The 112673-nt window shown below is 67.6% G+C and carries 107 protein-coding genes and 1 pseudogene (1 of these 108 running past the window's edge); 53 read left to right on the top strand and 55 right to left on the bottom strand.

Annotation, left to right across the window (positions count from 1 at the left end; all coding sequences use genetic code 11):
- From LSI54_RS05540 to LSI54_RS05555, 4 genes and pseudogenes are all read left to right on the top strand, one after another.
- Positions 1-284: pseudogene (locus LSI54_RS05540) on the top strand (hypothetical protein); the annotation flags it as partial.
- Positions 285-610: 326 nt separating this feature from the next.
- Positions 611-1039 (top strand): hypothetical protein, encoded by a 429-nt coding sequence (locus tag LSI54_RS05545; RefSeq protein ID WP_241477887.1) that lies wholly within the window; start codon positions 611-613, stop codon positions 1037-1039.
- On the top strand, positions 1036-1524 hold the full coding sequence (locus LSI54_RS05550) for a cytochrome b5 domain-containing protein (protein WP_241477888.1): 489 nt from the start codon (positions 1036-1038) through the stop codon (positions 1522-1524). The genes LSI54_RS05545 and LSI54_RS05550 overlap by 4 nt, the downstream gene beginning before the upstream one ends.
- A 395-nt stretch (positions 1525-1919) precedes the next feature.
- Positions 1920-2075: a DUF6131 family protein gene (locus LSI54_RS05555; RefSeq protein ID WP_241470700.1), complete on the top strand. Its 156-nt coding sequence runs from the start codon at positions 1920-1922 to the stop codon at positions 2073-2075.
- A gap of 113 nt (positions 2076-2188) precedes the next feature.
- Here LSI54_RS05555 and LSI54_RS05560 read toward each other — a convergent pair whose 3' ends face one another.
- The 3 genes from LSI54_RS05560 to LSI54_RS05570 are packed head-to-tail and all read right to left on the bottom strand — an operon-like array spanning position 2189 to position 4025.
- Positions 2189-2956: an ANTAR domain-containing protein gene (locus LSI54_RS05560; RefSeq protein WP_446740416.1), complete on the bottom strand. Its 768-nt coding sequence runs from the start codon at positions 2954-2956 to the stop codon at positions 2189-2191.
- A 5-nt stretch (positions 2957-2961) separates the two neighbouring features.
- Positions 2962-3300 (bottom strand): hypothetical protein, encoded by a 339-nt coding sequence (locus tag LSI54_RS05565; RefSeq protein ID WP_241470702.1) that lies wholly within the window; start codon positions 3298-3300, stop codon positions 2962-2964.
- Positions 3297-4025: a GAF and ANTAR domain-containing protein gene (locus LSI54_RS05570; protein WP_241465876.1), complete on the bottom strand. Its 729-nt coding sequence runs from the start codon at positions 4023-4025 to the stop codon at positions 3297-3299. The genes LSI54_RS05565 and LSI54_RS05570 overlap by 4 nt, the downstream gene beginning before the upstream one ends.
- Positions 4026-4852: 827 nt before the next feature.
- Between LSI54_RS05570 and LSI54_RS05575 the strand changes: the two genes are divergently transcribed.
- On the top strand, positions 4853-5293 hold the full coding sequence (locus LSI54_RS05575) for a DUF1622 domain-containing protein (protein ID WP_241477891.1): 441 nt from the start codon (positions 4853-4855) through the stop codon (positions 5291-5293).
- Positions 5294-5502: 209 nt separating this feature from the next.
- Positions 5503-6969 (top strand): protein adenylyltransferase SelO, encoded by a 1467-nt coding sequence (locus LSI54_RS05580; protein ID WP_241477892.1) that lies wholly within the window; start codon positions 5503-5505, stop codon positions 6967-6969.
- 57 nt (positions 6970-7026) lie between these two features.
- On the opposite strand, the gene LSI54_RS05585 is transcribed toward LSI54_RS05580, so the two are convergent.
- From LSI54_RS05585 to LSI54_RS05605, 5 genes are all read right to left on the bottom strand, one after another.
- A complete protein-coding gene (locus LSI54_RS05585; protein WP_241477894.1) occupies positions 7027-8586 on the bottom strand; it encodes an ABC1 kinase family protein in 1560 nt (519 codons plus the stop codon).
- A gap of 199 nt (positions 8587-8785) precedes the next feature.
- A complete protein-coding gene (locus tag LSI54_RS05590; RefSeq protein ID WP_241470705.1) occupies positions 8786-9361 on the bottom strand; it encodes a PadR family transcriptional regulator in 576 nt (191 codons plus the stop codon).
- 232 nt (positions 9362-9593) lie between these two features.
- A complete protein-coding gene (locus tag LSI54_RS05595; RefSeq protein ID WP_241477896.1) occupies positions 9594-12470 on the bottom strand; it encodes an FAD-binding and (Fe-S)-binding domain-containing protein in 2877 nt (958 codons plus the stop codon).
- Between the two features lie 47 nt (positions 12471-12517).
- On the bottom strand, positions 12518-14128 hold the full coding sequence (locus LSI54_RS05600) for a GMC family oxidoreductase (protein WP_241476453.1): 1611 nt from the start codon (positions 14126-14128) through the stop codon (positions 12518-12520).
- Positions 14128-14709, bottom strand: coding sequence for a hypothetical protein (locus LSI54_RS05605; RefSeq protein ID WP_241465865.1), 582 nt, complete (start codon positions 14707-14709; stop codon positions 14128-14130). Before LSI54_RS05605 ends, LSI54_RS05600 begins: the two co-directional genes overlap by 1 nt.
- A gap of 216 nt (positions 14710-14925) precedes the next feature.
- Here LSI54_RS05605 and LSI54_RS05610 point away from each other — a divergent pair, with 216 nt between their 5' ends.
- From LSI54_RS05610 to LSI54_RS05625, 4 genes are all read left to right on the top strand, one after another.
- Positions 14926-15699, top strand: coding sequence for an IclR family transcriptional regulator (locus LSI54_RS05610; protein WP_241470708.1), 774 nt, complete (start codon positions 14926-14928; stop codon positions 15697-15699).
- 71 nt (positions 15700-15770) lie between these two features.
- A complete protein-coding gene (locus tag LSI54_RS05615; RefSeq protein ID WP_241465862.1) occupies positions 15771-16556 on the top strand; it encodes an acetoin reductase in 786 nt (261 codons plus the stop codon).
- A gap of 65 nt (positions 16557-16621) precedes the next feature.
- Positions 16622-16951, top strand: a complete 330-nt coding sequence (locus tag LSI54_RS05620; protein ID WP_241477898.1) for a putative quinol monooxygenase — start codon at positions 16622-16624, stop codon at positions 16949-16951.
- 391 nt (positions 16952-17342) lie between these two features.
- Entirely contained in the window at positions 17343-17555 is a 213-nt protein-coding gene (locus LSI54_RS05625; protein ID WP_241465858.1) for a hypothetical protein, read from the top strand.
- 210 nt (positions 17556-17765) lie between these two features.
- Here the strand turns inward: LSI54_RS05625 and LSI54_RS05630 are convergent, their stop codons facing one another.
- Positions 17766-18755 carry an aldo/keto reductase gene (locus tag LSI54_RS05630; protein WP_241477900.1) on the bottom strand — a complete coding sequence of 330 codons (990 nt, stop codon included), beginning with the start codon at positions 18753-18755 and terminating at the stop codon, positions 17766-17768.
- A gap of 266 nt (positions 18756-19021) precedes the next feature.
- Between LSI54_RS05630 and LSI54_RS05635 the strand changes: the two genes are divergently transcribed.
- The 5 genes from LSI54_RS05635 (at position 19022) to LSI54_RS05655 (ending at position 24919) form a co-directional block, all read left to right on the top strand.
- Positions 19022-21067, top strand: a complete 2046-nt coding sequence (locus LSI54_RS05635; protein WP_241477901.1) for a glycoside hydrolase family 9 protein — start codon at positions 19022-19024, stop codon at positions 21065-21067.
- A 15-nt stretch (positions 21068-21082) separates the two neighbouring features.
- Entirely contained in the window at positions 21083-21790 is a 708-nt protein-coding gene (locus tag LSI54_RS05640) for a response regulator transcription factor (RefSeq protein WP_241465853.1), read from the top strand.
- Positions 21787-22926, top strand: coding sequence for a sensor histidine kinase (locus LSI54_RS05645; RefSeq protein WP_241476451.1), 1140 nt, complete (start codon positions 21787-21789; stop codon positions 22924-22926). The genes LSI54_RS05640 and LSI54_RS05645 overlap by 4 nt, the downstream gene beginning before the upstream one ends.
- 102 nt (positions 22927-23028) lie before the next feature.
- Positions 23029-24120: a DUF418 domain-containing protein gene (locus LSI54_RS05650; RefSeq protein WP_241477902.1), complete on the top strand. Its 1092-nt coding sequence runs from the start codon at positions 23029-23031 to the stop codon at positions 24118-24120.
- Between the two features lie 154 nt (positions 24121-24274).
- Positions 24275-24919 (top strand): DUF305 domain-containing protein, encoded by a 645-nt coding sequence (locus LSI54_RS05655; RefSeq protein WP_241476449.1) that lies wholly within the window; start codon positions 24275-24277, stop codon positions 24917-24919.
- Positions 24920-24940: 21 nt separating this feature from the next.
- Here LSI54_RS05655 and LSI54_RS05660 read toward each other — a convergent pair whose 3' ends face one another.
- Complete coding sequence (locus LSI54_RS05660; RefSeq protein ID WP_241465847.1) at positions 24941-25792, bottom strand: F510_1955 family glycosylhydrolase; 852 nt, start codon at positions 25790-25792, stop codon at positions 24941-24943.
- Between the two features lie 206 nt (positions 25793-25998).
- On the opposite strand from LSI54_RS05660, the gene LSI54_RS05665 reads away from it, so the two are divergent.
- The 3 genes from LSI54_RS05665 (at position 25999) to LSI54_RS05675 (ending at position 29816) form a co-directional block, all read left to right on the top strand.
- The gene (locus tag LSI54_RS05665) at positions 25999-28137 is read left to right on the top strand and encodes a heavy metal translocating P-type ATPase (RefSeq protein ID WP_446740417.1); all 2139 of its coding nucleotides are present in this window, start codon (positions 25999-26001) and stop codon (positions 28135-28137) included.
- Positions 28138-28263: 126 nt separating this feature from the next.
- Entirely contained in the window at positions 28264-29073 is an 810-nt protein-coding gene (locus LSI54_RS05670) for an alpha/beta fold hydrolase (RefSeq protein ID WP_241476447.1), read from the top strand.
- Positions 29070-29816 (top strand): esterase/lipase family protein, encoded by a 747-nt coding sequence (locus LSI54_RS05675; RefSeq protein ID WP_241465844.1) that lies wholly within the window; start codon positions 29070-29072, stop codon positions 29814-29816. Before LSI54_RS05670 ends, LSI54_RS05675 begins: the two co-directional genes overlap by 4 nt.
- 74 nt (positions 29817-29890) lie before the next feature.
- On the opposite strand, the gene LSI54_RS05680 is transcribed toward LSI54_RS05675, so the two are convergent.
- Positions 29891-30664, bottom strand: a complete 774-nt coding sequence (locus LSI54_RS05680) for a thioesterase family protein (protein WP_241465842.1) — start codon at positions 30662-30664, stop codon at positions 29891-29893.
- A gap of 276 nt (positions 30665-30940) precedes the next feature.
- Here LSI54_RS05680 and LSI54_RS05685 point away from each other — a divergent pair, with 276 nt between their 5' ends.
- Positions 30941-31522 carry a TetR/AcrR family transcriptional regulator gene (locus LSI54_RS05685; protein WP_241477903.1) on the top strand — a complete coding sequence of 194 codons (582 nt, stop codon included), beginning with the start codon at positions 30941-30943 and terminating at the stop codon, positions 31520-31522.
- A gap of 176 nt (positions 31523-31698) precedes the next feature.
- Positions 31699-32763, top strand: a complete 1065-nt coding sequence (locus LSI54_RS05690) for a 2,3-butanediol dehydrogenase (RefSeq protein WP_241465839.1) — start codon at positions 31699-31701, stop codon at positions 32761-32763.
- Here LSI54_RS05690 and LSI54_RS05695 read toward each other — a convergent pair.
- Positions 32741-33421: a class I SAM-dependent methyltransferase gene (locus LSI54_RS05695; RefSeq protein WP_241477905.1), complete on the bottom strand. Its 681-nt coding sequence runs from the start codon at positions 33419-33421 to the stop codon at positions 32741-32743. The two genes, LSI54_RS05690 and LSI54_RS05695, sit on opposite strands and share 23 nt — an antisense overlap.
- A gap of 98 nt (positions 33422-33519) precedes the next feature.
- On the opposite strand from LSI54_RS05695, the gene LSI54_RS05700 reads away from it, so the two are divergent.
- Positions 33520-34992 carry a dihydrolipoyl dehydrogenase family protein gene (locus LSI54_RS05700; RefSeq protein ID WP_241477906.1) on the top strand — a complete coding sequence of 491 codons (1473 nt, stop codon included), beginning with the start codon at positions 33520-33522 and terminating at the stop codon, positions 34990-34992.
- Here LSI54_RS05700 and LSI54_RS05705 read toward each other — a convergent pair.
- Both LSI54_RS05705 and LSI54_RS05710 read right to left on the bottom strand, forming a co-directional pair.
- Entirely contained in the window at positions 34974-35597 is a 624-nt protein-coding gene (locus LSI54_RS05705) for a CDP-alcohol phosphatidyltransferase family protein (protein WP_241477907.1), read from the bottom strand. The two genes, LSI54_RS05700 and LSI54_RS05705, sit on opposite strands and share 19 nt — an antisense overlap.
- Positions 35590-36309 (bottom strand): TVP38/TMEM64 family protein, encoded by a 720-nt coding sequence (locus LSI54_RS05710; RefSeq protein ID WP_241477908.1) that lies wholly within the window; start codon positions 36307-36309, stop codon positions 35590-35592. Before LSI54_RS05710 ends, LSI54_RS05705 begins: the two co-directional genes overlap by 8 nt.
- 101 nt (positions 36310-36410) lie before the next feature.
- Between LSI54_RS05710 and LSI54_RS05715 the strand changes: the two genes are divergently transcribed.
- Positions 36411-37091 (top strand): haloacid dehalogenase type II, encoded by a 681-nt coding sequence (locus LSI54_RS05715; protein ID WP_241465832.1) that lies wholly within the window; start codon positions 36411-36413, stop codon positions 37089-37091.
- 13 nt (positions 37092-37104) lie between these two features.
- Here LSI54_RS05715 and LSI54_RS05720 read toward each other — a convergent pair whose 3' ends face one another.
- Positions 37105-37800: a class I SAM-dependent methyltransferase gene (locus LSI54_RS05720; RefSeq protein WP_241477909.1), complete on the bottom strand. Its 696-nt coding sequence runs from the start codon at positions 37798-37800 to the stop codon at positions 37105-37107.
- Between the two features lie 265 nt (positions 37801-38065).
- On the opposite strand from LSI54_RS05720, the gene LSI54_RS05725 reads away from it, so the two are divergent.
- Positions 38066-38752 carry an alpha/beta fold hydrolase gene (locus LSI54_RS05725; protein WP_241470730.1) on the top strand — a complete coding sequence of 229 codons (687 nt, stop codon included), beginning with the start codon at positions 38066-38068 and terminating at the stop codon, positions 38750-38752.
- A gap of 115 nt (positions 38753-38867) precedes the next feature.
- Positions 38868-39437: a mycothiol transferase gene (locus LSI54_RS05730; protein ID WP_241465829.1), complete on the top strand. Its 570-nt coding sequence runs from the start codon at positions 38868-38870 to the stop codon at positions 39435-39437.
- On the opposite strand, the gene LSI54_RS05735 is transcribed toward LSI54_RS05730, so the two are convergent.
- Entirely contained in the window at positions 39349-40563 is a 1215-nt protein-coding gene (locus LSI54_RS05735) for an acyltransferase family protein (RefSeq protein ID WP_241477910.1), read from the bottom strand. The two genes, LSI54_RS05730 and LSI54_RS05735, sit on opposite strands and share 89 nt — an antisense overlap.
- Before the next feature lie 109 nt (positions 40564-40672).
- On the opposite strand from LSI54_RS05735, the gene LSI54_RS05740 reads away from it, so the two are divergent.
- The 3 genes from LSI54_RS05740 to LSI54_RS05750 are packed head-to-tail and all read left to right on the top strand — an operon-like array spanning position 40673 to position 43668.
- Positions 40673-41755, top strand: coding sequence for a type III polyketide synthase (locus LSI54_RS05740; RefSeq protein WP_241470733.1), 1083 nt, complete (start codon positions 40673-40675; stop codon positions 41753-41755).
- A 4-nt stretch (positions 41756-41759) separates the two neighbouring features.
- A complete protein-coding gene (locus tag LSI54_RS05745) occupies positions 41760-42518 on the top strand; it encodes a methyltransferase domain-containing protein (protein ID WP_241465826.1) in 759 nt (252 codons plus the stop codon).
- 1 nt (position 42519) lies between these two features.
- Positions 42520-43668, top strand: coding sequence for an FAD-dependent oxidoreductase (locus LSI54_RS05750; RefSeq protein ID WP_241478040.1), 1149 nt, complete (start codon positions 42520-42522; stop codon positions 43666-43668).
- A gap of 50 nt (positions 43669-43718) precedes the next feature.
- Here the strand turns inward: LSI54_RS05750 and LSI54_RS05755 are convergent, their stop codons facing one another.
- Positions 43719-44570: a UbiA family prenyltransferase gene (locus tag LSI54_RS05755; RefSeq protein ID WP_241477912.1), complete on the bottom strand. Its 852-nt coding sequence runs from the start codon at positions 44568-44570 to the stop codon at positions 43719-43721.
- Between the two features lie 43 nt (positions 44571-44613).
- Between LSI54_RS05755 and LSI54_RS05760 the strand changes: the two genes are divergently transcribed.
- The 5 genes from LSI54_RS05760 to LSI54_RS05780 all read left to right on the top strand — a co-directional run bounded on the left by LSI54_RS05760 (position 44614) and on the right by LSI54_RS05780 (position 49608).
- Positions 44614-44973 (top strand): DoxX family protein, encoded by a 360-nt coding sequence (locus LSI54_RS05760; protein ID WP_241477913.1) that lies wholly within the window; start codon positions 44614-44616, stop codon positions 44971-44973.
- 231 nt (positions 44974-45204) lie between these two features.
- Positions 45205-45582 (top strand): DUF2267 domain-containing protein, encoded by a 378-nt coding sequence (locus tag LSI54_RS05765; protein WP_241470737.1) that lies wholly within the window; start codon positions 45205-45207, stop codon positions 45580-45582.
- Between the two features lie 114 nt (positions 45583-45696).
- Positions 45697-46752 carry a hypothetical protein gene (locus LSI54_RS05770; RefSeq protein WP_241465819.1) on the top strand — a complete coding sequence of 352 codons (1056 nt, stop codon included), beginning with the start codon at positions 45697-45699 and terminating at the stop codon, positions 46750-46752.
- Positions 46749-48482, top strand: coding sequence for an ABC-ATPase domain-containing protein (locus LSI54_RS05775; RefSeq protein ID WP_241477915.1), 1734 nt, complete (start codon positions 46749-46751; stop codon positions 48480-48482). Before LSI54_RS05770 ends, LSI54_RS05775 begins: the two co-directional genes overlap by 4 nt.
- A gap of 79 nt (positions 48483-48561) precedes the next feature.
- Entirely contained in the window at positions 48562-49608 is a 1047-nt protein-coding gene (locus tag LSI54_RS05780) for a CorA family divalent cation transporter (protein WP_241470740.1), read from the top strand.
- On the opposite strand, the gene LSI54_RS05785 is transcribed toward LSI54_RS05780, so the two are convergent.
- Together LSI54_RS05785 and LSI54_RS05790 are read right to left on the bottom strand one after the other, a co-directional pair.
- Positions 49586-50095, bottom strand: a complete 510-nt coding sequence (locus tag LSI54_RS05785; protein WP_241477916.1) for a DUF3995 domain-containing protein — start codon at positions 50093-50095, stop codon at positions 49586-49588. The genes LSI54_RS05780 and LSI54_RS05785 overlap by 23 nt on opposite strands.
- Positions 50092-50697, bottom strand: a complete 606-nt coding sequence (locus LSI54_RS05790; protein WP_241477918.1) for a TetR/AcrR family transcriptional regulator — start codon at positions 50695-50697, stop codon at positions 50092-50094. The genes LSI54_RS05785 and LSI54_RS05790 overlap by 4 nt, the downstream gene beginning before the upstream one ends.
- A 215-nt stretch (positions 50698-50912) precedes the next feature.
- Between LSI54_RS05790 and LSI54_RS05795 the strand changes: the two genes are divergently transcribed.
- The 7 genes from LSI54_RS05795 to LSI54_RS05825 all read left to right on the top strand — a co-directional run bounded on the left by LSI54_RS05795 (position 50913) and on the right by LSI54_RS05825 (position 59900).
- On the top strand, positions 50913-51755 hold the full coding sequence (locus LSI54_RS05795) for an alpha/beta fold hydrolase (RefSeq protein WP_241477919.1): 843 nt from the start codon (positions 50913-50915) through the stop codon (positions 51753-51755).
- A 159-nt stretch (positions 51756-51914) separates the two neighbouring features.
- The gene (locus LSI54_RS05800; protein WP_241465812.1) at positions 51915-52355 is read left to right on the top strand and encodes an OsmC family peroxiredoxin; all 441 of its coding nucleotides are present in this window, start codon (positions 51915-51917) and stop codon (positions 52353-52355) included.
- Positions 52356-52476: 121 nt separating this feature from the next.
- Positions 52477-53538, top strand: a complete 1062-nt coding sequence (locus LSI54_RS05805) for an NAD(P)-dependent alcohol dehydrogenase (protein ID WP_241465811.1) — start codon at positions 52477-52479, stop codon at positions 53536-53538.
- A 200-nt stretch (positions 53539-53738) separates the two neighbouring features.
- Complete coding sequence (locus LSI54_RS05810; RefSeq protein WP_241477921.1) at positions 53739-56534, top strand: HAD-IC family P-type ATPase; 2796 nt, start codon at positions 53739-53741, stop codon at positions 56532-56534.
- Between the two features lie 189 nt (positions 56535-56723).
- On the top strand, positions 56724-57437 hold the full coding sequence (locus tag LSI54_RS05815; RefSeq protein ID WP_241465808.1) for a glycosyltransferase: 714 nt from the start codon (positions 56724-56726) through the stop codon (positions 57435-57437).
- Complete coding sequence (locus LSI54_RS05820) at positions 57434-58471, top strand: acyl-CoA dehydrogenase family protein (RefSeq protein WP_241477923.1); 1038 nt, start codon at positions 57434-57436, stop codon at positions 58469-58471. Before LSI54_RS05815 ends, LSI54_RS05820 begins: the two co-directional genes overlap by 4 nt.
- Positions 58458-59900, top strand: a complete 1443-nt coding sequence (locus LSI54_RS05825) for a bifunctional PIG-L family deacetylase/class I SAM-dependent methyltransferase (RefSeq protein ID WP_241477924.1) — start codon at positions 58458-58460, stop codon at positions 59898-59900. The genes LSI54_RS05820 and LSI54_RS05825 overlap by 14 nt, the downstream gene beginning before the upstream one ends.
- 2 nt (positions 59901-59902) lie before the next feature.
- Here LSI54_RS05825 and LSI54_RS05830 read toward each other — a convergent pair whose 3' ends face one another.
- Both LSI54_RS05830 and LSI54_RS05835 read right to left on the bottom strand, forming a co-directional pair.
- The gene (locus tag LSI54_RS05830) at positions 59903-60073 is read right to left on the bottom strand and encodes a hypothetical protein (protein ID WP_241465805.1); all 171 of its coding nucleotides are present in this window, start codon (positions 60071-60073) and stop codon (positions 59903-59905) included.
- A 53-nt stretch (positions 60074-60126) separates the two neighbouring features.
- Positions 60127-60504 (bottom strand): hypothetical protein, encoded by a 378-nt coding sequence (locus tag LSI54_RS05835; protein WP_241477926.1) that lies wholly within the window; start codon positions 60502-60504, stop codon positions 60127-60129.
- Positions 60505-60740: 236 nt separating this feature from the next.
- Between LSI54_RS05835 and LSI54_RS05840 the strand changes: the two genes are divergently transcribed.
- On the top strand, positions 60741-62171 hold the full coding sequence (locus LSI54_RS05840; protein ID WP_241465803.1) for an aldehyde dehydrogenase family protein: 1431 nt from the start codon (positions 60741-60743) through the stop codon (positions 62169-62171).
- Between the two features lie 64 nt (positions 62172-62235).
- On the opposite strand, the gene LSI54_RS05845 is transcribed toward LSI54_RS05840, so the two are convergent.
- From LSI54_RS05845 to LSI54_RS05875, 7 genes are all read right to left on the bottom strand, one after another.
- Entirely contained in the window at positions 62236-62643 is a 408-nt protein-coding gene (locus tag LSI54_RS05845; RefSeq protein ID WP_241466045.1) for a YccF domain-containing protein, read from the bottom strand.
- Positions 62644-62845: 202 nt separating this feature from the next.
- Positions 62846-64144: a Dyp-type peroxidase gene (locus LSI54_RS05850; protein ID WP_446740420.1), complete on the bottom strand. Its 1299-nt coding sequence runs from the start codon at positions 64142-64144 to the stop codon at positions 62846-62848.
- The gene (locus LSI54_RS05855; RefSeq protein ID WP_241470750.1) at positions 64134-64781 is read right to left on the bottom strand and encodes a copper chaperone PCu(A)C; all 648 of its coding nucleotides are present in this window, start codon (positions 64779-64781) and stop codon (positions 64134-64136) included. Before LSI54_RS05855 ends, LSI54_RS05850 begins: the two co-directional genes overlap by 11 nt.
- A 255-nt stretch (positions 64782-65036) precedes the next feature.
- A complete protein-coding gene (locus LSI54_RS05860) occupies positions 65037-65768 on the bottom strand; it encodes a copper resistance CopC family protein (RefSeq protein ID WP_241477929.1) in 732 nt (243 codons plus the stop codon).
- A gap of 68 nt (positions 65769-65836) precedes the next feature.
- Positions 65837-66505 carry a hypothetical protein gene (locus LSI54_RS05865; RefSeq protein ID WP_241477930.1) on the bottom strand — a complete coding sequence of 223 codons (669 nt, stop codon included), beginning with the start codon at positions 66503-66505 and terminating at the stop codon, positions 65837-65839.
- Positions 66506-66865: 360 nt separating this feature from the next.
- The gene (locus LSI54_RS05870) at positions 66866-68503 is read right to left on the bottom strand and encodes an MDR family MFS transporter (protein WP_241477932.1); all 1638 of its coding nucleotides are present in this window, start codon (positions 68501-68503) and stop codon (positions 66866-66868) included.
- Positions 68500-69111 (bottom strand): TetR family transcriptional regulator, encoded by a 612-nt coding sequence (locus tag LSI54_RS05875; protein ID WP_241476426.1) that lies wholly within the window; start codon positions 69109-69111, stop codon positions 68500-68502. The genes LSI54_RS05870 and LSI54_RS05875 overlap by 4 nt, the downstream gene beginning before the upstream one ends.
- A 118-nt stretch (positions 69112-69229) precedes the next feature.
- Here LSI54_RS05875 and LSI54_RS05880 point away from each other — a divergent pair, with 118 nt between their 5' ends.
- Positions 69230-69769 (top strand): small multi-drug export protein, encoded by a 540-nt coding sequence (locus tag LSI54_RS05880; protein ID WP_241477934.1) that lies wholly within the window; start codon positions 69230-69232, stop codon positions 69767-69769.
- 28 nt (positions 69770-69797) lie between these two features.
- On the opposite strand, the gene LSI54_RS05885 is transcribed toward LSI54_RS05880, so the two are convergent.
- From LSI54_RS05885 to LSI54_RS05895, 3 genes are all read right to left on the bottom strand, one after another.
- Positions 69798-70964: a hypothetical protein gene (locus LSI54_RS05885; protein ID WP_241470755.1), complete on the bottom strand. Its 1167-nt coding sequence runs from the start codon at positions 70962-70964 to the stop codon at positions 69798-69800.
- Between the two features lie 72 nt (positions 70965-71036).
- Positions 71037-72110, bottom strand: coding sequence for an LLM class flavin-dependent oxidoreductase (locus LSI54_RS05890; protein WP_241465772.1), 1074 nt, complete (start codon positions 72108-72110; stop codon positions 71037-71039).
- A 123-nt stretch (positions 72111-72233) separates the two neighbouring features.
- Positions 72234-73127: an ArgP/LysG family DNA-binding transcriptional regulator gene (locus LSI54_RS05895; protein ID WP_241465770.1), complete on the bottom strand. Its 894-nt coding sequence runs from the start codon at positions 73125-73127 to the stop codon at positions 72234-72236.
- 93 nt (positions 73128-73220) lie between these two features.
- On the opposite strand from LSI54_RS05895, the gene LSI54_RS05900 reads away from it, so the two are divergent.
- Positions 73221-73916, top strand: coding sequence for a LysE/ArgO family amino acid transporter (locus tag LSI54_RS05900; protein WP_241477936.1), 696 nt, complete (start codon positions 73221-73223; stop codon positions 73914-73916).
- 40 nt (positions 73917-73956) lie between these two features.
- Here the strand turns inward: LSI54_RS05900 and LSI54_RS05905 are convergent, their stop codons facing one another.
- Positions 73957-75510: a phytoene desaturase family protein gene (locus tag LSI54_RS05905; protein WP_241465767.1), complete on the bottom strand. Its 1554-nt coding sequence runs from the start codon at positions 75508-75510 to the stop codon at positions 73957-73959.
- A complete protein-coding gene (locus LSI54_RS05910) occupies positions 75507-76766 on the bottom strand; it encodes a hypothetical protein (protein ID WP_241465766.1) in 1260 nt (419 codons plus the stop codon). Before LSI54_RS05910 ends, LSI54_RS05905 begins: the two co-directional genes overlap by 4 nt.
- 102 nt (positions 76767-76868) lie before the next feature.
- On the opposite strand from LSI54_RS05910, the gene LSI54_RS05915 reads away from it, so the two are divergent.
- Together LSI54_RS05915 and LSI54_RS05920 are read left to right on the top strand one after the other, a co-directional pair.
- The gene (locus LSI54_RS05915) at positions 76869-77405 is read left to right on the top strand and encodes an SRPBCC family protein (protein ID WP_241477937.1); all 537 of its coding nucleotides are present in this window, start codon (positions 76869-76871) and stop codon (positions 77403-77405) included.
- Between the two features lie 130 nt (positions 77406-77535).
- The gene (locus LSI54_RS05920; RefSeq protein WP_241465763.1) at positions 77536-78369 is read left to right on the top strand and encodes a CGNR zinc finger domain-containing protein; all 834 of its coding nucleotides are present in this window, start codon (positions 77536-77538) and stop codon (positions 78367-78369) included.
- A 244-nt stretch (positions 78370-78613) separates the two neighbouring features.
- On the opposite strand, the gene LSI54_RS05925 is transcribed toward LSI54_RS05920, so the two are convergent.
- The 5 genes from LSI54_RS05925 to LSI54_RS05945 all read right to left on the bottom strand — a co-directional run bounded on the left by LSI54_RS05925 (position 78614) and on the right by LSI54_RS05945 (position 83271).
- Positions 78614-79027: a hypothetical protein gene (locus LSI54_RS05925; protein WP_241477938.1), complete on the bottom strand. Its 414-nt coding sequence runs from the start codon at positions 79025-79027 to the stop codon at positions 78614-78616.
- Between the two features lie 114 nt (positions 79028-79141).
- On the bottom strand, positions 79142-79711 hold the full coding sequence (locus LSI54_RS05930) for a hypothetical protein (protein ID WP_241476420.1): 570 nt from the start codon (positions 79709-79711) through the stop codon (positions 79142-79144).
- Between the two features lie 67 nt (positions 79712-79778).
- Positions 79779-81140 (bottom strand): MATE family efflux transporter, encoded by a 1362-nt coding sequence (locus tag LSI54_RS05935; protein WP_241476419.1) that lies wholly within the window; start codon positions 81138-81140, stop codon positions 79779-79781.
- A gap of 52 nt (positions 81141-81192) precedes the next feature.
- Positions 81193-82293 carry a CPBP family glutamic-type intramembrane protease gene (locus LSI54_RS05940; RefSeq protein WP_241477939.1) on the bottom strand — a complete coding sequence of 367 codons (1101 nt, stop codon included), beginning with the start codon at positions 82291-82293 and terminating at the stop codon, positions 81193-81195.
- A 33-nt stretch (positions 82294-82326) separates the two neighbouring features.
- Positions 82327-83271: an acyl-CoA thioesterase gene (locus tag LSI54_RS05945; RefSeq protein WP_241465756.1), complete on the bottom strand. Its 945-nt coding sequence runs from the start codon at positions 83269-83271 to the stop codon at positions 82327-82329.
- A gap of 168 nt (positions 83272-83439) precedes the next feature.
- Here LSI54_RS05945 and LSI54_RS05950 point away from each other — a divergent pair, with 168 nt between their 5' ends.
- Positions 83440-86661, top strand: a complete 3222-nt coding sequence (locus LSI54_RS05950) for a beta-phosphoglucomutase family hydrolase (protein WP_241465755.1) — start codon at positions 83440-83442, stop codon at positions 86659-86661.
- Between the two features lie 287 nt (positions 86662-86948).
- Positions 86949-88004 carry a MinD/ParA family ATP-binding protein gene (locus LSI54_RS05955; protein ID WP_241477941.1) on the top strand — a complete coding sequence of 352 codons (1056 nt, stop codon included), beginning with the start codon at positions 86949-86951 and terminating at the stop codon, positions 88002-88004.
- Between the two features lie 92 nt (positions 88005-88096).
- Here the strand turns inward: LSI54_RS05955 and madM are convergent, their stop codons facing one another.
- From madM to LSI54_RS05970, 3 genes are read right to left on the bottom strand one after another with little or no spacing between them, the layout of a single operon-like run.
- Positions 88097-88858, bottom strand: a complete 762-nt coding sequence (madM, locus tag LSI54_RS05960; RefSeq protein ID WP_241465753.1) for a malonate transporter subunit MadM — start codon at positions 88856-88858, stop codon at positions 88097-88099.
- A gap of 1 nt (position 88859) precedes the next feature.
- Positions 88860-89261 carry a malonate transporter subunit MadL gene (gene madL, locus LSI54_RS05965; RefSeq protein WP_241465751.1) on the bottom strand — a complete coding sequence of 134 codons (402 nt, stop codon included), beginning with the start codon at positions 89259-89261 and terminating at the stop codon, positions 88860-88862.
- A gap of 42 nt (positions 89262-89303) precedes the next feature.
- Positions 89304-92270: an AMP-binding protein gene (locus tag LSI54_RS05970; RefSeq protein ID WP_241477942.1), complete on the bottom strand. Its 2967-nt coding sequence runs from the start codon at positions 92268-92270 to the stop codon at positions 89304-89306.
- Between the two features lie 115 nt (positions 92271-92385).
- On the opposite strand from LSI54_RS05970, the gene LSI54_RS05975 reads away from it, so the two are divergent.
- Positions 92386-93078 carry a GntR family transcriptional regulator gene (locus LSI54_RS05975; protein WP_241465749.1) on the top strand — a complete coding sequence of 231 codons (693 nt, stop codon included), beginning with the start codon at positions 92386-92388 and terminating at the stop codon, positions 93076-93078.
- A 10-nt stretch (positions 93079-93088) separates the two neighbouring features.
- Positions 93089-93937, top strand: a complete 849-nt coding sequence (locus tag LSI54_RS05980) for an IclR family transcriptional regulator domain-containing protein (protein ID WP_241465748.1) — start codon at positions 93089-93091, stop codon at positions 93935-93937.
- Positions 93938-93994: 57 nt separating this feature from the next.
- Here LSI54_RS05980 and LSI54_RS05985 read toward each other — a convergent pair whose 3' ends face one another.
- The 4 genes from LSI54_RS05985 to LSI54_RS06000 are packed head-to-tail and all read right to left on the bottom strand — an operon-like array spanning position 93995 to position 97428.
- Positions 93995-94360, bottom strand: a complete 366-nt coding sequence (locus tag LSI54_RS05985) for a hypothetical protein (RefSeq protein WP_241477944.1) — start codon at positions 94358-94360, stop codon at positions 93995-93997.
- A gap of 13 nt (positions 94361-94373) precedes the next feature.
- Positions 94374-95357: a DODA-type extradiol aromatic ring-opening family dioxygenase gene (locus LSI54_RS05990; RefSeq protein ID WP_241465746.1), complete on the bottom strand. Its 984-nt coding sequence runs from the start codon at positions 95355-95357 to the stop codon at positions 94374-94376.
- Positions 95358-95359: 2 nt separating this feature from the next.
- On the bottom strand, positions 95360-96187 hold the full coding sequence (locus LSI54_RS05995; protein WP_241477946.1) for a citryl-CoA lyase: 828 nt from the start codon (positions 96185-96187) through the stop codon (positions 95360-95362).
- Entirely contained in the window at positions 96184-97428 is a 1245-nt protein-coding gene (locus LSI54_RS06000; RefSeq protein ID WP_241476415.1) for a CaiB/BaiF CoA transferase family protein, read from the bottom strand. The genes LSI54_RS05995 and LSI54_RS06000 overlap by 4 nt, the downstream gene beginning before the upstream one ends.
- Before the next feature lie 254 nt (positions 97429-97682).
- Here LSI54_RS06000 and LSI54_RS06005 point away from each other — a divergent pair, with 254 nt between their 5' ends.
- Complete coding sequence (locus tag LSI54_RS06005) at positions 97683-99173, top strand: amidohydrolase family protein (protein WP_241477948.1); 1491 nt, start codon at positions 97683-97685, stop codon at positions 99171-99173.
- Positions 99174-99283: 110 nt separating this feature from the next.
- On the opposite strand, the gene LSI54_RS06010 is transcribed toward LSI54_RS06005, so the two are convergent.
- Positions 99284-99802, bottom strand: a complete 519-nt coding sequence (locus tag LSI54_RS06010) for a DoxX family protein (RefSeq protein WP_241465741.1) — start codon at positions 99800-99802, stop codon at positions 99284-99286.
- Between the two features lie 215 nt (positions 99803-100017).
- Between LSI54_RS06010 and LSI54_RS06015 the strand changes: the two genes are divergently transcribed.
- Together LSI54_RS06015 and LSI54_RS06020 are read left to right on the top strand one after the other, a co-directional pair.
- Entirely contained in the window at positions 100018-100266 is a 249-nt protein-coding gene (locus LSI54_RS06015) for a cory-CC-star protein (RefSeq protein WP_241465795.1), read from the top strand.
- A 15-nt stretch (positions 100267-100281) separates the two neighbouring features.
- Positions 100282-101262, top strand: a complete 981-nt coding sequence (locus LSI54_RS06020) for an ArsA family ATPase (protein ID WP_241476413.1) — start codon at positions 100282-100284, stop codon at positions 101260-101262.
- Positions 101263-101276: 14 nt separating this feature from the next.
- Here the strand turns inward: LSI54_RS06020 and LSI54_RS06025 are convergent, their stop codons facing one another.
- The 4 genes from LSI54_RS06025 to LSI54_RS06040 form a co-directional block, all read right to left on the bottom strand.
- Positions 101277-101924, bottom strand: coding sequence for an alpha/beta hydrolase (locus LSI54_RS06025; protein ID WP_241476412.1), 648 nt, complete (start codon positions 101922-101924; stop codon positions 101277-101279).
- Positions 101925-101930: 6 nt separating this feature from the next.
- Positions 101931-102890 carry a VOC family protein gene (locus tag LSI54_RS06030; RefSeq protein WP_241477950.1) on the bottom strand — a complete coding sequence of 320 codons (960 nt, stop codon included), beginning with the start codon at positions 102888-102890 and terminating at the stop codon, positions 101931-101933.
- Positions 102887-104056, bottom strand: a complete 1170-nt coding sequence (locus LSI54_RS06035) for a maleylacetate reductase (protein ID WP_241477952.1) — start codon at positions 104054-104056, stop codon at positions 102887-102889. The genes LSI54_RS06030 and LSI54_RS06035 overlap by 4 nt, the downstream gene beginning before the upstream one ends.
- 192 nt (positions 104057-104248) lie before the next feature.
- A complete protein-coding gene (locus LSI54_RS06040; protein WP_241465735.1) occupies positions 104249-105628 on the bottom strand; it encodes a sugar porter family MFS transporter in 1380 nt (459 codons plus the stop codon).
- A 102-nt stretch (positions 105629-105730) separates the two neighbouring features.
- Between LSI54_RS06040 and LSI54_RS06045 the strand changes: the two genes are divergently transcribed.
- A complete protein-coding gene (locus tag LSI54_RS06045; RefSeq protein ID WP_241465734.1) occupies positions 105731-106195 on the top strand; it encodes a GNAT family N-acetyltransferase in 465 nt (154 codons plus the stop codon).
- Between the two features lie 80 nt (positions 106196-106275).
- Here the strand turns inward: LSI54_RS06045 and LSI54_RS06050 are convergent, their stop codons facing one another.
- From LSI54_RS06050 to LSI54_RS06065, 4 genes are all read right to left on the bottom strand, one after another.
- Positions 106276-107442 carry an acyl-CoA dehydrogenase family protein gene (locus LSI54_RS06050; RefSeq protein ID WP_241477953.1) on the bottom strand — a complete coding sequence of 389 codons (1167 nt, stop codon included), beginning with the start codon at positions 107440-107442 and terminating at the stop codon, positions 106276-106278.
- A gap of 94 nt (positions 107443-107536) precedes the next feature.
- A complete protein-coding gene (locus LSI54_RS06055; RefSeq protein ID WP_241465731.1) occupies positions 107537-108451 on the bottom strand; it encodes an HpcH/HpaI aldolase/citrate lyase family protein in 915 nt (304 codons plus the stop codon).
- 89 nt (positions 108452-108540) lie between these two features.
- The gene (locus tag LSI54_RS06060; protein WP_241465730.1) at positions 108541-109500 is read right to left on the bottom strand and encodes an electron transfer flavoprotein subunit alpha/FixB family protein; all 960 of its coding nucleotides are present in this window, start codon (positions 109498-109500) and stop codon (positions 108541-108543) included.
- Positions 109497-110312, bottom strand: coding sequence for an electron transfer flavoprotein subunit beta/FixA family protein (locus LSI54_RS06065; RefSeq protein ID WP_241465728.1), 816 nt, complete (start codon positions 110310-110312; stop codon positions 109497-109499). Before LSI54_RS06065 ends, LSI54_RS06060 begins: the two co-directional genes overlap by 4 nt.
- Before the next feature lie 232 nt (positions 110313-110544).
- On the opposite strand from LSI54_RS06065, the gene LSI54_RS06070 reads away from it, so the two are divergent.
- The gene (locus LSI54_RS06070; protein ID WP_241477954.1) at positions 110545-111570 is read left to right on the top strand and encodes a sunset domain-containing protein; all 1026 of its coding nucleotides are present in this window, start codon (positions 110545-110547) and stop codon (positions 111568-111570) included.
- Between the two features lie 84 nt (positions 111571-111654).
- Here the strand turns inward: LSI54_RS06070 and LSI54_RS06075 are convergent, their stop codons facing one another.
- On the bottom strand, positions 111655-112673 hold the 3' portion of the coding sequence (locus LSI54_RS06075; RefSeq protein WP_241477955.1) for an alpha-hydroxy acid oxidase. The gene runs 217 nt beyond the window's last position; the window shows 1019 of its 1236 coding nt (coding positions 218-1236); its start codon lies beyond the right edge, outside the window; its stop codon occupies positions 111655-111657.

The following is a 112673-nucleotide window of genomic DNA, read 5'->3' on the forward strand; positions in this document are numbered from 1 at the left end:
TCGTCGTGGTCCACGGCGTGGACCCGGCCGTGCTGACCGAGGAAGCCGCGAACAAGCAGAGCGAGCTCGATGAGTCCCTGCCCAACGCTGCGACTCTTCCCGCTGCCTGTGGCACCCTGACCGCCTCGCAGATGGACGGGATGCCTGAAGGCGGCGCCGACACCGGCGTCTCCGGCGGCTCACAGGGTGCAGATATCGCCATGGCCGCCGGCGGCGGAGCACTCGCCCTCGGCGCCATCGGTGCCGGTGCCTTCTTCATGCGCCAGCGCACCGTCGAGTCCTGATCCTTCGCGCCTAACCAGCAGGGTGATCGACCTCCCTCGCGGGTCGTGACCCATATTGCTTCAACGGCGCAGATCATGGTGAAGACAGAGTGGTGGCCCTACAGATCCCTCCAGGTTCTGTGGGGCCACCGTCATAACGGGCCATCAAATACCGCCCCCTTTCCGGCACCCGCTGCAGAACACCCCTTCCTCAGACGAAATCAAGCGGTACTCAGCTATTCCACGGATGCCCCGCTCAATTGCTCTCCCCGGCGGGGATCCCCACCCGAGGCTCCGAACTCCCTGCGCGAGTCCCAGACCAGAACAGAATGTGAGCTGTAGATCCCATGTTCTCCTCCCCAGCTCTTCTCCGCGCGGCTCGGTGCCTGGCCCTGGCTAATTTCGTCGCCCTAGGCCTTCTTTTTGCTGCGGCAGGTCTCTACGTCCAAGACTTTCGCGGACTCGATGTCCATGGCGTGGCAGCCGTCGGACTCCACATCACCTCTGGTGCGCTGGCGCTGGCCCTCGTTCTCCGTGCGTGGGGGACCAAGACCGGGCTGATTCCTGCGGTCACCGCGGTGATGCTGTTCGTTCTGACATTCCTCCAGGCTCTCGTCGGCAGCGCCATGACACTGACTCTCCACTTCAGCGGAGCCTTGGTGATCGCTGCGATGGCCACGTGGCTCATCGCTTGGGCCTTCTCCCGCGAACGTAGCGGCGACGCCCGACGTTCGCCCGAACTTCGTAATCACTATCCAGAAGGAGCACACTCATGAACACCCTCGCGCGAAAGACCAACTGGAGACGATCTCTCCTGGCCCCCGTCGCAGCCGGAAGCTTGCTGCTCCTCTCCGCATGCGGGCAGGGCGCAGACCAAGATCGAGAAGCCCCCGAGACTGAATCGGCAGAGGAGACCGAGAGCACTCAGGAGACCGACACCGATCAGGCAGAGAACGAGAACACCGACACAGATGAGGACCCAACTGAGGACAGCGAAGCGGAAGAGCAGCAGGAACCTTCTGACGATGTCCTGACCATGGATCAAGTAGAGGAGAATGATTCCCCCGACTCGTGCTGGGCAGTCATGGACGGGACCGTCTACGACCTCACAGACTGGATCGAAGATCATCCAGGAGGAGCCGACCGGATCGAAGGACTGTGCGGCACCGACGCAGCAGAAGCCTTCGAAGCTCAGCACGGCGGCGCCGAGCGCCCCGAAGGACAACTCGCGGAATTCGAGATCGGCACCCTTGAGGGCTGATCACCAGACGCGGAAACCAGAAGCGCCACCGCCTTGATCCAGAAGATGGACAGTGATCCAGCCACTGCGACGACGACGTTGTGGAAAGTCGGGCATTACGGTGCTCAGAGAATGCGCAGCTCATAGGGCCCTGCGATGGATACCCACTCAGGTGCCCGCGGGTCGATCGGACTGGTCTTAGTCTCGCGGAACTCGGCATCACAGAAGACTGCCCAGCATTCAAACCGGGTGTCCACGCGGCGGGCCCCGCTTCGGCGCCGTATCGGGGGCTCAACGCTGTTCTCCCGCCCTATGAGGGGAAACTTTCGCCATTTGCCTCTTCCGACGTTTGATCTCCAGCGGTAACCTCAACGAATGAGGCGCCAATTCCGCGCCCCACGGAAAGGAATTACCTCGTGATTATTCTGGGCATCATCCTATTGATCGTGGGAGCCGTCATTGACATCTCCATCCTCTGGACGATCGGCATCATCCTGGTTGTGGCCGGTGCCATCCTCTGGATCTTGGGCTCTCTCGGCCGCGCTGTCGGAGGACGGCGTCACTACTGGTGACCAATGGGCGGGATCGCCCTCGTCGTGTCACAACACGACCCGGAACAGGTGCTTGCACCTGACCAGTCTCCGGTCCCCGACTGCTCGGACCCGCCCAAGTCTGGCTTCTAGACTCATTTGGTCCCGCTGCTGAGTTCGCCGCTGTTGACCAGGTCTTCGGCAAGAACTTGCAGCTTCTTGTTGGTGTGCTGACTGGCCTTGGCCAGCAGGAGGAAAGCCTGATGGTCGGTGATCCTATAGCGCTCCATCAGGATTCCCTTGGCCTGTCCGATCACGTCCCGGCTCTGCACCGCCTCGTGGAGCTGGCTGACCTGCTGGGCGTCGGCGAGGGCAACCGCGGCATGTGAGGCGACGATCAGCCCGACATGCTCAGAGTCATCGTCGAACGCGTCGACCTGACTGGAGTAGAGGTTCAGCGCGCCCAGGTTGTCTCCCACCACGAAGAGCTGGAAGGCCAACATGCTGCCCACTCCGGCTTCGGTCGCCTTTTCAGCGAAGACGGGCCACCGAGCCTCGGTCGCCATCTCCCGCACGCGGATGGTTTGTTCCGAATAGATCGCCTCGAGGCAAGGACCTTCGGTCAATTCCACCTGCAGATCGTCCAACCTTCTGAGCAGCTCGCTGGAGGGAGCCACGGTTTCGACTTCCTCTCGCCCGGTGACGACGCTCAGGGAGGCCTCTTCGGCACCGGGAATCAGCTCGATGGCGGCGGCCACCACGAGCTCCAGGATCGCCTCCGGGCTCTCCTGGTTGAGAGAACGGACCAGATCACCGAGCTGTGAGGCCAGCTGATGCTCACCAGCGGCACTCCCCTGGTCGTGCCCGGATGGTTGTCCCTGTTTTGCCTCGTTCGGAGTCGGGATTCCTTCTCCGTTATGCATGGTTCCTACCTCTGGATTTCTGCGTTTGGCGCCCAGTCGTGATCCGCTTCATCGCTGTACGACGCTCGGGGAGGCGAGGGGAGCATATCGATCATCTCGTTGGCGGCCTGGGCCAGAATGTCCTGCTGGAACTCGGGCAACGAGTACAAGCTGTGGATGTAAGCATTGAGCTCGTACTCACCGGCAGTGCCGCCCATACTGAAATAATGCAGCCACAGCCTCTTCAGCGGAAGGGCGGAATGGCGCACCGCTCTGCCCAGGTTTTGTCGCTGCGACTCATCCCTCCCAGCCGAGGACGGATCACCGTCAGGCCGTGACGGCTTTGGTGAATTGGAATCCTTCACGACCGATTGCCGCCTTGCCGCCAACCGGCGGCGATGATGCGTTGCGCAGTCTCCCCCATCGTCACGCATTCGGCTCGGGCCACCTGGATCAGATGACGGGTGGCGGCGTTTCTGTCGAACCCATGCTGGTCCATCACGACGCCTTTGGCGATGTTGATCATGTCGCGCTGGCCCATGGCGTTGCTTATGGATTCGCTGAGCTTCACCGGGAGGTCTTTCGCCTGCACATGCGCAAGCAGCGCGGCAGCCGGCCCGGCGAACATCGTCAACAGCCGTGCACTCTCCAGTGTGAAAGCATGTTCCGCGGCGGAATAGACCTTCATCGCACCCACAATGGTCTCCTGGTGCTGCAGCGGCGTGCTCAGCACCGACCGGACCGGCAGCCCGACGACGGCGGCAGACCAGTTTGGCCAGCGGCGATCGGACTCGACGTCATTGACGTTGACGATCATGCGCGACGCCCAAGCACTCAGGCAGGGGCCCTCGCCGGTCGCGTACTGGAGATCATCGGCCTCGCGCACCACCCGGTCAGTGCTTCCGGCACTCACCCTGCTGCCGGCGCTGCTGATCAATGACACGCCGGCTCCGATGGCCCTCGGAACAGTTCTCTTGGCTGCCTGGGCGAGGAGTTCAACCGCGTGTTCAACGGTTTCCTCGCTGAGCAGCATGCCATCGACGCGGGCGAACACTAGAAACAGTTCATCACGCGGTAGTTCAGTCGGCATCAAGATCTCCTTCTGGCGGCACCGATGGAGCCCACAACAGGCAGCACCGATAAGAAGTGACGCAATCCTCAGTTCAGCAGGATCCCCACAGGTCAGCGTGGGGTCTTGCTCGCGGTAGGTCATGGGAACGGGAACTTCTGGTTCTTTCAGACGGGATGGAGATTCTTCTCTCTGCTCGGGGCCGCACCCGTCAGCGAACTCCAGCGAAGGAACGGGCGCCGTTCGTAGGTGTTCTCCGACCGCGGTTCCGAGCGCGAGCCGGAGTCCCACTGCGGGTCCCGAGTTCTCATGGCGGCAGACTCATCCACCACGCACGGCCGCGGAAAGTGCGGTGTCGCCAGAGATATCTCTGGAAGACCCTTGGGAACACGGTGGCCAGCGAAGTACATCTCCAACGCCGCCAGCCCCACGATGATCGGTCCAGACGCCCCGGAGGTGCTGATGACTACTCGGGAAATGTGCTCCATGGGGCACCCTTGTCTGAAGTAACAAGAGCCCGGCTGCTTGAGCTATGGCCGAAGCGTATCCAATGGATCCATCGCCGCCTAGGGCCCAAAGTCCCCCCCTGCTCCATCTGTCCGCTGAGCTGGCATCACGCGTGCGCTGGTTGCACCCGACCACCGAACTGCTTCCCGGTCCCCTGCCCATCGATCATGACGGCTGCCTGACCCAGGACCGCATCCACCTTCCTCCCTCAGGCGACGCGCGACGTTGTTTCCGCGCAGCTGGCGTTTCTCAGATCCAGATCCCAGTCGGGAGCAGCCGCGCGTTCGTATGCGCCGAAGATACTGTGGGTCACAAGCGGCATTCTGGGCTAAGGAGGAACTATGGATTTCGACACGATCATTGATTCCATCGGCAAAGCCGTAGATGCCGCTGGAGTGGTTGTGATGGTGGTCGGAATCAGCATCGCCTCTGGACTCGCTGGCTGGAGATACCTTCGCCGGAAGAGCCTCGTCTTCGAGGAGTACCGCCGCTGGGTCGGACGATCTATTCTCCTGGGACTGGAGATCCTCATCGCTGCGGACATCATCCGGACAGTAGCTATCGGGTTCTCCGTGGACGCAATACTCGCGCTCGGTCTCATAGTCCTTATTCGTACGTTCCTGAGTTTCACCCTCCAGCTCGAAATGACCGGACGCTGGCCGTGGCAGACTTCTCACGGGGGCGTGCGAGGAGATGTATGGGGCAACCCCGTCGCTCGGTGTACGTGTGGCGGCGAAAGCAGCAACCCTGGCGCCCGCCCTCAAGATCCCCGCGAGAGTTAGCGGAAGGGCAGGGCCCAGCCGCAGGGTCCTGCCCTACCTCGTGGTCTAGTCTGGGCCCATGCAAGGGACACTGCACAACTCTCAGACATGCACGTGATGAGTTTCAGAGCGCACGACTTCGATGATGCGCACGACATTGCTCTGCGACAGCCGTGCCGGCCCTGGAAGACCAGTTCTCTCATGTGGAAGAACGCGAGGAGTCGCCCCCGATGAGCGCCCCAGCACAACCCGATATCTCACTGGATCGCCGCTTCGCGGAGGAGTTTCCGGAGCTGTCGATCCCGTGGTCGGCCGAGGTGGCCACCGCCCCGCGGCTGATTGTGCTCAACAGACCCCTGGCTGATCACCTGGGGCTCGATCCCGCAGACCTAGAGAGCCCCGATGGCGTCCGTCTGCTGATCGGCAACCGAGTGCCCCGCGGCGCTGCGCCAGTAGCTCAGGGGTACTCGGGCCACCAGTTCGGGTCATACTCGCCGCGCCTGGGTGACGGCCGCGCGCTGCTGTTGGGCGAGCTCACCGACGCCGGAGGCCAGCTGTGCGATATACATCTCAAAGGATCAGGACGGACTCCCTTCGCCCGCGGCGGTGCCGATGGTCGAGCTGCGCTGGGCCCGATGCTACGCGAATACGTCATCAGCGAGGCCATGCACGCCCTCGGCATTCCTACCTCACGTTCTCTGGCGGTCCTCGCCACCGGTGACGTCGTGCGGCGCGAGAAGCCGCTGCCGGGAGCGGTGCTCACCCGCGTGGCCAGCAGCCACCTGCGCGTAGGCAGTTTCCAATACGCCAGCGCCATCGGTGGCAGCGAGTTGGTCCGCCGTCTGGCCGATCATGCCATTGCCCGGCATGCCCCTGTCGCCGCGGACGCTGAGAATCCTCATCTCGCACTGTTCACAGCGGCGGTCTCTGCTCAAGCCCAGCTGGTGGCTCAATGGATGCTGGTCGGCTTTGTCCACGGCGTGATGAACACCGACAATATGGCCATCTCTGGGGAGACCATCGACTACGGCCCCTGCGCATTCGTCGACGCCTACGATCCCGCTGCGGTCTTCAGCTCCATCGATCAGAGCGGCCGCTACGCGTACCGAAATCAGCCCCCGATCGCCGAATGGAACCTCGCCCGATTTGCTGAGACTCTGCTCCCCCTGTTCAACGACGACGACGAGCAGGCCATCGCCCTGGCGCAGGAGGCCCTGGGCGCATTCCGCCGCGAGTACAGCGCTGCCTGGTTTCTTGGCATGAAGACCAAGCTCGGGTTGTCTCAAGACCTGGACGACGAGGTATGCACCCCGGTGGTCGACGACGTGATGACTCTGCTGCAGGAGCAATCGCTCGACTACACCTCGTTCTTCCGAGCACTCAACCACGCTGCCCGCGGCGACGTGAGGCCTGTTCGACAGAAGGCTCGGGATCTGGGGGCACTCGACGCTTGGCTAGATGGTTGGCGCGGCCTCAACCCGAACGCAGAGCAGATGGACAGGGTCAACCCTGTCTACATTCCGCGAAACCACCTGGTAGAGGAAGCCCTTGAAGCGGCAACCGACGGTGACTTGGCACCGTTCCACCAACTCCTGGAGGCCGTGACCGATCCTTACCACGAGCGTGAAAGGTTCGTTCGATACGCCTCTGAAGCGCCCGCGAGCTTTGGCCCCTACCGCACCTTCTGTGGGACCTGAATTCCCTTCCCGCCACGAACGAACCCTCGAGGCCCGGCATGCATGTGAACCTCTCGTTCAGTTCCCGCCTCTGCGCGACGGGAAGACCGCGTGCAGCAGCGGGATGAGGGATGCCGCGATGAGGGCGGAGCCGACGAGGCTGTCGTCGCTTCGCAGCAATGTCCCTGTGACCAGCAGCCCGGTGAACAGAACTGCTGAGATGATCCGCCGACCTACGCGTTCCAGAGCTGTGATCCGCCGATCAAGATCCGGGGTGCGCACCGCGATGCGCCCGGCCTCGATGCCGTCGACTGCTTCCGAGAGCCGTCCCGGCAGCCGGAGCGCCGTAGCCACCGTCGCCACTGCCTGTTGGGCGGCGTCCTGGACCGCAGGTCTGCGTTGATCGCGGATCAGCTGCTCGGCATAGGGCTCGATGGCGTCCCAGAGGTTGAATCTGGAATCCAGTGTGCTGCAGACTCCCGAGATGAGAGACACCGTCCGCAGCATCAGCAGAAAATTCTCTGGCAGTTGGAATGGCAGGGAGCGAACCAGGTCACCGAACTCTTTGGCGAAGTCCCGAAATTCGCGCGGGTCGACCTCCTTCAGCTCTGCGAACCCCATGCCGCCGAATCGGGCGAAGAGCTGTGTCATCGCTCGTTCAAGCTCGGCAGTGTCGGCCGAGGGAAGCAGCACACCCACCTCTTGAATGGCGTCGACCAGCCCTTTGCCGTCACGCGAGGCTGCGGCGATGAACACCCGGCGCAGCCCGTCCCGCAGAGTCTCCGGAATCTCGCCCATCATGCCGAAGTCGATGAAGGTCAAGTGCCAGTGAGGTGACTGTCCCCCCTCTGCGAGGGGATTTCCCTCCGAGGGGGTCGGCGTGACGAAGATGTTCCCGGGATGCGGGTCGGCATGGAAGAACCCGTGGACGAAGATCTGGTCGAACATCACGTTCGCGAATTGTGTGGCGACCTCTGCTGGGTCGATTCCCGCGGCCTTGAGCCTCTCCACATCATTGATCTTGATCGCGGTCACGTCCTGCAGGGTGAGGACCCGTCGCGTGGTGCGTTCCCACATGACGTCAGGAACGGAGACGCGCGGATCCTCGGCGAAGTTCGCGGCGAACCGTTCAGCGTTGGCAGCCTCGTGGAGGTAGTCGATCTCCTCCATGCTGGTCGCGGCGAACTCCTCGACCAGTGCAGGCGCATCCACCCGGTTGCTCACCAGCCGGATCCGGGACAGCCATCGGCTCACCCGTCGCAGTGCGGCCAGATCGACGTCGACGATCTCACCGATGCCGGGACGTTGGATCTTCACCACCGCGGCTGCGAAACCGGCCAACTCGGCGTCCTGCGCCGAAGGTGCGGCGCGATGCGCCTGGCCCAACGAGGCAGCGGCAAGCGGGGTCGGGTCGACGTAGGCGAACGCCTGCTCCAGCGGGACGCCGAGTTCCTTCTCGGCAGCGGTCTGAATGGCAGAGAAGGCGACCGGACTCACCTCGTCCTGCAGCCCCTCCAGCTCTTTGGTGATCTCGGGAGGCAGCACGTCTAGTCGCGAGGAGAGGAACTGGCCGACCTTGATCATCAGCCCGCCGAGGTCCACAGCCAAGACATGGAACCGCTGCGCGAGACGCCGCATTCGTCGAGATCGCCCGACTGCTGCGAGTCGGGCAAGACCGATTCGCGGCAGGAACAGCTCGAACCACCACACCTGGATCAGATGAAGTGCGGCAAACCGGAGAATCCGACGGTACCGGGCGCGCAGCGTCCTGGTCGTTGGGTTCACTCGATTCCCTGGAAGCCGCGGCCCCAGGCGTCACGTGCTGCAGTCACGCCGTTCAGTCCTGAGCAAGGATGGCGTAGAGCTTCCGGCGCACCTGGTCCAGCTCCTGCTCCGCCTGGTGGATCTGTTCGGGGGTTCCGGAACGGCCGACCTGCGCGGCTGCCTGAGCAAGCTCCATGCCGGCCTTGGACAGGGCGCGAACTGCGTGGCCGCGGTGCCCAGGGCCCTGCCACTGCGCAGGCCACTGATCAGCGGCCTCTGCGGCCTCACGGCCTTCTTCGGTCAGTGAGTAGGTCTTGCGTCCACCCTCTGTCTCGGCGTGGATCAGCCCTTCATCCGCCAAGAGCTGCAGGGTGGGATAGACCGAGCCTGGGCTGGGCTTCCAGGCCCCGCCGCTGCGCTGTTCGATCTCGTGGATGATCTGGTAGCCGTGCATGGAGCGCTCGGCCAGCAGAGCAAGGACCGCCGCTCGGACATCGCCGCGGTTCGCTCGGGGAGCCGATTTGTCCTTGAATGCACCACGCAGCTGGTCCATCGCGTCCCAAAGGTCAGCGGGTGGCCCTCCCACCGGTGGCCGACGGTCTCCGAAGATGCCCCGGCCATGTGAGTCGCCTGAAAATGATCCAGTCATAACCGCCTCCTAAGCGCCGCACCCATTGTGGGCCCGATCAGACTTAACGATATATCGGCGAGAAACCTGGCGTGAGGATGTGACGAAACGGGTTCAACGTCGTTTCATCAGCACAGAGCAGAGTCACCGTACTGACCTGCTGGCATGAAACCCTCCGCTTCGTCGGTGTCCAGTCCAGTTCTGGAATCGTGAACTTGCGACTGAGCCACTCGACCCTCACCTCGCTACAGGTCTACGAAGGCTCCTCCGGTGTTCGGCCCCGGCCTTGCGGCAGCACCGCGTCGTCGAGCAGCTCAAGAATATGTCTGTATGGCTCACCGGTCGCGCGGGTCATCCCGATCTCACACGTGCGATTCGTGGACGCGTGCACCGCGGCACGCACGCTGCGCACCTCCGCAGCCTGCGCCTCGACCGCTGAGGCTGTGAGCTCGGGGTGCAGCATGCCTCGGTCTCCGGCGAATGCGCAGCATCCCCAGTCCTGCGGGGTATACACCTGACCCGCCACAGCGGCTGCCAGTACATCGAGATCAGAGTTCAGTCCAAGCCGTGTAGACGAGCAGGTGGGGTGCAGCATCACAGAGGGCGTCATCGGCGCGGGCAGCAGCTTCCGGGCCTGCAGCGCGGGCAGAAGCCGTTGTGCGGCGAAGGTGACCACGTCCACGACCTCGATGTCTGCGACCGGCTCACCAGACGCCAGCAGGAGCGCCTCGAGACCCTCGGTGCAAGAGCTCGCGTCGCTGACGACCGGCAGCCTCCCAGCGTCAGAGGCCTCCCACACCGCGGCGGCGACCTTGCTGCGCATGAGCTCGTACCCCTCAGACAGGCCTTTGGACTTCCACGGTGTCCCGCAGCACAGCGACGGCATCGATTCGGGTGTGCGCACCCGCACTCCGGCCACATCACAGAGCCGCTGAAACGCCTCGCCCACACCGCTGCGTCGCCCATCCGGGTCAGCACCTGCAGCCGCACCGAACAACGTCTGCGTGCAGCTGGGAAACCAGAGCACCTCCGCCTGGGCGTCCTGCCGCACAGGACGAGCCCGCCCTCCGCGCGGCAGGTCATCGGTCCACTGTGGAAACGCCTCCTCGCCGAGGACACGTCGCGCGAGATCAGACGCCGCACGCGGCAGAACCGACGGCATGTGGTCAGCCGCCGTCAGAGCCCAAGACCCTGCCCGACTCACGCTCGTCCACTGCCTCGCCGCCGCCTTCCAGACCTTCTGGTCGGGCGCAGACCGGGTCTCAGCGCGCAGGCGCCGCACCAGGTCTCCGGTGTTGATGAATACCGGGCAGGCCGTCTCACACATGCCATCGACGGCGCAGGACTGGACGGCCTCGTACTCATACTCCCGGCGGAGAGTCTGCGCCAGCGCTGCGTCTCCGGCTGCCTCGGCCCTTGCGATCTCCCGGCGAAGCACAATCCGTTCACGCGGTGTGGTGGTCAGCCGGCGGCTGGGACAGACGGGTTCGCAGTACCCACATTCGACGCACCGATCGACCTCTTCTTCGACCCTCGGCGAGGTCTTGAGATGTTTCAGGTGGGTTCGAGGATCCTGCGTCAGGAGCACTCCAGGGTTGAGCATCTGGTGCGGATCCACGAGGGCCTTGAGCTTCTCCATCACGGCATACAGGTCGTCTCCGACCTGGCGCCGCACGAAGGGGGCCATGATCCGGCCCGTTCCGTGCTCGGCCTTCAGTGTTCCACCGCGCGCCAAGACACACTCGACCATGTCCTCGGTGAACGCCTCGTATCGGTCCAGTTCCTCCGGTGATTCCCCGTCGAAGGTCTCGGTCACCATGAAGTGGATGTTGCCGTCCTTGGCGTGACCGAAGATCACGGCGTCGGCGTAGCCGTATGTGTCGAAGAGTTCGGTCAAAGCCGTACAGGTCTCCCCGAGCCGAGCGACTGGAACCGCGATGTCCTCCAGAAGCGCCGTGGTGCCCGAGGGCCGGTTGCCCGCGACAGCAGCGAACAGACCTTTTCGGGTGTGCCAGAAGGCGGCCCGTCGACCGGCGTCGGTGGTCAGCTGGGCGGGGCGACTCAGGGGAAGCCGTTCCCAGAGCAGCGCCGCAGCCTCGAGCCGGTCTTGAAGCGCCTGCTCATCGGGCTCTTGGAACTCCACCAGCAGCGCACAGTGATCTTCGACCATGAGGCCCCGGATCTCCTCCGGCGACTTCGGATCACGCTGGGAGACTCGCAGACTGGTCGCATCCAGGAGTTCCACCGTGGCAAGCTGCGCCGCCACCAAATCGGGCAGGCTGGCGGTCGCGGCGGCAAGGTCGGGGTAGATGAGCAGCCCCGTGGCCACGTGCGGTCTGATCTCCACCGTGCGGAAGGTCGCCTGCGCAAGGAACGCCAGCGTGCCCTCGCTGCCGACGATCAGATGCTCGAGGATCCGGACCGGGTCGGTGTGGTCCAGGAAGGAGTTCAGACCGTAGCCCATGGTGTTCTTGATCGCATGCAGCGTCCGGATCCGCTCGACGGCGAGCGGGGCGGCTCGCAGCTGGTCGCGCAGCGCACCCAGGCCCTCATGCAGCTCAGGCTCAGCGCGGGCGAGCTGCAGATCAGCGTCGGCAATCGAAGTGTCGACCACGGTGCCGCTGGGCAGCACGAGCACACAGGAGTCGAGGGTCCGGTAGGTGTTGAATTCGATCCCGCACGCCATGCCGGAGGAGTTGTTCGCCACCACTCCCCCGATCGTGCACGCGATCTCACTGGCGGGGTCCGGGCCCAGTTTGCGCCCATATCGCCGCAGTCGAGCGTTGACCTGGCTCAGCACAGCCCCGGGGCCGCAGCGCACCTTGGCGCCGCCGTCGAGCACCTCTATGGAGCCGAAGTGCCTTCGCACATCCACCAGCAGGTTCTCCGTGACGGCCTGTCCGGACAGGCTGGTTCCCCCCGAGCGGAAGGTCACCCCGAGACCCAGGTGTCGAGCTGTCTGGAACAGTCCGGCGACCTCCTCGATGGAGTTCGGCCGCACCACGGCTTGGGGAGTGAGCAGGTAGTGCGAGGCATCATGGGCGGCCCCCAGGCGGTCTGTCGCACGCACCCCGACCTCGCCCACGACGCTTCGCAGCGCGTCGACGAGATCGGCGGGGACCTCCGTCAACGTGGAGCTGCCTCCCCGATGGTCAGCGGACTTGCTCCTGCTGGGGCTCAAATCCGCTGCGCTTTGAGCTCTTCGGCGATGTAGTCGGCCTGACGAATGGCGAGGGCAACGATCGTGAGGGTGGGATTCGCGGCCGCTCCACTGGTGAAGACGGAACCGTCCGAGACGAACAGGTTCTTCACGTCGTGGGAACGTCCCCAACGGTCCACCACCCCGTCCTCGGGACGCTCACTCATCCGCGCGGTCCCGAGATTGTGCGTGGAGGGGTACGGCGGTGTCCGGTGCGTAGAGCGTGCCCCTACTGCTGCATAGACCTTCTCGCCCGCGGCGTAGGCATGCTCGCGCATCGCCACGTCGTTCACATGATCGTCGTAATGGACATTGGGGACCGGAAGGCCGTTCTTGTCCTTGAGGGTGGTGTTCAACGTGATCCGGTTGGTCTCCTGTGGCATGTCCTCCCCGACGATCCACATGCCGGCAGAGTTCGTGTAGGCGTCCAAAAGCTTCGCGAAGTCTGGACCCCAGGTGCCGGGCTCGACGAACGCGGCCATGAAGGCCGGGCCCAGCGAGATGGTTTCGAGATAGTAGCCCCCGGCGAAGCCTCGATCAGGGTCGTGCAGCGACTCGTCTCCGATCATGCCCGCCATCGTCTCTCCGCGGTACATGCGCACCGGTTCCTCGAAATGGCCCCAGACCGTGCCTGTCAGATGCCGCATGTAGTTGCGACCCAGCTGCCCGGACGAGTTGCCGAGCCCGTCTGGGAAACTCGGCGTCGCGGAGAGCAGCAGCAGGCGAGGGGTCTCGATGGAGTTGCCCGCCACGCAGACGATCTTCGCCGCCTGGCGATGCAGGCTTCCCTCCTCGTCGAGGTACAGCACGGCGTCAGCTCGGCCTTCGGCGTCATGGGTGATCTGCACGGCTTGGGAGTTGGGGCGCAGGTCCAGAAGCCCGGTTGCTTCGGCGCGCGGTATCTCACGGACCAGGGTGGACCACTTGGACCGGTTCTTGTCTCCCTGGAAGTTGAAGCCGTCCTGGATCGACGCCGGACGCCCGTCGTACTCCTCGGCGTTGGTGGCGTAGGGGCCTGTGGCGTAGAACTTATAGCCCACACGCTCGGCACCGTTGGCGAAGACCTTGTAGTTGTTGTTCGCCGGCAGCGGCGGACGGCCATGGACGTGGGTGGAACCCATCGCTTTCTCTGCGCGGTCATAGAAAGGAGCCAGATCTGAGAGCCCGATCGGCCAGTCCAACAGATTGGCGCCATCGACCCGGCCGTACACGCTGCGGGCTTTGAACTCGTGATCCTTGAAGCGTGGAGTCGCGCCAGACCAGTGGGTGGTGGTCCCGCCCACCGCTTTGACGATCCATGCCGGGAGATTGGGGAAGTCACGAGCAACTCGCCAGGACCCTGAGGTGGTCCTGGGATCCAACCATGCCATCTGGTTGAAGGATTCCCACTCGTTGTTCATATAGTCGTCATGCGTGAGGTAGGGCCCCGCCTCGAGCACGACCACAGGTATCCCCTTCGAGGTGAGTTCATAGGCAAGGGTGCCTCCGCCGGCACCGGACCCGACGATGACGACTGCTTCCTCGTCATGGGCGACGCTGTAGCCGGTGACGCTTTCTCCGGGTGTGTGATTCTCGGGAACGGATGACATCACTTCTTCACCTCTTCCATATCCGAGCTGGTCGCGCCCGGCTGATTCGTGCTGTCGGTCTTCTGTCCCCCGGCCGCCGGACGCGGAGCCCCGGTCGCACCGGGGGCGATCTCCGGCATGGTCTCCCCCTCGGGAAACTCGACGCGCGGATCTGGCAGCCAGCCGAGATCGTTGAATCCTCGATTGATATATCCGCCCTGGTCGAACGATGCCCCCTCATAGCCGAGGGCTGTCCAGACCTCCGCATCGTCATAGAGGTTCAGCACTGCGGTGCGACGGACGAAGCCGAAGAACTCCGTGCCGTCTACGCGGCGCAGGACCCGCAGCGCAGCGGCATCGTCCAGGCTGCGGAAGTCCCCATCGGACAGCTGATTCAACGAGAGCAGCCCTTGAGTCAGCGCCACGCGGAACCAGGTCTCGTTCTGCGCCTCTGTCAGGATGGTGTCGGCAGTGCGCTCATAGGGTCCGTCCGGCACGCACTGGTGAGGAAAAGCGACGCGCAGCACGCGGATAAGGGTCTGGCGGGCCTCCTCCGTCATCTCGGTCGCGTTGAGCGAGGGGTACTTCGCGGGGAAAACCATCGGATGCTCCTTTGTAGATCAGCCTCGCCGACAGGTCCGCCCGGGGCCCCGTCACGATGGGGTTTCTGTGGAGACCTGCACGCGATCGTCTCGTGATTGTTCTCTAACGGTATGTGATCTGGGACACTGTTCGACAGGTAGGTTCTCACCGGGCGAGAACACCCCGAGCAAGCCCTTCGAGCCCACGATTCCTGAGTCCTGACGAGACGAGGTCCCATGCCAGCCATTGCCGTGATCCACCGAACCTTCGCTGTCCTGGAGGCCGTCGCGGCGTCTGGGAGCGCCACAGCCAAAGAGGTCGCCCAGCGCTTGGAGATCCCGCTCCCCAGCGTCTATCGCCTCCTCAGCGAGCTCGTGGCGACTCAATACCTCGTGCATCTCAAAGAGGACGGACGTTTCGAGCTGGGGCCCAAGTGCTTCGACCTCGGGCTGTCCTTCCGCCAGCGCCTGGTGGCACCCTCCCCCATCCGACAGGCTACGGATGAGCTTCACCGCACCATGGAGACGGCTGCCTACTTCGCGGTCTACCGCGGCTCGGACATAGTGCTCACACACCTCTCCGACTGCGAGAAGCATCCACGGCTGCGCCCTCTGCGATTCGGATTCCATGAGGCCGCGCATGCAACGGCCTTCGGCAAGATCCTCCTCGCTTCGATGCCGCAGGAGGAGAGGAGGTCCTATCTCGATGCACGAGGAATGCCGATCCTGACTCCTCACACGATCGCCCGCCCTGACCTGCTGGATGAACACCTCGACACCGTCTCGATCCGGGGGATCGCGTGGGAGCACGAGGAGTTTCTGCCTAGGACAACCTGCGCAGCCGTACCCGTTCGCGGTGCCAGCGGAGTCAACGTCGGCGCGATCGCTGTCAGCATGTCCGCACGCCGAGCCGCTGGACTGGAACCACAGATCGAAGCTGCTCTGCGCGAATATGCCGGCCGATGCAGTCGGTATATGCGCGCCGGATCGAAGACCGTTCTCACCGGATGAGAGAGCTTCTGGCTCGTCTCGACTGACGCACCACAGACTGTGCTGACCATCACACCTGAGGAGAACAGCGCATGAGTGCACAACTGAGGGTCGCCGTCGTCACGGGAGCCGGACGCGGAATCGGGCGTGGCATTGCGGAGAGGCTCGGCCAGGACGGTTTGCACGTGGTCGTCGCGGATCTGCCAGGCATGCAGGAAGAAGCAGCCGAGACCGTGGAGACGATCACCGGCGCAGGCGGACATGCGAGCGCCGCCGAGGTGGACGTGACCGTGGAGTCCTCGGTCGATGCGCTGGTCCGCACGGCAGTGGAGACCGGGGGATCCCTGGATGTCTTCGTGGCCAATGCAGGCATCGCCCAGGTCCAGTCGCTGTTGGACTACAAGACTGAGGACTTCCAGAAGGTGATGGACGTCAACGTCACGGGGGTCTTTCACTCCTACCGCGCAGCCGCCAGGCAGATGATGGGGCAGAACACCGGTGGAAAGATCATCGGCGCCGCCTCCATCGTGGCATTCCGTCCCTTCGCCCTCCTGTCGCCCTACTCAGCGAGCAAGTGGGCGGTGCGAGGGTTGACCCAGGCCGCGGCCATGGAGTGGGCCCAGTACGGAATCACGGTCAACGCCTACGGTCCAGGGATCGTGGGAACAGCCATGTGGGACCTCATCGATGAAAAGCTCGCCGCCGAAGAGGGCCTCCAGAAGGGCGAGGCGATCAAGAAGTACGCGGGCGACATTCTGCTTGGCCGCGTCTCAGTACCCAGCGATGTCGCCAGCCTCGTGTCCTTCCTGTCCTCGGAGGACTCCGATTACATCACCGGCCAGACGATGCTGGTCGACGGAGGCATGCAGTTCTCCTGAGACTGGACCCCGCACCAACGGCAGCGGGTGACGCCGACCAAAAACCCAAGAAGGAGCGAGAAGACATGATCCTGATCGTCGTGAAATTCCAAGTCAAGCCGGAGCTCGCTGAGCAGTGGCCGGAGATCACCCGCGCGTTCACCGAAGCCACGCGCGCAGAGCCGGGGAACAAGTGGTTCGAATGGTCCAGAAGCCTCGACGACACCAACCAGTACGTGCTGGTAGAGGCCTTCGAGGACGACGGCGCGGAACCTCACGTGGAGTCTGAGCACTTCAGGACTGCCACTGCCCCGGGCAGCCCGATGCACGAGGCTCTGGTCGCGACGCCGAAGATCATCTCTCGCCAGGTCGAAGGCTCAGGGTGGGATGAGATGGGGGAGATGAAGGTCAGCTGAAGACCGCAACCCGCACTGCAGGTTCGGGGGTCGAGGTGCGTCTGAGCCGAACAGCGATCATGTTCCCCCCGCGACGACGCCCGGCTCAGGCTTCTCATCGGAAACGATGCCCCCGAAGAGGTCCGTGCGACCCTGACGATCCGCGTCCACGACCACGGAGAAGACCCACGGTTCGGCGTCGAGGAGCTCCGGCACTCAGCAGACTCCCCAAGCCAGTCCTGCGGTTCCGTGAACGCGTCTGCTGGTTCACGAGCCGGTGGCCTCTGGCTGCAGGCGCTCCTGCGGTCCCGCCTGCGGCGGTGATGATCCGGGCCACCGCCCAGCCGAGGGCAGTCACGAGCGGCGCGCTCACGATCACCGTGGCAACCGGGTTGGGCTGAAACTTCGGCCCGTGGGGACCATCGACATACGCACCGATCGGCAAGACGCAGCCGCCGCCCCCGCCACCGCTGCCTTCGCCTTCTCTTTCCGGGTCCTCCCCGCTCGGCGGGACTCTGCCCGAACCCCCGCCACCGCCGAAGCCGAAGATGACCAGGGCCGCAGGAACCAGCTCGCGACCGCCGATCGTGATGCTCTCGCCGAACGCCATCTTCGCACCCCATGACGGCACAGAGTTGGTCAGGTTCTCGATCGGTCCTTCCATCAGCTGCACGCCTCCGCTCCCGGTAGACAGCTCTCATCTGAAACACGCCCCCATGCGCACGGGACGCATTGCACCCACGATAGAACTGACCCCGAGGGACCGCTAGAGGCGATGCGACACTGCCTCCGGCGGCGACGCTGGGACTACGAACTCAAGACACCGCCGTGGCTATCAGGCCTGCGGCAGCGGTGCCTTGGCTGAGATCAGGCCTTCCTGGACCAGCTCATCCCAGAAGTCGCCGGGGATCGTCGCGGACAGCGCGGCGATGTCCTCGGAGATCCGGCCCGGCCGGCTTGAACCGGGGATCACTGCGACGGTCGCGGGGTGGGCGGTGGAGAACTGCAGCGCGGCCGCCTTGAGGTCGACGTCGTGGCGGGCGGCCACGGCTGACAGCGAGGCCACCTGATCCTTCACCGACTGCGGCGCCTCGGTGTAGTCGAAGTGGTCCCCGCCCAGCAGCGCTCCGGAGTTGTACGGTCCGCCGACGATGATCCCCACGCCTTGAGCTTCGGCGCGGGGCATCATCCGCTGCAGCGCCTTCTCGTGCTGAAGGATCGTGTACTGGGTGGCCGAGAGGCTCAGATCGGGAGGAGTCTCCTCCAGCTGCATGGCCAGCTCGATGGGCTCGGTGGTGTTGACGCCCAGTCCCCAGCCCTTGATCAGACCCTGCTCGCGCATCTCGGTGAGGACGCGGAACGCGCCGGTGCGGGCCTCTTCGAACTTCTCGATCCATTCGTCGCCGTGGAAGTCCCGGGAGATGTCGTGGACGAACACGAAGTCGAGCCGGTCGGTGCCCAGGCGCTCCATGGACTGCTCCAGCGACTTCCGCGTGGCCTCGGCGGTGTAGTCGGTGATGACCTTGTTGCTGCGCCCGTCGGCGAAGAGTCCCTCCTTCTCCTCGGTCTCATCGGACATGTAGCGCCCGACCTTGGTGCTGAGCAGGAACTCATCGCGCGGCTTCTTTCCGAGGGTGGCGCCGAGGCGCTTCTCGGCAAGACCGGCGCCATAGAACGGGGCGGTGTCGAAGTAGCGGATGCCGGCGTCCCAGGCAGCCTCGATTGTGCTCAGCGCCTCGTCCTCGGGGATCTCCCGGAACATGTTGCCCAGGGGTGCCGTGCCGAAGCCGATGGTGTTTTTCAGCAGGTGGTGGATGTCGCCCATACGATCAGAAATCCTCAAGTTCGTGGGTGGTCTTGTCCGGGAGAACACCACCTAGGTCGAGGTTTATTTCTCGGCACGTTCTCGGAGGGCACCCACATTCACCGCCGCTGCGACGCGGGCCGGATCGTTCTCAGCCAAGTCAGCCCCGACTCAAGCCATTGACATCTGAGTTGGTCGTGCCAAACTGCGTTGAGGAGCCGCAGAACCAGTGTTGCTGCTCAGCGTTCACCGAAGCGGGCCGTCCCCCGCCGAACCAAGGATCCTCGATGCACCCCAGGTCCACTCAGCGAGTCGGTTTCCTCCCCGCCAGAGGGGCTGCGACCCTCGCTGTCGCCGTCCTCGCCCTGCTGGGCTGCGCCAGCGAGAATACCCACGCCGACGAGGGCTCAACGTCCAGCAATGACGAGTCGGCAGCGGCGTCCTTCGGGCATGAGACCGGGCCACGCGTGCGCGTCAACCAGCTCGGCTACCTGCCCGACGGCCCAAAGCGCGCAACGCTGGTCAGCGACCAGACGGAAGCGGTGAGCTGGCAGCTGCTCGACGACGACGGCGGGCTCGCCGCGCAAGGAGAGTCGACCCCGCAAGGGTTCGACCCGTCGGCGGGACTCGAGGTGCACACCATCGACTTCAGCGATCACGGCGACTCCGGGGCGGGTTACACGCTGACCGCCGAGGGCGAGCAGAGCTACCCCTTCGACATCACCGAGGACTTATACACCTCACTGCGCCATGATGCCCTGAACGTCTACTACACGCATCGATCCGGCATCGCGATTGAACCGATCGAGGTCGACGGGAGCCTCGAGAGGCAGGAGTACGAGCGCCCTGCCGGGCACGTCACGGAATTCGTGCCCCCATGGGAAGACCTGCCCGACGCCGACGTCCCCAACCGGGGGGATCTGCAGGTGCCCTGCCTGCCGGCGGAGCGCTTCGTGTGGAACGGGGCGGAGCAGCACGCCAGCGCGGACGTCTATGGCGACCCCGAGGCGTGGCGCTGCCCGGAGGGTTACGCCCTGGATGCTGCAGGTGGCTGGTATGACGCGGGCGACCATGGCAAATACGTGGTCAACTCGGGCATCTCGGTGTGGCAGCTGCTGGCCACCTATGAGCGCAGCCAGAACGCCGAGGTAACCGTGGACGAGGCCTTGGGTGACGAGACCCTGCTGATCCCCGAGCGGGGCAACGGGGTGCCGGACATCCTTGACGAGGCTCGCTGGAACCTTGAATGGATGCTCTCCATGCAGGTGCCCGCCGACACCTGGATGACGATCGACGGGGTCGAGATCGATGCCGGCGGGATGGCGCACCACAAGCTGCACGACATCGCCTGGACCGGAATGGACACCCTCCCGCACGAGGACCCGATGCCGCGGTATCTGCACCGGCCCTCCACCGCCGCGACGCTGAACCTGGCAGCCGCCGCAGCTCACGGCGCCCGCCTCTATGACCAGTACGACGAAGAGTTCGCCGATGAGCTGCTCGACGCTGCGGAATCTGCCTGGGCTGCCGCCGCCGAGCACTCCAGCATCTTCCGGGGCCCCGACGGTGTTGACCCGAATCCCGGCGGTGGTCCCTATAACGATCACGAGTTCAGCGACGAGTTCTATTGGGCGGCCGCGCAGCTGTACCTGACCACGGGGTCAGCCAGCTATGAGGACGCGGTGCGCACCAACGTGCATCATGTGGGCGGCGCCGAGGACCAGGTCTTCGGCACCCCGGCCTTCGACTGGAAGAACACCGCCGCTGCCGCCCGCCTGGATCTAGCGACCGTGGACAGCGACCTGGAGGACCGTGAGGCGGTGATCGATTCCGTGGTCGACGCCGCCGACGCCTATCTGGCGGTCCAGCAGGATCAGCCCTTCGGCCACCCCTATGCCCCGGAGGAATACGACTGGGGGTCGAACCATATGGTGCTCAACAACGCCGCGGTGATCGCCACCGCCTTCGACCTCACCGGCGAGACCCGGTACCGCGAAGCCGGGATCGAGGCCATCGACTATGTCCTGGGCCGCAACGCGATCAACAACTCCTACGTCTCCGGCTACGGCACGTACTTCTCTGAAAACATGCACAGCCGCTGGTACGCGGCCGATCACGAGCGGCTGCCGCCGTTCCCCGCCGGCAAGCTTGCCGGCGGGGCCAACTCCGTCCTCGGCGATCCCACGGCACAGGGCGATCTCTCCGGCTGCGCGCCGCAGTTCTGCTACATCGACGCGTCTGACTCCTGGTCCACCAATGAGACGACGATCAACTGGAACGCCGCCCTGGCCTGGCACGCCAGCTGGCTCGACGACATGGGTCGCGCAGGCTGATCTAGTATCGGGACCATGTCAGCTGTCGGGGAAGGTCCCATGAAGATCCTGGTGGTGGACGACGAGGCGCCACTGGTCCACCTGATCGAGCAATACCTCATCCGCGATGGGTTCCGCGTCGTGGCGACCGGAGATGGATCCCACGCCGTGGATATCGTTCGCGAACAGAGCCCCGCCGTCGTCATCCTTGACCTCGGCCTGCCTGGCCTGGACGGCGTGGAAGCCTGCCGACAGATCCGTACGTTCTCGGACTGCTACATCATCATGCTCACGGCCCGCGCCGAGGAGGTGGACCGTCTGATCGGACTGTCCGTCGGCGCCGATGACTATGTGACCAAGCCCTTCAGCCCACGAGAACTGGTGCTGCGCGTGAAGGCGATGCTGCGCAGGCCACGAAACGCCTCCGGCTCGGATCTCGTCACCTACCAGCTGGGGGACCTCCGCGTCGATCTGGCGGGACGTGAAGTTCAACTGCGGGGTCAGCTCGTGGATCTCACCTTGACCGAGTTCGAGCTCCTGGCGACGCTTCTCGCGGAACCCGGAGTGGCACAGAGTCGGAGCGCACTGATCACCAAGGTGTGGGGTGATGAGTGGTTCGGAGACAAACACCTGGTCGATGTCCATATCGGGCACCTCCGCCGAAAGCTGGGGGATGATTCCGCGAACCCCCGGTTCATCCACACGGTCCGTGGCATCGGGTACAAGACGGGACCGCCACGTTGATCGGGCAGAGGCGATTCACCGGGCTGGGCACCCGGATCCTGGCGGCGCTCATCCTTGTGCTGGGTGTGGCGGTGGTGACTGCCTGGGTCGTTGCTCTCATCGTGGGACCGGCAATCTTCGATGACCATATGGAGATGGTCGAAACCTCCAACCCCGATCCAGGCATCGTCGCCCACGCCGAGGAAGCATTCGATGCGGCATGGAGACTGTCCCTCCTGCTGGCCCTCCTGACAGCCTTCGGGACTTCCGTCGTCGTCACCGTGATCCTCGTGCGCCGGCTGGTCAGGCCGATCCGCAAGATCCGCTCTGCGGTCGTCGAGATCACGGACGGCGACTACTCCGCGAGGGTCCCGGAGAGCAGCATCGGAGCAGAGTTCACTGAGCTGATGGTCGCGTTCAACAGCATGGCCGCAGAGCTGGACCGCACTGAGCTCACTCGCAAGCGCCTGCTCTCAGATCTGGCCCACGAGATGCGCACACCGGTGTCCACGGTTGACGGATATCTCGAAGCGATGCAGGACGGGATCGCCCACGCCGACGACGAAACCCTGGTCATGCTCAGAGAACAGACCGAGCGCCTCACACGCCTTGCTGAGGACATCTCTCTGGTCAGCGCCGCAGAAGAGGGGTGCCTGGACCTGCGGCTCGCCCCGGTCCAGCTCGGTGAGCTCCTGGATGCCGCGTCTGCCCAGATCCGCGCTCGCTATCAGGCCGCCGGGGTGAACCTCGAGATCAAGATCGGCAACCGCGCAAGAGCCGTGACGATCACCGCGGATCGCGACCGCATCGGTCAGGTCCTGACCAATCTGCTGGACAACGCACTGCACCACACCGAGCGCGGCGACGAGGTGACCCTCAGTGCACGGGCATCCAGATCCCATGTGACCGTCGACGTCGTCGACACCGGCCACGGAATCGACCCGGCACACCTTGCCCACCTCTTTGAGCGCTTCTACCGCGTGGACAGCGCACGCGACCGCACCCACGGTGGATCTGGGATCGGACTCGCGATCGTGCGTTCCATAGTCACCGCTCATGGAGGATCCGTCTGGGCGTTCAGCGAGGGGACCGGAAAGGGAGCCGTCTTCACGGTCGAGCTGCCTCAGGGCACCCAAGACTTGATGAAGGTTCCATAAAGGATCTGATTATCTGCCGCCCCATCGCAGGCGACTCGATATAGTCAAGAGTTGCGTGGTCACCGTCACGGGACTCACCAGCAGATCAGACAGGGAGCCGGAGTGTCGTCTCAGCGAAAGACCTCCACGAAGAGGCCGCCTCGCTCGGGCGCACAGCGGATGCTCGCGCTGGACGCTGCACGCGGGCTGGCGATCATCGGCATGATTGCTGTCAACACTGGTCCCCGCGGCGACGACGAGCTTCTGGAGATGATCTACCGAGTTCCGTATGGTCGGGCGTCCCTGCTCTTCGTCCTGCTCGGCGGAATCGGCGTCTCCTTGATGACGCGCCGCTCTCGCGAACAACACGCTCCGCTCCCCTGGGTGTCGCTGCTCTGGCGCTGTGTACTGCTGCTCCTGGGCGGCCTGGCGCTCCAGGAACTCGCCCACGACGTCTCGGTGATTCTGCAGATCTATGCGCTGCTGATCCTCTTCTCTCTCCCACTTCTCCGGGTCTCCGGTGGCCTCCTGCTCCTGACCACGGGGATCAGCGCCCTCCTCGGCCCGGTGATCTGGATTGCGGTTCAGACTCAGACCGACGGACGCTTCGATCGAGACCCCGTCTCAGCTTCAGGCCCGCCCTGGGAGATCTTCACCGGCATCGTGCTCACGGGCCCATACCCGTTGATCGTCTGGGCGGCGCCCTTCGTCCTCGGCCTCTGGCTGGGTCGACTGGAGCTCACAGACTCAAGAATCAGCACTCGACTGATCATCTGGGGCGCAGCTGCTGCAGTGGCGGCTCGCCTGCTCTCTGCGCTTCTGGTGGCCGCATTCGGCGAGCCGACGACCCATATGGCATGGGAGCGACTCTTCAGCGCGGTGGCCCATTCACAGATGCCGCTGTGGCTGATCGGCGGCACCGGGTCCGCAGTCTTCGTCCTCGGCCTGTGCCTGAAGATCCACGCGTGGTCCCACCCCATGGTGTCTCCGCTGATCTTCCTGGGTCAGTTGGCCCTGACTGCCTACGTCGGGCACCTGCTGATCCTCGCATTCGTCGTCCGCCCGGGACCGGACACGCTGGTCCAGGGGATGATCGCGAGCACCTGGACCGTGGCCGCGCTGATGGCGTTCGCCTGGCTCTGGCGGAAGCGCTTCAGCCGAGGGCCCCTCGAGGTTCTGCTGCGGGCGCCGAGACTGTCCCGGCGTCCTCGCTGAGAATGCCGGCGAGGTGGAAGGCAGAACATCCGGTCAAGAACGGGTCTGCACTTGATGAAGGTTTCTTCAAGATCACGCTTTCGGGCAATGCCGGGTCCAGCCATGCGGTTGACTCCTCAGCAAGCCACTGGTGATCTCAACATAGGAGGAACCCATGAAGACCACGACATCCGCAGCATTCATCGGCGCGTTCGCACTCACGGTCGCGCTGACCGGCTGCGCCACCGCCGAGGATCAGTCCGACGAGACCCCATCCGATCAGGGAGAGGCTGCAGAGGAGACCGCAGCGGAGTACAACGAGGCCGATGTCGACTACATCTCCGGAATGATCCCGCACCACCGACAGGCAGTCCACATGTCGGAGATGCTGCTGGACAAGGACGATGTGGAGCCGGAGGTGGAGGCCCTCGCCGAAGACATCCGCGAGGCCCAAGGTCCCGAGATCGAGCAGATGGAGTCTTGGCTGGACGCCTGGGGTCAGGAGGAAGCGGGCCCGGACCAGGGGGACATGGGGGACATGGACCACGGCGACATGGGCGACGGCATGGACGGGGGCACTATGCAGCACGAGGGCATGATGAGCGAGGAAGACCTCGACCAGCTCCAAGAATCGACCGGCTCGGCCGCTTCTGAGATGTTCTTGGAGCAGATGATCGTCCACCATGAGGGCGCCGTCTCCTCGGCGGAGCAGCATCTCCAGGACGGGGCGAACCCCGAAGCCCTGGAGCTGTCAGAGGACATCATCGACTCTCAGCAGGCCGAGATCGAGCAGATGGAAGAGCTCCTGGAAGACCTCTGAACCGGGTCCTAGGAGTCCAGCTCAGAGAAGACGTTCGGTGGTCTCCCCGCCGTCGAGGGTGCGAAGCACTGACTCGCCCACGACCAGCAGCACCTCGACGGCGCCGTCGGCAGTCGAACTCGCCCCCAGGGCAGAGACCTCACCGAGGGATTGCTGGCTGACGGTCCAGCTGTCTCCCACGTCCTGACTGATCAGCAGGTGTCCCTCGACGCTTGCACCCACGATCGTGGTGTCATCGACCCAGGTCAGAAGCCGGATGAGCTGCGGTGTGTCCAGCAGATCCCATGCGGCGCCGTCATCTGATCGCAGGACGCCCGCTTCGGTGGCAGCCAACATCGCTCCTGAGCCCTCGGCGATCGCGACCGATGCGGGCATGGAATCGATAGGCAGGGTCTCCCATGTCCGACCATCCGCGCTGAGTCGCAGTTCGCCGTCGAAGCCGAGCACACGGTCAGAACTGGCCGCCAGTGCGTGGAAGTCAGATTCACCTCCCCGGGAGAGCACCTTCCAAGTCTCGCCCCGGTCGGTGGACTCGATGAGTCCGAGCGGCTCCGGGAGATCCACCCCCGGCCCCGGGTGGCCAGACGCCAGGTAGCGGCCGTCGGGGGTCACGGTGAAGCCCATCAGATCGATCTCGGGGCCGACTGCAATCGACTCCTGCTCCCGGAGCCGAAACAGGCCTTCGTGAGCGGCTAGCAGCACCACTGCCGAATCGGCCGGATCGCGGACGATCGCGTGGATGTGGGAGATGGGGGAGGTTGTGTTCTGGTCTGGGGCTGCCGGCGGAGCCTCCCGCGAGCAGGCCGCCAGGGCTCCCGCCCCGAGCACTCCCAGACCTCCGCCGATGAGGCGTCTGCGGTTCACGAGCTTCATCCGTACATCTCCTTCCCTCGTGGAATGACCAGCCCTCAACCCTATCTGCGCCGCATCGGCGGAGCGCGCTGGATCTCATGAAGATTCCATGAAGCTCGAGCCAGGCGTGGTCCACGCGTCAGGTGGGGTCACGCGCGCCCCGTGGACTCGTTCTACCCGACAGCCACACCTTGACTCATATACCCCCCAGGGGTATAAATGCAGACATGGACAATTCGTCGCGAGCACCCGAGCAGGCTGGACCTGGTCCCGCCGCGGACACCCCGCACCATGGCCATGATCATGGTCATCATCCGAGTCATGACGGCCATGAGGCTCCGTCGAGTCACACCGGACACGAAGGTCACAGCCACGACCATGGGGATCATGTCGGTCAGTTCCGCCGGCTGTTCCTGATCATGGTGGTGGTGGCCGTGCCGGTGGTGGGCTTCAACGAGATGTTCGCGCACCTTCTCGGCTATACGCTCCCAGACGCCCCCTGGGTGTGGTGGGTGTCTCCTGTGCTGGGCACCATCGTCTACCTCTGGGGCGGTCGCCCATTCCTGACCGGAGCAGCCTCGGAGGTCCGCGCCAGGCAGCCCGGGATGATGCTGCTCATCGGGCTCGCCATCACCGTGGCCTTCATCGCGTCCTGGGGTGCGACGCTGGGGATCCTGGACCATGAGCTGAACTTCTGGTGGGAGCTGGCCCTGCTGGTGGTCATCATGCTGCTCGGCCATTGGATCGAGATGCGCTCACTGGCTCAGACCACCTCTGCCTTGGACTCCCTGGCAGCGCTGCTGCCCGATGAGGCTGAGAAGGTCCAGGGCGACGACGTCGTGAAGGTCGCTCCGGCCGCTCTGGCCGTCGGCGATGTGGTGATCGTCAGGCCTGGCTCTTCGGTCCCGGCCGACGGGAGGATCATCGACGGAAGCGCCTCGATGGATGAATCCATGGTCACCGGTGAATCGAAGCCGGTCCGCCGCGGGACCAGCGAGCACGTCGTCGCCGGCACCGTGGCGACAGACTCCGGGCTGCGCGTCGAAGTCGCGGCTATCGGGGAAGACACCGCTCTGGCCGGGATCCAGAAGCTCGTGGCGGATGCTCAGGCTTCCTCCTCCCGGGCTCAGCGCATCGCGGACCGGGCCGCAGGCTGGCTGTTCTGGTTCGCTCTGGGGGCTGCGGTCCTGACTGCACTCAGCTGGGCCGCGCTGGGCATGCCCGAGGCTGCGGTTGTCCGCACGATCACCGTGCTGGTGATCGCCTGTCCCCACGCGCTGGGTCTTGCGATCCCGCTGGTGGTCTCGATCGCCACCGAGAGGGCCGCCCGGGGCGGCGTTCTCGTGAAGGACCGGCTGGCCCTGGAGTCCATGCGCACGGTCAACGCGGTGCTCTTCGACAAGACCGGCACGCTCACCAAGGGGGAGCCCACCGTCACAGGGGTCCACCCCGTGGGGAATCACCAGGACGACGACGTCCTTGCCCTCGCCGCCGCCGCAGAGTCAGACAGCGAACACCCGTTGGCCCGGGCGATCATCGGCGCCGCACGGGGCCGGGACCTGAATGTGCCGCGGGCCAGAGACTTCTCCTCATCTCCCGCCGTGGGGGTCAGCGCCACCGTTGACGGCAGCGTCGTGGAGGTCGGGGGTCCGCATCTTCTGGACCAGCGCAGACAGGACGCGCTCACGGTCACCGAGCAGTGGCGCGAAGAAGGCGCGATCATCCTCCACGTGCTGATGGACGGTGAGGTGATCGGAGCGCTGCGGCTCGCTGATGAGGTCCGACCCGAGTCCCACGCTGCCATCGAGGCGCTCCATGCCCGACGCGTCGAGGTTGTGATGATCACCGGGGACGCCCAGGCAGTTGCCGACACCGTCGCCCGAGATCTGGGCATCGACAGAGTCTTCGCCGGGGTCCGACCCGAGGACAAGGCGGCGAAGGTCGCCGAGCTCCAGGCAGAGGGAAAGAAGGTGGCCATGGTGGGTGACGGCGTCAACGACGCTCCTGCCCTGGCGCAGGCCGATGTCGGCATCGCCATCGGCGCGGGCACCGACGTGGCCATCGGATCCGCCGGGGTGATCCTGGCGAGCTCCGATCCTCGCTCCGTGCTCTCCGTCTTCAGGCTCTCCGAGGCCAGCTACAGAAAGATGAAGCAGAACCTGTGGTGGGCCGCCGGATACAACATCGCTGCGGTGCCGCTCGCCGCGGGCGTGCTGGCGCCCCTCGGATTTGTGCTCCCGATGAGCATCGGCGCGATCCTGATGTCTGCCTCCACCGTGGTGGTTGCTCTCAACGCCCAGCTGCTCCGCCGCCTTGACCTCTCCCCTGGGGCGAGCACTCCGGAGGTCACCGACCACGGCGCATAGGGCGGCGAGGGGAGAATCTGGGAGGACCCCCACCGGGACATACAGCCAGCCTCGATACCATGGTCGATCTGAGGCGGGCCACGCAGCGCTCGCCCCAGGTTCATACGACGGATCGAGAAGGGGCCCATGTTCTGGAGGACCGTATCCGCAGCCGGGTCCCGCACGAGGCGCCTGCAGGTCGGCGACCACGCCGTGGATGTTCACGGGACCTTCGCTCCGCAGCGACCCCAGGTCCTGTTGGTGCATGGACTCGGCATGTCCGGCGAGTACTTCCAGCCCCTGACCGACGTGCTCGCGGCCACCCACGATGTCTACGCGCTGGATCTGCCGGGGTACGGCAAGACGCCCAATCCGGAGCGGGCGCTGAGCATCTCGAAGCTGAGCGAGGTGGTGGCCGGGGTGGTCACCACGCTGGAGCTGGACTCCCCCGTCGTCGTCGGTCACTCGATGGGATGCCAGATCGTCGCCGACGCCGTCGCCACCCACCCGGAGATGTTCGCCGGCTACGTGCTGATCGGGCCGACAGTGGACCCGTCCGCGCGCAGCTTTCTCGCCCAGAGCTCACGGCTGATGCGCGACACCCTGCGCGAACCCCCACGGAACAACTTCATAGTGTTCCGCAACTATGTGCGGATGGGCCCGCTGCGCTACCTGCACACGGTCCGACACATGCTTGCCGATCGGACTGAGGAGTCCATCCAGCGCTGCACGATTCCGGGCCTGGTGGTCCGCGGTGAGAATGATCCGATCGCCTCGGCCGAGTGGGCGCGGCAGCTGGTGGACCTCGCCCCCGACGCGAGCCTGGTGGAGATCCCCGACGCTCCGCATGCGCTCCAGATCCACCGGCCGAAGGAGCTCGCCTCCGCGTGTGCCCCGTTTCTGGCAGCCGTCGACGGCGAGCGCCCGGGCCCGCAGACGACGGCGCCCCGCGCGTGACCAGCCTCCCGGCTTCGGCCACTCCTTCCTCCGGCGCGCGGGAGCGTCTGCGAGGGGCATCCGAGCTTGGCCGCAACCTCGGCGCCTGGGTCCACGACTACGCCTACGCGCTGCGCCGGCAGGCGTCCGGACTGCTGCGTGGGCCTGATCCGAAGGCCTACCGCCGGCCCGAGTCAGGGAAGCCCGCCGTGCTGCTGCTGCCGGGGATCTATGAGACCTGGGCCTTCATGCTCCCGGTGGCCAACGTGCTGCGGGAGCAGGGCTATGACGTGCACGCCGTCGTGGACCTGGGGTACAACGGCGGCACCATCGAGGACATGGCAGACCTGGTGGATGACTACATCCGCCGTGAGGGCGTTCAACGGTGTGTGCTGGTGGCCCACAGCAAGGGCGGGCTGATCGGCAAGCTGCTGCTCACCCGGCAGAGTGACGCTGACCCGGTCTTGGGGCTGGTCACGCTGAACACCCCGTTCGAAGGGTCACAGCTGGCCCGACTGCTGCCGCTGCCCGCGCTGCGGCTGTTCCTGCCACGCTCCCCGGAGCTGGCCGAACTGGGCGCCAGCCGGGACGTGGATGCGGACATCATCTCGATCTATGGTCGCTTCGACCCCCACATCCCCGGCGGGAGCCGCCTCGAAGGTGCACACAATGTGCAGCTGGAGACGCGGGGACATTTCCTGCCGCTGAGCGATGCTCGGGCGCACAAGGCGATCCTCGACGGGGTCCGGCGCATCACGGGTTGATGAGAAGGTACGTGCCAGCGCCGCTCAAGACCTGACCGGCACCGGCACATCGCAGAGCAACGGGCTCGGACACGTCACTGCCTGGGTCGGACCGTGAGCGCCTGGGTCGCTGAGCCGACGGGTCCCTTGAGGTCATGAATGATGGACTGTGTCAGTCCGCGCCCATCGGGTCCGAAGGAGACCGTCGTGTCATAGCCCACCCACTCCCCTTCTGGAGCACGGAAGATCTGGGTGGAGAGCTCCACGTTGGGGAAGAGCACGTCACCTGGGTCTGAGCGGACGGCGACCCCGTTCGCGACGTCGAACAGTCCGACGAAGCGAGACAGATCGCTCACCCGTTCGTCCGCGACGAGGGAGTGGGGGGTGCGGATCCAGGCCTGGGAGCGCCCTTCGCCCAGGACGCGGCGCTTGGATTCGATCGAGCGGATGAGCCCTCCGGGCCAGACTGTGCTCGCATCCCACGGTTCAAAGGTCGCCGGTCCGGGAATCTCCGCCAACGCGGTTCCCTCCAGCCGGGCGGTGTCGAACTGAGCCAGCAGCCAGCCGCGCAGGAGCACCGCCGGACGCGAGTCATGCCTCAGCTCGACCTCCACCAGCTCAATGGTCTTGCCGGGACGCAGCACGCGGGCGACGACGTCGACCTCACCCACCGGCAACGGTCCCAGGATGTCGTAGTGCAGCCCCGTGATGCGCAGCGAGTCCTCACGGCGTTGATCTCTGTCTCGCTCCATGACATGTGCCATCAGCCCCAGCGCAGGCGCGATGTGCTGCATGTCTTCATCCCAGGCTCCACTCGCATGTTCGGTGGCCTGAAACCGTGTCTCGTCGATCCGTTCGAAGTACGCCATAGAAGTCTCCTCGTGTGTTCAGTTCTGGGCGTCCTGGATCAGCAGGGCCTCGCCCTGGCCGACGCCAGACCGACTGCGGCGAAGGCGTCGTTGATCTCGAAGAGATCCAGCTCAGTCGGGTCGAGGGAGCCCTTTCGCTGCTGGAGGGTCACCGGGACGACTTACTCGTCATAGCACCCTTCCGTGATCCACGATCATCACACATGCTAGTGACATATAACGTACGTTATTTATATGTACAACAATATGTCGGTTAACTCTGACTAGAATGACATGATGAGCACCGCCCAGCAGGTCCCAGCGCGCACGCGGCTGCTCCAGGCTGCTGACCACATACTCTTCGAAGACGGCATCCGCGCCACGCCCGTGGACGAGATCCTCCGTCGGGCGCGCGCGTCTCCAGCCACCTTGTACTCACACTTCGGCAGCAAGGACGCGTTGACCGCGGAGGCCCTGCGGATCCGTTTCGCTGACTGGCGGAGCAGCTGGGACGAGCAGGTGATCTCCGCGAACAATGACACCGAGCGGCTGCTGGCCGTCTTCGACGCCTTGGCCGCCTACAGGGAGGACCGGCAGCACCCATCACGCTGGTGCGCGTTCCTCGCAGCCGCCACTGAGCTGATGCCGGAAGCCGGAGAGATCAGGGACGTCCTGGACGCGGACACAGCCTTGTTGCGCACACGGCTGCTTCACCTCTCCCGCCCCCTGGCAGCTGATCGAGCCCAGGATCTTGCCGAAGGAGTGCTCCTGGCCTACGACGGGACCTTGACCGCGTTCCTGCGCGGCCACCCTCGGTCGCCGATCGAGGCGGGTCGTCGTCTGGCCCTCGCAGCGGTTCAGGCCTACACCCAGGGCTGAGCGGGCCGTCGCGCCTGCACAGGTGATGACAGGGCGGGGACGCGGACCAAGCCGGGTGGCCACCACTGTCGGTGACCTTTCATCCGGCTGACTGAGACCCCGTGCTTTGTCCCGGTGCCAGGAGTAGTCTGCGAACGTCTCTACCTGCTCGAACCAGCTACCAGGAGATTGCCATCATGCGCGCAGCTCGTTACTACGATCGCAAAGACATCCGCATCGAAGAGATCGACGAACCTCAGCTGAAGCCGGGACACGTGGCCATCGACGTCGCCTGGTGCGGCATCTGCGGCACCGACCTCCACGAATACCTCGAAGGCCCGATCTTCGTCCCGGCCCACGGACACCCGCACCCCATCTCCGGTGAGTCCGCACCGGTCACTCTCGGACACGAGTTCTCCGGGACCGTCACGGCAGTCGCCGACGACGTCAGCGACCTCACGTCCGGCCAGAAAGTGGTGGTCGAGCCCTACATCATCCGCGAGGACGTGGAGGTCAAGCCCGGGGTCGATTATCAGCTCTCCCCGGACATGAACTTCATCGGCCTCGGCGGTCGCGGGGGCGGGCTCAGCGAGAAGATCGTGGTCGAACGCCGCTGGGTCCACCCGATCGCGGATCACGTCGCCCTCGATCACGCCGCACTGATCGAACCTCTCGCGGTAGGCCACCACGCCTTCGTCCGATCCGGCGGCAAGGCCGGTGGCGTCGCGGTGGTCGGCGGCGCAGGCCCGATCGGTCTGCTCACCGCCGCGGTGCTGAAGGCGGAAGGCCTCACCGTCTTCATCTCCGAGCTCTCCGAGGCCCGCAAGGCCAAAGCCCGGGAGACCGGCGTCGCCGACGAGGTCTTCGATCCCCGCGAAGTCGACGTGGCAGCGGAGGTGCGCCGCCGCACCGACGGCCGTGGAGCCGACGTCGGCTTCGAATGCTCCTCGGTCCCGGTGGTCCTGGACATGCTCCTCGATGCGGTGCGTCCCGCCGGAGTCATCGTCAACGTCTCCATCTGGGGGCACAAGCCCGCCGTCGACATGCCGAAGCTGGTGCTCAAGGAGATCGCCCTGCTGGGCACCATCGGCTACGCCAACGATCACCGACGCGTGATCGAACTCGTCGAGGACGGCAAGATCGACCTCGGTCCGTTCATCACCGGCAGGATCGGCCTCGACGGGCTGGTCTCCGAGGGGTTTGAGCAGCTGATCAACAACAACGAGCAGCACGTCAAGATCATCGTCGACCCGCGGGCTTGACCCCCACGCGGACCTGCAGGTGGCCGCCGCGCGCCGAAGCGGACCGGAGCTCTGCGCAGTCACGTTCCACCGCGGCCCACGGGTGCGCCTCGATATCCGCCCCGCCCAGTCGGCACGCAGCCCTGGCCAGCGGGCTCAGCAGCGCGCTGACTCCGCTGGGCAGCTGCATGTCCAACACCCCCAGCTCCGCCTCGGGCTCCGTCAGCTGCCACATGTTTCCCCAGGCTCGCACCCACGGGTCCATCAGAGACAGCGAGTACGTGGCCAGCCCGACGCGTGAGAGCCCGCTCCCACCAGCCTGCGTCATCTCCTCTGAGACCTCGGCGGCGACCATGGTGGTGGCGTCGGCCTGGATCAGGATCACGTTGTCCCAGCCGTGACGCTGCGCCCGCTTCCTGGCCTGGACGAGCATCTGGGCGCTGCGATCGATGCCCACGATGACCCCGCGCAGGCCCACCCGGTTCTGCAGCGGCCCGAAGTTCAGGCCGGTGCCGCACCCGAGGTCGAGAACCTGGTCTCCCTCGCGCAGTGCGAGTGACTCGATGAGCCGTCGTCGTCCCGCGCCGTAGACGGGGTGCTCGGCGGAGAGCAGATCGTAGAACGGGGCGAAGGCCGTGTACTTCTCGCGGGTGTATCTCTCGGCGCTGTCCTTCTGCAAGGCCCGGCTCCTCTCCCGCGTACGCTATGCACAGCACCTCCCAGGGTATGCGCTGACGCTGACGCCGACCCCTCTCGCCGCCGTTGAAGGAGTTCACCGTGGATGGTCTGATCGATCTGCTGGTCATCGGCGGGGGCACGGCGGGGATCGTGGGGGCTAAGACGGCAGCGCGCCTGGGTGCACGCACCGTCCTGGTCGAGCAGCACCGCACCGGCGGCGACTGTCTCTGGACCGGATGCGTGCCTTCGAAGACCATCCTCTCGGCGGCCGCCCACGCCTCCCTGGTCCGCGAGGCCGCCGGCACCGAGCCCGATTTCACCCAGGTCAGGAAGCGGATCCTCGCGACCATCGGCACGATCGAACCCGACGATTCGGCGGAGACCCTGGAAGCCGCTGGGGTGACGGTGCTGCATGGAATCGCCCGGTTCACCGCCCCCGGGGTTGCCGAGATCTCTGGGGTGGCCGGGGGCGCGGGCGAGCGGATCCGCTTCCGTCAGGCCCTCATCGTCACCGGCAGCTTCCCTTCGGTGCCCGAGATCCCAGGTTTGAAGGACGCCGGGCACGTCACCTCCGACACGATCTGGGAGCTGACGCAGCTGCCGCCGCGTCTGGTGGTGATCGGCGGCGGCCCGATCGCCTGTGAGCTGGGCCAGGCCTTCGCGCGGCTCGGCTCAGACGTGACGGTGCTGGCCCGTTCAGGACTGCTCCCCAAGGAGGACCCCGACGCCGCCGCCCTGGTGCAGGCGAGCCTGGAACGCGATGGCGCCACCGTGCTTGTCAATGAGGAGCCCGCCCGCGTCCACCGTCGATCTGACGAAGCCGAAGGGGCCGACGGTGCCGACGGTGCGGACGGACACATGGTCACCACCTCGGCAGACCGGCGGCTGGAGGCCGACGTCGTCCTGGTCGCCACCGGGCGGACCCCGCGGAGCGCAGGCCTGGGTCTGGAGCAGCTCGGGGTGGAATGTGACGAGGCCGGACACGTGCTCGTGGACGACACGATGCGCACCTCGAACCGCTCCATCTGGGCCGCCGGGGATGTCACCCCGCACCCGAAGTTCACCCACCTGGCAGCGGTCCACGCCAGCACCGCCGCCTCCAATGCGGTCCTCGGCCTGCGGCGCCGAGTCAGCAGCACGGTCCCGCGGATCACCTACACCTCCCCGGAGGTCGCCGCCGTGGGCCTCACCGCTGTCTCCGGCCCGGGCATGACCACCTCGACGGTCTCACTGGAGCACACCGACCGGGCGCTGACCGAGGACTCACCAGAAGGATTCGCCCGACTGGTGATCGGCCGGCGCGGCCGAATCCTCGGCGGCACCCTCGTGGGTCCCCGGGCAGGTGAGTCACTGGGAGAGCTGACCCTCGCGGTCGCACAGAAGCTGAGCACCCGGCAGCTCGCGGGAATCACCCACGCCTACCCGACCTACAACGATGCGCTCTGGGACGCCGCGATCGCCCATGCCCGCGACGGACTGGACTCCCCCGTGGTCAGCACGGCGACCAGCGCGCTGGCTGCCCTGGTCCGACGACGACGCCGCGGCCCTGAGTCTCAGCCCAGCGCCCGGTAGCCCACGACCACGCGGTGCGCCGCGCTCAGGCCGACCAGCAGCGCCCACACAGCCGCGATCGGGGCGGCCGCGAAGGGGAAGATCAGCCACAGGCTGTGCACCAGCACGGTCTCGGCCCCCTCCGCCAGGCCACCGATGAAGGAGAGCGACCGGCCGTCGTCAAGCTGCCTGCCGTCCTTCTCCGCGATGGAGGAGAACGCGAGGAAGGCGCCCCCGTTGACGTAGTAGGCGAAGAGCACCAGCAGGAACGGCAGCCACGGGGCGTCGAAGGCCGCGCTCGCACCGATGGCCACGCCCACCACCGTCGCGCCATAGACGATGAAGTCTGCGCAGATGTCCCAGAAGCCGCCCTGCCCGGAAGCCGGGGATGACCCGCCGGCCCTGCGCCGGGCCAGCGGGCCGTCCAGCCCGTCGGCGACTCGGCAGAGCAGCCACAGGATCAGCGCCAGGATCCATTGCTGCGTCGCCGCGAGCACCGCGCTGATGAGGCCGGCGGCAAGGTTGAGGCCGGTGAGCCGGTTCGGGGTCACCCAGGGCACGTCCAGCACGCGGGCAGCAGCGTCTGTAGTCGGGGCGAGCGCGGACCGGAGCAGCGCATCAAACATCGGCTCTGCCGTTGCTCCCGCGGAGACGCACCGCGCAGGCGATCCCGGCCAGGGTCAGGACGCCGAGCACCGCGAATGCCAGCTCGGCCTGGAAGCCCGATTCAAAGCCGAAGGCGCCCAGCGCCAGGTAGCTGGCTGTGCCGGGGACGATCCCGATCAGGGTGCCCAGAAGGTAGGGCCACCAGCCCAAGGAGGTCAATCCGGCCGAGTAGTTGATCGCGGTGAAGGGCAGCACCGGGACCAGCCGGACCCCCACGACGGCGGCGAACCCGTGACGGTCCAGGACGGCTTCGAACCTTGCGACCCGGGTCCCGGTGAACCGCTCGACCGCGTCGCGGCCCAGCCGGCGGCCCAGCCAGAACGCAGCGGAGGCTCCGGCCATCGCGGCGGTGTAGACGATCAGCAGACCCGGGCCGAACCCGAAGAGCACCCCGGCACCGATGGAGAGCACGTTCTTCGGCACTGGGGCCAGGGTCAGTGCGGCGTAGGCGATTCCGAATCCGATCGGACCCCACCAGCCCGTGCCGGCGACCAGGTTTCGGATCTCCTCCACCGACGGGAGCGGAAGCAGGAGAGCCGCGGCGGTGAAGACTCCCAGCGCCAGCACCAACAGCGCGGCTTTGGCCACGGCTGCTCGGCGCCCAGACTGCGCCGCCGCGGAGGGTTCCTCTGGGGCCGCAGACCTGAGGCGAGCCGGCTCCTGGTCAGTCATTCTTGAGAGCGTACTGGAGCCGGGAGCCCGAGTGTTCAGGGATGGATCATCCGGCGCTGACTTCCGGCGTGGACAGCGCGGCCCGTGGTAGGAAGGGTCCCATGACTACCCCGCCGCCTGTGGTGCTCTTCGACGTCAACGAGACGCTGTCCGATATGCGTCCCCTGGCGAGCGCATTCGAGGAATCAGGGATGCCTGCTGCTGGGGCCCCGCTGTGGTTCGCGGAGGTGCTCCGCGATGGGTTCGCGCTGACCACCACCGGCGAAAATCCCGACTTCGTGGCGATCGCCCGGGACAATCTGCGCCGCCACCTGGCTGCGGCATCTGGAGCTCGAGACCACGCTGAGGACGTCGATCGCATTCTGGAGGTCTTCACGCACTTCGACCTGCACCCCGACGTCACTCCTGGTGTCACCGCGCTGAGCCGGACCGCGGAGCTGGTCACGCTGAGCAACGGCTCGGCGGCGATCGCGGAGACTCTGCTTGCACGCGGCGGCGTGCGGGAGCTCTTCTCGCAGTGCCTCAGCGTCACCGACGCACCGTTGTGGAAGCCCGCGCGGGACGCCTACGCGTATGCCGCGCAGCAGACCGGACGACCCCTGGATGAACTGATGCTCGTCGCGGTGCACCCCTGGGACATCCACGGGGCCGCCGCCGCGGGACTCCGCACCGCCTGGATCAACCGCACCGGGGCTGCGTACCCGAGCTGTTTCCGGGCGCCGGAGATCGAGGCCGAGCACCTGGTGGCGCTCGCGGAGATCCTCGCGGGAGCGCGGGGCTGACCGTCGACGCCGGTTACCGGGCTTGGAGCACGAAGAACATGAAGCAGATGAACGACCGCCCCAACAGTGGTGGCGGGATCAGCTCCAGCGGCGTATCGGGATCGTAGGGCGGCTCGGTGACCGACGCGATATCGAAGCCGGCCTCCGTGAATGCCGAAGTGATCGCGGGCAGAGGTCGGTGCCAATACGTCAGCGTCGCCTCCTGGCCCGCGAAGGTGAACTCATCGGAGAACTGGGTCGTCGCGAAATAGTCGGCCTTCGGGTAGTTGAGCATATAGACGTATGGGTGATTCACCGAGAGGATCAGCCGTCCTCCGGGCTTGAGCACACGGTGCAGCTCCGCCAGGGGCACCGTCCAATCCTCGAGGTAATGCAGCACCAGGGATCCGACCACGTCATCGAACGAGTTGTCCTCGTAAGGCAGGGGCTGGCCAAGGTCTGCCACTCGCAGGTCCACGTCCGCGCCGAGTCGCTGCCTCGCGATCTCCACCATCGCCGGGCTCAGATCGAATCCAACGACGTCGGCGCCACGGTCGATCAGCGCGGCGGAGAGCAGACCGGATCCACAGCCGGCGTCGAGCACTCGGCGTCCGTCCACGTCTCCAGCCAGGTCGATCATCGCGGGGCGTTCGTAGCACCCGTTCACGAAGTTCACTTCGTTGTCCGCTGCGTAGGCTGCGGCGAAGCTGTCATAGGGCGCTGTCTGCATTGCATGAACTCCAATTCATACTCATGGCATTCGGACCCCCTGCTCCGCCCATCCCAGCACATTGAACCCCAGTTGCCGGAACAACACTCACCGCACCCGAAACGCGCTGATCAAACCCGAGATAAGGGTTCACACAACACGGGTGAGCTGGTCTGCCCCCAACATTCTGCGCCGGACCATCGCGCTGAGCTGTTCGACGAACTCGGTGAGAGCCGCGGCCGGCTGAACCTTCCGCTTCACGGCGTCTGTTCCTAGCATCGATCCCATGGCCACTCCCCTGCTCTTCCTCTCCGGCGCCGGACTCCCCTCTTGGATCTGGGACGATGTGCGATCCCGCGTGGAAGCACCGTCCCGCGTCGCCCCGCGCCCGACGACCGGTGAGACTGTGAGCGATTATGCCCGGGCAGCCCTGGAGGCGGCTCCGGCGGAGAGGTTCACGCTGATCGTGCATTCCTCGGGCGGCGTGGTCGCCGCCGAGCTCGCCCGCTCCGCGGAACCTGGACGCATCACCGGGGTGCTTGGCCTCGCAGCCGTCATCCCGCGGGCGGGAGCGTCCTTCGTCTCCTCGCTGCCGTTCCCGCAGCGATTCATCCTGCCGGCGGTGATGCGGGTGGCCGGGACCAGGCCACCTGAGTCCTCGATCCGGAAGGGCCTCGGCGCGGGCCTCGATGAGACCACCACGCGGCGCCTCGTTGCGGACCTCTCACCCGAGCCGCGCGAGTACTTCACCAGTCGCGCCGCGGACCCGGCCGCCCTGTTCGCCATTCCTTCACGGGGCTACGTCGTGACCACCGACGACGCCGAGATCCCGAGTGCTCTGCAGCGCCGCTTCGCCGCTCGGCTCCACCCGACCGAGACCTTCGAGGTGCGTGCGGGCCATCTGCCGATGCTCACCCATCCAAAGGTCATCGCGACCGCCATCAACTCACTGGGCGACCGGCCCGGAACATGAGCGAGCACGAACACCGGCAGGAGACGTCCGGCCAGGTCGCCGGGAAGCGATCGCGTCCCGGCGCGGCTGACCCGCAGGCAGGCACCACCCGGGTGCCGAGAGGTTCAGGAGAGCCATGAGCAGCATCGAGATCCTCAAAGACATCGCGCGTCGCCCGCTCGAAGAGGTGCACGCGCTGCGCCCAGCGCTGACATCAGAGCTGCTCAATGCACACCCGCATCATCACAACTCCATCGCCTGGCTGCTCTGGCATTCAGCCCGAGAGATCGACGAGCAGCTTGCCAGCCTCTCCGGGCAGGAACCGGTCTGGACGGTGCAGGGCTTCGCTGAGCGGTTCGCCCTGGATCTCGGTGCCCACGACATGGGGTTCGGCCATACCGGCACCCACGCACGGCGGATCCGGGTCAGCGACCCGGACCTGCTGCTGGAGCATCTGCGCGCCGTCGTCGAGGCACAGCTGTCCTATCTGGACTCGCTGGGCGAGGCCGATCTCGAGGAGGTCATCGACACCCAGTGGCACCCGCCCGTGACGCGGGGGGCACGGCTGATCAGCCTCTCGCTGGACGCGGTGGCGCATATCGCCCAGGCCGCCTACGTCACCGGGATGGGTCCTGCCGCGTTTGAGGAACCTCAGGTCGCGGAGCAGCACGGTGAGGAGCATCAGGGCGGGCAGCGTCAGGCGTAGGTCCGCCGAGCTCGGGGGCGCCGGGCCGGCCAGCCTCTGAACGGGCGGCACCCGCGCTGCGGCTCGGCACGGCTCCGGTGAGCTGGCGCAGCCACTCCGGGGCTTCGAACAGCCAGTCCTGCCCCAGCCGCTGCGCCACCGCGTAGATCATCAACGGTCCGATCACCCCGCCCAGGGTCGGCAGGGCCACGTGCACCGCGAGGGCCTCCACGCCGAGCATGCCGAGCACGATGCGTGTACTGGCGGTGAAGAAGATGTGCGCCACGAAGATCACCAACGACAGCTCCCCGATGCGGGCGAGCCACCGGGCCCGGTGGCCCATCCGTGCCAACAGCAGCGCCACTGCCAGGATGGCGAGCACGCCGGCGCTCGAACCGATGAACCCGAGTGCCACGCTGGGCGCCGTGCGGATGTCGCCATAGGCGGTGGGCGGGGTGGCCAGCAGCGTGTAGCCGAGGACCACCCACACTGCCCCGGCGCCGATCACGACGCCGCCCGCCCAGCCGACCCCGAACCGCTGCACCCAGCTGAGCAGGCGCTTCCCGGTGAGCACCACGCCGAGGAAGAAGAAGACCGTCAGCGCCAGCCCCTCGCCGCCGAGGATCCTCCAGTTCAGGCCCCACACCACGGCAGAACCGAGCGCTGCCAGGCCCAGGGTCACGACGGCCGCCCGCTGGCTGCGCCAGGGCTTCGCGACCGCGGCGAGCAGCATCATCACCGTGATCCAGCCGAAGAACCAGAACTGCTCCTTCGGCTCCCAGATCATGAGCAGCTCGACCGGATGCACCGGGTCGTTCACGGCCGAGCCCATGCCGATCTTCAGCAGCAGCTGCAGCGTGGACCAGAGCATATAGAGCCAGAGGAAGGTCACCGAGCGCGCCCGGGCGTAGTGCCAGGCGCCATCCCGGCGCATCCCCGAGGCGACGAAGAGTCCCGCCAGGAACGCGAAGACCGACAGGTGAGACATGTAGATGACGGAATCGACCTGTGTCAGAAGGGGGTCCTCCACCAGCTCCGCCGGCTCCAGGGCTCGCCATACATGGCCCAGGACAATCAGGATTATCGCCAGCGCCTTAGCGATGTCGATCGTGGCGTCCCGCGCGGGTTGCACCGAGTCTCGTGTCACGGGTTTATCAAATACCAGGCATCTCTCTTCGGCAAGCCTTTTCTTGCTTTCATGGCGTTCGGCGCGACCTCGGCGGCGGAGAGGCTCGTCGTCATGGTTTAGTGGTGACATGCCCGCGCGCATCATCTCCATCGGCACGGCACTGCCGGCGACCTCTGTGCCCCAGGGAGACCTGCGCGCCTTCTTCGCTGATCAGCCCGACGCCAGCCGGCTGACCCGCCGGCTCATCGGGGCAGCCTTCGACGCCGCCGGCATCGAGACCCGCCACTCGGTGCTCACCGGGCTGGGCGGCACCCCGGACGGGGTCTTCGTCGGCGAGGATTCCAGACTGCTCTCCCCCACCACAGGGATTCGCAATGAGCTCTACCGACGGACCGCCCCAGACCTGGCCGCCGACGCCGCGCGCTCCGCCCTGTCGGAGGCGGCGCTCACCCCCAGCCAGATCACTCACGTCGTCACCGTCTCCTGCACCGGATTCTTCGCTCCGGGCCTGGATTTCCGGCTGATCCGCGACCTCGGCCTGCCCGAGACCGTGGAACGCAGTCACCTGGGATTCATGGGCTGCGCCGCCGCCCTTCCGGCGCTGCGCACGGCGTCTCAGATCACCGCCGCGCAGCCCGAGGCCGCGGTGCTGGTCGTCTGCGTGGAGCTGTGCTCGCTGCACATCCGCGACACCGCGGACTCCGAGCAGATCGTCGCGGCCTCGGTCTTCGCCGACGGCGCCGCTGCCGCAGTGGTCACCGCCGACGAACGCCTCGGCACCCCCGGCGGAATCGTGCTGGAACGGTTCGCCACCGCGCTGACCAGCGAAGGCGAGTCCGACATGGTCTGGACGATCGGGGATCACGGGTTCAACATGCGACTCTCCGCCGAGGTCCCGAGGATCATCGGCCGTGAGATCCGCGCCGCCGTCGACCGTTTCCTCGGTGAGGAGGGGGCCCCCGCCCGCTGGGCCGTCCACCCGGGAGGCCGCAGCGTCCTGGACCGGGTGGAGGCCGGGTTGGAGCTTGAGGCCACAGCCCTCGATGCTTCCCGCGCGGTGCTGCGCGACCACGGCAACATGTCCAGTGCGACCATCCTGTTCATCCTGCGCCAGCTCCTCGCCGACCCCACGGTCAGCGGCCGCATCGCCGCACTGGCCTTCGGGCCCGGGCTCACCGTGGAATCCGCCCTGCTGTGCAAGACCCGGTGACCCGATGAGCCGGGTCAACCTCTCCGTCCGCGACGCGCAGCTGCGCGAGCTCATGGATGATCCCGACTGTGACCCTGTCCGCCTCGACGCGACCCTGCGACGATTCCACCTGATCAACCGGCTGATCTCGGGCTGGAACCAGGTCTACCGCACCCGGCTGCGCCCGACGCTGCTCAGCCTGGACAGACCGGCACGGGTGCTCGACCTGGGCTCCGGCGGCGGAGACGTCGTCACCCGGCTCGCGCAGCTGGCAGCCCGAGACGGCCTGGAGGTGCAGTGGACCGGGGCGGATCCTGATCCGCGCGCCCATGAGGCGGCCCAGAACACCCAGGAACAGCGGATCCAGAACCAGCGCACGGAGAAGCTCGGTTCCGACACCCCGCCGCAGCCACCCCGGGTGAGATTCCTGTGCGCCGACGCCGACGCGCTGCTGGACCAGGGCGAGAGCTTCGACGTCGTCCTGTCCAACCATGTGCTCCACCACCTTGACTCGCCTGGCCTGCTCGACTTCACCGGCGCCTCGCGGCGGCTCTCCACCGGCACCGTGCTGCATGGCGACATCGCCCGCGGCCGGCTCGCCTACAGCCTCTACGCCGTCGGGATCACCCCGCTCGCGCCTGGCACCTTTCTGCGCACCGATGGGCTGCGCTCGATCCGGCGCAGCTACCGGCACGAGGAGCTCTCCGCCGCCCTGGGCTCCGGTTGGACCGTGAGCTCTCCGTCGCCGTTCCGGCTGATCGCGGAAGCGCCCGGCCTTGGCTGAGGTGATCGTGATCGGCGCCGGCCCGGTGGGGCTGCTGATGGGTGGCCTGCTGCGCCGAGCCGGGATCGATGTGGAGATCCTGGAACAGCGCGGTCACGGCAGCGGTGACAGCCGCGCCATCGGAGTCCACGCCCCGGTGCTCGCCGCTCTGGAGGGCTCCGGGCTGACCGCAGGGCTGCTTGATCAGGCAGTCCGGGTGACCCGTGGGGAGGCCCGCGCGCAGGGGCGGGTGCTCGGCGAAGTGCGCTTTGATCGACTCCCCGCCCGGTTCCCCTTCGTCGCCACCCTCCCCCAGTCCGGCACCGAGGCGGTGTTCTCCGAGGCTGCCCCGGTCCCGCAGCGCGGGGTCAGCGTCGGCGCGCTGCGCCCAGGGCCTGAACACGTGGAGGTCGACACAGGCGCCGGGCCCCGTCAGGCACCGCTGGTGGTTCTCGCCGGGGGTCCGCGCTCCCGGGAGCTGGTCTACCGGTCTACGCTCGCGCACACCTACCCGGACCGGTACCTGATGACCGACGCTGACGTGTCTGATGAGCAGGCGTTCGAGCAGCAGGACGCGCGCACCGCCGTCGTCCACCTCGAGCCCGCCGGAGTGCTGGAGTCCTTCCCGCTGCCGCAGGGACGACGCCGGTTCGTCGCCTGGGACTCCCTCGGCACCTCCCAGGACCCCAGCTCTGCGGACCCCACATCTCGTGACCCGGCTGCGCAGCGTGACCGGATGGAACGCACGCTGGCCGCCCACGGTCAGCCGCTCACCGGGCAGGTCAGCGGCTTCGGGGTGCGTCGATTCGTCGCGCCGGCGCTGCGCGATCACCGGCTTCTGGTCATCGGCGACGCCGCCCATGAGGTCAGCCCGATCGGTGGCCAGGGGATGAACCTGGGCCTGCTCGATGCCGCCACCCTGGCCCCGCTGCTCACCGCCTGGGTCCGCACCGGCACCGCGCCGGAGTCGGAGCTGCGGCGCTGGGAACGCGCCCGGCTGCGCTCGGCCCGCCGGGCGGCCCAGCTGGCGGCGCTGAACACCCGGCTCGGCCGGCCGCTCACACCGACGGCGGACTCCGCGCGCCGGGGCGGCGTGCGGCTGATGCTGGGCCCAGGCGCCGGCCGGGCCTTCGCCCACGCCTATGCCATGGGATTCGACGCCGAGGCCTGAGCCTCAGCCGGCCGCCTTCAGTGCGCCGCAAGCCGAGTACCAGCGGCATCTCAGCCGGCCAGGGATCCTCCCGCCACCACCAGCTGGGCCGCGAGCAGCAGCGCTGCCAGCATCACCAGCCGGAAGAGCACCCGACCGGAGCGGGCCCGCGCCGCCAGGCCCAGCGCCAGCAGCGCCACCGAGCTGACCAGGAGGAGGAACACCCAGGAGATCACCGGGACCTGGTCCAGCTGCCACCCGGCGGAGCCTGCGGTCACGGCGACCCCGCCGGCGAGCACCGCCGCCGCGGCCAACCCCGCCGAGGGCCGGGCACCGAGCCGGTGCGGGAGGCCGGTGATGCCGGTGCGGGCGTCGTCGTCGAGGTCTGGGAGCACATTGGTCAGATGGATGGCGGCACCCAGTGCGGCGCCGGCGAACCAGGCCCAGGGTGCGGCGAACGCCGAGGCCGGGGACGCGAGGGTCGAGAAGGAGGGGAACAGCCCGAAGGCGAGCAGGAACGGGGCCAGTGAGAACACTGTGGCCTTCAGCCCGGCGTTATAGGCCCAGGAGGCGGCGAGGAAGACCAGGTGGGCGCCGAGCAGCCCGAGCCCCAGCGGCGCGGAGAGCAGCAGCGCCAGCGTCAGGCAGCTGATCGCACCCGCCCAGGCGGCGCGGACGCTGAGGTCTCCGCGCGCGATTGGCTTGTCGCTGCGCCCGACGGCGCGATCCCGTTCGGCGTCGAAGGCGTCATTGGAGATGCCCACCGAGAGCTGGCCGAGGAAGACCGCGAGCGCGAGCAACAGGATGCGCTCGACACCGAGTCCGGCCGAGACCGCGAGGGCAGCAGTCAGGGTCGTCACCACGACGGTCGGTCCGGGATGAGAGGATCCCCACAGACCTCGAGTCACTTTCAGGATCGCCATCAGGTCAGTCTCTCACCCCGACATCCCACCCCTCGGAGGACCCATGAACAGCACGCAGCGCGCAGCATCGATGGCCGGGCTCCTCGGCGTCGCCGGGGTCATGCACTTCCTGCGGCCGGAACCCTTCGACGCCATCGTGCCGCCGCAGCTGGGGAATCGCCGCCGCATCACCTACGCCAGCGGTGTCGCCGAGCTCGGCTGCGCGGCCCTGCTGGCCGTCCCGGCGACCCGCCGGGTGGGCGGAGTCTGCACCGCGGCACTGATGCTCGCCGTCTACCCCGCGAACATCTATTCGGTGCAGAGGTACTGGCACCGGCCGAGCGCGCGGAACATCGCCCTGGCGCGGCTTCCGCTGCAGGTGCCTCTGGTCCGTGCCGCCTGGCGCATCGCGCGGGGCGAGTAGGCCGCTGCGTCCGCGTCGAGACGGGGATCATCTGGGCGGCGCCATGGATGAGTCACAGGTGTGACCACGGCTGAGACCTGTGGTTCGACAGAGCCCGGGGTCCCATGTTTACCGTGGAGGCACCGGTCAGTCGGGCCCGCCTGCGCAAGTGTGAACCCTGCAGGCACGTGAGAGCGGACGTTGTCGTTTCCGCGCAAGGCCCGCTGGCCCCAGCACGTGAAGGAGCAACATATGCGCCACGACGAATTTCTGAAGACCGTCGCCGAGAAGGGCGGTCCCTCGGATCGCGATCAGGCCAGCCAGCTGGTGAACGTGGTGCTGGAGGACCTCGGCAAGCGGCTCAAGGGCGGCGAAGCGAGCAACCTTGCCGCGCAGCTGCCGGAGGAGCTCAAGGCTCCGCTGACCGACAACGCCGGCACAGACACGCTCGATGATGTCGATGAGTTCCTGCGTCGGGTGGCCGGCAAGCTCGAGCAGGGCCTCGGCACCGAGGAAGCTCTTCCCCAGGTCAAAGCAGTGTTCTCCACGCTCTCGGACTCCGTCTCCGAGGGTGAGATCAAGGACCTGCGCTCGCAGCTGCCGACAGGCTTCGCACCGCTCTTCGCCTAGCAGGTGTTCGCCCGCCCGCTCCATGGGCATGTCCCGCTGGGCCACCGGCCCAGCGGGAGGGTGACCTCATCACGATGAGGCCCCTTCACCAACAGCGAAGGAGCACCTGAGGCTGTGTCTGAACCCGCGAAACCGTTCCACATCAGGCTCCTCGCCGATCCCGGTCTGCCCACCCGGCGCGTGAACTCCATCCAGGAAGGCTTCACCGAGGAGGCACGCAAGCTCCTCGACGGGGAGGTCACGGTCTCCTGTGCGACCCGGATGCTGCGCATCCGCCCCGACGCCACCTTGGACATCGACGCGGTGCGCGAGATGGAGGCGGATCATGCCGAGGCTGATGCCGTCATCATGCTCACCGAGATCCCCCGCCACACCAAGGGGCACCCGCTGATCTCGGAGATCTTCCCCGAGCACAACGTCGCGATCGTGTCCTGCCCGACCCTGGGCGCCTGGGCCACCAAGAGCCGCATCCAGAAGGTCTTCACCGGCTCGCTGCTGCGCCTGCTGCCCCCCGGCTCCGGACCGGATCCGCAGAAGTATGACCAGCGCTGGAGCCAGTGGGAGCCCACCGAACGCGGAGAGGGCCTGGGCCTCTTCGCCCACACCCTCACCGGCGGTCCGCGCACCGTGCTGGGCATGGCGCTGGGCAATGATCCCCTGCGCACCGTCCCGAAGCTCTCCAGCGCGCTGGCCGCAGGTGCGGCCACCGGCGCCTTCGGCATCTTCTACAGCTCCATCTGGCAGATGGCCGATGCGCTGAGCCCCACCCGGCTGATGCTGGTCGGGCTCGCCGCGGTGGTCACCATGATCATCTGGCTGATCATCCGCGACGGACTCTGGGACCGCCCGAAGAACCGCAGCCTCGCCACCGTGGTCACCCTCTACAACGGGTCCACCGCGATCACCCTGCTGGCCTGCATCCTGATGCTCTACCTCCTCCTGGTGGCGGTCATCTTCCTCGCCGGGCTGGTGATCATCGACGCCGAATACCTGGCGACGATCATCGGCGGCGAGGCCAGCCTGCTCAACTATCTGAACATCGCCTGGTTCAGCGCCGGGATGGGCGTCTTCGCCGGCGCCATCGGATCAAGCTTCGACTCCGGCGTGGACCTGCGCCGACTGACCCACGGACAGCGCGAACGCCAGCGCGAATACACGGAGAGCGCATGAACGACCAGCAGACCCTGCAGCAGACCCTGACCGCGATCGACGGCCGGGGGTACGCGTCCTATAGGCAGCTGAGCGGCCGCTACGCCCTGGGCCGCTTCACCCTGAGCGTGGACAAGGTGCAGGTGGACCCGTTCGCGCCGCCCTCGCTGATGCGGATCAGCCTCCGCCGCGACGACGCCGGACTGCCGGCAGAGCTGCTCGATGATCGGCTCGGACGGATCGCCGCCAGCGACTTCCTCACCCGCGCCTTCGCCGACGCCGTCGCCGCCAGTCCCGCTGAAGGGATCAGCATCGGCCGGCCCGGGCAGCAGGTGCTCGAGCGCACCAGCGTGGTCATCACAGAGGAGCTGATCACAGCACGTCTCTTCGTGGCGCTGCCCGCGGCAGGACGCAAGGCGCTGGGCCGCAAAGCCGCCCGGCTGCTCACCGAGACCCTGCCCGGCCTCGCCGAGTCCTCGCTGCTGCACGCCAGCCTGGACCAGGACGCGCTGCGCTCCCACGTCACGCTGCTGCGTGATCAGGAGGACCTGCGCACGCAGCTCACCGCGGCCAAGCTGATCTCCTTCGCCGCCGACGGCTCCGTGCTGCCCCGACAGGCCGGGGATTCCGACCTGCCGCTCGGCGACGGCGCGGTCGAGTTCACCAGCCCCGAGGCGCTTCGCCGCAGCTTCACCCTGCCCAGCGGCCGAGAGGTCGCCGGAATGGGCGTGCCCGAGGGTGTCACCGTCATCGTCGGCGGCGGCTATCACGGCAAGTCGACCCTGCTGCGCGCCATCGAGCGCGGGGTCTATCCGCATATCGCCGGGGACGGCCGCGAATGGGTCATCACCGGCGCCTCCGCGGTCTCGATCCGGGCCGAGGACGGCCGCAGTGCCGCCGGCGTCGACATCTCCCCCTTCATCTCCGGGCTGCCCTCCGGTGCGGACACCCGCAGCTTCTCCAGCACCAACGCCTCGGGTTCGACATCCCAGGCCACCAACCTGGTCGAGGCCGTGGAAGCCGGAGCCCGGGCCCTGCTCATCGATGAGGACACCTCGGCGACGAACTTCATGATCCGCGACGACCGGATGCGCCAGCTGATCCCGGCCGAGCGCGAGCCGATCACTCCGTTCGTGGACCGGGTCCGCCCGCTCTTCACCGAGCGCGGAGTCTCCACCGTGCTGGTGGCCGGCGGCTCCGGCGCCTTCTTCCAGGTCGCCGACCAGGTGATCGCCCTGCAGGACTACACGCTGCGCGAGGTCACCGCCGAGGCGCACCGCATCGCCGAAGACCACCAGACGACGACGGCGCGCCCGGCAGCCTCGAGCACCTCCGCGGCGGCCACAGACCCCCCTGCCGCGGAGCCCCCGGTCGAGACGGTCTTCACCGACGTCCCGCCCCGAGTTCCGCACCGCGCCTCGCTGCATCCGGCGAAGAAGACCAAGCCCGCCCGCAGCCGCGGACACCGGATGATCCAGTACGGCCGCGAGGATGTCGACCTCACCGCTGTGGCCCAGCTGGTGGACCCGGCGCAGACCGAGGCGCTGGCCAAGGCGCTGGACCGCCTCGCCGAGCAGGCCGACGGTGAACGCGACATGCCCACGCTGGTCACCGAACTGGTGGACCGCATCGACGCTGAAGGTCTGGATGCCCTCTCCCCGCATCGCGGGCACCCCGGCCATCTCGCCCGCCCACGGCCGCACGAGATCCACGCCGCGATCAATAGGTACCGCGGCCTGACCCTGCACTGAGCAGTGCCCGCTGGGCTACCCTGAGATCCAGTCCGGCATCAGGGCAGGTCCTGATCGTGCCGGGATCACAGGGGGTGCAATGGCCATCACCATGCGGCGGTTCACCGCCGACGGGGCGAGCTCCGAGGTGCAGTCCCCGACCGGGGCGCCCGACACCAGCCCTGCGACGGTGCTGCTCTGGGTAGACCTCAGCGGGGAGGACATTCCCGATTTCGAGGACACCGCCGCCGCGCTGGGGCTGCGCGAACCACAGCTCGAGTTCCTCTGCGGGAATCGCAGCCGTCTGCCCATTCCTGCCGCCTCGGCGGAATCAGTGGCCGCCGTGCTGCACCGGGTCTCCACCACCATCGATGAGCCGAACCAGGTCACAAGGTTCCGCTTCTCGGAGCTGCGCGTCCTCGCCGCAGAAGGACTCGTGGTGACAGTCCAGGCCGACGAGCCAGGTCAGGCGCCGCTCGGCATGCAGGCGCTGCGGGAGAGCACCCGCTTGGCCCATCCGAGCGTCTCTGTGACCTCCTCCCATGCCATCGCAGGCCTGATCGGTGCGGTGCTGCGGGAGTACCCGGTGGCGCTGGATGAACTCGAGAATGCCATCGAGGCGATGGAGGGCGTCCTGTTCCAGGAGGCCCGGCTCGATGCGGCGCTCTCGCATCGGATCTATCAGCTGCTGCAGAAGGTGCATCGCTTCGACTGGGCGATGCGGCCGCTGGAATCGGTGGCCACCGAACGCGGCGCAGAGGCCGCCGAGTCCAGTGCGCCCGGGGAGGAGTCCTCTACCTGGACCGATCTGATCATGCGGACCCGGCGGATGCGGGACCGGGTGGAGCTGCTCCGCTCGCATCTGGAGAACGCCGTCGCGCTGCATTCGACGCTGCTGACCATCGAGCAGAACGATGCCACCCGCCGCCTGGCTGACGCCTCCTACGCCCAGGGAGAGCAGAGCAAGAAGATCTCCGGCTGGGCGGCGATCCTGTTCGCGCCGACGCTGATCGCCTCGATCTACGGGATGAACTTCCGGCACATGCCGGAGCTGTCCTGGGCCTGGGGCTACCCCGTGGCGGTGGCGCTGATGGTCGGGCTCAGCCTGACGCTGTGGACGGTCTTCAAGCGGCGACACTGGCTCTGAGCCGACGCAGCCCTGCGGCGAGCACCAGCCCCCAGACCAGCAGCATCGGATACCAGAGCAGGGCCTGACCCAGCCGCGCCGTCGGGTCCTGCAGATCCAGCCCGGGCCATAGCAGCAGTCCGGCATTGATCCCCAGTCCGGCGGCGCCATAGAGGATCAGCCCGGCGCCGATCAGCCGGGAGAGGTTCCACCACAGCGCCGGGCGTGGCCGGCGACTGCGAGAGGTCAGCCGTTGGGACGGCAGCGGGCTGGACGTCAGCAGGCGCGCCGCCACGAGCGGGATCACCACCGCGAGCGTCTTGCCGAGGCCGATCCCGAGCAGCGCGAGGCTGGTCAGCACCGGCATATCGGTCCGCAGGGTGATCAGCCACTGCCCGATGGTCTCCAACAGCGCATCACCACCGAAGGCCCAGTAGTAGCTCGGCGCCGCGTTGAGCAGGCCGAGCAGACCTGCGCACCAGATCAGCACCGTCGGCTTCTTCATCACACCGGCTGGGTCTGGACGGGTTCTTCGACGCTGAGCAGCGCTTCGGCGGCGCGGCGGGCCTTGAGCGCCATCGAGGAGTCTCCGGTGATCGCGGCAGTGGTCTGTGCGCCCTCGGCGAGCAGCATCAGCTGATCTCCGAGCTCCTCGGAGAACCCCGCCTCGACCGCGAGCCGCTCCATATAGCGCCGGAAGTCGCGCTTGTGTTCCGCCGCCTTGGTGGCCACGGCGGGGGATTCTGTGGCCAGCTCGCCGAAGGCATTGACGAACACGCAGCCGCGGAAGGAGTCTGAGCGGAACCACCCGGCGAGGTAGTCGTAGATCGCCAGCAGCCGGCCGCGCGGCGTGGCCTCCTGCGCCACCGCGGCGGCGATCTCATCGGCCCACATCCGGTGGCGGTAGTCCAGGACTGCGAGCACGATCGACTCCTTGGACGGGAACACCGTGTAGAGGCGCTTCAGCGAGACACCGGCGCGCTGGCTCAGCGCGTCCATGCCCACGGCGCGGAAACCCTGGGCGTAGTAGAGCTCGTCCGCCGCCTCGACGATTCTCCGGCGGAGCGGATCAGCAGACTTCTGCAGGTGTGCGTCCCCCTGACGGATCATCGCAGCCCTTCCCATAGAGTTTCGGTGACGCAGAGTTCCGTGGTCGCAGCGCTGCGGTTGTCTCAGCGCTGCGGTGTCCCAGCGTTCTGCGCACCCGCACGTTTGCGTGCTCTTCATGGTGCTTTCATCCCAGTGTACTTGCCAGAGAACGGTGGTTCTCCTAGGCTGAGGCGAAGGGAGAACGAACGTTCTCCGAACCTCAAGGAGGAACTGACATGTCACGCGTCACCGTCGGAACCGAGAACAGCACAGACATCTCGCTCTACTACGAGGATCACGGCGCGGGTCAGCCCGTCGTGCTCATCCACGGCTACCCCTTGGACGGCTCCTCATGGGAGAAGCAGACCGCCGCGCTGCTCGACGCGGGCTGCCGCGTCATCACCTATGACCGTCGCGGGTTCGGGAAGTCCTCCCGCCCGACCACCGGACACGACTACACCACCTACGCCGCCGACCTCAACACCCTCATGGAGTCACTGGACCTGCGCGACGCCGTGCTGGTCGGCTTCTCCATGGGCACCGGCGAGGTCGCCCGCTACCTGTCCGACCACGGCTCGGACCGAGTGAGCAAGGCGGTCTTCCTGGGTTCGCTCCAACCCTTCCTGCTGCAGACCGAGGACAACCCCACCGGCGTGCCGCAGGAGGTCTTCGACGGCCTCCTCGACGCCGTCAGCACCGATCGCTACGCCTTCTTCACAGCGTTCTTCGACGACTTCTTCAACACCAAGGACACCCTCGGCAGCCGACTCAGCGAGGAGGCCCTGGCGGCGCACAAGAACCTCGCCTACGCCGCCTCCCCGCACGCCTCGGTCTGGGCCCAACCGACCTGGCTCACCGACTTCCGCGAGGACGTCGCCGCCGTCGGCCGCTCCGGCGTCTCCACGTTGATCGTCCACGGCACCGCAGACAACATCCTGCCGATCGACTCCACCGGCCGGGTCTTTCACAAGGCGCTGCCCAGCGCGGAGTATCACGAGATCGACGACGCCCCCCATGCCATGCTCTGGACCCACGCCCAGGAGGTCAACGAGCACCTGCTGACCTTCCTGCGGTCCTGATCACCTCCACCAGAGCAGAACCCCGTCAGTGCCGGCCACGGCTGACATGTCCAGGAACCATCCGGACACAGCCGCGAGACTGACGCTGAACCCATCAGCCCTGCGCAGACCAACTCAGCGGACACGCACCCTGCGCACCCACACTCAAGGAGACTCACTATGCCTACACGCACAGCACGCACCGCCTGGAACGGATCACTCGAAGAGGGCTCCGGCCAGGTCGAGCTCAGCAGCTCCAAGCTCGGCACCTACGACGTGTCCTTCCCCAAGCGCTCGGCCGACGAGGCCAACGGCAGCACCAGCCCGGAGGAGCTGATCGCCGCAGCCCACACCTCCTGCTACGCGATGCAGCTCTCAGCCGTGCTCTCCGGCGCCGGTGGCACCGTGGAGGCCCTCGACGTCCGTGCCGACGTCTCCCTGGGCGCCGATCCTGCGGGCGGCTTCAAGCTGACCGGGATCAAGCTCACCGTCAACGGCGAGGTCAGCGGCATCGACGAGGACACCTTCCTGAAGTCCGCCGAAGAAGCCAAGACCGGCTGCCCGGTCAGCAAGGCGCTCACCGGAGTCGAGATCACCCTGGACGCCACCTTCCAGAGCTGAACCCGGCAGGACCTCCTGGGGTCCAGCACACTGCTGCAGGGTCGCGGCGCGCATCCATTGCCCGCCGCGGCCCTGCGCCGTGTCCACCTCTCTTTCCACCAGCTTTAAGGAATCACCCTTCATGACCACGACGATCACTGCACTTCAGGCCGACAGCGCCGAGTCCAGCTTCACCACACGCACCCTCGAGCGCCGCAGCCTGGCCGCCGATGACGTTCGGATCGCCATCCGTTACGCCGGAATCTGCCACTCCGACATCCACCAGGTCCGCGACGAATGGGGCGGCACCACCTTCCCGATCACCCCGGGCCACGAGATCGTCGGCGACGTCGTCGAGGTCGGATCGTCGGTCTCGAAGTTCAGCGTCGGCGACACCGTGGGCGTGGGCTGCTTCGTCGACTCCTGCATGGAGTGCGAGGCCTGCAAGGACGGCGAGGAGCAGTTCTGCAGCCAGGGCGTGGTCGGCACCTATAACGGCCAGGACAAGTTCGGTGAGAACACCCACGGCGGCTACAGCCAGCAGATCGTGGTGCGCGACCACTTCGTGCTCACCATCCCCGAAGGCATGGACCCCGCATCCACCACCCCGCTGCTCTGCGCGGGCATCACCACCTACGCACCGCTCAAGCGCTACGGCGCCGGCCCCGGCGTCAACGTGGGCGTCATCGGCATGGGCGGGCTCGGCCACGTGGCAGTGAAGATCGCCGCCGCCATGGGCGCCGAGGTCACCGTGCTCAGCCGCACCGACAGCAAGAAGGAAGACGGCCTGGCCTTCGGCGCCACCGCCTACCGCGCCACCGCAGACGGCTCGGCGTTCAAAGATCTCGCCGGCAGCTTCGACCTGATCATCAACACCGTCGGCGCCTCGGTCAGCCTGGACTCCTTCCTCGGCCTGCTCGGCCGCGGCGGCACCATGGTCAACGTCGGTGCACCGAGCGAGGAGCAGTCCTTCCAGATGTTCTCGCTGCTCGCCATGCGCCGCAACTACGCCGGCTCGATGGTCGGCGGGCTTCCCGAGACCCAGGAGATGCTGGACTTCTGCGCCGAGCACGGCATCACCTCGACGATCGAGCTGATCAGCGCCGACCAGGTCGATGAGTACTACGAGAAGGTCGTCTCCGGTGACGTGCGCTACCGCGCCGTCATCGACATCGCATCACTGGAGCAGGCCGACGCCGCCTGAGCACACTGAACGACCCGGGTGCCACCTCAGCCGGGTCACACCGAACGCCCCGCCGGGCAAGGAGCTCACAGAGCGCTCCCTGCGCGGCGGGGCGTTCGTCATGGCGGTGAACGGCTGCCTGGGTGATCGCTCCAAGCAGCGCGCAGGCAGCACCCGTAGGCTGGGGAGCACCCGATGACCCCGGGAACGAAGGAACAGTTGTGAGCTCACCCGCCCAGACCCCGTCCACGCTTGATGCCTCCGCGGACACAGCCCCAGCCCCAACCGCAGCCGCAGCCGCAGCCGCAGAGGATGTCGCCTCGGCCTACGCGCTTGGGCACCAGGACGTGCTGCGCCGTCTGGAGGTCGAGTCCGAACAGGGCCTCAGCGCCGAGGCGGCCGCGGCCAGCCTGGAGAAGCACGGCCCGAACCGGCTCCCGGACCCGGATCAGGACAACGCGTTCATCCGGTTCATCAGGCACTTCCACGACGTGCTGATCTACGTGCTCATCGGCGCCGCCGGACTCACCGCACTGCTTCAGCACTGGGCCGACACCATCGTGATCCTGATGGTCGTCGTGATCAACGCAGTCGTGGGCTTCCTGCAGGAGGGCCGCGCCGAACGCGCCCTGGAGGGCATCCGCAACATGCTCTCACCAAGCGCCGATGTCCGTCGGGAGGGTTCCTGGACCACGGTGGACGCCGAGCTGGTCGTCCCCGGCGACATCGTGCGGCTGCGCACCGGGGACAAGGTCCCCGCCGATGTCCGGCTGATCGACACCGCCGACCTCGCGATCGAGGAATCGGCCCTCACCGGCGAATCCGTCCCGTCCGAGAAGACCACCGAGCCCAGTGAGGAGGGCGCACCGCTGGGGGATCGCACCTCCATGGCGTTCTCCGGCACCCTGCTCACCTCCGGCACCGCGACCGGCGTCGTCGTCGGCACCGGGGAGGACACCGAGATCGGACGCATCAACACGATGATGTCCGAGGTCGAGACCCTTCAGACCCCGCTGACCCGACAGATCGCCCGCTTCGGCAAGGTGCTCTCCCTGGGCGTGCTGGTGCTGACGCTGCTGCTGGTCGGGCTGGGCTGGGGCCTGCACGGCACCCCGATCACCGAGCTGCTCCAGGCCGCCGCCGGATTCGCCGTCGCCGCGATCCCCGAGGGACTCCCGGCGCTGATCACCATCACCCTGGCGCTGGGCGTGCAGACCATGGCCAAGCGCAACGCGATCACCCGCAAGCTCTCCGCGGTGCAGACCTTGGGCAGCGTGACCACCATCTGTTCGGACAAGACCGGCACGCTGACCAAGAACGAGATGACCGCCGAGCGCGTGGTCCTCGCCGATGAGACCCTCGAGATCTCCGGCACCGGTTACGTGCCCGTGGGTGAGGTCACCCGGGACGGCGAACGGATCAGCCTGGACCACCCGGGGCTGCATCGGTTCGTGGAGATCATGAGCCTGACCAATGACACCGAGCTGATCCGCAACGACGCCGGCGGCTGGGCGATCGCCGGGGAGCCCACCGAGGGCGCACTGAAGTCCCTGGCCGGCAAGCTCGGCTTCGACGACTCCTCCGGCTCACGGCTTGCCACGCTGCCCTTCAGCTCGCAGAACAAGCTCATGGCCACCACCGCACAGCTGACCGAGGACGAGACCCTCGTGCTGATCAAGGGCGCCCCGGACCGGCTGCTGGCCCGCTCCGCCACACAGCTCACCGCGCAGGGCGAGACCGAGGAGCTCGACACGGCCGCGTGGCATGAGCACATCGACGCGCTCTCAGCAGACGGCCTGCGCGTCCTCGCGGCCGCCTACCGTCCCGCTCATGCGCAGGACAGCGAGTCCCTGAGCGTGGAGGACCTCGGCGAGGAGCTGATCTTCGTCGGGGTGGTCGGGATCGTGGATCCTCCGCGGCAGGAGGCGATCGACGCGATCAAGGTCTGTCACGACGCCGGTATCCAGGTCAAGATGATCACCGGTGATCATGCCGGCACCGCCACCGCGATCGCCCGGCTGATGGGGATCGACAATGGTGAGGGGGCCATCTCCGGGACTCAGCTGGAGGCCACCGACGACGAGTCGCTGCGCGAGCTTGCCCAGCGCCATCACGTGTTCGCCCGCACCTCCCCGGAGCACAAGCTGCGCCTGGTCCGCGCCCTGCAGGCCGAGGGCGAGGTGGTGGCGATGACCGGCGACGGCGTCAACGACGCCCCCGCGCTGCGCCGGGCCGACGTCGGCGTCGCCATGGGACTCAAGGGCACCGAGGTCACCAAGGACGCCGCCGAGGTGGTCCTCGCCGATGACAACTTCACCAGCATCGAGACCGCGGTCGAGGAAGGCCGCAGGATCTACGACAACCTGCGCAAGGCGCTGGTCTTTCTGCTGCCCACCAACGGCGCCCAGGCCACAGTCGTGCTCTTCGCCGTGGCCTTCGGCTGGACCCTTCCGCTGACCCCGCTGCAGGTGCTCTGGGTCAACATGGTCACCGGCGTCACGCTGGCCTTCGCGTTCGCCTTCGAGCCCGCCGAGGACGGGATCATGCGGCGCAAGCCGCGGGATCCCAATGCCGGGATCGTGGAGGCCCGCCACGTGGTGCAGATCGCGGTGGTCTCACTGCTGATCGCCGCGGTGACCATCATCGTGTTCCGCTGGCGCATGGACGTCGGTGACGATCTGGAGGTCGCCCGCACCCTGGCCACCACGGTGCTGGTGGTCTGTCAGGTCTTCTACCTCTTCAGCGTGAAATCGCTGGAGAGCTTCAGCCTGCGACCCTCGGTCCTGTTCAAGAACAAGATCGCCTGGTTGATGGTCGCGGTGCTGACCCTGCTGCAGGCCGGGTTCATCTACCTGCCCTGGCTGCACACGATCTTCGACACCGCGGTGTTGGATCCGTTCTACCTGCTGATCACCGTGGGGGCAGGGCTGGTGGTCCTGGTGCTGACCGAGCTGCTGAAGCTGGTGCTCTACGCGGGTCGGCGTGCACCGAGACTTCGCGAAGCGCCCGGCAGCTAGACACGATGCACACCGCCTGGCGTGTGCACCTGCCCTGATCCTCAGGTCGGATCGGCTCATGGGGTGAATCTTGGTTCTCGGCGGCACCACCCGGACCCGGAGGATCAGGGCCGGCGCCGAGGCAGAGCCAGGACCTAAGCTTCGGATCGCGGTGACACCCGGCCCCGCGGAGAGCCTAGACTCAATCTGGTGACAGCCCACTCCGCTCAGCACCCGCACGTGATCGTCGTGATTCCTGCCCACGACGAGGCTGGAGCCATCGGTGCCGCAGTCACCGCGGTCCGCGCTTCAGCACATCACGCGGATGTTCAGCTGCGGCTGATCGTCGTCGCCGACGCCTGCACGGACGACACGGCCGCGATCGCCCGCTCTGCTGGCGTCGAGGTGCTCGAGATCGGCGCCAACAACGTCGGCGCTGCCCGGGCGGCCGGATTCGAGCATGCACTGACCGGCCTGGCAGACGTCACTGACACCCCGCTCGGGGCGGAACAGTGGCTGGTCACCACCGACGCCGACAGCCATGTCCCACTGGACTGGTTCGCCAAGCAGGCCGAGCATCGAGACCGCGGCGCCGACGTCGTCGTGGGCACGGTGATGCTGGCCCCCGTACCCGGGGCCGACCCGGTGGGCCTGGCCTGGGCCGCCGAATACGCCGAGAAGATCACGGGGCGCCGACACAGCCACATCCACGGTGCCAATCTGGCGTTCACCGCCCGCGCCTACCGGGCAGTGGCGGGATTCCGAAGCCTCGCCGATGACGAGGATGTGGACCTGGTGGCCCGGCTGCGCCGCAGCGACGCCGTGGTGGTCACCGCCACCGATATGCCGGTGATGACCTCACGGCGCACCACCGGCCGCGCCCCGCGCGGATTCGCACAGACCCTGGGAGCCCTGCACGCATGACCGATCTTCTCCGCGAGGTGCACGCCCACCTCCGCCAGCCCATGCCTCCGCTGCCTGGGCGTGGTGAGACCGCCCGGCGCTGGCGCCGACTCGCAGAGCTCACCGCGCAGAACACGGTGGCGGGCAGGCTCTATGAGGCCCACGCCGATGCTGTGGCGATCAGCACGGACCTGGGCCGGCCAGAGATGGTCTCCGCCGGGGAGCTCTGGGGAGTATGGGCCGCAGAGCCACCGGCCCCGGTGCTCACCGCGACGCGCAGCGGCCAGGGCTGGACGCTGACCGGCACCAAGCCCTGGTGCTCCGGGGCCTCGCTGTGCAGCCATGCACTGGTCACCGCGACTGTCTTCACCGCGGCCGTGGCGTCGGACGCCGCGGGTCCAGTCCAGGATTCAGCCGCCGGCGCTGCGCAGAAGACGCTCTTCGCGGTGGACCTCTCCTCCCCCGGCGTCTCCCCGGTGCCCGACACCTGGCAGGCGGTCGGGATGGCCGCCAGCGACTCGGGCTGGGTGTCTTTCGAGCAGGTGCCCGCAACCGCGCTGGGCACACATGCCGACTACCTTGACCGTGCCGGCTTCTGGCACGGCGGCATCGGGGTGGCCGCCTGCTGGTACGGCGCCGCCCGCGCCGTCGCCGCCCCGCTGCTCACCCGGGCCACCACGCCCAGCGCCTCACCGATCCTGCGGGCCCACGCCGGGGCTGCAGCCGCCGCCCTGACCGCTGGCTGGGCGCTGCTGAGCAGCACCGCCCGCGCCGTGGACGCCGACCCGCACAACCTGCCGCTGGCGAAGGCGCAGGCCTTCGCGGTGCGCACCTACATCGACCGCCTGGCCGCCGAGATCATCGACCGCACCGGCCGCGCTCTGGGACCCGGACCGCTCGCCTCGGATGCGATCCACGCTCAGCGGGTCGCCGATCTCGGCGTCTACATCCGGCAGTCCCACGCGGAGACCGATGAGGCAGCACTCCCCGCGGTCATGGCCGAGGACGGGCTGAGCTGGGACCACCTGATCGGGGACGGTCATGACACCTGGTGAGACCCCGCGGACCTTCCACGGCGCTCAGGCGCCGCACAACACCCGTGCCGCGCTGGTGAACTATGACGCGGACGTGCCGGAATGGGGCATCGGCGAGATCGACGCCGCGGGACGCTGGATCCCCCAAGACCTGCCCGGGCTGCTGGTTGTGGCTCCGCACCCCGATGATGAGGTGCTCGGAGCGGCCGCGCTGATCGCCGCCGGACTGCGCAGCGGCTCACCCGTGCGGGTCCTGGCCGCCACCGACGGCACCGGGTCCCATCCTCCCAGCAGCATTCCCGCAGATCAGCTCGCCGAGATCCGCACCGCCGAATCCGAGGCGGCCTTGGAGGAGCTGCGCAGACTCACCCCGGGCCCGCGCGGTCCAGGCAGTCTGCAGCGCATCCGGCTGCACCTGCCCGACGGCGAGCTCGCCGCCCACCGCGAACCACTCGCCGAAGCGATCGGCGCCGCCCTGCAGGACATGCCCGGCGGCACCCTTTTAGCGGCTCCGCTCTCTCGGGATGGGCACCCGGACCATGACACCTGCGGCGAGGTGGCTGTTGCCGCCGCGGCGCAGCGCAACGCCGCGCTGGTGCAGTACCCGGTATGGCTGTGGCTGCACAGCACACCTTCGGACTCGACGTCAGAGCCCGGCCGTCCGCCGGAGGTTCCGTGGACCGCGGCGCGCTCCATCCCGATCGACCCCGAGCTTGCGCAGGTCCGGGGCCGCGCGGTCGCCGCCTTCGCCTCTCAGCTGGGGACCGAGCATGGCACGCCGGTGGACCGGAACCCCGGTGAGCCCGTGCTCACCCCGATCATGCTGGACACTGTGCTGCGGGATCAGCAGATCGTCTTCCCGGGGACACCGCTGGACTTCGAGGGCCTCCATGCGCGGGGATCGGACCCGTGGGGAGTCACGACCCGCTGGTATGAACAGCGCAAATACGGGCTGACCATGGCCGTGCTCCCCCGGGCTCGCTACAGCCGAGCGTTCGAGCCGGGCTGCTCCATCGGCGGCGTGACCGAGCTGCTGGCGCAGCGATGCGATGAGGTCCTCGCCACCGATATCTCCGGCTCAGCGCTGCACGTGGCGGCGCAGCGGGTCGTGGCCGAGAACGTGACGTTCCGGCACGCCAGCATCGAGGACTGGCCCGCCGGGAGGCTCGATCTGATCATGATCAGCGAGCTGGCCTATTACCTCAGCGACTCCCAGTGGGCTGCGGTCCTGGCACGAGCATCGCAGACCCTGGAGTCCGGCGGCCATCTGGTGTCGGTGCATTGGCGCCACCCCGATGCCCAGGCGTTCCGCTCAGCGCAGCAGATCCGGGCCGACCTGCGGGCGGTGCCCGGCTGGGCCGTCCAAGGCAGCTATGAGGATCTCGACATGCTGATCGACGTGCTCGGCCCGGCGGGCCCGAGCGTGGCCCAGACCGAGTTTCTGCACTGAGGTCAGGGCTGGTTGACGGCTCGGCTCCCGGCCGGAATCTCCACCGTCGCGGGGACCGGACGGCGGAGCTCCACGGTGGCGGTCCAGATCCCCGCGAGGATCAGCACGGGCACGGCGAGCACCACGGCAGCCAGAAAGAATGCATTGAACGTCTGGATCAGCGTGGTGTCCATGGCGGGCTCCTCAAGAAGGTGTGGCGGTGAGTCGTTATGGGAGGTGGCCGCGCTCAGGCGGCGCTGCAGAGGCTTCGATTGAAGTGCAGCCGCCGGGAGGCGAACTCGGTGCCGAGCATCCGCTCGATGTTCGAGATCACGCCTTGGGAGATCGTCTCCATCAGATCGGAGGGATCAGAGTCGGCATTGATGGTGCAGCTGAGCTGGAAGACCAGACCGGCGTCGTCGCCGGAGATCTCCACGATTGCGGACTCCACATGTGGGTGAGCCATGAGGCCGGCGGATGCCGCCTTGGCCATCTGGTCGTAGCGCATGCAGCGAATTCGCTGGGCCGCTTCCTGGGTCACATGGCCGTGCGTCTCCCGCGGGACGGGCTGAGGCGTCGGGTTTCCCGGCGTGATCGTGCTGTTGGGGAATGCTCGTGCGCTCATCTGATTTCTCCGGACCCTTTGGCGGCTGCCCCCCTGTTGCAGTAACGCATCTGCCTCTTCATCAACCTTACTGTTAGAAGGTATAACTATTAACGGATCTAACGCAAAATGAGAGTCAGTGTCATCAGCCTCTGACGAGGTGAGACGGCTGTTTCTCCACCGTCTCCTGATCCAGGTCGGGGCGGGTTCGTGATCTGTAGGGTGGGGAGGACGCCCTGACCTGAGAGGTTCACTCCATGACGCCATACACCCCCGCCGAGGTGCGCAGCACTCCCGCGAAGCAGATCTCCACCCCCCTTGCCGGCGTGGACGCCTGCGTCTCTGGGACCCGGGCCGCTTTCAACAGCGGCCGCACTCGGTCGATGGACTGGCGCCGGGACCAGCTCAGGGGCATCCTGCGGCTGCTCGAGGAGCGGGCACCGGAGATCCATGCGGCGATGGCCGCGGATCTGGGGAAGAACGACGTCGACGCTCATCTCACCGAGGTCCTCTCGGTGAAGTCCGAGGTCAAGCACGCGGTGAAGAACCTTGAGCGCTGGACCCGGGATCGGAGCACCTCGGTCCCGTTCATCGTGGGCAGCGCTCGCGCGCATGTGCAGCGCCAGCCGCTGGGCACGGTGCTGATCATCGGCCCCTGGAACTACCCGTTCCACCTGTTGCTGATGCCGCTGATCGGCGCGCTGGCGGCCGGAAACTCGGTGGTGCTCAAACCGAGCGAGCTGGCTCCTGCGGTCTCGGCGACCGTGGCGGAGCTGATCCCGGAGTACCTCGACGCCGAGGCCGTGCAGGTGGTCGAGGGCGGAGTCGAAGAGACCACCCGACTGCTGGAGCACCCCTTCGATCACATCTTCTACACCGGCAACGGCACGGTGGCCTCGATCGTGATGGCCGCCGCGGCGAAGCACCTGACCCCGGTGACGCTGGAGCTCGGCGGCAAGTCCCCGGTCTGGATCGACTCCTCGGCTGATCTCACCGCCACGGCTGAGGCGCTGGTGTGGGGCAAGTTCAGCAACTGCGGCCAGACCTGCGTCGCGCCGGACTACCTGCTGACCACTCCCGAGCTCGCCGAGCCGCTGGCCCTTCAGATCGCCCGGGTCACGCGCCGCGCCTTCGGCTCCGATCCCGCACGCGCGGAGAACTACGGGCGGATCATCAATGAGCGTCACGCCGAGCGCCTCGCCGGGCTGCTGGGCTCCGGCCGCGCGGTCATCGGCGGTTCGGCGGAGGTCTCTGCCCGGTACATCGCACCCACGGTGCTGCTGGATGTGGAGCCTGACTCGGCGGTCATGCAGGACGAGATCTTTGGTCCGATCCTGCCGATCCTCACGGTGGCGGACCACCACGAGGCCATCGAGTTCATCAACGCGCGGCCGAAGCCGCTGGCGCTCTACGCCTTCACCGAGCACCCTATGGTGCGCGAGGACTTCCTCGAGCGGACTTCATCCGGTGGCATCACCTTCAACACCGTGATGACGCAGCTGGCGGTGTCCACCCTGCCTTTCGGTGGGGTCGGCGCCAGCGGCATGGGCCGCTATCACGGCGAGTACAGCGTGGCGACCTTCAGCCATGAGCGCGGCGTGCTGCGCAAGCTTCCCGGCTTCGATCCGACCCGGCTCGCGAAGGCACCGATCTCCTGGGGCATGCGGCGGATCCTGCTCAAGGGTTGACGCCGGGCTCGCGCTGCCCGCCCTCGGCCCGCCTTCTGCCCGCCTCGGAGGCCGAACCGGCTGCTCAGGCGTGGCGGTAGGTGGGCAGCACCGCGTTGGAGGTGACGATGACCTTGCCCAGCGGCATCAGCGAGACCGGGATCAGCTTCAGGTTCGCGATGCCCAGCGGGATCCCGATGATGCTGATGAACATCGGGATCGCGGTGAGCACGTGGCCGATGGCGATCCAGATGCCCGCCACCAGGATCCAGATCACGTTGCCGATGGTGGTGAACAGACCTGCACCCCGAGGGCTGCGGTCAACGATCGTGCGGCCGAACGGCCACAGCGCGTAGGCCCCGATCCGGAAGGACGCGAGGCCGAAGGGGATCGTGATGATCAGCAGGCAGCAGATGATCCCGGCGATGAAGTAGCCCAGGGCCAGCCACAGGCCGCCGAAGAGGAGCCAGATGACATTGAGAATCGTAGAGATCGTGGAGTTCATCTCACTATTCAATAGCATCCGCGGCTGCGCTCAGAAGGGCAGCGGTCCTGCTCTGCTTTCGCGCTTGTCGTCTCTACACCCAGCGACCCCTGAGCGCACCGCCCTGGCTCCCTCGCAGGGGGGGGGCGGTTCTGGGCAGGCTCGACTGCCCTGATGTCGGTAGTCGTTGAATGCCCCCTTCGGGGTGAGGTCAGATGAGGAAGTCGCCGATGAAGCCGTCTGGCTGACACCCGGGCGGCACGGCGAAGACTGCGCTGCCGACAGGGGTGGTCCACTCGTTGAGCCGGTCCCCTTCCGCAAGGCGCCTCTGGATGGGCAGGAACTGGCGGTCGACGTCGGCCTGGTAGGAGATGAAGATCAGACCGCTGTTGCTGATCTGTTCACCGGACGCCGGATCGTCATAGTTGTAGCCGCGGCGCAGGATCTGCTCCTCGGGCCCCACCTGGCGGGCGCGACGGATATGGGCGAACTCCTCGATCACCGGGAAGCCCAGCGCGCTGGTGGCCTCGAAGTCCGGATCCTGGTGTTCGCGGGTGCCGGTCAGCGGTGCTCCGACGCTCAGGTCCCGCCCCACCGAGGATTCCTTGCCGCTGCGGGCGAGCTCATCCCACCCGTCCATATCCATCTGGATCCTCCGGATCACCAGCGATGTGCCGCCCTCCACCCACGGGGTGAGCGCACTGGCAGAGCCCGACGGCGGGTGGCCCCAGACGGCGAACTCGTTGCCGTCCCCGCCGCGCTCAGGTTGGACGGTCTCATCCACCTGACCGAAGAGGTTTCGCATGGACGATCCCTGCTCCTGGGCCCCATGTGCTGAACGAAAACCGTTCTGGATCCACCGGGGCCGCGCCTCGCTTCGCGCGCTCTTGAGCATGATCCTGCGCGCATGAGCCAGCGAGATCGGGTTGTTGCCGCAGAGCTGGAGCAGCAGATCTCCGCCGCACAGCGCGGGCTCGAGCTCGTCGATCTCGAAGTCCGGCAGATCCTTCAGCCACGCGGGCGCGGCTCGAGGATCCAGCCTGTCGATGAACCGTCGGCCGAAGCCGAAGGTGACCGTCATGCTCGCAGGATTACCAGCGAGCTCCGGCTCCGTGTCCGCGAGCGCCGGTCGACCGGCGGTCAGCCTGGAGGCGTCATCGCTGAGCAGCCGCAGCAGCCGCTGGATGCCTTCGGCATTGCGGGGCTCTCTCAGATCAAGCGCGATCAGGAGCGCATGAGCCTGAGCGGGGGTGTCGATGCCCGCCTGCCGCTCCCCGAAGAACGGCACGGTCTCGGAGCCGTATCTGCTGGTGCGCACCTCGGGCTCAGGGTCACCCCAGCGCAGCCCGCTGCCGATGCTGGCCGCCGCGGCCACACCTGCTCCGCCGACCCCGGCGCCGAGCAGGAGGCCGCGGCGAGAGAAGCCATGCCGGGAAGCTGCTCGGTCGGAGCCTCTGAGCCCCGAGTCCGTCCGCGCAGAGTCGGTCTCGTGCGGCCCCTCAGCGTTCATGATCATCGGACTCGTGATCGCGTTCATGACCGCTGGCGTCACCGTGGCTCGCGGGGCCGTCGCCCTCGGAGCCGTTCCCGTGGTCCATGGGATCCATATCGCCGCCGTGCTCGTAGGGCTCGTCCTGACCGCCGTCGTCACGGACCATGGCCTTGATGCTCTCCTGCGTGCCGTCCTCGAACTCCAGCGAGATGTCGAACACCTCTCCGGGCAGCAGCTCCTGCTGCAGGTCCATGAGCATCAGGTGATCACCCCCGGCCTGCAGCTCCAGGGAGCCGGAGGCCGGGATGATGAAGCCATCCTCGATCTCCTGCATGATCTGTCGGCCGTCCTCCTCCACGATCTCGTGGAGCTCCGTGATTCCCGCGACCTCGGAGCTGGCGGCCACCACCGTGAGGTCCTGATCGGTCAGGTTCTCGATAGTGCCGAAGACGCTGGTCATCTCGGAATCGGTGGCGCGCGCCCACATGTCGTCCTGGCTGCTCTGGATGCGCGCATCCTCCTTCGCTTCGGCCTGGGCTGCTTCGGTCTGCGGGCTCTCGGACGCTGTGCTTTCTGATCCGCCTTCGCTGCAAGAGGTGAGCGTCAGTGTTGCGGCTGTCGCCAGGGCAGAGAGAGTCCAAATGGGATTCTTCATGACAGTGGTGTTCCTTCCGGGCGCATGGCCCTTCAACCCGAACGCGCACTCGTGCGCGGTGGGCATAGATGTCTTGGGTGGGAGAGCGATCCACGGGAAGCGGGTCGCCCCAGCTGGACCTGACCGCGGGGAAGCGGCAGGCCGGCGGGAGCCTGATCAGAGGCTGCGCATCAGCAGCGCTGAGTCAGGCGTGCGCGTTCGGGCTCGTGGAGGCGCGCCGGGGTCGGGCGCGGCGGATCAGGCGGATCAGGCGGATCAGGCGCGGGGCGTCTTGCGCCCGCGCAGAACAGCCATCGCGATCGCAGCAAGCAGACCGAGCACCGTGAGAGCACCGACCACGACGGCCCAGACCGGCAGGCCGGGGTCCTGCTGGGTGTCCGCAGCCGCGTCCCCCGTCACCGGTTCATCCGCCTCGGCGGAGTCCGTGGAGGTGGAGTCGGCGACGTCGTCGTCCTCTGCCGGAGCAGCAGCCTCAGTCTCGGTCTCAGCGTCGGCGTCGGTCTCGGTCTCGGTCTCAGCGGGAGTTGAAGGCTCCGGCGTGGGCTCGGGATCCGGCTCTGCCGCAGCCACTTCGAAGTCGAAGGAGCTCTCCTCGGCGTGCCCATCGGAGTAGACCACTCGGTAGGCGACCGTGTAGTCGCCCCCGGGAAGCTCCGCGGGGAGCTCGGTCCACATGGTCGCACCCTCGATCTCGGTCTCGCCCTCCCAGTTCTCACCATCCTCATCGCTGACCGCGATGATGTTGGTGATGGACTCACCGGTGGTCAGTCCGCCGCCGGAGAACTCGAGGGTGACCTCCTCGGGGCTCGCCTCGAGGAGGTCACCGGCTTCCGGAGAGGATGAGATGAGTGAATCGTGCGCCCAGGCGGGAGCCGCCATGGTGGTGACGGCCAGGCCGAGCGCGGCGGTCGCGGAGAGTGCGGTCACGCGGCCGGCGCGCTGGCGCCAGGTGGTGGATGTGCGGTGTGCGGGGGTGCGGGATGACATGAGTTCAGTGCTTTCCGTCGTGAAGTGACTGGTCCCCGGCGTCGAGCCGTGGAAACCATATGGCGATGTCAGCTCACGAGGACCGGCGGTCCGCGCAGGGTCTGCGCGCCGCCGCCGAGCCAGAGGTCCCGCAGGATCACCGTGGAGAAGGAATCGTGCGCGCGGATGGCACGGGGCCCGGTCAGCGAGACCGGACGCAGGAACAGCAGCAAGACCGGGCGCAGCAGCAGCAGGGCGACAAGCGCCTGGAGAATGAGTTCGCCGCGGCGGATCACCCCGAAGCTGAAGATTGCGGCGCACACGTGGGCGATGATCATCGGCGCATCAGGCAGCACCTGAGCGACCGTGCTGGTCTGCGCCGCACCGACCACCGTGACGGCGTGATCATGGGCCGCATGCCCGGCGTGCGCTGCCGCGTCGCTGTTCACAGTCGCGCTGGCGGAGGCCCCCGTGGCAGGCAAGAGCGCGAAGAGACCGTGCAGCACCGCCTGGCTGAACCCGACCGCGGCGCCGAGCCGGGCCCGACTGAGCCGCACGGCGGAGAGCGAGGCACAGACGGGAAGGCTCACCGCGAGCGCCAGAACCAGCACGATCCAGTGCGGCATGTGGTGGCCTGCGGCCGAGTGGGAGATCGCAGCGGAACCGATGGCCAGGGTCGCGGCCAGCAGCCCGCGGGTCAGCCGAGCGGTCCCGGTCACGGGACGCGGTGAAAGGGTGAAGTCCGCGGCATTGACCACAGGATCCCCCTTCCCTCGGCTGATGCGGGCGAGTCTACTACAGCGTGTAGAACTCGGGGGGGGGGGCGTGGGTGGCGGGGGTGGATTCCGCTGGACGAGATCGCCTCAGCGAGGCCCCCAGGGAGACGCTCCCAATTCCTGGCCTGGGCCGCCTTCGTGATCCCCGGCTCGGCCGGAGCCTGGTTCGGGTGGCGAGCCGGGGGCCGGGGGCCGGGAGTGCTGGTGGACCCGGCTGCGTCAGCCCTGACCACCCAGCCTGCATCTACTGGGCGATTTGGGGGCTTTTCGGACCGAATCCCACCCGGAAACTCCCTCAAATCGCCCAGTAGATGAAACGCGGCGGCGCAAGGAGCGCCTGCCTCAGCGGTCCAGCGTCGTCGCCAGCGGCTTCTCCTCCACGAAGAGCAGCATCACGGTGGCGATCAGCGCGAGCGGCACCATCCAGAGGAACAGCGGCACCAGCGCCTCGTTATAGGACTCCACGACCACCGCCTGGATCGAGTCCGGCAGCCCGCGCACCAGCTCCGGGGTCAGCGAGTTCGCGCCCACCCCGCCGGCGGCGTCGGCGGGCAGCCGTTCGGTGAGCATCTCGGTGAGCCGGGTCGCGAAGAGCGAGCCGATCACGGCCGCGCCCAGCGTGGCCCCGACCTGGCGGAAGTAGTTCTGTCCCGCCGTCGCGGTGCCCACATGGCGCAGCGCGAAGGAGTTCTGCGCGACCAGGGTCAGCAGCTGCATCGTGCAGCCCAGCCCGAGCCCGAGCACGCCGAGGTAGAGGCATTCGAGGATCACCGGGGAGTCGGCGCTGACCGTGGAGAGCAGCCCCAGGCCCAGCGCGGTGATCACGCTGCCCACCACCATCGTGCGCTTATACCGCCCGGACTTGCTCACCCTGCGGCCGACGACGACCGAGGCCACCAGCAGCGTGCCCATCATCGGGATCATCAGCATCCCCGCCTGGGCCGGGGTGTAGCCGGTGACCATCTGCAGGTAGGTGGGCATATATCCCAGCGCGCCGAACATCGCCACACCGGTGATCAGTCCGGCGACCATGGTGAGCACGAAGTTGCGGTTGCGGAAGAGCATCAGCGGCAGGATCGGTTCGGGGGTCCGGTATTCGATCCAGGTGAAGAGCAGCCCCGAGACGACCATCGCGGCGAGCAGGCCCAGGATCATCGGCGAGGTCCAGGCGAACTCTCCCCCGCCCCAGGTCGCGATCAGCACGACGGCGGTGGTGGCCACTCCCAGCAGCGCCATCCCCCACACGTCGATCCGGCCGCGCGCCTCGGGGGGTCGCGGCGGCAGCTTCAGCAGCAGCACGATCCCGATCAGCGCGAGCGCGCCGAGCGGCACGTTCATCCACAGCGTCCAGCGCCAGCCTGGACCGTCGGTGAGCCAGCCGCCCAGCAGCGGCCCGGCGACCGAGGCGAATGCGAAGACCCCGCCCATCACGCCCATATAGCGGCCGCGCTCCCGCGCCGGGACGACGTCGGCGATGGTCGCCTGGGAGAGGATCATCAGTCCACCGCCGCCGATCCCCTGGATCACCCGGGCCCCGACGAGCTGGGCCATGCTGTCCGCCGCGCCCCCAAGTGCGGAGCCGATGACGAAGGCGATGATCGCGAAGATGAACAGCGGCTTGCGCCCGAACATGTCTCCGAGCTTGCCGTAGACCGGCATCATCACCGTCGAGGCGAGGATGAACGCGGTGATCACCCAGGCCATGTGCTCCACGCCGTCGAGCTCACCGACGATGGTCGGCAGCGCGGTGGCCAGCACGGTCTGACCCAGTGCGGCCATCAGCATGGCGAGGATCAGGGCGCTGAAGATCCACTTCAGGTGTCCGGTCTCGGGCGGGGCACTGGCGTCGGCGCCGCCCGCGTCGGGCTCCGCAGCACCGTTGGGCGCCGCGGCCTCGGCCGTGGCACTCGCCTCGGCGGTGGCACTCGCCTCGGACGGCGGGGTGAGCTTCGGCGTCGAAGAGGTCTCGGGGCTGGTCATCGGGTGGTCTCCACGACTTGTCTGAACAGGGCGATGCTCTCGCTGATGAAGGGATCCAGGCTCTCCGCGCCGGCCTCGTGATAACGGGTGAAGGCGAACTTGGTGATGCCGCCGGCGAGCGCGAGCAGCGCCTCGAAGGCGTGGGTGCCTGCTCCCTCGGGCAGGTGCATCCCGCCCTGGTCTGCCTCGGCGTGCACGGCCGAATAGACGAGCCGCTCCACCTGCGCGAGCAGCTCGGCGAGCCTGGCGCGCAGCTGCGGGTGCTCCGCGATGATCGCCCGGCGCTGCGCGGCGGTCTCCTCGGGCAGGCAGGTGCGCACCACGGACACGAAGAGATGCACCACGCGGGTGAGTTCATCCTCGGTGGAGGCCTGGAAGCGTTCGACGACGGCCGGGTCCAGCTCCGCTGACCGGGTCCCCAGCACCGCGTCCTCCTTCACCGGGAAGTAGTTGAAGAACGTTCGGCGGGAGACGCCCGCCCTGGCGGAGATCTCATCCACGGTGACCGCGCCGGGTCCCTCGGACGAGGCCAGGGCGAAGGCGGCCTGGTGGATGGCGTTCCAGGTGTCGCGCTGATTGCGCCTGCGCTGCGTCAGATTTTCTTGCACTAGTGCATCTTATGCACCGATACAACTTTGCACAAGTGCAAGGAGATGAGGCCAAGACTCTCCACGGATCACCCCTCGGGCTGACGCAGCCCGGGCGATACTCCGAAATACTGAGGCAATGCTCGAATCACTCACACTTGCCACCGACGTCGCCACCACCGTGGACGGGGAGAGCTGGGTCGCAGGCCTGCAGAACTGGACCCAGGGCCTGCCAGCGGCACTTCAGTGGCTCGGCGTCATCCTGGTCTCCGCCATTCCCTTTGTGGAGTCGTTCTTCGGAGCTCCGATCGGAATCCTCGCGGGCATGCACCCGGCGGTGGCGCTCATCGCCGCCGTCGTCGGCAATATGCTCTCGCTGATCCTGGTCGTCTACGTCGCCCACTGGGTGCGCACCGCGATCCTGCACAAGCGCCCGCAGCAGATGGACCCGGAGAAGTCCGCCAAACGCGAGAAGGTCCGGCGGATCTTTGATCGCTTCGGCGTGCCAGGGGTCTCGATCCTCGGGCCGCTCGCGCTGCCGAGCCAGTTCACGGCCCCGCTGATGGTGTCCTTCGGCGCCTCACGTCACGCGGTGATGGCCTGGATGCTGGTCTCGGTAATCCTCTGGGGCGCCGGGTTCGCGCTGCTCACCGTCTGGGGACTCACCCTCATCGCCTAGGGAGCCCAGCGCAGAGACCGGAAGCACCTCAGCGCTGCTCCGCGTCCTTGGGGTAGCGCTGCAGCTCTCGGGATCCCTGGGTGAGGTTCTTCAGGTTCACGCTGTCGTCGAAGTTGGCCCCGATGGCGCCGGCGAAGGTGCCCAGCGAGGCCGAGAGCCAGGCGATCTCCACATAGTTCATGAAGCCGGTCTCCTGCCTGAGGACGTCGGCCATGAACCCGGGTTCGATCAGCAGCAGCCCGACCACCAGGATCGAGACGAACAGCACGAAGTACAGCGCGGTGACGCTGGTCAGCAGGCTCACCACGGTGGAGATGTTGTACATGGCCGCTTCCCGGGCACCGCCGACGACGGCGGACCGGTCCCAGAGCCGGTTGCTGATGATCAGCCAGGCGCTGACGATGCCGACCGCGGCCACCGAGACGATGGCCAGCCGCCAGTGCGGCAGGAAGCTCGCCATCTCCCAGATCGTGGTGAAGAAGATGCCGAACGCGCCGGTGGCGGCGGCGGCGGCGAAGACGCCGGAGAGTTTGGGCAGGGACCAGAGCGGCTCGTTGGCCGCAACCATGCCCAAGGTCATCCAGAGCCGCCCGGGGAACAGCATCCCTGGGGAGATGAAGAACGTGTCGTCGCCCTTCTGCTCCTCGACATGGGCGTAGTAGCCGCCGTACTGGCGCGCGGCATCCACCGACTCGTTCAACAGCGCGGTGACCACTCGATGCAGCTCCCGTCGCAGCGAATGCATGATGAACGCCGGTCCCAGCGCGGGCAGCGAGATGATGGCGAGCCTGTCCGCGAAGTGCAGCTCCGCCGTCTTGGGCCGCTCCCCGGCCATGCGGGGGATCTCGGTGACGATGACCGTCATATCGGCCTCGGCCTCGCGGGCCCAGCGCTTGGCCACGACGAGGTCCAATGTGGCATCCTCGCGCAGCGGGATCAGCACCTGCTCCTGGGTGACCTCTGCGCCGCGCGCCCAGCCGGAGTTGCGGCCGCGCTGGGGCTGCTGGAGCATCTTGCGCACGAGCAGCGAGGTGCGGCCGGGGTCGGAGTAGACCACGATGCTGCCGTCACGGACGGGCAGATCCGTTCCGCTGTACTGGTCGACCTGGCCCTGGTTCTGCGTGTCCTGCTCCCCTGGCGCCGTTCCCGTGCTGTGTTCCTCATGCGTGTCTTCGTACGTCTCCTGCGATGCCATGTCATCACAGTACCGTTCTGCTCCGAGGCAGTGTCAGCGCGCTCGCGGCGCGCTGACACTGCCTCGGCGTGCTCAGGAGTCGCTGAGCATGTCCAGCACCAGAGGTTTGACCCGGGTGCCGTAGAGCTCGACGGCGCTCATCATGTGTTCGTGCGCCAGGCTGGCATTGCCGTACTTCATGCCGAAGCGGCTGTTGCCCAGCAGCTTCTGGGTGCGCGCGATCTTCTTGGCCACGGTCTCTGGGGAGCCTACATACAGGGCTCCCTGGTGGACCTCCTGCTCGAACTGCGCCCGGGACGGATGACCGTTGCCCCAGCCGCGCTCACGGCCGAGCTTCGCCATCGATTCGGCCCAGGACGGGTAGAAGACGTCGAGCGCCTCCTCGTCGGTGGGCGCCACGAATCCGTGGGAGTGAACGGCGATGCGACGGTTGCCGCTGTGACCAAACTCATCGAGCGCCTTCTGATAGAGCTGGGCCAGCGGGCGGAAACGCTCCGGGGCGCCGCCGATGATCGCCAGCTCCAGTCCCAGGCCATGCCGTGCGGCCCGGACCACCGAATTGGGGGTGCCGCCCACGGCGATCCAGGTGGGCAGACCGTGCTCGTGATCGGTCTTGGGGTAGATCTCCTGGTTCTTCAGCGGGCCGCGGGTGCTGCCCTGCCAGCTGATCGCGGTCTCGGAGCGCAGCCGGGTGAAGAGCTCGACCTTCTCCTCGAAGAGCTGCTCGTAATCGGAGAGGTCATAGCCGAAGAGCGGGTAGGACTCGATGAAGGAGCCGCGGCCCAGCGAGACCTCGGCACGGCCATTGGTGAGCCCGTCGATGGTGGCGAAGCGCTGGTAGACCCGCACCGGGTCGTCGGAGGAGAGCACGGTGACCGCGGAGGTGAGCTTGATCCGTTCGGTGGCGGCGCCGATCGCGGAGAGCACCACATCGGGTGCCGAGATCGCATAGTCCGGGCGGTGGTGCTCGCCGATGCCGATGACGTCGACCCCCGAGGCGTCGGCCATCCTGGCCTCTGCCAGGACATTGCGCAGCACCTGAGGCTGCGGGACGTCCTGCTCACCGTCGAGGGTCTTGGTGACGTCTCCGAAGGTGTGCAGGCCGAGTTCGAACTGGTCGCTGTGGCGCTCTGTGCTGATGCTCATGGCTGGTGCAACACCACTCATTCCCGCTCCATTCCTCAAAATTTTAAAGACTTAGAGGTTGTTGGATCCCTCGCGGCTCAGCGCCTCAAGGCCGGAACCCTCAGCACCTCCGGGCCGGGACGCTCAGCTCATGCGCGCGGCGGCCCGGCGCACCGCGGCGGTCAGTCGATCCATCGCCGAGGTGGTGCTGGACCAGTGCTGCCAGTGCAGGGTGGTCTCCTGCAGTCCGATCTCCTCGACGATCACCAGATCCCGGTGCGTCCCCTCCATCACCCCGGGCGGCATCATCGACTCGGGAATCATCCCCCAGCCCAGCCCATAGCCGACGGCTGCGTTATAGGCCTCCACCGAGGGGACCATATGGGTCGTCGGGGTTCCGGAGACCCCAAGTCGGCGCAGACCGGTGCGCTGCAGCGAATCCCGGATGCCGTATTCCACCAGCGGGACCCGCTGCCAGTCCACCACCCCCGCCGCGGAGCGGTGCCGGTCCAGCAGCTCGGTGCTGGCCACCGGCCAGTAGCGCATGACCCCCAGCACGGTGGAGCGGCACCCGGAGACCGGCGAGGGATTCTCCGCCACCGCGGCGGCCACCGTGCCGTTGCGCAGCAGCTCGTGGGTGTGCTCCTGGTCCTCGGCGTAGAAGTGCAGCTCCACGTCGTCCCAGGTGGCGGCCTCCTGCAGCACCCGCAGGAACCAGCTGGCCAGGGAATCCGCGTTCACCGCCACAGAGAGGGTCACCGTGGGCGCCGCCTCGCCGGGGATCCGGTGGAAGCCGAGGCTGCGTCGCGCCTCGTCCTCCAGCATCACGGTCTGCCGGGCGATCCGCAGCAGCTCCGCCCCGGATTCGGTCGGCACCACCGGGACCGTGCGGGTGACGAGCACGTGGCCCACCTCCTTCTCCAGCGCCTTGATCCGCTGGGAGAAGGCGGATCCGGAGATCTGCAGCAGCGCGGCGGCGGACTCGAAGGTCCCCTCATCCACCGCCGCGACGAAGGCTCGCAGGTGATCAGTGTTCATGGGTCAAGCCTACCGGCATATCTGAAGCATTGCCTCAGATAGTGAAGGATCCTGAGCTGGTGCGGATGGTGGTGCAGACTCCAAGATGGAGCCATGACCATCTTCCTCACCGGACTCCTGACCTGCCTGGCCCTCATCGTCGCGATCGGCCCGCAGAGCGCCTGGCTGCTGCGCCAGGGCCTGCGTCGCGATCGCGTGCTGCTGGCGGTGGCCTGCTGCGTCTTCGGCGACATCCTGCTGATCGCGCTGGGCACCGCAGGCGTCGGCGCGGTGCTCGATCACGCGCCGTGGCTGATGGAGGTGCTGCGCTGGCTGGGCGTGTCCTACCTGACCTGGTTCGCCTTCCGCTCCTTCCGCTCGGCCCGCCGCGCGGGGCAGGCGCTGAAGCCCGGGGTCCATGTCGAACTCTCCAGCCAGGACGCCGACGACGATGGCGCGCCCGGCTCCTCCGGCGCAGGCGGCACCGCCGTGAAGCAGGCGCAGCAGGTCCAGGTCACCCGGATCTCCTCGATCGCCGCCACCGGGCTCAGCGTGAGCATCCTCAATCCGCACGCCTGGGTCGACACGATGGTGGTGCTGGGCACCATGGCGAACACCTTCGGGGATCAGCGCTGGCTCTTCGCCGCCGGTGCGGTGATCGCCTCGATCGTCTGGTTCAGCTCGCTGGCCCTCGGCGGGGCGGTGCTCTCCAAGTGGCTCAACCGGCCGCGCACCTGGCAGGTGCTCGACATCTTCGTCGGTGCCATCATGGTCGTGGTCGCGGGGCTGCTGGCCTTCAGCGGCTTCTGATCCCGCGCCCAGTCAGCGCTGCCCAGTCAGTGCTGCCCGGTCAGTGCCGGCGCAGAACTGACTGGGCCGCGTGGAACCCGGCCATCCCGTGGGCGCCTCCGCCCGGAGGTGTCGAGGCGGAGCAGAGGTAGACCTCGGGTCCTGGGCCGCCGGAGCGTGCCAGCCCGGGAGTTCCCGGCGCCTCGCCACCGGCCTGGGGCACCCGGTAGGGATCTGCGCGCAGCACCGGCCGGGCCAGGAACTGTCGCAGCGTCGGCGCACCGGCGCTGATGGAGCCGCCCACCAGGTTCGGGTTCCACTCCTGCAGATCCGCGGGGCTCCAGAGCTTGCGTGCCTGCACCGACGCACCGAACCCGGGGGCCTGAGCTTCGATCTCGGCTTCGATCATCTTCGCGGCGCGGGGCACCGCAGACCCGGAGAGCCCGCCGGGGACATGGGCGTAGGCCCAGGCCACGGTCCGCTCATCAGGGGTCCGGGAGGGATCGGCGGCGGCGGGCTGGGTCAGCAGCACATAGGGCCGCCCGGGCAGGGTGCCGCGCACAGCTGCGGCCTCCGAAGCCGCCATCTGGGACGCGCCGCCGCCGAGGTGGACCGTGCTGGCCCGGCCCATCGACTCGTGCCGCCACGGGATCGGACCCTCGAGCAGATAGTCGATCTTCACGATGCCGGTGCCGTAGTTCCAGCTGCTCAGCGCCCGCGAATATCCGCGCGGCAGCCGCAGGCCGCTGAAGCTGCGCAGCTGGCGCGGAGTCAGGTCCAGCAGCACCGCGTCGGGGACGTGTCCGCCGGGACCGGTGCTGCCGGGCTCGCGCAGATCCTCCAGGCCGAGGATCCGGCGGCCGGTGACCACGGTGCCGCCGTGGGATTCAAGCTCCGCGACCAGGGCGCGCACCACCGCGCCGGAGCCTCCGCGCGCCATCGGCCAGCCGGTCACCTGCGCGGCGGTCCCCAGCAGCAGCCCGAAGGCTGAGGTCAGCGGCCTGCGCAGGTCGGTGGTCGCATGCCCGGCGAGACCGGCGAAGAGCGCCTTTGCCGGCGCCTCGGCGAAGATCTGCTGCAGCCAGGTCGAGGGCCAGGCGCCGCGGGCACCGATCTGCAGCAGCGACTGCAGTCGACGCGCTGCCGAGTCGGACTGCAGGTTGGTCCACGGCGCGGTGATCGGGGTCATCCCTGCGCGCAGCACCTGGTCCCAGTCCCGGGCCACCGGTCCGAAGACTCGGGTCCAGGCGGCACCGTCGGGGCCGAGCCCGGCGGCGGTGGCACGCACCGAGGTCTCCAGCAGGGCTGGAGGGGCGCCGTCGTCGAGCCCGTGGGCGGCGGGGATCGAGGCGTGGACGTACTCCAGGCCGTGGCGCATGACGCCGGGGACCGGCGGCGGGCCGAAGGGGAACACGCTGGCCCCGAGGTCACTGATCACGCCCTCCCCGCCGGGCACCGCGCCGCCGAGCTCCCCGGCGAAGAGCTCGGCCGAGCGCATGGCGCCCCCGGGTGCGGCGGCGGCCTCGTAGACGGTGACCTCCCATCCGGCCTGGGCCAGCAGGCAGGCGGCGGTCAGTCCGTTCGGACCTGACCCGACGACGGCGGCTCGCTTCATGTGTGGGGACCTTTCAGCTGGGCGACCAGGGCGGCGATGTTGCGGATGAAAACGACCATCCAGGAGAAGAGCACAGCGGCTCCGATCAGCTCCAGGGAGGTCAGGTTGTAATAGCCGATGGGCTCCCACAGGGCGACGGCGAAGAGCACGGCCGCCGCGGCGAGGTAGCTGATCAGGTAGAAGGTGCGCGGGAAGCCGGGCAGCAGATAGGGCATGCCGATCAGCAAGATCAAGAAGGACAGTCCGAAGCCGGCGGTGAAGACCACGTGGATGTCATGGTGCAGGCTGATCGGCACCAGTCCGACCCCGGCGAGCGAGACGCCCATGCTGATCATCACCGTTCGCAGCATCCCGATCCGCGGCCGCCAGACGTGTCGGGTCATCGCGGCGGCGAGCCGCGCCCCCACCGGCAGCCTGCCGCTGCGCCGGCGGCGTTCCTCCTGCCGCCGCTGCAGCTCCTGCTCGCGGGTGCTGGTGATGTGGTCAGACCAGATCTCCAGGTCGCGGGTGATGAACGCGGTGAGTGTGGTGATGATCGTCCCGGAGACCACCAGCGTGGTGTTGAAGGTCCAGAAGGAGGTGAGCCCGGCCTGGCCGGTGCCCAGCTCGGAGAACATCACATGCCACCAGAAGGGGTTCTCGGCGAAGATCATCGAGACCAGCACCCCTGAGGCGGTGAAGAGCGCAAGCAGCGTGGAGAGCGTGAACGCATTGATCCGCGCGCCGGAGTTGAAGCTGAAGTACCCCGAAGTGCCGCCGACGATCGCCAGCAGCACGGCACCGGCGATGTAGTCCACGGTCAGCCCGATGAACGCCTCCTGGAAGACCCGGAAGAGTCCCAGCGCGACCATCACCGCGATCGAGGAATGGACCACCAGCAGCGCCAAGGTGTCCATCACCTGGCGGATCCGTGGCCGCTGCCCCAGCCAGATGTTGGCCAGTCTGGTGTTCAGCGAGAAGCCCAGCAGGAAGGCGAGCCCGGCGGTGACCCCGCCGACGATGGATCCATACACCTGGATCGACCCGTCTCCGGCCAGCGGCGGCCGATGATCGGTGAAGACGAAGAATCCAGCTCCCAGCCCGATGAGCGCCCCTCCGATGGCGCACCAGATGGCGCGCGACTCGATCAGCACCTGAAGCCGGGCCTGCGTCTCAGCCTGGGAACGGGTGGTCTCCGCCGGATGGGAGGCTTCCTCCACCGCGGCCTGCGCCGCGAGCCGGCGAGCTGTGCCGTGGGTGGAGGTGGAGTTGATCACAGCCCAAGCCTTGCCGCAGGGGGAGCTTCTTGCAAGCTGGTGCGGTGAACTCCCGGCGAACGGACCTCTGCTGTCAGGACCGCCGGCCTAGACTTGAGGCCCATGAGCACACCCGCATCCTCACCATCTGACCCCCGAAGCGCTCCGCGCCCACCCGAGCAGGTAGACCGCGGCGTCCACGTGGTGGCCTTCAGCGCCGAAGTCGCCGCCTCGGCGCAGGAGATCTTCGCACTGGTCGCAGATCCGCATCGTCACCACGAGATCGACGGATCCGGCACCGTCCAGAGCCAGGCGATCGGGCCGCATCAGCTGAAGACCGGCGATCGCTTCAGCGTCCGGATGCGCGTCTTCGGGGTCCCCTATACGCTGCCGCTTCGGGTGCTGACCTCACAGCTGCCGACGGCGCAGCGACCGGGGGTGCTGGAATGGGTCCAGCCCACAGGGCACCGGTGGCGCTGGGAGATGACTCCGATCCGGCCGGGCACGGACAGCACCTTGGTCACCGAGTCCTACGACGCACGTGCTCAGAACCGACTCATGCGAGCGGCCCTGACGGCGTCGAAGGTCTACTCCCGCAACGGTCGAGGGATCGAGGCCTCACTCTCCAGGCTGCAGAAACGGTTCGGCCCTGACGACTGAACGTCCTTCAGCCCGGCGGAAGGACCCCCGGCCCTGACCCCACATGGACTAACATTAGCGGCACACCAGCGCCCGCCGCCGCGAGGCCGCGGATCTCGGCCGGGTGCTATGACCTCGGGAGAGGAGATGCATGTTCGATGTGGATACTGACCGAACCCTCGTAGCGGCAGCCGACCTGGTCAATACCGGCGAAGGACTGCGCAGCGCCACGCCCGGTCTGGATCAGCTCACCACGGTGACGCAGCTCAAGGAGTATCTGAGTTCGCGGGATCCGGCCCTGCGCTGGCCACCCTCCGGCGCTGACCGGACGCAGCTGGAGAAGATCCAGCACCTGCGTGAGAAGGTCCAGCAAATCTGGAGCGCGACCCCGATCAAATCCGACGCCCCGATCCAGGTGCTCAACGAGCTCCTGCGCGGCGTGGGACTGAAGGTCGCCCGCGGCTCAGATGGCGAGTACCGCGCTGAGCCGGTGCCGGCGTCGAAGGAGCTCGCAGATGTGATGACGGCGAGTATGGCCACTGCCATCCAGCACCTGGTGGTGCGGGATGAGACGGCGCGGATGCGCACCTGCAAGGGCGAAGGCTGTGATGCGGTCATCATCGACCTCACCCGCAATCGCTCGAGGCTGTTCTGCGACTTCGGCAACTGCGCCAACCGCGCCCATGTGCGGGCCTACCGGGCCCGTCAGGCAGCACACCGCAAGACGTTCTCCACCGCACCCGAGGCGGCGGCCCCCGTCGCACACTCGAGTCGGCACGCTGTAGCGCATTCGGACACGCTGGACAGTCCGCGACTGGTCAAGCCGAGCGCGGCAGAGAAGGCGGCACAGATCGAAGTGCCCACCTCTCAGTCCGCCAGGGCGGCCAAGGAGTTCCGCGACCGGATGCGTGATGAGCTGATGGAGAAGCGTGACAAGAAATCAGCGAAGAAGCTGAAGAAGGAGAAGAAGAAGGCCAAGACGTAGCCGCACGACTGAGGGACCGTCACGGAAAACAGGAGGCTGTGACGTGCTTGTCAGTCGGGGGCATGAACCCCGGGCCGGCCGAGGAAGGTGCTGCTGCGCCGGACTCGGCGGGTGCGGGGTTCATGCGTGCCCAGATTCGAGCATCCGAGATGTGACGGCGTGCCCGCTGGGGGCGCAGCGCGCCTCGAAGCGTCGAGTGCCCTCCTGAGGGGGCAGCGCGGCCAGACCTGGTGGAGGTCGAGGATCAGCGGCGGTCGTCGCGACGCCCGTAGGTCGGCTCGTCGCCGTCCTCGGGCTCCCCGGCGTCGCGCCGGGCCTGGGCCGCTTCGTCAGCCTTCTTGCGGCGGGCCTTTTCGCGGCGCGTCGCCACCTGCTGGCGGTAGAGCTCCTCGGAGTTCCGATTCACACCCGAGCCCTCCGAGAGGTGCTCCGGGTTGTCCCGCGAGGCCAGGTGCAGCATCGAGATCACCAGCAGCGTGGCGATGAAGCCGATCCCGAACGCGATCAGCCCCAGGTCAAGCCGTGCCGGGTTTTCGGTGCCGCCGGAGGAGGTGATCAGCGTGACGAATCCCGCCACGAATCCCATGGCGAAGGAGAAGATCAGCGGAGCCTTGACCGTCTCGAGCAGAGATCGGCGCCCCTTATCGTCTTCAGCCACTGGGAGTTCCTCGTTCCTGAGCATCGGTATCTGGTCTCGGGTGGGCTGCGCCTGCGGCGTGGCACCACCAGGTCAATTCTACGTCCTGTAGTAGAACGGCGACGATTCAGCGACTCACTGAGTCGACGCACGCCCCCGTTTGGCGTCATGGAGCAGTCCGGCGCCGCTGATCAGCAGCACCACCGCCATGATGACCACGCCCATCCCAGCGACCCCGAGAATCCCATGGGGGTCCAGCTGGAGGCCGATCGCGAGACCGAGCGCGGTGAGCACGCCCACGGCACCCAGGATGATCTGATCCCGCGCCGGGACGAAGTCATGCCGGGCCCTGAATCCTCCGACGAGCTCGGCCACGCCCATCGCCGCGAACCCGATGGCCGCGATCACGGCGGCCGCGGCGGCGGTGTTGACGAAGATCACAGCGACCCCGGCGAGCACCCAGGCCGCGGCGCCCATGGCCAGCGGTCCGCGCAGGCTGATCGGCACCGCCTCGACCTTGGCGTAGTCCCAGACGGCCGTGGCGCCGAGCACGAAGAACCCGGCGATGGAGATCTTCAACAACGTGACGGTCTCTTCCTGCCAGAAGATCGCGACCACGGCAAAGATCACGGTGATGACCGCGCGGAGCCAGACCGGTCGGGTCAGCTCTTCGGCGGTGGCGGCGGGGATCTTCTTCACAGGCACGCAGCAGAGTCTACCGCTGCGGCCCGGCGGCCCGACCCAGGCAGGGTGCCCGGCCCAGCGGTGCGGCTCAGCGCTGCTCGCCGGCGATCATCCAGCGCTCCCCGTAGGCCCGGACCCCGAGCGTGACCCCGCGGGCACCCATGAACACCACGGCGAATCCGGCCCAGAGCCAGACGATCGCCTCGGTGCCGCTGAAACCGGCGCTGGAGATCCACCAGAGCAGCGGCAGGTACACCGCGAGGTTCAGCAGCCCGACGACGGCGAGGTAGCGCACATCGCCGGCGCCCATGAGCACGCCGTCGAGCACGAAGACGAAGCCGGCGAGCGGCTGGGCCGCGGCCATGACCAGCAGCGCGGCGGTGACGCCGGCGGCGACGCGATCGTCCGGGGTGAACAGGGCCGGGGCGAAGGGCGCCGCCAGCGCGATCAGCCCGCCGGTGATCACGCCGAACCCGAGTCCCCAGCGGGTCATCGTGCGGGTCATCGCCTTGGCCTCCTGCACCCGGGAGGCGCCGAGCTCCTTGCCGATGAGTGCCTGCGCGGCGATGGCCAGGGCGTCGAGCACGAAGGCCAGGGTGGAGAAGATGGTGAAGGCCACCTGGTGCGCGGCGAGGGTGTGCGGTCCGAGATCGGTGGCGATCAGGACCGTGGCCACGATGGCCGCGCGCAGCGAGACCGTGCGCAGCATCATCCAGGACCCCACGCTGGCCGCCTGGCGCAGCGCGATGGGGTCCACGCCCAAGGGCACTCCGACTGCCCGCATCCTGGGGATCAGCATCACCAGATAGGTGATCGCCATCCCCCACTGGGCGATGGAGGTGCCGAGGGCGGCTCCGGCGGTGCCCAGCCCCAGCGGGTGCACCAGGATCAGGTTCAGCACGATGTTCGCGCCGAAGCCGACGGCGGCCACCACCAGCGGGGTCCTGGTGTCCTGCAGCCCGCGCAGCATTCCGACGGCGGCGAAGACCAGCAGGATCGCCGGGACCCCGGGCAGCGACCAGAGCAGGTAGTTCCAGGCGTGGACCTGCATGTCTGCGGAGCTGCCCATGGCCAGGAGCAGCTGCTCACCGAACGCCAGTCCGGCGAAGGCCAGCACCGCCCCGAGCATCACCGCGAGCCAGAGCCCGTCGCGGCCCGCGGCGAGCGCCCGGGAGAGCCGACCGGCGCCGACGAAGCGCGCCACCGCCGGGGTGGTCGAATAGGCCAGGAAGATCATCAGTCCGGTGACGGTGTGCATCACGGTGATCCCCAGCGCCGCTCCGGCGAGCTCGTCGACGCCCAGCCGGCCGATGATCGCGGTGTCCGCCAGCAGGAACAGCGGCTCGGCCACCAGCGCCCCGAGGGCGGGGACCGCCAGGGCGAGGATCTGCCGGCCCATCGGCCGCGGATCGCGGGACGGCACAGACTCCGGTGCCGGTCTCGCCGCCATCAGCGCGGACCCTGGCGCCGGTGACCTGCGCGCCGGCTCAGGTGCAGCTGGTTCACTTGCTCCCGGCCAGCGCCAGGGTCGTCTCGGTGAGCACGCGCAGCACCGCGCCGGTGTGCCAGACCAGACCGCCGAGGTCGTCGATCCCGCTGTCCTCGAGGAACTGCTCGAGCTGGGGCTGGACGAAGTAGGCCATCACCAGCGCCATGACGTTGTTGAAGGCGTGCAGCAGCCAGGCGTAGACCAGCGAGCGCCCGGTGAGGATGTAGGCCACGGTGAACACCGAGCCCATCACCACGTAGGGCACCACCGAGACCACGGTGAGGTCCGTGGCCGCGCCGGGACTGGCGAGCATCGCCACCAGCGCCGGGATGAAGTGCAGCAGCGGGAAGGTGATCACCGAGATCGCCCCGCAGATCCAGATGTTGATATAGCGGGAGAGCTTCCCGATGAGCAGGTGGCGGAAGAAGTATTCCTCCACATAGGGGCCCAGCAGTCCCATCACCAGCACTGCGGCGAGGAACGGCACGAACGCCAGCATGGACTCGATCGCCAGCTGGTTCTCCGAGGTCTCCGGCTCCCCGCCCAGGCTCAGCACCAGCAGGGCGGTGAGGATCAGCGTGACCACCCAGGCCACGGGCACCAGCAGCAGCTTCAGCCACCACAGGTAGCCGAAGGCGCGCACCGAGCGCCACAACGCCTTGGCGGAGAGCGCGAGAGCGATGACCACCATCACCGCGTAGCCGATGACGTTGATCAGGAACAGCGCCTGCTGCTCCTGCTGCTCGACCCCGGAGCCCAGCATGGTGGAGAAGGGCGGCAGCAGGGCCAGCAGGCTCACGCCGCCGACGAGCATCACGATCACATAGACCAGCACCGCGATGAGATCACCCCAGATGAAGCGGCCAGGCTCGGCGTCGCGCTGCCGCTTGCGCGGCGGGTGCGACGCCGGCGGCCACCCGCCCTGCGGCGGCTGGCCGGGCTGCTGACCGGGCTGCAGCGATTGGGCGTGCGGGTGAGGCGGCTCGCCGTAGGGGTGGACCGGCTGGCCGTAGTGCTGCGGCGGTCCGCCATGAAGACCGGGCTGAGGACCGTAGACATCGGGCGCCGGGTAGCGCGGATCATGGCCATAGGGGTTATGCGGAGGCTGAGTCATCACGTACCAGTTTAGTTCTGCGCGGTGATCGGGTCAGTTCTGCGAGGTGATGGGGCTGGGCGTCAGCAAGGTGGCGTTGCGCAGGTCACGCAGCTTGCGCGCCTGGGCCGCCACCGCGTGGTCCTCGTCGGTGATCGGCTCCCAGGGGGCGATCGTCCGCGCCGAGCCGGTGCCGTCCGGGGCGACCATCACCGGCAGCCCGTAGGCCACCACCGCGGGGTGCTTCTCGCGGCGGTCCCCGGCGCGGACACGGACCAGCACGTGCATGGATTTGGAACCGGTGAGCACCAGCCGGGCGTCGACCTCTACGAGGTCCCCGACGGTCACCGGCCGGTAGAAGCGGACTCCGCCGGTGAGCACCGCCGCGACCTCATGGCCGCTGTACCGCTCCGCGCAGATCTCCGCGGTCTTGTCGATCCACTTCATCACCGCGCCGCCCCGGATCTTGCCATCGGGGTACCGCTCGTCGGTGTCGGCGAGGAAGCGCATGGTCAGCGCCTCGGAGCTGCCCATGCCCTCGGGCAGGGACTGGATGGTCTCTTCCATCTGCCGGCGGTAGACCATCCGCTGGGAGGCGTCGAGGTCGCGCCGTCGCTCCAGCTCGGTCTGCGGCTCGAAGGCGGCGGCGGCAGCGGGCTCGCCGTCGTCGCCCACGGCGACATAGATCATGAAGCACTCGGTGCAGACCACCCAGCCCTCATCCTTGCGGATCAGCACCCGGGTCTGGATGTGCACCGAGGTGCGCCCGGTGTGGACCACCCGGGCCTGCACGGTGACCGGAGTCTCGCGTGGGACCGGCACGGTGAAGTGCATGTTCCCCACATAGGAGGTCACGCAGTCGGTCCGGGTCCAGGAGGCCGCACAGGCGTAGGCGGTCTTGTCGATCCAGTCCACCACCGTGCCAGCGGCCACGAAGGAGTCCGGGGAGGTGCCCGCCACCTCTCGAAATGTCAGTTCGATGCTGCTTCGCCGCGCCATGACCACGACGCTAGCACCCCCGCGTGCGAGACCCGCGCCATAGGTGGTCACCGCGCGGGTGTATATCGTGGACCCTAGAGACCTAGGATGGGGCACCGTGCCCAATCGGAGACGCCCCCGTCATTGGGCCGCCATCCGACCCTAGAACCATCTCAGCGTGAGGCAGATATGCACCCCTTTGAGAATCCGTTCCGACACAGCGCCGAAGCTAAACGCCACGCGCTGCGTCATTTCCGTGCCGTGATCTTCGATATGGACGGGGTCGTCACCGACACCGCCGGGGTGCACACGCGCGCATGGAAGGAACTCTTCGACACGGCTCTGCCGGAGATCGCCGGCTCCCCGCAGCCGGAGTTCACCGAAGAGGACTACCTGAACTTCGTCGACGGCCGACCCCGCGAGGACGGCGTGCGGTCGCTGCTGAACGCACGCAATCTCGACGTGCCCGAGGGCAGCCTCGATGATGCCCCCGACAGGCTGACGGTGAACGGGCTCGCCGCGCGCAAGCAGGGCTACTTCGAATCCGTGCTCGCCAGGGACGGTGTGGAGGTCTTTCACACCACCGTGGAACTGATCGAACAGCTGCGCAAGGACGGGATCCCCACCGCCCTGGTGACCTCCTCGCGCAATGGCCGCGAGGTGCTCACCATCGCCGGGCTGCTCGACGCGTTCACCGTGATCGTCGACGGCTCCGACGCGTTGGAGCTGGGCCTGCCGGGCAAGCCCAACCCGCATATGTTCCTCCACGCCGCAGAGCTGCTGCGCGTGGAGCCCCAGGACACCATCGTGGTCGAGGATGCGGCCTCCGGGGTCCAGGCCGGACGCGCCGGGGACTTCGGCATGGTCGTGGGGCTCAACCGCGGCGATGACCCGGCCCGGCTGAAGGAGGCCGGCGCCGACGTCGTGATCACCGATCTCGCCGTGATGAACCTCTCCTCCCGCACCACCCGCCCCTATGACTCGGACTGGGTGCTCTCCTATGACGGCTTCGATCCGAAGCTGGAACCCACCCGCGAGGTCCTGATGGCGATGGCCAACGGCTACTGGGGCACCCGCGGGCACTACCCGGGCACCGCAGCAGACGCCACCCACTACCCGGGCAGCTACATCGCCGGGGTGTTCAACCGGCTCAAGACCGACCTGATGGGCAAGACCGTGGAGACCGAGCACATGGTCAATGTGCCGGACTGGACCTTCCTGCAGGTGACCCCGGATGCCGGCACCCCGCTGCTGCCGGGCTCCCCCGAGCTGATCCACTACCACCAGGAACTCGACATGCGCCGCGGTGTGGCCACCAGGATCGCCCGCTATCAGGACCTCCATGGACGCCGCACCAAGGTGACCATGCGCCAGTTCCAGTCCCTGGCCGGCGTGCAGATCGCCGCGCTGGAGATGAAGATCGAGGCCGAGAACTGGTCCGGCAACGTCAATGTGCGCTCGATGATCGACGGCCGGGTGGCCAACCGCAACGTCGACGCCGACCGCGAGCTCGCCGGCAACCACCTGGATCCGGTGCAGTCCCGCGAGGTCGACGGCGAGACGGTGCTGCTGGAGACCCAGACGAACCAGTCCGAGGTGCGCATCGCCCTGGCGACCCGCACCTCCGTGACCACCTCCGGGTCCAGCAACCCGATGCGTCGGGCGATCCACGAGGGTGAACTCGTCGCAGGCCACGACATCTCGCTGGCGCTGGAATCCGGCAGGCCGGTGATCCTGGAGAAGATCGCGGCGGTCTCGAACTCCCACGACCAGGCGATCTCCACCGTGTGGCACAACGCGGTCAAGAAGGTCCAGCGGGCCTCGAGCTTCCGCACCATGCTGACCTACCACGAGGAGATGTGGGGCGTGCTCTGGCACCGCTTCGCCGTCTCCATCGGGGCGAACCCCTCCCGCCAGCAGATGGCGCTGAACCTGCACACCTTCCACGTGCTGCAGACCGCCTTCGGCGCCCGCCACGATCTGGACGCGACCCTGCCCGCGCGCGGGCTCACCGGCGAGGGCTACCGCGGACATCTCTTCTGGGACGAGATGTTCATGTACCCGATGCTCACCCTGCGCCGACCCGAACTGACCCGTGGGCTGCTGCTCTACCGCTACCGGCGGCTCAGCGAGGCCCGCGCGATGGCCCGCAGCGAGGGCTACGACGGCGCCATGTTCCCCTGGCAGGCCGGCTCTGACGGCCGCGAGGAGACCCCCAGCGAGCTGTGGAACCCGCGCTCCGGGATGTGGATGCCGGACAACTCCCACCGTCAGCGCCACGTCTCCCTGGCCATCGCCTACTCGGTGCTGCAGTACTTCGAGACCACGCAGGACTACACCTTCCTGGCCGACTATGGGGCTGAGATCCTGGTGGAGATCTCCCGGTTCTTCGTGTCCATGACCACCTACGACGCCGAGTCCGACCGGTTCAGCATCGACGGCGTGATGGGCCCCGACGAATACCACGACGGCACCGCCGAGGCGCCCGGCACGGGTCTGCGCGACAACGCGTACACCAACGTGCTGACCTCCTGGATGCTGCGCCACACCTCACGACTGGTGCGCGATCTCGACGGCCGCGACGATCCGCTCTCGGAATGGCTCGACATCTTCGAAGACGAGCTGGACCACTGGGAGCACATCGCCAAGCGGCTGCACGTTCCCTTCCACGAGGACAACGTGATCAGCCAGTTCGAGGGCTACGAGGCGCTGGAGGAGTTCGACTGGGAGGGCTACCGCGCCAGATACGGCAACATCGGGCGGCTGGACCTGATCCTGCAGGCCGAAGGTGACTCGACCAACCGGTACAAGCTCTCCAAGCAGGCCGACGTGCTCATGCTCTGCTACATCTTCTCCGCCGATGAGCTCATCGAGACGCTGAACCACATGGGCTATGAGCTCTCCATGGAAGACTTCGGCCGCACGGTCGAGTACTACCTGGCCCGGTCTTCCCACGGCTCCACGCTCTCCCGGCTGGTCCACGGCTGGGTGGCGGCCCGGTTCGACCGCTCCGGCTCCTGGAACCTGTTCAAGGAGGCGCTGGAGGCCGACCTCGCCGACACCCAGGGCGGCACCACCCGCGAGGGCGTGCACCTGGGCGCGATGGCGGGCACCGTGGACATGGTGCTGCGCTGCTATGGCGGCGTGGAGACCCGCGCCGACGCGCTGTGGCTGCACCCGCTGCTGCCCGATGAGCTGCCCGCGCTGACCTTCCGGATGCGCTACCGCAACCAGCCCATCGTGGTCTCGATCAACCACGAGGTCGTCGAGCTCAAGCTCTCCGAGGGCTCGGCCGAGCCGATCGACGTCAACGTCGAGGGCACCCCGAAGACCATGGCCCCGGGTGAGACCTGGACGGTGAAGCTGGCGCACTCCGCACGAGTGCATCAGCGCCAGCCCGCCGAGGTCTGAGCCGCTGGGAATATAGAACACGAGGAACGAAGACGTCGGCCCACCCGGTTCTCCCGGGTGGGCCGTCGTCGTTCTTCGCGACGTCCCGGGCATGTTCAGCAGACCAGAAATCCTCCTCGGACCCCTTCCGGAAACCACGAGATCCCGTAGTGTATGGACAGGTTCTACTGCGTTTGTGCAACTGTTCAAACCACGCCGCAGCCTGCTTGCACTATGCGGCACAGGGTCCAGCAGAATGCGCGGGCAGGGAATCCTCAGGCGTCTCATCCTTGAACAGGAGGGTTCCCATGAAACAGAGTCCGGCTGAGTCACGAAGTCCGGCTGAGCACCCCGGCGGCGCCGACCTCGTCCCTGAGGTGATCGCCCCGCCACAGCTCGGCACCGACGCCAGGGACCTTCCGACCCGGGCTGAGCGCCGTCGTCTCGCCGAAGCGGGACGACCCTTCATCGCCGTGGCGCCGGAGAAGCCGCAGGGCGGACTGCGCAGATTCCTCTATACGGCCACGGGCGGGGTGATCAACATCGGGCCCAGCCAGAAGGAGCTCCAGGAGCAGGAGCTGATCGAGCGGATCGCCCGGCCGCTGCAGGGCAGTCACAACACCGCCGTGCTCTCGCTCAAGGGCGGCATCGGAAAGACCTCCACCACGGTGGGGATCGGCATGACCCTGGCGCACCACCGCGGCGACATCCCCTGCGCCATCGACGCCAACCCGGATTCCGGGGACCTGGTGGAGCGCGCCCTGGGCGAACGTGCCACCCAGGCGCACCAGCCGCCGAGCATCACCGATCTGCTGGAGAACCTCGACCACGTCAACTCGCTGACCGCGCTGCAGGGGTACCTGCAGCAGGCCGGGCGGCTGCACGTGCTCGCCGGGGAGCAGGACCCGGCCCTCTCGGACAGCCTCACCGCCGAGGAATGGCGCAGGATCCATGCGGAGTTCGCGAAGTACTATTCGGTGGTCGTCACCGACTGCGGGACCGGGGTCACCCACAACGCCATGGAGGGGATCCTGCACACCGCGGACAACATCGTCATCGCCGCGGGCTTCGCGGTCTCCGGGGCCCAGCGCGCGCTGCAGACGCTGAACTGGCTGGCGAACCACGGTTATCAGCAGCTGGCCCGGGAATCCATCGTGGTGATCACCGACAAGGAGCGCGTCTCAGACCGGGTGGACAAGCAGGCCATCCAGGAGAGCCTGCGCGGCTACTGCGGCAAGCTGGTGGTGGTGCCCTTCGACCGCGCCGTGGTGGACGGGGACCGGATCAACCTGGACATGCTTCAGGCGGAGACCCGCCGGGCGTACATGAACATCGCCGCTGCCATGGTGGACGGGTACAAGTAGCTTTCGAGGTAGAGCTTCAAGGACGACGACGGCGGCGGCCGCCCACCTGGTTCCAGGTGCGCGGCCGCCGTCGTCTGTGTTGCAGAGGTCGATCAGCCGAAGAGGCCGACCAGGGTGAAGTAGAAGACCGAGGGGCCCAGCAGGGCGCCGAGTCCGGTGTAGAAGGTCGCGGTCATCGCCCCGTACGGGACCAGCCGCTTGTCCGTGGCGGCGAGTCCGCCGGCCACTCCCGAGGTGGTGCCCATCAGCCCGCCGTAGGCCATCGCCGACTTCGGGTTGTTCAGCCCGATGAACGGCGCGATCATCGGGGTGCCCACCATGACCACCACGGCCTTGATCAGGCCGGCGGCCACCGAGAGTGCGATCACCTCGGAGCTGGCGCCCACCGCGGTGCCGGTGACCGGTCCCACGATGTAGGTCGCGGCCCCGGATCCGATGGTCGCCATCGATTCGGGGTCGGTGTAGCCGAACGCGGCGGCCACCGCGGCGCCCACCACGAAGGAGACGACGATGCCTGCCAGCAGGGCCAGCCCGCCGGCGGCGCCGGCCTTCTTGATCTCGTCCAGGTCCACGCCGTAGGCGGTGGCCACGATGGCGAAGTCGCGCAGCATCGCGCCGCCCATCAGGCCCAGACCGCTGAAGATGGCGATATCGGCCATGCCGGCCTCGCCTCCGGTGTTGATGCCGCCGAAGTAGGCGAGCACCAGGCCGAGCATGATGGCGATGGCGGAGCCCTGCAGGCGTCCTCGGGTCAGCGTCTTGGACAGCCAGCCCGAGATCATCATCAGCGCGCCGACCACCACGAAGGCGAAGAGCAGTCCGTTGCGTTCGAGCACATCAGCAATGATGTCCATCTCAGGCCTCCTGCTTCTCTGCCTCGGTCATCGCGGGCAGCGGTTCAGACTGTCCTCCGATGCGCGAGATCACCGGCACCAGCGCTGCACCTGCGGTGAGCGCGCCGAGACCGGCGAGCGCTGCCATCGGTCCGCCGCCGATCGCGTCGGCGACGTTCTGGGTGGCCGCCATGGCGATCACGATCGGGATGTACAGGGCGGACCAGAACAGCACGCCCTGTTCGGTCGGCTTGGGGAACAGGCCTCGTTTGCGCAGCCTGTCGGTGGCCACGACGAGCAGGATCATGGCGAAGCCCACCCCGCCGACATTGGCGTCGACCCCTACTGCGACCCCGAGGGCGTCACCGATCAGCTTTCCCACGAGCAAGCACAGCGCCAGCGCTGCGACTCCATAGAGAACCATCGTCTACTCCTGACTTGCGGTTGAAGTTTCTTGAGCGAGCATTCAGCTGCTGAACAGCTCTGTGTACTGCTTGCGCAGCTCGGCCTTCTGGACCTTGCCCATCACGTTGCGCGGCAGTTCCTCCACGAAGCGGACGGCGCGAGGCTGCTTGAAGCGGGCCAGCTCGCCGGCGAGCGACTGCAGGATCTTCGCCTCATCGGGGGCGTCGCCTCCGGCGGGGACCACCACGGCGACCAGGCCCTCGCCCAGATCCGGGTGGGGCACCCCGATCACGGCGGATTCGGTGACGCCGGGGTGGTCATCGATGAGTCCCTCCACCTCTTTGGGGTAGATGTTGAACCCTCCGGAGATGACCAGATCCTTGTCGCGGCCCACGATGCTCAGGTAGCCCTGGTCATCGATCACTCCGAGGTCGCCGGTGATGAAGAAGCCGTCCTCGCGGAGCTCCTCGGCGGTCTTCTCCGGCATGTTCCAGTACCCGACGAAGACGTTGGGGCCGCGGACCTCGATGATGCCGACCTCGCCCTGAGGCAGCGTCGCCTGGGTCTCCCGGTCCACGATCCGCACCTCGACGCCGGGCAGCGGATGCCCCACGGTGCCGGGGCGTCGCGGTCCCCCGCGGTAGGGGTTCGAGGTGTTCATCCCGGTCTCGGTCATCCCGTAGCGCTCGAGGATGGCGTGGCCGGTGCGGGCCTCGAAGGCCTCGTGATCGCTGGCCAGCAGCGGAGCGGAGCCGGAGACGAAGAGCCGGATCCCGGAGCAGGCTTCCGCGCTGAGCCGGTCCGTGCTGAGCAGCCGGGTGTAGAAGGTGGGCACGCCCATCAGCACGGTGGCGCCCGGCATCGCGTCGAGCACCGCGTCGGCGTCGAACTTGGGCAGCCAGATCATCGAGGCTCCCGAGACCAGGGTCATGTTGACCGCCACGAAGAGCCCGTGGATGTGGAAGATCGGCAGCGCGTGGATCAGCACGTCTTCTCCGGTGTACTCCCAGGACTGGATCAGTGAGGCGCAGTTCGCCGCGAGATTGCCCTGGGTCAGCACCGCACCCTTGGAGCGGCCGGTGGTCCCGGAGGTGTAGAGGATCGCGCCGGGGTCTGAAGGGCGCATCTGGGTGATCTCGGCGTGCTCCTGCTCGGCGGCGAGCAGCGTGCCCTCCCCGGACGTGCCGAGGGTCTCGACGACGATGCCGTCCTTGCCGCGCTGTTCATGCTCGGCGGTCTGACTCGGGTCACAGACGAGCACCCGCGGGGCGGCGTCGGACATGAAGTAGTCCATCTCGGCCCCGGTGTAGGCGGTGTTCAGCGGCAGGTACACCCCGCCCACCTGCAGCGTGGCCAGATAGAGCGCGATGGCCTGCGGGGACTTCTCCACCTGCGCGGCCACCCGGTCACCGGGGACGACGCCGTCGCCGATCAGCTTCGTGGCGATCCGGCGCGAGGTGTGGAGCACCTGCGCGTAGGTGAGCGTGCGCCCACCTGGAAGATGGAAGAGCGGCTTCTCCGGGTGCGCCTGCGCCTGCTGGATGAAGCTCTGGTAGATGCCGTCGGGGTGGTTGTCCACTGGTGAGGTTCCCTTCTCGCTGCGGTTGTCTTCTCTGCTGCTGTCTGTGCTGGTGGTGGCTTTGCTGGTGTGTGGGCTGTTCAGGTCTGTGCTGTCTGGAAGCAGCGCCGTGACGTGGTCACCCAGGGCGATCACCCCGTGCCGGACGTAGTTCTCGTGGCGCTGCTCCACCAGGGATGGTTCGTAGCGGTAGTTGATCATCGCCCCGTAGGACTGGTCCCACATGTAGTCCGCGCCGCTGGCCGGCCAGTGCAGCTGCCAGGCCGTGGCGCCGTTGCCCAGGTGGAAGCGGGCCACCGGATCCAGCGGCTGCCCATCCGACCGGCGTTCGACGGCGATGTAGCGTGCCAGCGCTGCGCAGAGCCGCTCGCGCAGCTCCGCGGCGGCGGGCTCGCCCGGGCTGGACGCACCCCTCATGCTCGCTGCGCCGCGCGCATCTGCCGGTCCCGTGAGCTCCGCAAGGTCGACGTGAAGCGCGGCGAGCTCAGCGGATGTCGCGGTGCGGGCCTGCTCGCGCAGCCAGCGCCGGAAACCGGGGATCGGTGAGAGCGTGACGAAATGCTCCAGATGCGGCAGCTCGGTGGAGACCTGGTCGATGACCTGCTTGATCAGCAGGCTGCCGAAGGAGATGCCGGCCAGGCCATCCAGGGAGTTGTTGATCGAGTACAGCACCGCGGTGTCGGCCTTGGCCGGGGAGAGCGCCTCGGTCGGGGTCAGCAGCGGCTCGACGGCACCGGGCACCCCCTTGACCAGCGCCACTTCGACGAAGATCAGCGGGAGGTCCCCGGTGGCGGGGTGGAAGAACGCGTAGCAGGTGCGGTCCTTGGGACGGAGACGTCGCTTGAGCTCGTTGAGGTCCCGCATGGGGTGGACCTTCTCGTAGCGCAGCAGGTGGTTCTTCATCTCCCGCGAGGCGTCCCAGCCGACCTGTTCCATGCGCAGGAACCCGCGATTGAACCAGGAGCTCAGCAGGTGCCGGAAGTCTCGGTCCAGAGGCGTGAGATCCGCGCGGTCTCGCAGGATCCGGCGCAGGTCGGCGCGCATGTTGACCAGGTGCAGGGTGCCGTCGGGGGCGTGGTTGAGCCGGCGCAGCAGCGCCTGGCGCCGCGGTTCGCTGGCCTCGAACAGATCGGCCAGCTCGACCTGACCCTCGCTGGAGTCCCACTTCGCGTAGGCGCGGCGCAGCGCGTCTGGCTCCACTGCATAGGCATGGAGCATGTGCGCGAAGAACTCGGTCCGGGCGTCGTCGTCGAGTTCGCGGTATGTGGCCAGGGCCCGTTCGGCCACGGCTCGCATGGACGCCTCGCCCAGGTCCCCCATCAGCGCTGCGCAGGCAGCGGTGAGCTGCTCGAGGGGTGCGGACGCTGGTGCTTCGGCGCCCTGCTGGGTCTTGTGCCCGCCGAGGCTGCGCAGCAGATCGGCCAGGAGCCAGCCTTGAGTGGTCGCCATGATCCCTCCCTACGTGTATATCAATGACTGTGATGTATATAACAGGGACTATAGGGCATGAACGTGATCCACGCCACAATTTGCTCCTGGCGATATGCTCGTCGCAGGAGGTGTCATGGTCAGAGTCCCGGAATCCCAGCGTGTGCGTGATGCGCTGGAGAACGCCATCGTCGATGGACAATACGGTCCCGGCGAGCGGCTGGACCCTGCCAAGCTGCAGCAGGAATTCGGCTGTTCGCGCACCCCGGTGCGCGAGGCGCTGCAGGCGCTCGAGCGCTCCGGACTGGTGCGAATCCGCCCCAAGCAGGGCACCTATGTGACCGAGCTGAGCCTGCCCGAGCTGGCCGAGCGCTTTGAGCTGATGGCTGAGCTCGAGGGCATGGCCGCACGGCTGGCGTCACGACGCATCGAGCGCGAGCCCCTGGCGGAGCTGGGCGAGGCGCTGAGAGAATGTGAGCGCTTCGAGGCTCTGGGGGACGCCGATGGCTACTACTACGCCAACGCCTGGTTCCACGGGATCATCTACGACTCCTGCGGCAACGGGTATCTGCGGCAGCAGGCGCACGACCTGCGCCGGGTGCTGCAGCCCTACCGGCGGCTCCAGCTCCGCGCCCCCGACCGCATGCGCCGCTCTCTGGCCGAGCACCTCGCGATCGTGAACGCGATCGGCACCGGAGATGGTGAGACTGCGGAGGACACCGCCCGGGACCACGTCTTGGTGCAGGTCAAGGAGTTCAGCCAGCTCGTGCAGACCTGGACCAGACTGCGCGAAGCCCGCGCCGATCACGCCCAGACCCAGCTCCACTGAAAGGAACCAGATGTCACCGGAGCGAAGTCCCGAATTCATCGAGGCCATCTCACGCGGGTTGTCCGTCATCACGGCATTCACCCCTGAATACCCCAGCCTGACCCTGAGCCAGGTGGCCAAGGCCACCGATCTGGCGCGTCCCACCGCACGGCGGATCCTGATGACGCTGCAGGAGCTGGAATATGTCCGAGCGGAGAACGGCCTGTTCGCCCTGACCCCGCGGGTGATGGAGCTGGGCATGGCTTACGTGAGCTCCCTGGGGCTCTGGGACGTGGCCAAGCCCCACCTGGAGGCGCTGGTCACCCACACCCACGAATCGGCCTCGATGTCTCAGCTGGACGGTCCCGACATCGTCTATGTGGCCCGGGTGGCGGTGCCCAAGCTGATCGGCCTGCGGGTGGACATCGGCACCCGCTTCCCGGCCCCGCCGACCTCCCAGGGCAAGGTGCTCCTCGCGGACATGGAGCGCCGGGCGATCCTGCAGCGACTCTCGGAACCCTCCCGCTCCTCGGTCATCCCTGTGGTGCAGTGGGACCAGAAGTCATTCCTGGAGGAGCTGGACCGCGTGCAGCGGCAGGGCTATGCGCTGGCCGATGAAGAGCTGGCCCGCGGCATCCGCTCGATCGCCGTGCCGGTCCGCGATGCCCACGGCCGGGTGCTGGCGTCGATGAACACCACGGTGCACGCCGCCGAGACCAGCGTGGAGACCCTGCTGACGAAGCACCTGCCGCCGCTGCGCGAGGCGGCGGCCGCAGTCACCGAGGACTGGACCCGCTGGCAGTCGCTGCCCAGCCACACCCGCGAGCGCGACGCCGCCGACGTCGGACGGCTCCCGCTGCTGGCCTCACCGGAGGCCTGATCGACTCGGCCTGAACTGCCAGTGGTGAGCCGCTGTGCGGGGAGGGTTGCGCACGGGTCACATCGCCACGGAGGGGTAGTCCCGTCCGGTCCAGTGGTCCAGCTTCTGCGCCATCTCGGTCTGGAACGCCAAGGGGCCTCTGGCGGCGGCGTACTCCTCGTCGAAGAGCGCGATGAACAGGGTGAGGTTCAAGAAGAAGTGGGCGCCGTGGTCGAAGAGCCACACGTAGTCATGGGTGGCCAGCGCCTCGCGCTCCTCAGCGGTGAACTCCAACCAGCTGGTCTGCTCCACCGGGTTCAGCCAGCGCCCGACGTCCTTCTCCCAGCGCTCCACGGTGGCCCGTGGATCATCTCGATAGCTGGCCACCCACTCGGGGTCCCGGTCGATGGTGAAGAGAAACTTGTTGACGTAGTACTTGCTCATGCTCGCTCCTCGTTCAGGCACCGACGGCCGGGGCAGTGTGTTCTGTGCGGAACTGCTCCCAGGCCGGATCGGTGGCGTAGATCGGCCCGGTGCTGGCCTGGGCGGTCTGGGCCGCCCGGGCGGCGGCGTCGAGCTGGTCCTGGGTCCTGTTCGGGTACCAGGTCATGTACATCTCCCGGGTGTGGAACAGGTCCAGGTGATCGACGTAGTCGGCGTGGACTCCGGGACCGGCGATGCCCATCATGAGCAGCAGGTCCATGAAGCCATGGGTCGCGTTGCCCGCCCCGGCCATCGACTCATGGGTGACGTTGGCAAGGATCGCGTCGATGTTGCCGGTGGAGAGCCATTCGATGGCATCGGCGTCGAAGAGCGGATCCGGCCCGTGCTCGCCGAACTGGCGCGGCCCGCCGAGCTCCAGCGAGAGGTGCCCGGTGCCGATGGCGGCGACCTTCTTGTCGCTGGGGAAGCTGTCGATGATCTCCCTGATCGCCCGTCCCACCTGATAGAAGCGGCGCGGGGAGGGCAGCGGGGGCACGAAGATGTTCGTGTAGATCGGCACGATCGGCAGATCCGCCTGGGGACGGACCGTGATGATCGGGCAGATGATGGAGTGATCGATCTTCAGCTCATGACTGACCGAGAAGTCGAATTCCTTGACCAGCAGCTCCTCGTGCATGTAGCGAGAGAGCTCGAGGTCTCCGGCCAGGGTGTACTTCGGGATTCCGAACTCGCGCTCCTCGTTGTAGAAGGTGGCGTCATAGGTCTCCTGCTTGCCGATCAGGAACTGCGGATAGTTGTCCAGCCAGAGCTGGTGGAAGTGATCCGCACCGACCATCACCAGGATGTCCGGCTCCGCGGCGGTGAGCGTCTCCCGGTAGGCCTCGACCTTGCGCTGCCAGTCGGCGGCATAGGGCGGGCGCTGATCCTGAGGGGAGGTGGTGGCCTTGTAGTAGAACGGGTGGTGGGTGCTCGCCAGCACCGCTGTCAGCTCTGCCATGCTCAGTTCTCCTTGGAATCGTCCGGGGTCAGCGGAACGAACGTCGCATTCCGGTCCACGTGCATGTAGATGTCGTTGGCGATCGGGTTCCGCCGCTCCTCCGCGATCTGCCCCAGCAGCCCGGCGGTGCGGGCGAGCAGGGCGAACCCGCGCAGGAAGTCCACCGGAAGCCCCAGGTCAGCCAGGGCTGCCCCACAGACCCCGGCGCCGTTGAGCGGAAGCTTCTTGCCCAGCACCTCTTCGCTGACCCGGCCCATGGCCTCGAACAGGCGCAGGTGCTCCCCGCGGGTGCCGCCCTCTTCGGCGATCTGGATCAGCCGCGGGGTGCGTGGGTCTCCCTGCTTGTGCACCGGATGGCCCAGGCCGGGGACGATCTGCTTGGCGGCCCGCGCCCGGGTGATGGCCTCCCGCGCCAGAGACTCGAAGTCGGCGTCGGTGCTGCGCTCGCCGTCGTCCGCTTCCAGGACCTGGTGCAGGAACCTGCCGGTGTCCTCGGTGACGCCGAGGAAGCGGGAGCCGCCGCCGAGCAGACCCGCGGCGATCGCGCCCTGGATGGACTCCGGGGCTGAGAGGTAGGTCAGCCGGGCGGCGATCGCGGTGGGGGTGAAGCCATGATCGGCCAGCGCGACCAGCACCGCCTCGAAGGTCCGCAGCTCACCGGGGGTGGGCCGGCGGGTGGCGGTCATCCAGAACGCCAGCTCGGCGAACCCGACCTTGCCCATCAGGTCCTCGGAGAGGGACTGGCCCATGAGGCTGATCTCTTCGGTGGTGGAGGTCCCCAGCGAGGTGGGGTAGCTGGGCGTCTGATTCGTGTTCTCGGCGGCGCTCATCGCTGCGTCCCTTCTTCGGTCGTCAGCCAGGCTTTGATCTCCTCGGTGTGTTCGCCGAGCTTCGGCGGAGCCAGCTCATAGCGCGGGGTCATGGTGTTGAAGCTCAGCGGGTGCCGGACCCCAGGAACGGCGCTGTCGCCGCTGCCCACCTGCACCACCGGCTCCAGGCCCAGCGCTTCCGCGTATTCGACCCCCTGTCTGATGGAGTTGATCGGGCCGCAGGGCACGCCGACGTCGTTGAGCTTCTCGAAGAGCTCCTGGGCGGTGTGCTTGGCCAGCTCCGCCTCCAGGATCGGGCGGAGCTCGTCGCGGCGGTCGGTGCGGTCCCCGACGTCGGCGAAGCGCTCGTCCTCGGCGATCTGCGGGATCCCCAGCACCTTGCAGAGCCTGCCGAACTGGGTGTTGTTGCCGGCGGCGATGATCACGTCGTCATCGGCGGTGGGCATGGCCTCGTAGGGATAGAGCGAGGGGTGGGCGTTGCCCATCCGCATCGGGGTGGTGCCGCCGCCCACGTAGGCGTGGGTCTGGTTCACCAGACCGGACATCGCCGAGGCCATCAGGGAAGCCTCCACATGGGCGCCGTCGCCGGTGTGGTCGCGCTGGCGCAGCGCAGCGAGGATGCCGATGGTCGAATGCAGTCCGGCCATCACGTCGAACACGCTGATCCCGGCGCGGTAGGGCGGGCCGTCCGGGGACCCGGTGAGGCTCATCAGCCCCGACATCGCCTGCACGATCAGGTCATAGCCGGGGTACTTGGCACCCTCGCCCTGGGTGCCGAAGCCGGTGATGGAGGAGTAGACGACGCTGGGGTTGGTCTTCGAAACCGAGTCGTAGTCCAGCCCGAACTTCTTGAGTCCGCCGGGCTTGAAGTTCTCGATGACGACGTCGGCGCGCCCGGCCAGACGCTGCGCAACGCAGAGATCGTCGCCGTCCTTGAAGTCCAGCACGATCGACTTCTTGTTGCGGTTGATCGCCGCGTAATAGGTGGAGACCCCGTCCGGGCGACGCGGCGGGACCCAGGTGCGCGTGTCATCTCCGCCGGTGCCCTCGACCTTGATCACCTCGGCGCCGAGGTCCGCCAGCAGCATGGTGGCGTAGGGTCCCGCGAGCACCCGGGAGAAGTCAGCGATCAGGATCCCGTCCAGCGGAAGCCGACCGCCTCCCCGCGGGGTCTGCGCGGCCTCCTCGCTTCCGGGCTGCGCGCCCAGGGCGCTGGTCTCATCTGGATGGTGCTGGCTCATCACGGAGTCCCCTTTCTGTGATTCCCACCCAGGCCGCGTCACCACCCTGCGTGTCGTCATGCGGACACCCGTCCGCTTATCTCCTGGCCAGTTTCACACCGCTTGGGCGGGGCCGTCAACCCCGGGCGCGCCTGGTCGAGATTCCCTCGAGCGGGGTCCGTGAGATCGGAGTCACAAAGTAATCGGACTCTTGTCCACTGTGCGAACGCGCGCTATCGTGAGGGCCATCACAGAGATCTTCACAGGAGGCTGACATGAGTTCTGAAGCCGCATCCAACGGCACTGGCGCGCCCGTTCTCTTCAAGAACGGGATCGTGCTGACCATGGACAAGCAGCACAGCGTCTTGACCAGGGGCGACGTCCTGGTGCTGGGTGACACCATCGCGGCCATCGGCCCTGATCTCGAGGTGCCTGAGCACGCCCAGGTGATCGACGCCGCGGGCGGGATGATCACCCCCGGCTTCATCGACACGCATCGGCACATGTGGCAGACCGCCATGCGGGGCTACGGGGCCGACTGGACGCTGACCCAGTACTTCGTCTGGAACTACCTCGAGCATGGCAAGAAGTTCCGCCCCGAGGACATCTACGCCGGCAATCTGCTCTCCGCCGTGGAAGCCATCGACTCCGGGGTCACCACCTCGGTGGACTGGTCCCACGGGCTCTCCACCGTGGATCATGCCGACGCGGCCGTGGACGCCCTCGAAGAGGTCGCCGGCCGCTTCGTCTTCGCCTACGGCAACATCCACGCCGGGCCCTGGGAGTGGTCCGCCTCGCCGGAGTTCCACGACTTCGTAGACCGCCGGATCCCTCGCTCCGGCGGCCAGCTCGGCGATGACATGCTCGGCTTCCAGATGGCCTTCGACGTCACGGGCGACCCGGAGTTCCCCGAGAAGAAGGCCTTCGAGGTCGCCCGGGACCTGGGCGTGGGCGTCACCACCCACGCCGGCGTCTGGGGCGCGACGAACGACGACGGCATCCGGCTCATGCACGAGCACGGGTTCATGAACGAGAAGACCGTCTACGTCCACGCGGCGACGCTGAACCAGGACTCCTATCAGCGCATTGCAGCCACCGGAGGCTCGGCCTCGGTCTCGGCGGAGTCCGAGTCCAGCTGCGGGCAGGGCTATCCCTCCTCCTGGCAGCTGCGCAAGCATGGCATCCCGGTCTCCCTCTCGGTGGACACCTCGGTCTGGTGGAGCGCGGATCCGTTCGCGGCGATGCGCTCCACGCTGAGCTCGGACCGGGCGCGGGAGCACTTCGAGCACCATGCCACCGGTGAGACCTGCACCAATCTCGGCCTGCGCGCCGACCAGGTGGTCGGCTGGGCCACCCATGGTGGGGCCGAGGCGCTGGGGATGGAGAAGTCCATCGGCTCCCTCGAGGTCGGCAAGAAGGCCGACATCGTGCTGATCAAGAACGACGACTCCCCTGCGATGTTCCCGATCCTGAACCCGCACGGACACGTGGTCTTCCAGGCCCAGCGCGGGGATGTGCACACCGTGATGGTCAACGGCCGGATCGTGAAGCACCAGCACAAGCTGGTGGATGTGGATCTCGCCAAGGTGCGCCGCACCGTCGAGGCGACCGTGGAGCACATCGCCTCGGAGCTGGGCCAACAGGAATGGGAGGCCGGGATGAGCCCCGAGGTTCCCGAGACCAAGATCCTGGACAACCCGTACACCTACACCGAATATCGCACCGAGAAGACCCATGCCGCGCAGGGGCGGGGTCCTGACGCCTGAGGGGGCGCAGTGCCCGCACGTGATCCTTCGCGCCGATCACATGCGGGCAAGACTGGGGCTGCGCTCGAGGGGAGCGCAGCCCCAGTCGTGTGCATCGAGGGTGGCGAGGCTCATCGGGCCGCGGCGCGCCGGACCACCAGCGCAAAGGGCACCGCCGCCGCCAGTGCCGCGAGCACGATGAGGACCCCCACCCAGCTGGCAGGCTCATGGATCAGCGTGGTCCAGGCCTCTCCGGAGAGCTGGGCGTCCAGCGAATAGGCCCCGGCGCCGGTGAAGCCCAGCACCGCGGCGGCCGCTGCCAACACGTAGGGGTACTCCCCGCCGCCGGCGATGTTCCAGAACTTCCCGGAGTTCAGCTGCAGGGTCACCCCGGCGACCACCATGGTCCCGGCCGCCAGCAGCGCCCCGACCGGGGTGAGGAAGCCGAACAACAGCAGGGATGCGGCGATCAGCTCGGAGAGCCCGGCCGCGAGCACCATGCCGCGGCCCGGATGCAGCCCCAGGCTGGCGAAGATCTCCCCCTGGCGGTGCAGACCCTGGCCGCCGAACCAGCCCGCGAGCTTCTGGGTGGCGTGGGTGAAGAGGACCAGCGCCAGCACCAGGCGCAGCAGAAGCAGACCGATCTCCATGATCACCTTTCATCGGGCGGACGAGTGTCCGCTAAAGTCAGTGTCGTCCGGCAGGCCTGCCTCGTCAAGGGCCTCGGCACGTCGCGGCTGCTCTCGCGTAACATGAGGTGCCTCACACGAGATGACCCAGTCATGCGAGGAAGGGGGACACCGTCACAAGCTCAGCCGGACAGGATCCCCGCGCCCATGACCCCCGTGCCACCGAGCCGGCAAGTCTGTGGAAGCGGTTCAACGCCGGACTCCACGAGTTCTACGTGGCCCCCTACCGGCGGGTCTTCGCCCGCGCCAAGCGCGATGAGGAAGACCTGTTCATGATGCTGGTGCTCTCCGAGGCGCTGGGCCTGCCGAACCCCGCCTCCGGGATGACGCTGGAGCTGCTGCCCGAGATGCTGGACCGGATGCATGAATGGCACACCCGTCAGGGACTGGACCACTCCCCGATGGACGGACTCGGCTGCTGCTGAAAGGACTCGGTACAGATGCTGCTGGACCTGATTGAACGACGCCGCGTGATCTTTCTCGGCGGCAAGGGCGGAGTCGGCAAGACCGTCACCGCCTCGGCAGCGGCGCTGCACCAGGCCACCGCCGGCAGGCGGGTGCTGCTGGTCTCCACCGACCCCGCGCACAACCTGGGCCACCTGTGGGACCAGGCCGTGGGTGATGACCCGGTGGAGCTCTACCGCGATGACGCCAGCGGCGGAGTGCTGCGCGGCGTCGAGATCGATCCCCAGCGCACCATCGATGAGCACCTGGCAGAGGTCGGAGCCAACCTGCGGGACTTCATGCCCGAACACCTCCACCCCCAGGTGGCCGCTCACCTGAAGCTCTCCGCCCACTCACCGGGCACCCATGAATCAGCCATCCTGGAGCGGATCGCGGTGCTCATCGAGTACGGCCTGGACTCCCACGACCTCATCGTGTTCGACACCGCCCCCTCCGGCCACACAGCCCGGCTGATGGCGCTGCCAGAGATCATGTCCACCTGGATGTCGGGCCTGCTGACCCGGCGCAGCAAGGCCGAGCGCTTCGGCGCGGCGGTGCGGGTCCTCGACGGTGACGACGACCCGGCGAAGACCTCTCCGACGAATCGCGACCAGCGGATCCGGCAGGTGCTGACCCGCCGCAAGGCGCGCTTCGAGATGATGCGCGAGGTCCTCGCCAACCCCAGGGCCTGCAGCTTCGTGATCGTGCTGACCCCCGAGCGACTTCCGGTGCTGGAGTCCACGGAGCTCTGCGCACAGCTGCGTGAGGCCGGCGTCGACGTCGGCGGGCTGGTGGTCAACCGCCTCTCCCCCACCGACGCCGGGGAGTACCTGGCCCAGCGGCGGCAGCAGGAACAGCGCCATCTCGACTCGCTGACCGAGCTGCTCCCCGGGGTCCCGGTGGACACGCTGCCGCTGCTCTCCGGCGACCTGGTGGGCCGGGCAGCGATCCAACGCCTGGCGCACGAGCTGAGCTGACGCAGCGGCGCTGCTCAGTCCCGTGCGTGCCGGCGGAGGTATTCGCGGATCCGGGCGGCGGCGTCGTCGGTGATGTGATGCTCCTCGTCGCGGTAGACGTTCAGCGTGGTCACCCCGACCAGTCCCTCGAACGCCGCGGCGGTGTCCTTCACCCGGTGCAGCGGCACCCAGGGATCCTCATCGGCGCAGAAGAGCTCCACCGCGAGCCCGCTCAGCCCAGGTGCTGCCGCCCGGGTGAAGCTGCGCGGCCGGGGGCCCAGATATCCGCCGGTGTGCAGCAGGGCGCCGTCCACCGCCGGCTGGACCGTGAGGAGGTGCTCGGCCAGCAGGCAGGCGCCCTGGGAGAAGCCGAAGACGATCACCGGGGCGCCGCCTGCGCCGCGTGTCTGGAGGAGTTCGGCGAGCTGAGCCTCCAGCACCCCCAGTGCCTGGTCCAGCTGCGGCTGATTGGACTCGCGGGGTTCCATGAACCTCCCCGGGTACCAGGAGTGCTCAGCCGCCGTCGGCAGCCACCAGCAGATGCCCTCCAGTGACAGGCGCGCGGCGAGGTCGATGAAGAGCTGCGGGCTCTGGGTGCGGCCGTGCACCCCGTACACCACCAGCCGTGCGGCCTCGGCGGCGACGCCGTGGTGCACGAGGTTCATCTGGTCATGGGTGGCCACGGCGGATCAGTCGTCCACGCGCAGCGGCTCGAGCTGGGACATGATGTGCTCGCGCTCGTGCTCGAACTGCGCGGGCAGCATGAACTTCCGGCCCAGCTCCTCGGGGGACTCGTCGCAGTCCCAGCCGCCGTCGGCGTGGGTGACCGCGAGCTCGAACAGCGCCCCACCGGGTGTGCGCACGTAGTGGGACTTGAAGTAGGTGCGGTCCTTCAGCTCGGAGATGTCGGTGTAGCCGGCGCCCTCGATCTCGAACTTCGAGGCCTCCTGGTTCTCCAGGGTGTCGAAGTTCCAGGCGAAGTGGTGATAGGTTCCTGCCGCGAAGCGCCAGGTGCCCTGATCATCGGTGCGATTGCCGCGCAGCTCCACCCAGTTGCCGAACTCATCGGAGCCGACCTTGAACCGGGCGACGTCGCCGGCTTCGGCGATCTCCCCGCCGAGGAAGAACACGTCCTTGGCGAAGTCCACCATCCGGTCCTGGTCATAGACGTGGATGCCCATGCCGTAGATCCCGTGCACCGCGTGCTCCGGCGGCACCCCGTGGCCGGGGTGGCCCACGCGGGAGTCGCCGTGGACGCCCACGAGCACGTATTCGAGCCCACAGGGGTGGTTGAACGCCAGGCGCCGCTCGCCGAAGAGCTCCGACTGCTGGTGTTCGATCTGCATGGAGCTCAGTCGCTGCGCCCAGAAGTCCATCGAGCCGGCGGGCACCGCGAGCATCACCTCGCGGGCCTGGTTGGTGCCGCGAGTGCCTAAGCGGCCCTGCTGCGCCCAGGGGAAGGTGGTGACCACGGCGGAGGGGTCGCCGTCGGCGTTGGAGTAATAGAGGTGGTAGATCGGGATGGAGCCGTCGTAGAGCACCGTCTTCTTGATGAAGCGCATGCCTAAGACCTTGGTGTGGAAGTCCACATCCTCCTGCGCCCTGCCGACGGAGAGCGTCACGTGGTGGGAGCCGAGCAGATACGTCATGATGATGCCCTTCCATGGAGGTGACTGCTGCGATCTGGGACTGAGTTGATCTGGGACTGGAGTGATCTGGCGTCGTCGTCGCGCTGGGAGGGCCCGGCCAGCGTGGCGGGATCATCGCCGGCCCACGCGGCGCGGATCAGCCGGACGGCGTCGTCTGGAGTCATCGCGCGCGGGTTGCTCGCCGGGACGACGCCGAGGATCAGCTCCGCAGCACGTCCAAGGTCCGCTTCCTTCAGTCCGTGTTCGCGCAGCGCACGCGGGGCCTCGACCCTGCTGCGCAGCCGTTCCAGTCCGGCGGTCGGGTCCGCGACACCGAGCGCCGCCGCGATGCGCTCCCCAGCCTCAGGTGCTGACGGCAGGTTGAACGCGAGCACGTAGGGCAGCATCACGGCGTGGGTCTGGGCGTGGGGCAGGCCGAAGGATCCTCCCAGCACGTGGCAGATCTTGTGGTGCAGGCCTGAGCCCGCTGAGGCGAAGGCCGTGGCGGCGAGATACGCGCCGTATTGGAGCTGCTGGCTCCCCTCGGGGCTGTGGATCGACCCCTCGGCGAGCTGCGCCATCCCCCGATTCAGGGCGCGGATGGCTTCTGCGGACCAGAGGCTGTTCAACGGATCCGCGCGGGGGGCCCAGAAGGAGTCGATGCAATGGGCCAGCGCATTCATCCCGGAGGCGCTGGCCAGCTCGGCCGGAAGATCACGGACCAGCTCGACGTCGTAGACCACGCTTCGGGGCAGGACCACGTCGTCGGTGCCGGTGGCCTTGACCCCGGCCTCGGTGACGCCCCAGATATTGGTCGCCTCCGAGCCGGCGTAGGTGGTGGGCACCGCGATGATCGGGGCGCGGGTCTTCAGGGCGACCGCCTTGCCGAGCCCGATGGCGGAGCCGCCGCCGACGCAGAGGATCAGATCGGCCTGGGCCTGTGTCGCGGCGTCGCAGGCCCGCTCCACGTCCTCCACCGGGACGTGCTGACGGGCGCCGTCGAGCCGGTGGGCGATACGCAGCGTGGCATGGAGCGCGTCGGCGGCGGCCTCGGCGCTGCCCGAGGCGATGAGCAGAATCTGCTGGGCGCCCATCCGCTTCGTCTCGCTGCGCACATCGGCGGTCAGGTTCCCGGCGCCGAAGTGCACCCGCTGACCCAGCGTATGGTGGCTGAAGCTCATGGTCATGTGGTCTCTTCTCCCGCGGCGGCGTCAGGACTGCAGACGCTGTGAGGGCGCCGCAAGATTCGGACAGCTGTCCGAGGGCCATTATGTGGCGTGAACCACATCGCCTGTCAAGGGTTCGCCGGTTCGAGGCAGTGGTGTTGATTGCCTTCAGTCCTGGTCAGCGCCGATCACCCTGACCTTTTCCTGCACCGTTCAGCCCGCTCGGCGGAACGCGGTCTCGATCTGCTCCAGCGTGCGCTCCTTGGTCTCGGGGACCTTCTTCCAGGTGAAGATGAAGGCGGTGAAGCAGATGACGGCGAACCCGGCGAAGATCCAGCCCACCCCGAAGGCGGCGAGCGCCGTGGGGAACAGCAGCGAGACCAGGCCGTTGGCCAGCCAGTGCGCGGTGGTCACCACGCCCATCGCGGCCGCGCGCACGCCCAGCGGGAAGATCTCCCCGAGCACCACCCAGACCAGGGCGCCCCAGCTGACCTGGAACATGAAGATGAACACCGCCAGGCAGGACAGGGTGGCGATGCCCAGCGCGCCGAGTCCGTCGGGAGCCGGCATGACCAGGTTCACCACGGCGAGCACCGCGAGCGCCAGCGAGGTGCCCAGCGCGCCGACCAGCAGCATCGGGCGGCGCCCCCAGCGGTCGGTGTAGGTGATCGCGACCCAGACCGCGGCGATGTTGAGCGCACCGATGATCAGGTTGGAGCCGATCGCTCCCTCATCGGAGAAGCCGACGTTCTGCAGCGTGGTGGGCGCGTAGTAGAGCACCGCGTTGATGCCCATGACCTGCTGATAGACCCCCAGCCCGAACCCCACCCCGAGGATCGAGAGCACCCAGGGGCGGCGCAGCGCGCGCAGGCCTGAGACGCCGTCGCGCTTCTCCGCCTCATGGACCTCGTGGATCTCACCGAGTTCCCGGCGGGCCTCCTCGGGAGTGCGGTCGCGCAGCAGCATCGTTTCGGCCTCGGCCTCCCGGCCGCGGTGGACCAGCCAGCGCGGGGTCTCGCGCACCACGGTCAGTCCCAGCGCGAAGAGCACCGAGGGGATCACCGAGAGTCCCAGCATCCAGCGCCAGGACTCCACCGGGGCGAAGGCCACTCCGACGACGAACCCGAGGAACTGACCGATCACGATCGCCAGCACATAGGAGGCGGTGACTCGTCCGCGGATCCGCGCCGGAGCGATCTCGGAGAGATACACCGGGAGTACGACGGCGGCCAGACCGGTGCCCAGCCCGACCACGAGCCGGGCGGCGAACAGCACCTCAGCGTTGGGTGCGAAGGCCATGCCCAGCGGGGCGATCAGGAACAGCGCAGCGGTGACCAGCAGCACGGCTCGTCTGCCGTAGCGGTCGGAGAGCTGACCGCCGAGGCAGGCGCCGATGGCGGCGCCGACCATCAGGCCGGTGACGATCCCGCCTTCAGCCCAGCTGCTGAGCTCGAAGTCCCGGCGCAGGTATACCAGCGCCGCGGAGATCACTCCGGTGTCATAGCCCCAGTTCAGTCCGCCGAGGGCGCCGAAGAGATAGATCAGGGTGGAGCCTCGGCGTCGCTGCGTGGCCGTGGGTGCTGCTGTGCTCATGCTGTTCCGTTCTGCTGCTGTGCTCCAGGTCCCAGGCGCTGACCTGCGCATGGAACGCAAGTCAGACTAGTCTGCGAAGCCACCGGTGGCAGAATGTCGAGCATGCGCATCACCGAGGGGACCCTGGATCATCCGGCTGTGCGGGAGCTCATCGCCGAGCACCTGCGCGATATGCATGCCACCTCCCCGCCGGAGAGCATCCATGCGCTGGACCTCGATGCCCTGACCGGGCCCGGGATGACGTTCTGGAGCGCGTGGTTCGACCCCGAGGAGGTGCTTGCCGGGTGCGCCGCGCTCAAGGAGCTGGATCCCGCGCACGGGGAGATCAAGACGATGCGCACCTGCGCCGCGGCGCGCGGGCGGGGCGTGGCCGACACGATGGTGGAGCATCTGGTGAGCGTGGCGAGTGCTCGCGGCTACGCCAGGCTGAGCCTGGAGACCGGCGTGGAGGACTATTTCGCCGCCGCGCGCAGGCTCTACCGGCGGCACGGGTTCACCGAGTGCCCACCGTTTGGCAGCTACGTGCCGGATCCGAACAGCGTGTTCATGACCCGGATGCTGGGCTGATCAGCGCGGTTCTGGGTCAGCGCAGTTCTGGGTCAGCGCGGTTCTGAGTCAGCGCAGCTCTGAGTCAGCGCGGTTCTGAGTCAGCGCGGCTCTGCGGCGATGGTCTCCTTGAGGATCTCGCTGGTCCCGCCGAAGATCGTGAGCAGCCGCACCGCGAGGTAGGCCTGCGCCACCGGGTAGTCCAGGATGTAGCCGTAGCCGCCGTGGAGCTGCAGGCACGCATCCACCGCTGTCTTGGCCTGCTCGCTGGCCCAGAGCTTCGCCTTCGACGCGTTGATCAGGTCCAGCTCTCCGGCATTGAAGTCCGCCACGGCCGCGGCGACATAGCGCTGGGTGGCTTCGAGTCCCACCTGCAGCTCGGCGAGCTGGAACCGGGTGTGCTGGTATTCGCTCACCGGCTGGCCGAAGGTCTGCCGCTCGGCGACGTAGCCGCGGGTCTGGCGCAGCACCTCGGCGGTGATCACCGCGGCTGAGGTGGCGATGCCGAGCCGGCCCTGGGGCAGGATCGCCTTGGCGTGCTGCAGCCCCCGGCCCGCTTCACCGATCAGGTTCGCCGCGGGGATCTGCACCCCGGCGAAGAACAGCTCGGCGGTGTCGGAGGCCTTGAGCCCCATCTTCTCGAGCTGGCGTCCGGGCTGGTATCCGGGGTTGTCCTGCTTCTCGACCAGGAACAGGCTGAAGGAGCTCTCGGTCCCGCGCTGGCGGACATCGGAGCCGTCGGTGCGGGCCAGCACCAGGGCGCCGTCGCCGGAGATCCCGTTGCCGATGAAGGTCTTCTGCCCGTCGAGGGTCCAGCCGCCGTCGTCGTTCTTGACTGCCCTGGTGCGCACCGCGCGCAGGTCTGATCCGGCGCCGGGCTCGGTGAACGCCACCGAGGAGACGAAGGATCCGTCCATGAAGCGGGGCAGCCAGGCCGCCTGCTGATCGGCGGAGCCGAACTTCAGCAGCGCCGGGAGCACCCAGTCGTCGTGGAGGTGGAGGGCCAGCGAAACCGCGAGCGCGTCGGCGCGGGCCAGCTCCTCATCGAGGATCATCCGGAACCGGTAGTCGCCGAGCCCCATGCCCCCGTGCTCCTCGTCCACAGCGAGCCCCAGCAGCCCGTTCTCCGCGGCGGCGAGCCACAGCGAGCGGTCGATCATGTGCGCGGACTCCCAGCCCTGGTGATGCGGGGTGACCTCGCGGGCGACGAATTCGCGCACCACCTCGCGGAACTCCTCGTGGATCTCCTCGTAGAAACCGGCAAACATCGTGGGCGGGTCACCTTTCGGGCGGTGCGGGGAGCCTGCGCTGAGACTCAGGCGGGTGGGGCGAGGCGGGCGGTGCGGTGCGGTGCGGCGAGGCTCAGGCGACTTTGCCGATGGACTCGAAGCGGGTGAGGATGCGCTGGACCTGGATGATCACCGGCATGTCGATCATCTCACCGCGGAAGCTGAACGCGCCGGCGAGCTCCGGGTCCGCCCGATGCCCGGCGCCGGGTGCCAGTCCGGCGGCGTTCTCGAAGGCGGCGATGACGCCCTTGGCCCATTCCAGGTCGCTGGCGGTGGGCGTATAGGCCTTGCGGATCGGGGCGATCTGCTTGGGGTGGATGCAGGCCTTGCCGATGAACCCGGAGGCGCAGGCGTCCTCGGTCTCCACGGCCAGGCGCTGCAGGTCAGGGACCCGGGTGAAGACGGCGTCGATGATCGGCACCCCCACGGCGCCGGCGGTGAGCAGCAGCCGGTTGCGGGTGAAGCGGATGATCTCGCGCTGCGAGCCGTCGTTGTTGCGCGAGGTGGTCCCGCCGATGCCGGCGATCAGGTCCTCGGTCCCCCAGAGCAGCGCCACGGTGGCCGGGTGCTGGGCCAGGGCCAGGTCGTTGAGCACCCCCACCGGGGTCTCGATCTGCGGGATCAGCCCGACGCCGGGCAGCGCTGCGGCGACCTGGTCGAGGACCTCGGTCCGTTCGGCCTTGGCGATGACCACATGGCTGATCTCGGTGCCGGAGATCGCGCGCAGGTCCTCCTCCAGCTCGCCCGAGGCCGGCGCGTTGACCCGCACCAGGGTCCGCCGCGGGTCGAGAGACTGGTCTCCCCAGTTCAGCGCCTGCACCATGTTGTTCCGGGCGATGTCCTTCTCCCCGGAGATCACGGCATCCTCGAGATCGATGATCACGGCGTCAGCAGACCCGGCGGCCTTCACGAAGAACTCGGGGCGACTGGCCGGGCAGAACATCAGGGCGGGGCCCAGCGCGAAGCGGGCCTTGGTGGGGTGAGGCATGTGTCTTCTCCGAGCGTGATCGGCGTGGTGAGCGTGGGCGTGCCGGGACTCCCGTGAGGCCGGCTCTGGTGCGGTGCGGCCGCGCGGGGTCATCCCCTGCGCCGGCGCAGCTCCTCGATCATCTGCGGGATGACATCATGCAGGTCCCCCACCACGCCGAAGTCGGCGATCTCGAAGACCGGGGCGTCCTCATCCTTGTTGATCGCCACGATGGTGCCCGCGGTCTGCATGCCGGCGCGCTGCTGGATCGCCCCGGAGATGCCTGCGGAGATGTAGAGCTGCGGGGAGACGGTGACCCCGGTCTGGCCCACCTGGGCGGCGTGTTCGATCCAGCCGGCGTCGGTGGCTGCGCGAGAGGCGCCCAGTCCCGCGCCGAGCTCGTCCGCGAGCTCCTCCAACGCGGTGAAGTCACCTTCGACGCCGCGGCCGCCGGCGACGACCACGCGCGCCTCGGCCAGGGCGGGGCGTGCGGAGACGCTCAGAGCGGTGCGTTCGAGGATCTCGACGCCGCCGACGGAGGGCCGCACCGGCAGCACCGTGCCGTCGGGCTGATCCCCGGCGTGCAGGAGCGCGTCGACGCGCTGCGGGTCGAGGTTGTTCGGCTTGAAGGTCGCGACCAACGGCCGGCCCGGGGCGGGGATCAGCTGCGACATCGTGGTGTAGGAGCCGGCCAGCTCGGACTTCGTGGCGACCAGCTCGCCGTTGAGCGCCCCGACGCCGCAGATGATCCCGGTGTCCAGCCGGACGGCGAGTCGGGCCAGGGCGTCGGTGATGTCTGCGGTGGAGGAGCCCAGGATGACCTCGGCGCCGCATTCGGCGACGGCGGTCTCGAGCAGGTCCACCACGGCGACCTCGGGGGCGGGCAGGCTGCTCTCGGCGAAGTAGACCTCGCCGATGTCGCTGATCGCCAGCGCCGGGGTGGGATCCCCCTGGTAGGCGCCGACGGCCACATGGACATCGCCCAGCGACTGCGCCTGGGCGATCAGCTCGCGCTGGGCCGGGCTCAGCGCGTCGCCGAGCTCATCGAAGAAGACCAGGACATTGCTCACAGCAGACGCTCCTTCGCCAGGAATTCGACGACCTTCAGGCCGGCGTCCCCTTCATCGATGATGATCTCTCCCGCTGTGCGCGGCGGGCGCGCCGTGGTGGTCAGCACGCGGACCTTCGCGGTGACCTCCTCGGGGCGCAGCCCGATGTCGGCGAGGTTCCATCGGGTCAGCGGCTTCTTCTTCGCCGCCATGATGGCCTTGAAGTTGGGGTAGCGCGGGTCGTTGGCCTGATCGGTGACCGAGACGACGGCGGGCATCCGCACCGCGACCTTCTGCGACTCGGTGCCGCCGGAGCGGGTGACGAGCAGCCGGTCCGGCGCCAGCTCCAGGCTGGTGGCGTAGGTGACCACGTGGGCGCCAAGACGTTCAGCCAGCTGGGCGGGGATCGCGCCGGACTCACCCTCCTCGGAGGCCATGCCGGTGAGCACCAGGTACTCGGGCTCGCCGGAGTCGAACTCGCCGGCTCCCGCGACGGCCTCAACGGCGGCCTTCAGCGCCACGGAGCTGGCCCAGATGTCTGCCCCGATCAGGGCCTCGTCGGTGAGCTGGTAGGCGTCGTCGGCGCCGATCTGCAGGGCCTTCTTCACGGCGGTGCTGGATCCGGCGGGGCCCATGGTCAGCGCGGTGACCCGGACCTCACGGTCCTGGGCGGCCTCGCGCAGCTGCAGCGCGGCCTCCAGCGGGTATTCATCCAGTTCGCTGAGCACGCCCTCGGAGCGGTCGATGCGCCCCTCGGCGTCGTACCGGCGCTCCAGCTGGGCATCGGGGACCCATTTAACCAGGGTGATGATGTGCAGGGGTGCATTCACCATGCGGTGCTCCCGCCTCACTCTCGAAATGTGTGGAGTATCAGACCTTGTCCATGGTCGCATGAAACGCGGTTCCTGGCAGGGTCGTGAAGCCCTGCGACACCGGCCTAGAACCCCGCCCGCCCCACCATCCTGGGTGGTTGAGTTCTCCGGTGGATACGTTCCCGCGGGAAAACTCAACCAGCCGGGAGGGATTGGGGTCCACGGGCGGGTGAATATCGGCTTGTTTGACTATATGATCACTCTGTTCAGGAGCAGATCCTGGTGCCGCCCCGTTCCGCGCAGTGGACGCCTCACACTGGAGACGAATGCCACGGGGACCTCCCAGCATTGGCGGACCATCACCACGGTCCTGACCACCACCGTATTGGCCGCCACTCTGATCGGCGCCTCCGCGCCGCCCCCAGCGACGACGACGCAGCTCACCCACTCCGTGCTCAGCGCCTCCGCGCCGGCAGCGGTCCAGGTGACCGGGGCCCCGGTGTCGTCGATGATCTCAGCCGCGCCCGCGGTCGCGCCCGCCGTCGCGCCCACCACGGGCCGCCCCGCGGCGAAGACCCTGCCGGCTCCCACTCCTGCGATCTCCGGTGCGGCCGCCGTGGGTAAGAAGCTCATCGCGAGGCCGGGCGCCTGGACCAGCGGGACCTCGCTGAGCTACCGCTGGCATGCCGAGGGCAGGGCGATCAGCGGCGCGACGCGAAGCACCTTCACCCCGAGCACCGCGCAGCAGGGAAAACGGATCACCGTGCAGGTGACCGGAAAGCTCTCCGGATACGCCACGGCGTCGAAGACCTCGGCGGCCACGTTGAAGGTGGCGCGATCCTCCGCCCCTCGGGTGACCGGCTCGGCCGTCACCGGGAAGACCGTCTCGGCCAGCGTCGGGACCTGGACGCCCTCGACGTCGTTCTCCTACCAGTGGCGCGCCGACGGCACCTCGATCAAGGGGGCGACCAGCCGAACCTATACGGTCGCCAACGCCCACCAGGGCAAGAAGCTCTCGGTGCGGGTGACCGGCAAGAAGTCCGGGCACACCACCCTGACCCGCACCTCGGCGTCGACCGCGGCGGTGAAGAAGGCGACCAGCGTGCAGATCACGTCCTCGACCTTCCACTGCCCGAAGGGCTACCCGGTCAAGGGCAACGCGGACTCCGGGATCTACCACGTGCCCAGCGGGGCCTACTACACCCGGACCAAGCCCGAGGAGTGCTTCGCAACCGAAGCCGCCGCCCGCAACGCCGGGTACCGCAAGTCCAAGCGCTGAGCCCCCACTCCTCCCGGGCGGTTGAGTAATCCGGTCACAACATAACCACCGGAGAACTCAACCACCCAGGAAGGGTGGGCAGCATCAGCGGGCGCGGGGGACCAGGCGTTCGAGCTGGGTCACGTGCTTGGGCTGGAGCTCCGCGAGGTTCGGCACTTCCAGCAGCTTCATGGTGCGCTCGACCTGATCAGCCAGGATCTCGATCGTCCGATCCACCCCGGCCCGACCACCGGCCATCAGCCCATAGAGATACGCCCGCCCGATCAGGGTGAACTTCGCGCCCAGCGCGATCGAGGCCACGATGTCCGCGCCGTTCATGATCCCGGTGTCGATGGTCACCTCGAGATCCTCCCCGACCTCACGCACCACCTCGGGCAACAGGTGGAACGGCACCGGGGCTCGGTCCAGCTGCCGGCCACCGTGGTTCGAGAGCACGATCCCATCCACCCCGAGGCCCGCGAGCTTCTTCGCGTCTTCGACGTTCTGGACCCCCTTGACCACCAGCTTGCCGGGGAACAGGTCGCGGATGATCTTCAGGTCATCGAAGCTGATCGAGGGGTCCATCGCCTTGTCCAGCATCTCCCCCACCGTGCCCCCGGTGGAGGTCAGCGAGGCGAACTCCAGCGGCGGGGTGGTCAGGAAGTCATACCACCACCAGGGCCGCGGGATCGCGTTGAGAACGGTGCCCAGGCTCAGCTGCGGCGGGATCGAGAACCCGTTGCGCTTGTCCCGGAGCCGGGCCCCGGCCACCGGGGTGTCCACGGTGAAGAACAGCGTGTCGAACCCGGCCCTGCCAGCGCGTTCGGTGAGGTCATAAGAGATCTCCCGGTCCTTCATCACATAGAGCTGGAACCAGTTGCGTCCGTGCGGGTTCGCCTCCTTGACCGCCTCGATGGACGTGGTGCCCAGCGTGGAGAGGGTGAACGGGATCCCCGCCGCCCCGGCCGCGGTGGCCCCGGCGATCTCGCCCTCGGTCTGCATCAGCCGGGTGAACCCGGTCGGGGCGATCCCGAAGGGCAGCGCGGAGGTCCCGCCGAAGATCTCACAGGAGGTGTCGACCTGCGAGACATCGCGCAGGATCGAAGGGTTGAACTCGATGTCCT

This window comes from Nesterenkonia sp. AY15, from assembly GCF_022565855.1.
Lineage (GTDB): Bacteria > Actinomycetota > Actinomycetes > Actinomycetales > Micrococcaceae > Nesterenkonia.

What these genes read in the sequence shown, in the direction of transcription:
- LSI54_RS05690 (WP_241465839.1), top strand. Translation starts at nt 31,699, where the DNA reads ATGCGCGCAGCTCGTTACTACGATCGCAAAGACATCCGCATCGAAGAG.
- LSI54_RS05835 (WP_241477926.1), bottom strand. Translation starts at nt 60,504, where the DNA reads ATGAGCGCACGAGCATTCCCCAACAGCACGATCACGCCGGGAAACCCG.
- LSI54_RS05670 (WP_241476447.1), top strand. Translation starts at nt 28,264, where the DNA reads ATGTTCTGGAGGACCGTATCCGCAGCCGGGTCCCGCACGAGGCGCCTG.
- LSI54_RS05820 (WP_241477923.1), top strand. Translation starts at nt 57,434, where the DNA reads ATGACCGATCTTCTCCGCGAGGTGCACGCCCACCTCCGCCAGCCCATG.
- LSI54_RS05825 (WP_241477924.1), top strand. Translation starts at nt 58,458, where the DNA reads ATGACACCTGGTGAGACCCCGCGGACCTTCCACGGCGCTCAGGCGCCG.
- LSI54_RS05660 (WP_241465847.1), bottom strand. Translation starts at nt 25,792, where the DNA reads ATGAAGCTCGTGAACCGCAGACGCCTCATCGGCGGAGGTCTGGGAGTG.
- LSI54_RS05585 (WP_241477894.1), bottom strand. Translation starts at nt 8,586, where the DNA reads ATGCGGCGTCTCGCGCAGCGGTTCCATGTCTTGGCTGTGGACCTCGGC.
- LSI54_RS05940 (WP_241477939.1), bottom strand. Translation starts at nt 82,293, where the DNA reads ATGACTCAGCCTCCGCATAACCCCTATGGCCATGATCCGCGCTACCCG.
- LSI54_RS05730 (WP_241465829.1), top strand. Translation starts at nt 38,868, where the DNA reads ATGAGCAGCATCGAGATCCTCAAAGACATCGCGCGTCGCCCGCTCGAA.
- LSI54_RS05575 (WP_241477891.1), top strand. Translation starts at nt 4,853, where the DNA reads ATGGATTTCGACACGATCATTGATTCCATCGGCAAAGCCGTAGATGCC.
- LSI54_RS05560 (WP_446740416.1), bottom strand. Translation starts at nt 2,956, where the DNA reads ATGCATAACGGAGAAGGAATCCCGACTCCGAACGAGGCAAAACAGGGA.
- LSI54_RS05915 (WP_241477937.1), top strand. Translation starts at nt 76,869, where the DNA reads ATGAGCACACCCGCATCCTCACCATCTGACCCCCGAAGCGCTCCGCGC.
- LSI54_RS06050 (WP_241477953.1), bottom strand. Translation starts at nt 107,442, where the DNA reads ATGTTTGCCGGTTTCTACGAGGAGATCCACGAGGAGTTCCGCGAGGTG.
- LSI54_RS06000 (WP_241476415.1), bottom strand. Translation starts at nt 97,428, where the DNA reads ATGAGCCAGCACCATCCAGATGAGACCAGCGCCCTGGGCGCGCAGCCC.
- LSI54_RS05630 (WP_241477900.1), bottom strand. Translation starts at nt 18,755, where the DNA reads ATGGGCGACATCCACCACCTGCTGAAAAACACCATCGGCTTCGGCACG.
- LSI54_RS05615 (WP_241465862.1), top strand. Translation starts at nt 15,771, where the DNA reads ATGAGTGCACAACTGAGGGTCGCCGTCGTCACGGGAGCCGGACGCGGA.
- LSI54_RS05655 (WP_241476449.1), top strand. Translation starts at nt 24,275, where the DNA reads ATGAAGACCACGACATCCGCAGCATTCATCGGCGCGTTCGCACTCACG.
- madM (WP_241465753.1), bottom strand. Translation starts at nt 88,858, where the DNA reads ATGGACATCATTGCTGATGTGCTCGAACGCAACGGACTGCTCTTCGCC.
- LSI54_RS06020 (WP_241476413.1), top strand. Translation starts at nt 100,282, where the DNA reads ATGCTGCTGGACCTGATTGAACGACGCCGCGTGATCTTTCTCGGCGGC.
- LSI54_RS06005 (WP_241477948.1), top strand. Translation starts at nt 97,683, where the DNA reads ATGAGTTCTGAAGCCGCATCCAACGGCACTGGCGCGCCCGTTCTCTTC.
- LSI54_RS05620 (WP_241477898.1), top strand. Translation starts at nt 16,622, where the DNA reads ATGATCCTGATCGTCGTGAAATTCCAAGTCAAGCCGGAGCTCGCTGAG.
- LSI54_RS05745 (WP_241465826.1), top strand. Translation starts at nt 41,760, where the DNA reads ATGAGCCGGGTCAACCTCTCCGTCCGCGACGCGCAGCTGCGCGAGCTC.
- LSI54_RS06040 (WP_241465735.1), bottom strand. Translation starts at nt 105,628, where the DNA reads ATGAGCACAGCAGCACCCACGGCCACGCAGCGACGCCGAGGCTCCACC.
- LSI54_RS05830 (WP_241465805.1), bottom strand. Translation starts at nt 60,073, where the DNA reads ATGGACACCACGCTGATCCAGACGTTCAATGCATTCTTTCTGGCTGCC.
- LSI54_RS05920 (WP_241465763.1), top strand. Translation starts at nt 77,536, where the DNA reads ATGTTCGATGTGGATACTGACCGAACCCTCGTAGCGGCAGCCGACCTG.
- LSI54_RS05570 (WP_241465876.1), bottom strand. Translation starts at nt 4,025, where the DNA reads ATGCCGACTGAACTACCGCGTGATGAACTGTTTCTAGTGTTCGCCCGC.
- LSI54_RS05725 (WP_241470730.1), top strand. Translation starts at nt 38,066, where the DNA reads ATGGCCACTCCCCTGCTCTTCCTCTCCGGCGCCGGACTCCCCTCTTGG.
- LSI54_RS05605 (WP_241465865.1), bottom strand. Translation starts at nt 14,709, where the DNA reads ATGGTTTTCCCCGCGAAGTACCCCTCGCTCAACGCGACCGAGATGACG.
- LSI54_RS05795 (WP_241477919.1), top strand. Translation starts at nt 50,913, where the DNA reads ATGTCACGCGTCACCGTCGGAACCGAGAACAGCACAGACATCTCGCTC.
- LSI54_RS05945 (WP_241465756.1), bottom strand. Translation starts at nt 83,271, where the DNA reads ATGGCGCGGCGAAGCAGCATCGAACTGACATTTCGAGAGGTGGCGGGC.
- LSI54_RS05780 (WP_241470740.1), top strand. Translation starts at nt 48,562, where the DNA reads ATGGCCATCACCATGCGGCGGTTCACCGCCGACGGGGCGAGCTCCGAG.
- LSI54_RS05870 (WP_241477932.1), bottom strand. Translation starts at nt 68,503, where the DNA reads ATGACCAGCCCCGAGACCTCTTCGACGCCGAAGCTCACCCCGCCGTCC.
- LSI54_RS05705 (WP_241477907.1), bottom strand. Translation starts at nt 35,597, where the DNA reads ATGTTTGATGCGCTGCTCCGGTCCGCGCTCGCCCCGACTACAGACGCT.
- LSI54_RS05790 (WP_241477918.1), bottom strand. Translation starts at nt 50,697, where the DNA reads ATGATCCGTCAGGGGGACGCACACCTGCAGAAGTCTGCTGATCCGCTC.
- LSI54_RS05905 (WP_241465767.1), bottom strand. Translation starts at nt 75,510, where the DNA reads ATGAAGCGAGCCGCCGTCGTCGGGTCAGGTCCGAACGGACTGACCGCC.
- LSI54_RS05600 (WP_241476453.1), bottom strand. Translation starts at nt 14,128, where the DNA reads ATGTCATCCGTTCCCGAGAATCACACACCCGGAGAAAGCGTCACCGGC.
- LSI54_RS05800 (WP_241465812.1), top strand. Translation starts at nt 51,915, where the DNA reads ATGCCTACACGCACAGCACGCACCGCCTGGAACGGATCACTCGAAGAG.
- LSI54_RS05970 (WP_241477942.1), bottom strand. Translation starts at nt 92,270, where the DNA reads ATGGCGACCACTCAAGGCTGGCTCCTGGCCGATCTGCTGCGCAGCCTC.
- LSI54_RS05850 (WP_446740420.1), bottom strand. Translation starts at nt 64,144, where the DNA reads ATGAACGCTGAGGGGCCGCACGAGACCGACTCTGCGCGGACGGACTCG.
- LSI54_RS05755 (WP_241477912.1), bottom strand. Translation starts at nt 44,570, where the DNA reads ATGGCGATCCTGAAAGTGACTCGAGGTCTGTGGGGATCCTCTCATCCC.
- LSI54_RS05760 (WP_241477913.1), top strand. Translation starts at nt 44,614, where the DNA reads ATGAACAGCACGCAGCGCGCAGCATCGATGGCCGGGCTCCTCGGCGTC.
- madL (WP_241465751.1), bottom strand. Translation starts at nt 89,261, where the DNA reads ATGGTTCTCTATGGAGTCGCAGCGCTGGCGCTGTGCTTGCTCGTGGGA.
- LSI54_RS05710 (WP_241477908.1), bottom strand. Translation starts at nt 36,309, where the DNA reads ATGACTGACCAGGAGCCGGCTCGCCTCAGGTCTGCGGCCCCAGAGGAA.
- LSI54_RS05985 (WP_241477944.1), bottom strand. Translation starts at nt 94,360, where the DNA reads ATGAGCAAGTACTACGTCAACAAGTTTCTCTTCACCATCGACCGGGAC.
- LSI54_RS06035 (WP_241477952.1), bottom strand. Translation starts at nt 104,056, where the DNA reads ATGACCATGAGCTTCAGCCACCATACGCTGGGTCAGCGGGTGCACTTC.
- LSI54_RS05775 (WP_241477915.1), top strand. Translation starts at nt 46,749, where the DNA reads ATGAACGACCAGCAGACCCTGCAGCAGACCCTGACCGCGATCGACGGC.
- LSI54_RS05935 (WP_241476419.1), bottom strand. Translation starts at nt 81,140, where the DNA reads ATGGCGGCGAGACCGGCACCGGAGTCTGTGCCGTCCCGCGATCCGCGG.
- LSI54_RS05765 (WP_241470737.1), top strand. Translation starts at nt 45,205, where the DNA reads ATGCGCCACGACGAATTTCTGAAGACCGTCGCCGAGAAGGGCGGTCCC.
- LSI54_RS05545 (WP_241477887.1), top strand. Translation starts at nt 611, where the DNA reads ATGTTCTCCTCCCCAGCTCTTCTCCGCGCGGCTCGGTGCCTGGCCCTG.
- LSI54_RS05640 (WP_241465853.1), top strand. Translation starts at nt 21,083, where the DNA reads ATGTCAGCTGTCGGGGAAGGTCCCATGAAGATCCTGGTGGTGGACGAC.
- LSI54_RS06070 (WP_241477954.1), top strand. Translation starts at nt 110,545, where the DNA reads ATGATCACTCTGTTCAGGAGCAGATCCTGGTGCCGCCCCGTTCCGCGC.
- LSI54_RS05805 (WP_241465811.1), top strand. Translation starts at nt 52,477, where the DNA reads ATGACCACGACGATCACTGCACTTCAGGCCGACAGCGCCGAGTCCAGC.
- LSI54_RS05590 (WP_241470705.1), bottom strand. Translation starts at nt 9,361, where the DNA reads ATGACTGGATCATTTTCAGGCGACTCACATGGCCGGGGCATCTTCGGA.
- LSI54_RS05880 (WP_241477934.1), top strand. Translation starts at nt 69,230, where the DNA reads ATGCTCGAATCACTCACACTTGCCACCGACGTCGCCACCACCGTGGAC.
- LSI54_RS06030 (WP_241477950.1), bottom strand. Translation starts at nt 102,890, where the DNA reads ATGACGTATCTGCTCGGCTCCCACCACGTGACGCTCTCCGTCGGCAGG.
- LSI54_RS05990 (WP_241465746.1), bottom strand. Translation starts at nt 95,357, where the DNA reads ATGGCAGAGCTGACAGCGGTGCTGGCGAGCACCCACCACCCGTTCTAC.
- LSI54_RS05900 (WP_241477936.1), top strand. Translation starts at nt 73,221, where the DNA reads ATGACCATCTTCCTCACCGGACTCCTGACCTGCCTGGCCCTCATCGTC.
- LSI54_RS05635 (WP_241477901.1), top strand. Translation starts at nt 19,022, where the DNA reads ATGCACCCCAGGTCCACTCAGCGAGTCGGTTTCCTCCCCGCCAGAGGG.
- LSI54_RS05580 (WP_241477892.1), top strand. Translation starts at nt 5,503, where the DNA reads ATGAGCGCCCCAGCACAACCCGATATCTCACTGGATCGCCGCTTCGCG.
- LSI54_RS05995 (WP_241477946.1), bottom strand. Translation starts at nt 96,187, where the DNA reads ATGAGCGCCGCCGAGAACACGAATCAGACGCCCAGCTACCCCACCTCG.
- LSI54_RS05955 (WP_241477941.1), top strand. Translation starts at nt 86,949, where the DNA reads ATGAAACAGAGTCCGGCTGAGTCACGAAGTCCGGCTGAGCACCCCGGC.
- LSI54_RS05855 (WP_241470750.1), bottom strand. Translation starts at nt 64,781, where the DNA reads ATGAAGAATCCCATTTGGACTCTCTCTGCCCTGGCGACAGCCGCAACA.
- LSI54_RS05975 (WP_241465749.1), top strand. Translation starts at nt 92,386, where the DNA reads ATGGTCAGAGTCCCGGAATCCCAGCGTGTGCGTGATGCGCTGGAGAAC.
- LSI54_RS05665 (WP_446740417.1), top strand. Translation starts at nt 25,999, where the DNA reads ATGGACAATTCGTCGCGAGCACCCGAGCAGGCTGGACCTGGTCCCGCC.
- LSI54_RS05895 (WP_241465770.1), bottom strand. Translation starts at nt 73,127, where the DNA reads ATGAACACTGATCACCTGCGAGCCTTCGTCGCGGCGGTGGATGAGGGG.
- LSI54_RS05890 (WP_241465772.1), bottom strand. Translation starts at nt 72,110, where the DNA reads ATGAGCATCAGCACAGAGCGCCACAGCGACCAGTTCGAACTCGGCCTG.
- LSI54_RS05715 (WP_241465832.1), top strand. Translation starts at nt 36,411, where the DNA reads ATGACTACCCCGCCGCCTGTGGTGCTCTTCGACGTCAACGAGACGCTG.
- LSI54_RS05950 (WP_241465755.1), top strand. Translation starts at nt 83,440, where the DNA reads ATGCACCCCTTTGAGAATCCGTTCCGACACAGCGCCGAAGCTAAACGC.
- LSI54_RS05720 (WP_241477909.1), bottom strand. Translation starts at nt 37,800, where the DNA reads ATGCAGACAGCGCCCTATGACAGCTTCGCCGCAGCCTACGCAGCGGAC.
- LSI54_RS05860 (WP_241477929.1), bottom strand. Translation starts at nt 65,768, where the DNA reads ATGTCATCCCGCACCCCCGCACACCGCACATCCACCACCTGGCGCCAG.
- LSI54_RS06010 (WP_241465741.1), bottom strand. Translation starts at nt 99,802, where the DNA reads ATGGAGATCGGTCTGCTTCTGCTGCGCCTGGTGCTGGCGCTGGTCCTC.
- LSI54_RS06045 (WP_241465734.1), top strand. Translation starts at nt 105,731, where the DNA reads ATGCGCATCACCGAGGGGACCCTGGATCATCCGGCTGTGCGGGAGCTC.
- LSI54_RS05685 (WP_241477903.1), top strand. Translation starts at nt 30,941, where the DNA reads ATGAGCACCGCCCAGCAGGTCCCAGCGCGCACGCGGCTGCTCCAGGCT.
- LSI54_RS05740 (WP_241470733.1), top strand. Translation starts at nt 40,673, where the DNA reads ATGCCCGCGCGCATCATCTCCATCGGCACGGCACTGCCGGCGACCTCT.
- LSI54_RS05550 (WP_241477888.1), top strand. Translation starts at nt 1,036, where the DNA reads ATGAACACCCTCGCGCGAAAGACCAACTGGAGACGATCTCTCCTGGCC.
- LSI54_RS05840 (WP_241465803.1), top strand. Translation starts at nt 60,741, where the DNA reads ATGACGCCATACACCCCCGCCGAGGTGCGCAGCACTCCCGCGAAGCAG.
- LSI54_RS06055 (WP_241465731.1), bottom strand. Translation starts at nt 108,451, where the DNA reads ATGCCTCACCCCACCAAGGCCCGCTTCGCGCTGGGCCCCGCCCTGATG.
- LSI54_RS05610 (WP_241470708.1), top strand. Translation starts at nt 14,926, where the DNA reads ATGCCAGCCATTGCCGTGATCCACCGAACCTTCGCTGTCCTGGAGGCC.
- LSI54_RS05885 (WP_241470755.1), bottom strand. Translation starts at nt 70,964, where the DNA reads ATGGCATCGCAGGAGACGTACGAAGACACGCATGAGGAACACAGCACG.
- LSI54_RS05680 (WP_241465842.1), bottom strand. Translation starts at nt 30,664, where the DNA reads ATGGCGTACTTCGAACGGATCGACGAGACACGGTTTCAGGCCACCGAA.
- LSI54_RS06065 (WP_241465728.1), bottom strand. Translation starts at nt 110,312, where the DNA reads ATGGTGAATGCACCCCTGCACATCATCACCCTGGTTAAATGGGTCCCC.
- LSI54_RS05980 (WP_241465748.1), top strand. Translation starts at nt 93,089, where the DNA reads ATGTCACCGGAGCGAAGTCCCGAATTCATCGAGGCCATCTCACGCGGG.